The 115077-nt window shown below is 67.0% G+C and carries 98 protein-coding genes, 2 tRNA genes and 1 pseudogene (1 of these 101 only partly in view); 66 read left to right on the top strand and 35 right to left on the bottom strand.

What is annotated here, in order from left to right:
* The 6 genes from AC1DEL_RS23650 to AC1DEL_RS23625 form a co-directional block, all read left to right on the top strand.
* On the top strand, positions 1-1085 hold the 3' portion of the coding sequence (locus tag AC1DEL_RS23650) for an amidohydrolase family protein (RefSeq protein WP_092300684.1). Its footprint begins 190 nt before the window's first position; 1085 of the gene's 1275 nt are visible here — the last part of the coding sequence; the start codon falls outside the window, past its left edge; its stop codon occupies positions 1083-1085.
* 86 nt (positions 1086-1171) lie between these two features.
* Positions 1172-1258, top strand: a tRNA-Leu gene (locus AC1DEL_RS23645).
* A gap of 322 nt (positions 1259-1580) precedes the next feature.
* On the top strand, positions 1581-2363 hold the full coding sequence (locus tag AC1DEL_RS23640) for a hypothetical protein (protein ID WP_441645539.1): 783 nt from the start codon (positions 1581-1583) through the stop codon (positions 2361-2363).
* 67 nt (positions 2364-2430) lie between these two features.
* Positions 2431-2507: transfer RNA gene (locus AC1DEL_RS23635), tRNA-Arg, on the top strand.
* A 225-nt stretch (positions 2508-2732) separates the two neighbouring features.
* Positions 2733-3071: a hypothetical protein gene (locus AC1DEL_RS23630; RefSeq protein WP_477125899.1), complete on the top strand. Its 339-nt coding sequence runs from the start codon at positions 2733-2735 to the stop codon at positions 3069-3071.
* Between the two features lie 211 nt (positions 3072-3282).
* On the top strand, positions 3283-4698 hold the full coding sequence (locus tag AC1DEL_RS23625; RefSeq protein WP_092300675.1) for a DUF1254 domain-containing protein: 1416 nt from the start codon (positions 3283-3285) through the stop codon (positions 4696-4698).
* A gap of 25 nt (positions 4699-4723) precedes the next feature.
* Here the strand turns inward: AC1DEL_RS23625 and AC1DEL_RS23620 are convergent, their stop codons facing one another.
* On the bottom strand, positions 4724-6823 hold the full coding sequence (locus tag AC1DEL_RS23620; RefSeq protein WP_092300671.1) for a TonB-dependent receptor family protein: 2100 nt from the start codon (positions 6821-6823) through the stop codon (positions 4724-4726).
* Between the two features lie 146 nt (positions 6824-6969).
* The gene (locus AC1DEL_RS23615) at positions 6970-7281 is read right to left on the bottom strand and encodes an AsnC family transcriptional regulator (RefSeq protein WP_092300668.1); all 312 of its coding nucleotides are present in this window, start codon (positions 7279-7281) and stop codon (positions 6970-6972) included.
* Between the two features lie 160 nt (positions 7282-7441).
* Between AC1DEL_RS23615 and AC1DEL_RS23610 the strand changes: the two genes are divergently transcribed.
* Positions 7442-7912, top strand: coding sequence for an Lrp/AsnC family transcriptional regulator (locus AC1DEL_RS23610; RefSeq protein ID WP_092300665.1), 471 nt, complete (start codon positions 7442-7444; stop codon positions 7910-7912).
* 22 nt (positions 7913-7934) lie between these two features.
* Here the strand turns inward: AC1DEL_RS23610 and AC1DEL_RS23605 are convergent, their stop codons facing one another.
* Entirely contained in the window at positions 7935-8864 is a 930-nt protein-coding gene (locus AC1DEL_RS23605) for a DMT family transporter (RefSeq protein WP_092300662.1), read from the bottom strand.
* A gap of 136 nt (positions 8865-9000) precedes the next feature.
* On the opposite strand from AC1DEL_RS23605, the gene AC1DEL_RS23600 reads away from it, so the two are divergent.
* Positions 9001-9471, top strand: a complete 471-nt coding sequence (locus AC1DEL_RS23600; RefSeq protein ID WP_092300659.1) for an Lrp/AsnC family transcriptional regulator — start codon at positions 9001-9003, stop codon at positions 9469-9471.
* Positions 9472-9619: 148 nt separating this feature from the next.
* The gene (locus AC1DEL_RS23595; protein ID WP_477125900.1) at positions 9620-12571 is read left to right on the top strand and encodes an autotransporter family protein; all 2952 of its coding nucleotides are present in this window, start codon (positions 9620-9622) and stop codon (positions 12569-12571) included.
* Positions 12572-12605: 34 nt separating this feature from the next.
* Here the strand turns inward: AC1DEL_RS23595 and AC1DEL_RS23590 are convergent, their stop codons facing one another.
* Positions 12606-14207 carry a gamma-glutamyltransferase family protein gene (locus tag AC1DEL_RS23590; protein WP_477106036.1) on the bottom strand — a complete coding sequence of 534 codons (1602 nt, stop codon included), beginning with the start codon at positions 14205-14207 and terminating at the stop codon, positions 12606-12608.
* A gap of 2 nt (positions 14208-14209) precedes the next feature.
* A complete protein-coding gene (locus AC1DEL_RS23585) occupies positions 14210-15259 on the bottom strand; it encodes a Bug family tripartite tricarboxylate transporter substrate binding protein (protein WP_441592974.1) in 1050 nt (349 codons plus the stop codon).
* Positions 15260-15510: 251 nt separating this feature from the next.
* On the opposite strand from AC1DEL_RS23585, the gene AC1DEL_RS23580 reads away from it, so the two are divergent.
* Positions 15511-16476 (top strand): LysR family transcriptional regulator, encoded by a 966-nt coding sequence (locus AC1DEL_RS23580; RefSeq protein WP_454757786.1) that lies wholly within the window; start codon positions 15511-15513, stop codon positions 16474-16476.
* Here the strand turns inward: AC1DEL_RS23580 and AC1DEL_RS23575 are convergent, their stop codons facing one another.
* Positions 16477-17106: a uracil-DNA glycosylase family protein gene (locus tag AC1DEL_RS23575; RefSeq protein ID WP_477125963.1), complete on the bottom strand. Its 630-nt coding sequence runs from the start codon at positions 17104-17106 to the stop codon at positions 16477-16479.
* Between the two features lie 90 nt (positions 17107-17196).
* On the opposite strand from AC1DEL_RS23575, the gene msrA reads away from it, so the two are divergent.
* From msrA to AC1DEL_RS23520, 11 genes are all read left to right on the top strand, one after another.
* Positions 17197-17703, top strand: coding sequence for a peptide-methionine (S)-S-oxide reductase MsrA (msrA, locus tag AC1DEL_RS23570; RefSeq protein WP_092300641.1), 507 nt, complete (start codon positions 17197-17199; stop codon positions 17701-17703).
* Between the two features lie 64 nt (positions 17704-17767).
* Positions 17768-19168 carry an FAD-containing oxidoreductase gene (locus AC1DEL_RS23565; RefSeq protein ID WP_477125901.1) on the top strand — a complete coding sequence of 467 codons (1401 nt, stop codon included), beginning with the start codon at positions 17768-17770 and terminating at the stop codon, positions 19166-19168.
* 122 nt (positions 19169-19290) lie between these two features.
* Positions 19291-19614 (top strand): calcium-binding protein, encoded by a 324-nt coding sequence (locus AC1DEL_RS23560; RefSeq protein WP_477125902.1) that lies wholly within the window; start codon positions 19291-19293, stop codon positions 19612-19614.
* Between the two features lie 21 nt (positions 19615-19635).
* On the top strand, positions 19636-20400 hold the full coding sequence (locus AC1DEL_RS23555; protein ID WP_477125903.1) for a bestrophin-like domain: 765 nt from the start codon (positions 19636-19638) through the stop codon (positions 20398-20400).
* Between the two features lie 53 nt (positions 20401-20453).
* Positions 20454-22424 (top strand): alkyl/aryl-sulfatase, encoded by a 1971-nt coding sequence (locus AC1DEL_RS23550; protein ID WP_454757790.1) that lies wholly within the window; start codon positions 20454-20456, stop codon positions 22422-22424.
* Positions 22421-23011: a hypothetical protein gene (locus tag AC1DEL_RS23545; protein WP_092300626.1), complete on the top strand. Its 591-nt coding sequence runs from the start codon at positions 22421-22423 to the stop codon at positions 23009-23011. The genes AC1DEL_RS23550 and AC1DEL_RS23545 overlap by 4 nt, the downstream gene beginning before the upstream one ends.
* Positions 23012-23077: 66 nt before the next feature.
* A complete protein-coding gene (gene aspT / locus AC1DEL_RS23540) occupies positions 23078-24775 on the top strand; it encodes an aspartate-alanine antiporter (RefSeq protein WP_092300623.1) in 1698 nt (565 codons plus the stop codon).
* A gap of 223 nt (positions 24776-24998) precedes the next feature.
* Positions 24999-30881 (top strand): excinuclease ABC subunit UvrA, encoded by a 5883-nt coding sequence (uvrA, locus tag AC1DEL_RS23535; protein WP_477159192.1) that lies wholly within the window; start codon positions 24999-25001, stop codon positions 30879-30881.
* A gap of 126 nt (positions 30882-31007) precedes the next feature.
* Positions 31008-31460: a short-chain fatty acid transporter gene (locus tag AC1DEL_RS23530; RefSeq protein WP_255370974.1), complete on the top strand. Its 453-nt coding sequence runs from the start codon at positions 31008-31010 to the stop codon at positions 31458-31460.
* Positions 31461-31753: 293 nt separating this feature from the next.
* Positions 31754-33130 carry an MFS transporter gene (locus AC1DEL_RS23525; RefSeq protein ID WP_092300759.1) on the top strand — a complete coding sequence of 459 codons (1377 nt, stop codon included), beginning with the start codon at positions 31754-31756 and terminating at the stop codon, positions 33128-33130.
* A 162-nt stretch (positions 33131-33292) separates the two neighbouring features.
* Positions 33293-34135, top strand: coding sequence for a BON domain-containing protein (locus AC1DEL_RS23520; RefSeq protein ID WP_477106031.1), 843 nt, complete (start codon positions 33293-33295; stop codon positions 34133-34135).
* A gap of 110 nt (positions 34136-34245) precedes the next feature.
* On the opposite strand, the gene AC1DEL_RS23515 is transcribed toward AC1DEL_RS23520, so the two are convergent.
* Positions 34246-34551 carry a hypothetical protein gene (locus AC1DEL_RS23515; protein WP_477125905.1) on the bottom strand — a complete coding sequence of 102 codons (306 nt, stop codon included), beginning with the start codon at positions 34549-34551 and terminating at the stop codon, positions 34246-34248.
* 302 nt (positions 34552-34853) lie between these two features.
* Here AC1DEL_RS23515 and AC1DEL_RS23510 point away from each other — a divergent pair, with 302 nt between their 5' ends.
* Complete coding sequence (locus AC1DEL_RS23510; protein ID WP_477125906.1) at positions 34854-35396, top strand: malto-oligosyltrehalose synthase; 543 nt, start codon at positions 34854-34856, stop codon at positions 35394-35396.
* A gap of 12 nt (positions 35397-35408) precedes the next feature.
* Here AC1DEL_RS23510 and AC1DEL_RS23505 read toward each other — a convergent pair whose 3' ends face one another.
* Both AC1DEL_RS23505 and AC1DEL_RS23500 read right to left on the bottom strand, forming a co-directional pair.
* Positions 35409-35909, bottom strand: a complete 501-nt coding sequence (locus AC1DEL_RS23505) for a hypothetical protein (protein ID WP_092300604.1) — start codon at positions 35907-35909, stop codon at positions 35409-35411.
* Between the two features lie 196 nt (positions 35910-36105).
* Complete coding sequence (locus AC1DEL_RS23500; protein ID WP_441592989.1) at positions 36106-36465, bottom strand: hypothetical protein; 360 nt, start codon at positions 36463-36465, stop codon at positions 36106-36108.
* 323 nt (positions 36466-36788) lie between these two features.
* Between AC1DEL_RS23500 and AC1DEL_RS23495 the strand changes: the two genes are divergently transcribed.
* From AC1DEL_RS23495 to AC1DEL_RS23485, 3 genes are all read left to right on the top strand, one after another.
* Complete coding sequence (locus tag AC1DEL_RS23495) at positions 36789-38423, top strand: BON domain-containing protein (protein ID WP_477125907.1); 1635 nt, start codon at positions 36789-36791, stop codon at positions 38421-38423.
* A gap of 15 nt (positions 38424-38438) precedes the next feature.
* On the top strand, positions 38439-38732 hold the full coding sequence (locus tag AC1DEL_RS23490) for a BON domain-containing protein (protein ID WP_441592992.1): 294 nt from the start codon (positions 38439-38441) through the stop codon (positions 38730-38732).
* Positions 38733-38840: 108 nt separating this feature from the next.
* Positions 38841-39134 (top strand): hypothetical protein, encoded by a 294-nt coding sequence (locus AC1DEL_RS23485; RefSeq protein WP_441645372.1) that lies wholly within the window; start codon positions 38841-38843, stop codon positions 39132-39134.
* Positions 39135-39184: 50 nt separating this feature from the next.
* On the opposite strand, the gene AC1DEL_RS23480 is transcribed toward AC1DEL_RS23485, so the two are convergent.
* Positions 39185-39451: a DUF2188 domain-containing protein gene (locus tag AC1DEL_RS23480; RefSeq protein ID WP_441592994.1), complete on the bottom strand. Its 267-nt coding sequence runs from the start codon at positions 39449-39451 to the stop codon at positions 39185-39187.
* A gap of 310 nt (positions 39452-39761) precedes the next feature.
* Between AC1DEL_RS23480 and AC1DEL_RS23475 the strand changes: the two genes are divergently transcribed.
* Positions 39762-40832 (top strand): type IV toxin-antitoxin system AbiEi family antitoxin, encoded by a 1071-nt coding sequence (locus tag AC1DEL_RS23475; RefSeq protein ID WP_092300590.1) that lies wholly within the window; start codon positions 39762-39764, stop codon positions 40830-40832.
* Positions 40833-40885: 53 nt separating this feature from the next.
* Here the strand turns inward: AC1DEL_RS23475 and AC1DEL_RS23470 are convergent, their stop codons facing one another.
* Together AC1DEL_RS23470 and serA are read right to left on the bottom strand one after the other, a co-directional pair.
* Positions 40886-41875: a tripartite tricarboxylate transporter substrate binding protein gene (locus AC1DEL_RS23470; RefSeq protein WP_092300587.1), complete on the bottom strand. Its 990-nt coding sequence runs from the start codon at positions 41873-41875 to the stop codon at positions 40886-40888.
* Positions 41876-42091: 216 nt separating this feature from the next.
* Positions 42092-43294: a phosphoglycerate dehydrogenase gene (gene serA / locus AC1DEL_RS23465; RefSeq protein ID WP_092300584.1), complete on the bottom strand. Its 1203-nt coding sequence runs from the start codon at positions 43292-43294 to the stop codon at positions 42092-42094.
* Positions 43295-43570: 276 nt separating this feature from the next.
* On the opposite strand from serA, the gene AC1DEL_RS23460 reads away from it, so the two are divergent.
* From AC1DEL_RS23460 to AC1DEL_RS23445, 4 genes are all read left to right on the top strand, one after another.
* Positions 43571-44626, top strand: a complete 1056-nt coding sequence (locus tag AC1DEL_RS23460; protein WP_477125908.1) for an SMP-30/gluconolactonase/LRE family protein — start codon at positions 43571-43573, stop codon at positions 44624-44626.
* A 122-nt stretch (positions 44627-44748) separates the two neighbouring features.
* A complete protein-coding gene (locus AC1DEL_RS23455; protein ID WP_477125964.1) occupies positions 44749-45717 on the top strand; it encodes a SphA family protein in 969 nt (322 codons plus the stop codon).
* Positions 45718-45827: 110 nt separating this feature from the next.
* On the top strand, positions 45828-47501 hold the full coding sequence (locus AC1DEL_RS23450; RefSeq protein ID WP_477125909.1) for an S-layer protein: 1674 nt from the start codon (positions 45828-45830) through the stop codon (positions 47499-47501).
* 183 nt (positions 47502-47684) lie between these two features.
* A complete protein-coding gene (locus AC1DEL_RS23445) occupies positions 47685-49496 on the top strand; it encodes a tyrosine-type recombinase/integrase (RefSeq protein ID WP_477125910.1) in 1812 nt (603 codons plus the stop codon).
* Here the strand turns inward: AC1DEL_RS23445 and AC1DEL_RS23440 are convergent.
* Positions 49493-50362: a LysR family transcriptional regulator gene (locus AC1DEL_RS23440; protein ID WP_477125911.1), complete on the bottom strand. Its 870-nt coding sequence runs from the start codon at positions 50360-50362 to the stop codon at positions 49493-49495. The two genes, AC1DEL_RS23445 and AC1DEL_RS23440, sit on opposite strands and share 4 nt — an antisense overlap.
* Before the next feature lie 109 nt (positions 50363-50471).
* On the opposite strand from AC1DEL_RS23440, the gene argH reads away from it, so the two are divergent.
* Positions 50472-51989 carry an argininosuccinate lyase gene (gene argH / locus AC1DEL_RS23435; protein WP_477125912.1) on the top strand — a complete coding sequence of 506 codons (1518 nt, stop codon included), beginning with the start codon at positions 50472-50474 and terminating at the stop codon, positions 51987-51989.
* Between the two features lie 19 nt (positions 51990-52008).
* Here argH and AC1DEL_RS23430 read toward each other — a convergent pair whose 3' ends face one another.
* The 4 genes from AC1DEL_RS23430 to AC1DEL_RS23415 are packed head-to-tail and all read right to left on the bottom strand — an operon-like array spanning position 52009 to position 57144.
* Entirely contained in the window at positions 52009-52893 is an 885-nt protein-coding gene (locus AC1DEL_RS23430) for a patatin-like phospholipase family protein (protein ID WP_477125913.1), read from the bottom strand.
* Positions 52893-54098 (bottom strand): CaiB/BaiF CoA transferase family protein, encoded by a 1206-nt coding sequence (locus AC1DEL_RS23425; RefSeq protein ID WP_092300559.1) that lies wholly within the window; start codon positions 54096-54098, stop codon positions 52893-52895. Before AC1DEL_RS23425 ends, AC1DEL_RS23430 begins: the two co-directional genes overlap by 1 nt.
* Positions 54095-56086 carry an FAD-dependent oxidoreductase gene (locus AC1DEL_RS23420; protein ID WP_477125914.1) on the bottom strand — a complete coding sequence of 664 codons (1992 nt, stop codon included), beginning with the start codon at positions 56084-56086 and terminating at the stop codon, positions 54095-54097. The genes AC1DEL_RS23425 and AC1DEL_RS23420 overlap by 4 nt, the downstream gene beginning before the upstream one ends.
* 50 nt (positions 56087-56136) lie before the next feature.
* A complete protein-coding gene (locus AC1DEL_RS23415; RefSeq protein ID WP_477125915.1) occupies positions 56137-57144 on the bottom strand; it encodes a Bug family tripartite tricarboxylate transporter substrate binding protein in 1008 nt (335 codons plus the stop codon).
* Between the two features lie 133 nt (positions 57145-57277).
* Here AC1DEL_RS23415 and AC1DEL_RS23410 point away from each other — a divergent pair, with 133 nt between their 5' ends.
* Together AC1DEL_RS23410 and AC1DEL_RS23405 are read left to right on the top strand one after the other, a co-directional pair.
* A complete protein-coding gene (locus AC1DEL_RS23410; protein ID WP_092300551.1) occupies positions 57278-58120 on the top strand; it encodes an IclR family transcriptional regulator in 843 nt (280 codons plus the stop codon).
* A 28-nt stretch (positions 58121-58148) separates the two neighbouring features.
* Positions 58149-59123, top strand: coding sequence for a DUF3616 domain-containing protein (locus AC1DEL_RS23405; RefSeq protein ID WP_477113621.1), 975 nt, complete (start codon positions 58149-58151; stop codon positions 59121-59123).
* Between the two features lie 11 nt (positions 59124-59134).
* Here AC1DEL_RS23405 and AC1DEL_RS23400 read toward each other — a convergent pair whose 3' ends face one another.
* The 4 genes from AC1DEL_RS23400 to AC1DEL_RS23385 all read right to left on the bottom strand — a co-directional run bounded on the left by AC1DEL_RS23400 (position 59135) and on the right by AC1DEL_RS23385 (position 62006).
* Positions 59135-59854: an anti-sigma factor gene (locus AC1DEL_RS23400; RefSeq protein WP_092300545.1), complete on the bottom strand. Its 720-nt coding sequence runs from the start codon at positions 59852-59854 to the stop codon at positions 59135-59137.
* Positions 59851-60429: a sigma-70 family RNA polymerase sigma factor gene (locus tag AC1DEL_RS23395; RefSeq protein ID WP_255370972.1), complete on the bottom strand. Its 579-nt coding sequence runs from the start codon at positions 60427-60429 to the stop codon at positions 59851-59853. The genes AC1DEL_RS23400 and AC1DEL_RS23395 overlap by 4 nt, the downstream gene beginning before the upstream one ends.
* A gap of 129 nt (positions 60430-60558) precedes the next feature.
* The gene (locus AC1DEL_RS23390) at positions 60559-61116 is read right to left on the bottom strand and encodes a DUF3455 domain-containing protein (protein WP_477125916.1); all 558 of its coding nucleotides are present in this window, start codon (positions 61114-61116) and stop codon (positions 60559-60561) included.
* A gap of 98 nt (positions 61117-61214) precedes the next feature.
* Positions 61215-62006 carry an alpha/beta hydrolase gene (locus AC1DEL_RS23385; protein ID WP_477106025.1) on the bottom strand — a complete coding sequence of 264 codons (792 nt, stop codon included), beginning with the start codon at positions 62004-62006 and terminating at the stop codon, positions 61215-61217.
* Positions 62007-62267: 261 nt separating this feature from the next.
* Between AC1DEL_RS23385 and AC1DEL_RS23380 the strand changes: the two genes are divergently transcribed.
* The 10 genes from AC1DEL_RS23380 (at position 62268) to AC1DEL_RS23335 (ending at position 72557) form a co-directional block, all read left to right on the top strand.
* Positions 62268-63332: an ABC transporter substrate-binding protein gene (locus AC1DEL_RS23380; protein ID WP_441645364.1), complete on the top strand. Its 1065-nt coding sequence runs from the start codon at positions 62268-62270 to the stop codon at positions 63330-63332.
* Entirely contained in the window at positions 63329-64216 is an 888-nt protein-coding gene (locus AC1DEL_RS23375) for an ABC transporter ATP-binding protein (RefSeq protein WP_092300530.1), read from the top strand. Before AC1DEL_RS23380 ends, AC1DEL_RS23375 begins: the two co-directional genes overlap by 4 nt.
* Positions 64213-64986: an ABC transporter permease gene (locus AC1DEL_RS23370; protein WP_092300528.1), complete on the top strand. Its 774-nt coding sequence runs from the start codon at positions 64213-64215 to the stop codon at positions 64984-64986. Before AC1DEL_RS23375 ends, AC1DEL_RS23370 begins: the two co-directional genes overlap by 4 nt.
* Before the next feature lie 46 nt (positions 64987-65032).
* The gene (locus AC1DEL_RS23365; RefSeq protein WP_477159191.1) at positions 65033-65941 is read left to right on the top strand and encodes a type 2 periplasmic-binding domain-containing protein; all 909 of its coding nucleotides are present in this window, start codon (positions 65033-65035) and stop codon (positions 65939-65941) included.
* Between the two features lie 128 nt (positions 65942-66069).
* Positions 66070-67305: an SfnB family sulfur acquisition oxidoreductase gene (locus AC1DEL_RS23360; protein WP_477125918.1), complete on the top strand. Its 1236-nt coding sequence runs from the start codon at positions 66070-66072 to the stop codon at positions 67303-67305.
* A 1-nt stretch (position 67306) separates the two neighbouring features.
* Positions 67307-68566 carry an SfnB family sulfur acquisition oxidoreductase gene (locus tag AC1DEL_RS23355; RefSeq protein WP_092300520.1) on the top strand — a complete coding sequence of 420 codons (1260 nt, stop codon included), beginning with the start codon at positions 67307-67309 and terminating at the stop codon, positions 68564-68566.
* The gene (locus AC1DEL_RS23350; protein ID WP_477113619.1) at positions 68566-69921 is read left to right on the top strand and encodes an LLM class flavin-dependent oxidoreductase; all 1356 of its coding nucleotides are present in this window, start codon (positions 68566-68568) and stop codon (positions 69919-69921) included. The genes AC1DEL_RS23355 and AC1DEL_RS23350 overlap by 1 nt, the downstream gene beginning before the upstream one ends.
* Before the next feature lie 21 nt (positions 69922-69942).
* A complete protein-coding gene (locus AC1DEL_RS23345) occupies positions 69943-70764 on the top strand; it encodes a MetQ/NlpA family ABC transporter substrate-binding protein (protein WP_092300514.1) in 822 nt (273 codons plus the stop codon).
* Between the two features lie 16 nt (positions 70765-70780).
* Positions 70781-71923: a methionine ABC transporter ATP-binding protein gene (locus AC1DEL_RS23340; RefSeq protein WP_092300511.1), complete on the top strand. Its 1143-nt coding sequence runs from the start codon at positions 70781-70783 to the stop codon at positions 71921-71923.
* The gene (locus AC1DEL_RS23335) at positions 71904-72557 is read left to right on the top strand and encodes a methionine ABC transporter permease (protein ID WP_477110643.1); all 654 of its coding nucleotides are present in this window, start codon (positions 71904-71906) and stop codon (positions 72555-72557) included. The genes AC1DEL_RS23340 and AC1DEL_RS23335 overlap by 20 nt, the downstream gene beginning before the upstream one ends.
* A gap of 9 nt (positions 72558-72566) precedes the next feature.
* Here the strand turns inward: AC1DEL_RS23335 and AC1DEL_RS23330 are convergent, their stop codons facing one another.
* Both AC1DEL_RS23330 and AC1DEL_RS23325 read right to left on the bottom strand, forming a co-directional pair.
* The gene (locus tag AC1DEL_RS23330; RefSeq protein ID WP_441593028.1) at positions 72567-72965 is read right to left on the bottom strand and encodes a hypothetical protein; all 399 of its coding nucleotides are present in this window, start codon (positions 72963-72965) and stop codon (positions 72567-72569) included.
* Positions 72966-73023: 58 nt separating this feature from the next.
* A complete protein-coding gene (locus AC1DEL_RS23325) occupies positions 73024-74436 on the bottom strand; it encodes a PepSY-associated TM helix domain-containing protein (protein WP_477125919.1) in 1413 nt (470 codons plus the stop codon).
* Between the two features lie 209 nt (positions 74437-74645).
* Here AC1DEL_RS23325 and AC1DEL_RS23320 point away from each other — a divergent pair, with 209 nt between their 5' ends.
* The 4 genes from AC1DEL_RS23320 to AC1DEL_RS23305 all read left to right on the top strand — a co-directional run bounded on the left by AC1DEL_RS23320 (position 74646) and on the right by AC1DEL_RS23305 (position 81079).
* Positions 74646-75860, top strand: a complete 1215-nt coding sequence (locus AC1DEL_RS23320; protein ID WP_477125920.1) for a cation:proton antiporter — start codon at positions 74646-74648, stop codon at positions 75858-75860.
* 1 nt (position 75861) lies between these two features.
* Positions 75862-76773: a bestrophin family protein gene (locus AC1DEL_RS23315; protein ID WP_477125921.1), complete on the top strand. Its 912-nt coding sequence runs from the start codon at positions 75862-75864 to the stop codon at positions 76771-76773.
* Between the two features lie 258 nt (positions 76774-77031).
* Positions 77032-79188: a TonB-dependent receptor family protein gene (locus AC1DEL_RS23310; RefSeq protein ID WP_477125922.1), complete on the top strand. Its 2157-nt coding sequence runs from the start codon at positions 77032-77034 to the stop codon at positions 79186-79188.
* 157 nt (positions 79189-79345) lie between these two features.
* Positions 79346-81079, top strand: a complete 1734-nt coding sequence (locus AC1DEL_RS23305) for a SulP family inorganic anion transporter (protein WP_477125965.1) — start codon at positions 79346-79348, stop codon at positions 81077-81079.
* Positions 81080-81101: 22 nt separating this feature from the next.
* Here AC1DEL_RS23305 and AC1DEL_RS23300 read toward each other — a convergent pair whose 3' ends face one another.
* A complete protein-coding gene (locus AC1DEL_RS23300) occupies positions 81102-82574 on the bottom strand; it encodes an efflux transporter outer membrane subunit (RefSeq protein WP_477125923.1) in 1473 nt (490 codons plus the stop codon).
* A 118-nt stretch (positions 82575-82692) separates the two neighbouring features.
* Here AC1DEL_RS23300 and AC1DEL_RS23295 point away from each other — a divergent pair, with 118 nt between their 5' ends.
* The 6 genes from AC1DEL_RS23295 (at position 82693) to AC1DEL_RS23270 (ending at position 88977) form a co-directional block, all read left to right on the top strand.
* A complete protein-coding gene (locus tag AC1DEL_RS23295) occupies positions 82693-83181 on the top strand; it encodes a winged helix-turn-helix transcriptional regulator (protein ID WP_092300484.1) in 489 nt (162 codons plus the stop codon).
* 81 nt (positions 83182-83262) lie between these two features.
* Complete coding sequence (locus AC1DEL_RS23290; protein WP_092300481.1) at positions 83263-84369, top strand: HlyD family secretion protein; 1107 nt, start codon at positions 83263-83265, stop codon at positions 84367-84369.
* Entirely contained in the window at positions 84369-85973 is a 1605-nt protein-coding gene (locus AC1DEL_RS23285; protein WP_092300478.1) for a DHA2 family efflux MFS transporter permease subunit, read from the top strand. The genes AC1DEL_RS23290 and AC1DEL_RS23285 overlap by 1 nt, the downstream gene beginning before the upstream one ends.
* A 126-nt stretch (positions 85974-86099) precedes the next feature.
* Entirely contained in the window at positions 86100-87191 is a 1092-nt protein-coding gene (locus tag AC1DEL_RS23280; RefSeq protein WP_477113616.1) for a catalase family peroxidase, read from the top strand.
* Positions 87188-87730 carry a cytochrome b gene (locus AC1DEL_RS23275; RefSeq protein ID WP_477113615.1) on the top strand — a complete coding sequence of 181 codons (543 nt, stop codon included), beginning with the start codon at positions 87188-87190 and terminating at the stop codon, positions 87728-87730. The genes AC1DEL_RS23280 and AC1DEL_RS23275 overlap by 4 nt, the downstream gene beginning before the upstream one ends.
* A 74-nt stretch (positions 87731-87804) precedes the next feature.
* A complete protein-coding gene (locus AC1DEL_RS23270; protein WP_477125924.1) occupies positions 87805-88977 on the top strand; it encodes a chloride channel protein in 1173 nt (390 codons plus the stop codon).
* Between the two features lie 50 nt (positions 88978-89027).
* Here AC1DEL_RS23270 and AC1DEL_RS23265 read toward each other — a convergent pair whose 3' ends face one another.
* A complete protein-coding gene (locus tag AC1DEL_RS23265; RefSeq protein WP_092300469.1) occupies positions 89028-89501 on the bottom strand; it encodes a YaiI/YqxD family protein in 474 nt (157 codons plus the stop codon).
* 193 nt (positions 89502-89694) lie between these two features.
* Here AC1DEL_RS23265 and AC1DEL_RS23260 point away from each other — a divergent pair, with 193 nt between their 5' ends.
* Complete coding sequence (locus tag AC1DEL_RS23260) at positions 89695-89904, top strand: hypothetical protein (RefSeq protein ID WP_092300466.1); 210 nt, start codon at positions 89695-89697, stop codon at positions 89902-89904.
* Between the two features lie 24 nt (positions 89905-89928).
* Here AC1DEL_RS23260 and AC1DEL_RS23255 read toward each other — a convergent pair whose 3' ends face one another.
* Positions 89929-90900, bottom strand: a complete 972-nt coding sequence (locus AC1DEL_RS23255) for an SDR family NAD(P)-dependent oxidoreductase (protein WP_477125925.1) — start codon at positions 90898-90900, stop codon at positions 89929-89931.
* Between the two features lie 73 nt (positions 90901-90973).
* On the opposite strand from AC1DEL_RS23255, the gene AC1DEL_RS23250 reads away from it, so the two are divergent.
* From AC1DEL_RS23250 to phaZ, 7 genes are all read left to right on the top strand, one after another.
* A complete protein-coding gene (locus tag AC1DEL_RS23250) occupies positions 90974-91390 on the top strand; it encodes a MerR family transcriptional regulator (protein WP_477159190.1) in 417 nt (138 codons plus the stop codon).
* Complete coding sequence (locus AC1DEL_RS23245; protein ID WP_477125926.1) at positions 91387-92385, top strand: AraC family transcriptional regulator; 999 nt, start codon at positions 91387-91389, stop codon at positions 92383-92385. The genes AC1DEL_RS23250 and AC1DEL_RS23245 overlap by 4 nt, the downstream gene beginning before the upstream one ends.
* 267 nt (positions 92386-92652) lie before the next feature.
* Positions 92653-94446, top strand: coding sequence for an acyl-CoA dehydrogenase (locus AC1DEL_RS23240; protein WP_477125927.1), 1794 nt, complete (start codon positions 92653-92655; stop codon positions 94444-94446).
* A gap of 40 nt (positions 94447-94486) precedes the next feature.
* Positions 94487-94951, top strand: coding sequence for a MaoC family dehydratase (locus AC1DEL_RS23235; protein WP_441593052.1), 465 nt, complete (start codon positions 94487-94489; stop codon positions 94949-94951).
* Positions 94952-94962: 11 nt separating this feature from the next.
* On the top strand, positions 94963-96681 hold the full coding sequence (locus AC1DEL_RS23230) for an alpha/beta fold hydrolase (RefSeq protein ID WP_477125928.1): 1719 nt from the start codon (positions 94963-94965) through the stop codon (positions 96679-96681).
* 60 nt (positions 96682-96741) lie between these two features.
* A complete protein-coding gene (locus tag AC1DEL_RS23225; RefSeq protein WP_092300747.1) occupies positions 96742-97167 on the top strand; it encodes a hypothetical protein in 426 nt (141 codons plus the stop codon).
* A 70-nt stretch (positions 97168-97237) separates the two neighbouring features.
* Complete coding sequence (gene phaZ / locus AC1DEL_RS23220) at positions 97238-98080, top strand: poly(3-hydroxyalkanoate) depolymerase (protein WP_092300448.1); 843 nt, start codon at positions 97238-97240, stop codon at positions 98078-98080.
* Positions 98081-98131: 51 nt separating this feature from the next.
* Here phaZ and AC1DEL_RS23215 read toward each other — a convergent pair whose 3' ends face one another.
* Complete coding sequence (locus AC1DEL_RS23215; RefSeq protein WP_477110637.1) at positions 98132-99292, bottom strand: porin; 1161 nt, start codon at positions 99290-99292, stop codon at positions 98132-98134.
* An 84-nt stretch (positions 99293-99376) separates the two neighbouring features.
* The gene (locus AC1DEL_RS23210; protein WP_092300442.1) at positions 99377-100708 is read right to left on the bottom strand and encodes an MFS transporter; all 1332 of its coding nucleotides are present in this window, start codon (positions 100706-100708) and stop codon (positions 99377-99379) included.
* A 303-nt stretch (positions 100709-101011) separates the two neighbouring features.
* Here AC1DEL_RS23210 and AC1DEL_RS23205 point away from each other — a divergent pair, with 303 nt between their 5' ends.
* The 3 genes and pseudogenes from AC1DEL_RS23205 (at position 101012) to AC1DEL_RS23195 (ending at position 103273) form a co-directional block, all read left to right on the top strand.
* Positions 101012-101548: a GNAT family N-acetyltransferase gene (locus tag AC1DEL_RS23205; RefSeq protein ID WP_092300744.1), complete on the top strand. Its 537-nt coding sequence runs from the start codon at positions 101012-101014 to the stop codon at positions 101546-101548.
* Between the two features lie 186 nt (positions 101549-101734).
* Positions 101735-101899, top strand: a pseudogene (locus AC1DEL_RS23200) (helix-turn-helix domain-containing protein); the annotation flags it as partial.
* A 483-nt stretch (positions 101900-102382) separates the two neighbouring features.
* On the top strand, positions 102383-103273 hold the full coding sequence (locus AC1DEL_RS23195; protein WP_477125929.1) for a serine hydrolase domain-containing protein: 891 nt from the start codon (positions 102383-102385) through the stop codon (positions 103271-103273).
* Between the two features lie 76 nt (positions 103274-103349).
* Here the strand turns inward: AC1DEL_RS23195 and AC1DEL_RS23190 are convergent, their stop codons facing one another.
* The gene (locus AC1DEL_RS23190; protein WP_477105428.1) at positions 103350-104363 is read right to left on the bottom strand and encodes a tripartite tricarboxylate transporter substrate binding protein; all 1014 of its coding nucleotides are present in this window, start codon (positions 104361-104363) and stop codon (positions 103350-103352) included.
* A gap of 212 nt (positions 104364-104575) precedes the next feature.
* On the opposite strand from AC1DEL_RS23190, the gene AC1DEL_RS23185 reads away from it, so the two are divergent.
* The gene (locus AC1DEL_RS23185) at positions 104576-105217 is read left to right on the top strand and encodes a TetR/AcrR family transcriptional regulator (protein ID WP_441593089.1); all 642 of its coding nucleotides are present in this window, start codon (positions 104576-104578) and stop codon (positions 105215-105217) included.
* Positions 105218-105222: 5 nt separating this feature from the next.
* On the opposite strand, the gene AC1DEL_RS23180 is transcribed toward AC1DEL_RS23185, so the two are convergent.
* From AC1DEL_RS23180 to AC1DEL_RS23165, 4 genes are read right to left on the bottom strand one after another with little or no spacing between them, the layout of a single operon-like run.
* Positions 105223-106623 (bottom strand): TolC family protein, encoded by a 1401-nt coding sequence (locus AC1DEL_RS23180; RefSeq protein WP_477125930.1) that lies wholly within the window; start codon positions 106621-106623, stop codon positions 105223-105225.
* Positions 106610-109774: an efflux RND transporter permease subunit gene (locus AC1DEL_RS23175; RefSeq protein WP_477125931.1), complete on the bottom strand. Its 3165-nt coding sequence runs from the start codon at positions 109772-109774 to the stop codon at positions 106610-106612. Before AC1DEL_RS23175 ends, AC1DEL_RS23180 begins: the two co-directional genes overlap by 14 nt.
* Before the next feature lie 4 nt (positions 109775-109778).
* On the bottom strand, positions 109779-110999 hold the full coding sequence (locus tag AC1DEL_RS23170; protein WP_477125932.1) for an efflux RND transporter periplasmic adaptor subunit: 1221 nt from the start codon (positions 110997-110999) through the stop codon (positions 109779-109781).
* 4 nt (positions 111000-111003) lie between these two features.
* On the bottom strand, positions 111004-111810 hold the full coding sequence (locus tag AC1DEL_RS23165) for an alpha/beta hydrolase (protein WP_454757817.1): 807 nt from the start codon (positions 111808-111810) through the stop codon (positions 111004-111006).
* Between the two features lie 228 nt (positions 111811-112038).
* On the opposite strand from AC1DEL_RS23165, the gene AC1DEL_RS23160 reads away from it, so the two are divergent.
* Complete coding sequence (locus AC1DEL_RS23160) at positions 112039-113046, top strand: LysR family transcriptional regulator (RefSeq protein ID WP_092296823.1); 1008 nt, start codon at positions 112039-112041, stop codon at positions 113044-113046.
* Positions 113047-113059: 13 nt separating this feature from the next.
* On the opposite strand, the gene AC1DEL_RS23155 is transcribed toward AC1DEL_RS23160, so the two are convergent.
* Positions 113060-113626 (bottom strand): TetR family transcriptional regulator, encoded by a 567-nt coding sequence (locus tag AC1DEL_RS23155; protein WP_477125933.1) that lies wholly within the window; start codon positions 113624-113626, stop codon positions 113060-113062.
* Between the two features lie 104 nt (positions 113627-113730).
* Complete coding sequence (hmpA, locus tag AC1DEL_RS23150) at positions 113731-114942, bottom strand: NO-inducible flavohemoprotein (RefSeq protein ID WP_092296285.1); 1212 nt, start codon at positions 114940-114942, stop codon at positions 113731-113733.
* Positions 114943-115077: the final 135 nt, after the last annotated feature.

Here is a 115077-nt window from a genome sequence, read left to right as displayed (position 1 = left end):
TGTCCTATGGGCTGCCGCGCGTGAACCAGTCCGGCACGCTGCTCGAGGGCATCGCCCTGTGGGGCGAACTGAAGCCGCTGCTGACGCAGGAGGCCATCGTGGAGCGCGCGCTGGCCTATTGCGACTGGGCCGTGGCCAAGGGGCTGCTGGCCATCCGCTCGCACGTGGATGTCTGCGATCCGCGCCTGCTGGCCACCGAGGCGCTGCTGCACGTGCGCGAGCGCGTAAAGCCCTACCTCGACCTGCAACTGGTGGCCTTTCCGCAGGACGGCGTGCTGCGGGCGCCCGGCGCGCTGGACAACCTGCGCCGCGCGCTGGACATGGGCGTGGACGTGGTCGGCGGCATTCCGCACTTCGAGCGCACCATGGCGGACGGGGCGGCGTCCGTAAAGCTGCTGTGCGAGGAAGCCGCCGCGCGCGGCCTGCGCGTGGATATGCATTGCGACGAGAGCGACGACCCGATGTCGCGCCATATCGAGACGCTGGCCAGCGAGTCCGTGCGGCTTGGGCTGCAGGGGCGCGTCACGGGCTCGCACCTGACGTCGATGCATTCGATGGACAACTATTACGTGTCCAAGCTGCTGCCGCTGATGCGCGAGGCCGGCGTGGCGGCCATCGCCAATCCGCTGATCAACATCACGCTTCAGGGCCGGCACGACACCTACCCGAAGCGGCGCGGCATGACGCGCGTGCCGGAGCTGCTGGCGGCGGGGGTGCCGGTGGCCTTCGGGCACGACTGCGTGATGGATCCGTGGTACGGGCTCGGCACCGGAGACATGCTGGAGGTCGCCCACATGGGCCTGCACGTGGCCCAGATGACCGGGCAGGACGCCATGCGCGCCTGCTTTGCCGCCGTGACCGAGACGCCAGCCAAAATCCTCGGCCTGGACGGCTACGGCCTGGCCCCGGGCTGCCGGGCGGACCTGGTGCTGTTGCAGGCGCGCAATCCGGTGGAGGCCCTCCGCCTGCGCGCCACGCGGCTGGCCGTGCTGCGCGCCGGCAAGGTGGTGGCCCGTACCCCGGCCGCTACCGCCACGCTGACGCTGGACGGCCGGCCATCACAGGTGGACTTCCAGTTGCGCTAAGATTTTTTCGATAGCCTGTTGACAGAGGCTGACCATCGCAGCATAATCTCTTTCTTCGCATCGCCGCAGACATGCAGCGAGACGAAGCCCAGATGGCGGAATTGGTAGACGCACTAGGTTCAGGTCCTAGCGGTGGCAACACTGTGGAGGTTCGAGTCCTCTTCTGGGCACCAATATTTAAATGGCCCCGCGAAAGCGGGGCCATTTCTATTTGTACGGAAGAAAAGGCCCCTCGGGGCCTTTTTCGTTTTCGGCGCTTGTACGATCTCTGCGGGTTTTGGCTTGCGCGGCAGTTCACACAGGCATTCACCATCGCCGGATGTTTGACCTATGCTCAAGTCTGATCGGGCATGGTCAGAAACGCCCGGCAAGGTGGTTGCCATGAGAAAGCTGGCGTTGCGTGAGAGAGAGGAGCGGTCCGGGTGCCATCCCGGATGGAAACCTTGTGCCGCGACAGACTGGGCACATCATCCGTCGCTCCGATGGTGGTTGCTCATGGCGTTGATGGCCGGCGCAGTTGTGGTCCATGCGGAGGAGGCGGACAGTTGGAACGCGCCCGCCGCCGCGTCCGCCCCTGCGCCCGGGCCCACCGGCGAAGGCGCCGCGCCGCCCGAACTCGCCAGCGGGCATCCCAAGTCCCCCGCCCAGCCCGATGCCCTCGCGCCGCCACGCATGGTGGACGGCGATGACGGTCCGGGGCTGCCCCGTCCGCACTACGCTTCGCTGTCCGCGCAATCGCGGCCCGTCGACGACGCGCCGGGCCCCGGCGCCATCGATCGCCAGGTTGAGACCTATCGCGGCGCGCCCCGACCCGCCCGGTTGCACCTCGACGACGTGACCTCCGCCACCGGCTTTGTCGACAGCAGCGTGCGCAGCATGGCGTTGGCAATGAACACGCCACTGTCGCGCAACGCGGAAGGACTGACGCTGCAGTCGCGCGTGGAGATGGCCTATCGCCCCGGCATGTCGCCCGTCGGCAATAACTGGGACACCCCGCCCGGCGAGTCCAGCGCCACCGGCCTGGCCGTCCGCCTCTACGGCTCCCGCCCGACGCGCATCTCCGGCGTCTATCCCTATGTGGAAGCCGACTGGTGGCAGGACAACCGCGCCAAGACCATCAACATCAACGGCACCCGCATCGACACCGACCTGCTGCGCGGACTGCTGTCGTTCAACGTCGGCGCCCAGCGCAATTCCATCACCGGCCTGAAGGTCTGGATGAAGGGGCGCGCCGGTCGTAACCCAGGCGCAACGCTCGGCGCACGGTACCGCTGGTAACCATGCCGATTTTTTTCATCAAACGCTTGCACGAAAGGCGAATTGCGATACAATTGCGGCCTCGCGTGCGGCTGTAGCTCAGTTGGATAGAGTACTTGGCTACGAACCAAGGGGTCGTGGGTTCGAATCCTGCCAGCCGCGCCACTATTTGCAAGGAACACGGGATTGGCGTTTGCCAATCCCGTTTTTCTTTTGTCCTCGGACATCCTCCTGCAGGTCCTCCCGCTATTCGGCTTCCGCCTCGCGAAGCCACCATCCCCCATCCGTTCACACAATCCCGAAATCCTTCACTTCTCGCTGATCTGTCGCGTCGCTACACTGGCCGCTTAGGAAATTTCTCAGGCAGTCTCAGACATCAAGGAGAGAAGCATGAAGGCGCAGACGTGGGCATTCCCGATGGCGATGGCGATGGCGGCGGGGCTGCTGATGGGGCAGGTGGGGGTGGCGTGCGCCGAGGGCGGGACGATCCGGTTCGAGGGGGCCGTCACCGCGCCGACCTGCGACATCCAGCCGCAATCCGGGGAGCGGCCGACACTCCAGTCGCGCTGCCCGGTGCCGGGTGGTGCCGTCGTGCGGACCCTGGCGTTGCCGGCAGCCGGGGAGGGCGAGTCCGTGGGCCGTTATCACCTCAATGTCCGGCCGGCGGATGGCCCCGGCATCCCTGTCGGCACCCCCGCCGGCTATGTCGTGATCGCCACCTACCTGTAGCGCTGGGTTCCCGACCTGGCAGCCCTTGCCGGTATTCGCCCGAAGCGTGTTCGTTTCCCCCCTTAATTGGGTTGCCGGGACATTGACACGGGCGGATCGGCGGGCACATCATTCGTCCGGAAGAGATGCGCCTCCGGGGCGACAAGCGACGCTTTACCCGTCCGTTTGCCCGTCTATCCGGAAGGCCGCCAGTCCAAAGGGAAACGGGGTCATGAATCCTTCCATTCGCAATCTGGCCAGCGTGGTCGCGCTGGCCGTCCTGCTCACCGCATGTTCGTCCACCAACGAACGTGCGACCACCGCCACGGCCGTGGAGCAGCCGCCCTCCGATCAGGCCATGAAGGCCCTGTCCGCGGAGGTGTTCACGTACGGCTATCCACTCGTGCTGATGGACGTGACACGCGAGGTGATGACGGCCCGCACGCCGGCGAACACCTTCGTCCACAAGCGCAACTTCCCGGATGCCATGTTCACCGACGTGGTCAGCCCCAACGCCGATACGCTGTATTCGACGGCCTGGCTGGACCTGTCGAAGGAGCCCGTGATTCTGTCCGTGCCCGATACCGCGGGCCGCTACTACCTGATGCCGCTGATGGATGCGTGGACCAATGTCTTCGCGTCGCCGGGCAAGCGCACCTCGGGCACCAAGCGCGGCGCGTTCGCCATCGTCGGGCCGGACTGGCAGGGCACGCTGCCCAAGGGCGTGAAGGAGATTCGCTCGCCCACCGCCATGGTCTGGCTGATTGGCCGCACGCAGACCAACGGGAAGCAGGACTTCCCGAACGTGCACCGGCTCCAGGACCAGTATCGCCTGATTCCGCTTTCCGCCTGGCAGAAGGGCGCTCGCGTGGCGCCGCCGGCCGCGCCGCCGCGTGCCACGTTGATCGACACCCAGACGCCGCCCGTCGAGCAGGTAGCGGCCATGGACGCGCAGGCGTTCTTCACACGCATGGCCGACTTGCTGGAGGCCAACCCGCCGGCGCCCGAGGATGCGGCGATGGTCGGGAAAATGCGTCGGATGGGGATCGAGGCCGGCGAGCCGTTCAAGACCACCGTGCTGGAGCCGTCCACGGCGCGCGCCGTGCAGGAAGGCGCCACCGCGGCGCTGGCCGGGATTGCCGCCGAAGCGCGCAAGGGCGCGGCCGGCAGCACCGGCTGGCGCGTGACGCGTGACCTCGGCAGCTACGGCACCGACTACACCAAGCGCGCGGCCATCGCCATGGTGGGCCTGGGCGCGAACCTGCCCGAGGACGCGGTCTATCCCGCCACGCGCGCCGATGCCACGGGCCGGCCGTTCGATGGCGGCAGCCGCTACGTGCTGCATTTCGAGAAAGGGCAGTTGCCGCCGGTGAAGGCGTTCTGGTCGCTCACGCTCTATAACAACAAGCAGACGTTCGTGAACAACGCGATCCAGCGCTACGCGCTCGGCAGCCGCGACCGCCTGCGCTACAACCGCGACGGCTCGCTCGACATCTATATCCAGTACGAGCGCCCCGACGGCGCGCGCGCGACCAACTGGCTGCCGGCGCCGCCCGATGGCTTCAACCTCGTGCTGCGCGCCTACTGGCCGGACCAGGCCATGCTGGAAGGCAAGTGGGCGCCGCCGGCCGTGCAGCGCGTGAACTGACGCGCGAACCGGCGGCCCACCCCCATCAGAACTTGAACTTCACGCCCGCGTAGAACGCGCGCCCCACGCCCGGGTAGAACACCGCGGTGTTGGCGGTGCGTGCGTCGGCCACGGTGCCGAAGTCGCTGATATAGCGCTTGTCGGCCAGGTTGCGGGCATCGAGGAACAGCGTGACGCCGCGCTGGAATTCGTAGCTGGCCTGGATGCCGAACAGCACGTAGGCCGGCACCTTCATCGTGTTGGCGTAATCCACATAGGCGCCGGTCGGCACCCAGTCGATCGTTCCCGCCACCCGCAATCCCGCCACCTGGCTATACGCGAGCGTCGTGCGCAGCACGTGCTTCGGGATGCCGGCGATGCGGTTGTTGCCGTACACCGGGTCGTTGTCGAATCGGAAATCGCTGAAATTCCACAGTTGCGACACGGTGATCTTGTCGCCGGGGCCGGCCACGTTGCGCAGCACGTCGGCGCTGGCGCCCAGCTCCACGCCTTGCAGGATGGTGCGATTGGCGTTGAAGGTGGAAGCCGGTACATCGGGGCTGACCGTGTATTGCAGCAACTGGTCGCGCACGAGGGAGCGGTACACCGTCAGATCCCAGCCGAAGCGGTCCACCTGGCCGCGCGTGCCGGCCTCCAGCGTCCAGCCGCGCTGCGCGGCCAGCGGCACGAACTGGTTGGTCGCGCCGATGGTCTGGTTCAGATCGGAAAAATCCGGGACATCGGCGCTGCGCGTGATGTCGACGAAGGCCTGCACGTCCTTGCGCGGTTCCCAGAGCACGCCGAACTTCGGGTTCACCCCGCTGTAGGTGGCGCCGTCCGACTTGGCCGTGGGGCTGGCGGGCAGGCCGCCGTAGTCCTGGTACTCGCGCCGGTTGCGGTACGCCTTGGCGCCGGCCATCAGCGCCACGGTGGGCACCACGTAGAGCCGGTCTTCCAGATACGCCTCGTAGTTATACGCATCCTGCGCCGCGTTCAGCGTCTGCGCCCCCCGGCTGCCGTTCACGTTCACGTACTGGCGCGCATCGTTGTTGCCGCCGAAGAAGCGCGCGCCCGCGATCAGCTGGTTGCGCATGCCACCCAGCGTGAAATTGCCCGTGTAGCGCGGCGCAAAGCCGTAGGTCCAGTAATCCTGGTCGATGACCTGGAAGATCGGGTGGTACAGGCTCTTGTGGATGACCCAGGTGCTGAAGTCGAGCTGGCCGTTGTCGAGCTTCACGGTCGTCACGTTGGCCAGCCGCTCGGTGCGCGTGTTGCGGGCCTGGTCGCCCGCCAGCGCACTGGCCGAGGCCATGCGCGGGTTGTTCAGCGCGTCGTTCAGGCTCAGGGTGCCGGGCAGCAATTGATCGACGATGTACGCGCCGAAGTAGAAGCGCGTTTCCACGGACGGGCTGAAGCGGTAGCCGAGGTTGGCGTTGAGCTGCTCGTACTGGCCGCGCTCGTGGTTCCGGTAGCCCTCCGAATGGTTCACGGTCAGGTTGGCCAGGAAGTCCCACGCGCCGATCTGGCGCGACACCTGCCCGCTCGCGCGGATCGTGCCGAAGCTGCCGCCGTCCACGCGCGCCATGTTTGGCGCCTCGGCGTTCAGGGCGGTCGGCGTGGTGAAGTTGATCGCGCCGCCCAGCGTGGTGCTGCCGTAGGCGAGGCCGTTGCCGCCCTTGTAGATCTCCGCCGCTGACAGGCCGATCGGATCGATCTGGTAGAAGTCACCGCTGCCATCGGCGAAGTTGGTCGGCACGCCGTCCTGGAGGATGTCGATGCCGCGCGTGTGGAAGCCGCGCGCCACGCCCGAGCCGCGTATCGACAGCCGCAGTTCCTGGCCGTAGCGTTCCTGGACGTAGACGCCGGGTGCATCCTTGAGCACATCCCGCAGATCGCTGGCGTAGGTGTTGGTGTACGACGCCGCGTCGACAAACCCCACCGAGCCCGCCGATTCGAACAGCGACCGGCGCTGCTGGCTGATGCTGGGCGCGGTCAGCGATCCCGCCGCCGGGGCCGTCGCGGTGACGGTGGGCAGCACGTGTTCGGGTGCGGGGTCGGGCGCGCTGGCCGCCTGGCCCAGCGCAGCCGTGGACAAGGCGGCCACGGGCAAGACTGCCGCGCGGCGCCACGGATTGGCTCGATTCATGACTTCCTCTTGGAATTTTTCCCGAGAGGATACGGCCTGGCCTGCGCGCGCACCATGTGACACAAAGACACAGCTACGCGCGCATGAGGCCGGTTTTTCGACCGATTTCTAACCTAGTTCTGATTCATGCCGCCGCCTGACCCAGGTCAGGCGGGCAGCGCCACCGGCTCGGGCAGCGTGACGGACATCAGGCCGTCGAGCCCATCGACGTCATCGCCGAACTCGGCATCCACGATTCGCACATCGACGCCATGGCCGATGCGGCGCACGAACACGTGCAGCAGTTCCGGCACCGGCGCGCTGGCGGAGAACCGCACGCCCTGCGCAGCATTGGCGTCGAAGCGCAGCGCCTGCAGCGTCAGGCCCGTGCGGCGGGCATTGGCGAGCACCCATTCCAGGCTGCCGAAGACATCGGCGGGATCGAGTTCGAGGGCGAGGTCGAGGGTGGGAAGCGGCATGGCAGGCGGTCCGGATGTGATGCGAAAGGTGTCCGGTAAATTTACCAGCGCCGGCGGAAAATGAGCTTCTGATTTTTCTTCGATATGAGTACGGATGAAGAAGAAATCGCTGATTGGAATACAATCACAGGATAATTCTTCTTCTTGAAGCGAATCCGCCATGTCGAACCTTCCCAAGCTCGATGACATCGACCGCCGCATCCTGCGCGAACTGCGCCGCGACGGGCGCATCTCCAATGCGAAGCTGGCCGAGCTGGTTGGCCTGTCCGCCACGCCGTGCTGGAACCGGGTGCGGGCGCTGGAGGAAGCAGGGGTGATCGAGAGTTACGCGGCGCTGCTGAACCAGAAGGCGCTGGGCCTGCCGGACACGGTGCTAATCGAAGTCACGCTGGATCGCCACGACGACGACATGTTCCGCCGCTTTGGCGAGGCGCTGGCCGAACTGCCGGAAGTGCTCGAAGCCCATCTGCTGACGGGCGAGTACGACTATCTGATCAAGGTGGCCGTGGCCGGCACCGAGGGCTACGAGGAATTCCTGCGCCACAAGCTCTACAAGCTGCCCGGCCTGCGGCACAGCCACTCGACCTTCGTGCTGCGCACCCTGAAGCGCGAGCCCTCCGTCCAGCCCTAGTCGCTAGTCATTTTCCGAAAAATCAGCGCGGCGCAGCCAGCCTGCCCAGGCGGGGCGCCAGCGCGGTGGTAATGACGCCGAGGCCGATCAGCGCGAGGCCAATCGAAAGATCCGCGGAAATGCGCTCGTGCCAGGCCACCGCCGAGAGCAGCAGGCCGAGCAGCGGCACGCCGAGCATGGCGATGGAGGTGGCTGCCGGCGGCAGCGCCTGCGTGACATTGAGCACGACGATAAAGGTCAGCGCCGTGGCGAGCGGGCCGGTGTAAAGGATGATCGGCCAGATGTCCGCCATCGCGCCGAGATCTGGCGCGCCATCGCGGAACAGGGCCAGCAACAGCAGCGGCACCGTGGCCACCGCGCATTCCCACGGAATCATGTCCGCGCCGAGCCGCACCGCGCGGTGCGCGCGCAGATGGATGATGCTGACCGACCACGCGAGCGAGGCGCCGAGCAACATGGTCAGCCCCATCACGGTATGCAACTCCCAGTCGCCCAGCGCGGGCGCCACGATCACGGCGATGCCCGCGTAGCTGAACGCCGTGGCCAGCCATTGCAGCCGCGACGGCCGCTCGCCCAGCACCAGCGCGGACAGCGGAATCACCCAGATCGCCGTGGCGTAGGCCACCACCGAGGCCCGCCCCGGCGCCACGTACTGCAAGGCCCAGAGCGCCAGCGCCGTGAAGGCACCCATCTGCAACAACCCCACGCTGATCACCAGCGGCCATTCCTGGCGCGTGGGCAGGCGCAGCCGGCGCAGCGCGCCGAGCACCACCACGCTGATCAGCGCCGCCGAGCCGAAGCGCAGCGCCGCGAACCACAGCGGGCTGACGTGGGCCAGGCCGAGTTTCATCACGGGCCAGTTGCCGCCCCAGATGGCGACGGCCCCGATCAGGGGCAGGAATTTCTTGAGTCCGGCGGCCGGAGCGGCGCCGGCAGGAGCTTGGGCAGACATCGGGAAAGGTTTCCGGAACGGGTGCGGGGTGCTGAAAAGTCTACGTCTGGTTGCGCCGCAGCAATCACCGGATACAACTGCGCTGACTTCCGATTCCAGCATAGAATGCCGTTTTTGCACGAATAGGAAGCGCAACATGCTGGACATCGATCTCGACGCCACAGATATCCGGATCCTGAGCGAATTGCAGCGCGACGGCAGCCTCACCAATGTGGAGCTGGCCAGCCGCGTGAACCTGTCGCCGTCGCCCTGTCTGGCACGGGTGAAGCAACTGGAGAAATCGGGCGTGATCGCGCGCAAGGTCACGCTGCTGGACGCGCGCCGGCTCGGCCTCAAGGTGGTGGTGTTCATCTCGATCACGCTCGACAAGCAGCGCCGCGAGACATTGGACGAGTTCGAACGCCGCATCGCCGCGCTGCCACAGGTGATGGAGTGCTACCTGATGTCGGGCGATGCCGACTACCTGCTGCGGGTGGTGGTGGCCGACGTGGACTCGCTCGAGCGTCTGATCATCGATCAGATCACGCGCATCCCGGGCGTGGCCAGCATCCGCTCCAGCTTCGCGCTGAAGCAGGTGCTGTACAGCACGGCGCTGCCGCTGGGGTAGACATTGATGCGACTGGCATCCTGCTGCAATTTAAGGAAATGCCCATAGAAACAGGAAATGTGACTCGTGAGAATGCGCGGGCGCCCGGGAAGCCTCGCTCACAAGGCGGGGCGGACCGGCCCTTCCTACTTACTCTTCGAGTCCATTCATGCAGGTGCTACCTCCAGTGCAGGCCCGCCGACAGCGCAGGGCTGTCGGCACGCCGTTGTCCGTGATCGCCACGGCTTGTCTCGTTTTTTCCCATTCCTCAATCGCCCAGCAGGTCGTCGCCAACGGCGTTCAGGTTCAGGTCGATGATGGTCGCGCCATCGACACCGGCAGCACGGTCGGGCGGGCAGGCGCCGCGGTCCTGGCCTACGACGGCGGCATCGTCAACATCGTCGATACCAATGGCGCGGTCGCCATCGCCACGCATGGCGGCGGCGCCCATGGGCTGGTGGCGCATGGCGGCGGCGTCATCACCATGCGCGGCGGCGGCATCAGCGCCGAGCAAGGCATGGGCCTGTTTGCCTATGACGACGGCAGCCGCATCGACCTCCACAACGTACAGGTCTTCGCGGGCCAGACCTACGAAGGCGCGCGGGCCGACGACGGTGCGCGCATCGGCATCACGGGCGGCACCATCACGGCCGAAGCCGGCCATGGCGTGATGGCCTTCAGTGGCGGGGCCCGGATCGACGTGCGCGACACCACCATCAACACCAGCGGCGACCATATCAGCGCGGTGGAGGCCAACAGCGAGGCCACCGTCACCATCACGGGCGGCGTGATCAACACCAGCGGGCTGCGCGGCCACGGGCTGGAGGCGATTGGCCTGAGCCACGGCACCCTCGTCGAGGCCACCGGCACGCGCATCCGCACCACCGGCAAGGCGGCGCACGGCGCCCATGCGATGTCCGGCGCCATCAACGTGGCGCAGGCCGATATCGTCACCGGCGGGGAAGGTGCCGCCGGCGTCTGGGTGGAGGGCGTCAACGACCAGCACGACTACGTCAGCACGGCCAATATCCGGGGCGGCACCGTGCAGACGCAGGGTGCGCTCGCACACGGCCTGGGCGCGCTGTCGGGCGGCAAGCTTGAGGCCCGCGATCTGGCCGTGACGACCAAAGGGCAGCGCGCCGCAGGCGCCTTCGCCATGCACGGGGCGCAGGTGGCGCTCACCGGCGGCGCCGTGACCACCGAGGGCGCGGAAGCCTACGGCCTGTTGGCGATCGGCGAGAAACCGGGCACGACCCATCCCGCCACGCTGATCACGCACGATGTCGACATCGCCACGCACGGCGCTGACGCCCATGGCACGGTCCTGGGCGGCGCCGCCAACCTGCACCTGCATCACGGCTCGGTCACGACGCACGGCGCGGGCGCGGCGGCCCTGGTCGCCACGGCCTACGGGCAGGGCACGAGTTCAGCCCTCGTGTCCGACGCGCGGCTCGTGGCCCATCAGGGTGCGGGCATCCTTGTGGAGGGCACCACGCTGGACGCGACGCTGCGGCGCGCGACGGTATCCGGCGGCACGCACGTCATCGAACTGGTGAATGGCAACGCTGCCGCCCCGGCAACGCTGAACCTCGGCCTGGAATCGTCGACGCTGGACGGCGCGGCGCGCATCGAGGCCGGCAGCACCTTCAGCCTGTCTGTGGACCCGCTATCGACCTGGAACACCCAGGGCGATGCCGTGGTCGCCAGCCTCGCCAACAGCGGCATGGTCAACCTCGTCACCGGCACGGCCCCCGGCCACACGCTGACGGTGACGCGTGACTACACCGGCAACGGCGGTACCGTGCGGCTCGCCACGCAGATGGGCGGCGATGGATCGGCCACCGACAAGATCGTGCTCGACGGCGCGCGCGCCTCGGGCGATACCAGCCTGCTGATCCGCCATGCTGGCGGCGAAGGCGCGCAGACCGTGCAAGGCATCCGCCTCGTGGAGACGCGCAACGGCGGCGCCACGGACGCCAGGGCGTTCCGCCTGAACCCCGGCTCGGACGGCTACCGGCAAGGCGTGGGATCGATCGCCGCCGGCGCCTATGACTACCAACTGCTGCGGGGCGGCGAGGGTGGCACGGCCGAAGACTGGTATCTGGTGGCGCAGGTGCGGTCCGACGGGAAGCCTGACGACGTCGATCCGCTGCCGCCGCTGCGGCCGGAGGTCGGCGCCTATCTGAACAACAAGCTCGCCGCCAGCACCCTGCTGTTCCACACCCTGCGCGACCGGGAGGGCGAGCGCACCGCCGCCGGTACCGGCGACGCCAACCGCGCAGGCCGCCACGCCTGGCTGCGCACGGTCGGCGCCACGGCCAGCCGCGACAGCGCGCTGGGCCTGACCGGCAGCGACAACCGCTACCTCGTGCATGGCGGCAGCGATGTGCTCCGCTTGCCGGTGGACAAGGGCAGCATCCATGTGGGGGTGATGGGCGCGTACGGCGGCAGCCGCAACGTGTCGAACAACGGGCCGCTGGCCGCGCACGGCAAGGTCGATGGCGTTAGCGCGGGGGTCTACGGCACCTGGTACGGCAATCGCCACACGGAAACCGGCCCCTACGTGGATGCGTGGGTCATGTATGGCGCCTATGACAATGAGGTCAACGGCGCGGGCCTGCCCTCGGAGCGCTATCGCTCGTCGAACCTCGTCACCTCCATCGAAACTGGCCACGCCTTCCCGCTCCAACGCTCGGCGGACGTGCAGACGTATCTGGAGCCGCAACTGCAGATCCTCTACGCGAACTACTGGGCGGATCGCCATGTCGAGCAGGGCGGCACCGTGGTCAGCCAGCTCTCGGAGAGCAGCATCACCACGCGGCTGGGCCTGCGCCTGCATGGCGATGTCAGCCATCCCGAGACCGCCGGCAGCCCCATCGGCATGATGCGGATGAAACCGTTTGCCGAAATCAACTGGTGGCATGGCCCCGCCACGCAGACCGCGCAGTTCGACTCGCTCGTCGTCCGCGAGGACCTGCCTGCCAACCGTCTCGAAGCCCGGGTCGGCATGCAGGGCGATGTCACGCGGCGCCTGACCGTGTGGGGCAGCATCGGCGTCGAGGCCGGCGCGCAGGACTACACCGCCGGCAAGGCGCAACTGGGCATGCGCTACCGCTGGTAAGCCCCCGCTGAGGCGGGATGGCTGTCCGGCGGGGTCAGAACCCCACCGGATAGCCATCCTTGCGGGAATCCGATGCCGCCGCATAGCCGTGCGGCATTTTCATCGCCATCTGGGCCCCGCCGAAGTCGAGACTGTCGGCGGGCGCCTGCTCCACCTTGTGTCCCATGGCGCGCAGCCCCTCCACGGTGGCGGGCGGGCAATGGGCTTCCACGGCTACCCCCACGTTATCGTCCATCACGCGCCAGCGCGGCGCGTCGCTGGCGGCCTGCGGGTTCTGGCCGAAATCCGCCAGTCGGCTCGTCATCTGCACGTGGCCCTGCGCCTGCATCGACCCACCCATCACGCCGAACGACGCCAGCGGCGCACCGTCGCGCATCAGGAAGCCGGGAATGATGGTGTGGAACGGGCGCTTGCCCGGCGCCACCTGGTTCGGATGGCCGGCTTCCAGGCTGAAGCCCCAGCCCCGGTTATGCAGCGCGATGCCCGTGCCGGGCACCACCACGCCGGACCCGAAGCCTTTGAAGTTCGACTGGATGTACGACACCATCATCCCGTTGCGGTCGGCGGCGGTCAGGTAGACCGTGCCGCCCGTGTGCGGCTTGCCCGGGCCGGGATACGAGGCCTGGTCGGGGCGAATGGCGCGCGCGCGTTCGGCCAGATAGGCGGGATCGAGCAGCGCCTCGGGCGACACCGCGCCGGGCCGGCGCATGGCATCGATATCGCCCACATGGGCTTGCAGGTCGGCGAAGGCGAGCTTCATCGCCTCGATCTGCAGGTGCATGGTGCGGGCGCTATCGAGCCCGGACTCGGCAATATCCCAATGCTCGAGCATGCCCAGCGCCATCAGCGCGCCAATGCCCTGGCCGTTCGGGCCGATTTCATAGAGTTCCAGGTCGCGGTAGGCCATGCGGATCGGCTCGACCCAGTCCGCACGGTGGGCGGCGAGGTCGGCTTCGTCGATGCGGCCCCCGGTGGCGCGGGCGTGATCGGCAATCTTGCGCGCCAGTTCGCCGTGATAGAAGTCCTCCCCGCCGGAGCGGGCGATGCGCGTCAGCGTCTCCGCCTGCCCCGGGCAGATAAAGCGCTCGCCGGGCAGCGGCGCCCGGCCACGCGGGGCGAACGACTCGGCAAAGCCGGGCTCGTTGCGCAGCACCGGCACCTGCGCCTGCCACTGGCGATGGACCGTATGCGAGACCACGTAGCCATTGGTGGCGTACTCGATGGCCGGTTCGAAGAGGTCCTCGAACGGCAGCGAGCCGAAGCGTTCCCACGTGGTGCGCCAGCCCGAGACCGCGCCGGGCACCGTCACGCTGTCCCAGCCGGTGAAGGGCATGCTGCTGTGGCGCGCGAACGATTCTGGCGTCCAGGCGCGCGGCGCGCGGCCGGAGGCGTTGAGGCCGTGCAGCGTCTCGCCGTCCCAGATCAGCGCGAAGGCGTCGCCGCCGATGCCGTTCATGCACGGTTCCACCACGGTCAGGGCGATGGCGGTGGCCAGCGCGGCATCCACGGCATTGCCGCCCCGCGCGAGCATGCGCATCCCGGCGGCGGCGGCCAACGGTTGCGACGTGGCGATCACATTGTCGGCAAGCACCGGCAAGCGGCGCGCCGTGTACGGAAAATCCCAGAAAGCCGTCATATTCAGTCCACCTTGACCTTCGCGGCCTGCGCCACCTTGGCCCAGTCGCGCATTTCCTCGTTGATCATGCGGCCGAACTTGTCCGGCGCCGAATAGACGATCTGCACGCCCTGGGCATCCATCGTGTCGACCAGATCCGGCTGGGCCAGCACGGCCTTGGTGGCGGCGGCCAGTTTCTCGATCACGGCCGGCGGGGTGCCCTTGGGCGCCACCAGGCCGAACAGGTTGTTGGCGCGGAAGTCCTGGATGCCGGCTTCGCCCATAGTCTGCACCTCGGGCAGGGACTTCACGCGCTGGTCGGAGGCCACCGCCAGCAGGCGCAGCTTGCCCGCCTTCACGTGCGGCAGGGCCGAGGGAATGCTGTCGAACATCATCGCCGAGCGGCCCGCCATCAGGTCCGGCAGCGCGAACGAACTGCCCTTATACGGCACGTGCATCACGTCCACCCCCGTGCGCAGCCGGAACAGCTCCGACTCCAGGTGCGACAGCGTGCCCGACCCCTGCGAGGCAAAGTTGTACTGCCCCGGCGACGCCTTCAGGTATTTCACCAGTTCCGGCACGGTCTTCACGGGCAGCGTGGACGGCACCACGAGGATGTGCGGCACATTGCCGATGCCGGCGATCGGCACGAAATCCTTGGCGAGGTTGGCCGGCTGGTTGCTGTAGGTGACGGCGGCGATGGCGGCATTGCTGACGGCGGCCATGTAGAGCGTGTAGCCGTCCGGCGCGGCCTTGGCGGCGTAGCCCATGCCCAGCGCGCCCCCGGCGCCCGGGCGGTTTTCCACCACCACCGGCTGCTTGAGCACCTGCGAGAGCCGCGTGCCCACGGCGCGGGCCAGCACGTCGGTGGCGCCGGCGGGCGGGAACGACAGCACGAGCTGGATCGGACGATCCGGATACTCGGCGGGTGCGGCGAATGCGGCCGGTGCGGCCAGGGCGCCCGAGAGGCCGGCGGCGGCCACGAGCAGCGGCAGGGCGCGGTTCAGGATGGTGCGCGCATGCGCCGGCGCGGTGCAGGCGGGCAAGGGAGACGGGAACGACGACTTCAACATGATGGGAGAGACTCCGAGGGCGATGGGTTGCGGAACATCTGACGCACCGGCCGCTGTCTCGCGGGCTCTGTCGCGCCTGTCATGCCAGGGGCCGCGCGCCTTGGGGCGGCCTGCTGTTGGGAGTGGGATCGATTCTAGGCACGGTCCGTGCATCATGGGATGCAAATTGGCCATGGACCTATGCGAAACCGGAATAGGGCCTGCGCATCCGGGCGCCGCAGGCATCCGTGGCCCGGTCATGGGGTCGCATCATGCAGTTGAAATGGATCGAAGACCTGCTCGTGCTGGAACGCACGCGCAGTTTCTCGCGTGCCGCCGAGTTGCGGCACATCACGCAGTCGGCGCTGTCGCGCCGCATCCGCTCGCTGGAGGACTGGGTCGGCGCCGAACTGGTGGACCGCAACACCTACCCGCTGGCGCTGACACGGGCCGGCGCGGCTTTCTGCGAGACGGCCGGGCAGGCGGCGGACCTGCTGCTGGACGCCCGCGCCGCCTTGCGGCGCGAGGCGTCGCTGCCTGGCAATGCCATCGACATCGCCGCCGGGCACACGCTCTCGCTGGCCTTCCTGCCGGCCTGGCTCAAGCGCTGCCAGCAACGCTTCGGCGACTTCCACGCGCGTGTGGTGGCGGCCAATGTGCTGGACGCCGTGGTGGCGCTGTCCGAAGGCCACTGCGACCTGATGCTCGGCTACAACCACCCGCGCGTGCCGGTCTCGCTCGATGCGGACCGTTTCCTGAGCCTGACCGTGGGCGCCGACACGCTGCTGCCGGTCTCGGCCCCCCGGCCCGATGGCCGCCCGCGCTTCGCCGTGCCCGCTGCCGCCCAGGGCGGCGCGCCGCCCATCCCCTTCCTGGCCTACACCCCCAACACCACGCTCGGGCGCGTGCTCGATACCGTCCTGGAGACGCACAACGCGCACCGGGGGCTGGTGCGCTGCTACGAGGCCGACATGGCCATGCTGCTGCTGAAGATGGCGACCGAGGGCCACGGGCTGGCGTGGCTGCCGTTGAGCACCGCCGCCGAGGCGCTGGCCGACGGCACGCTGGTGCATGCCGGCGATGCGTCCTGGTACGCGGAACTCGAGATCGTCGCGTTTCGGCCCGTAATCAGCAGCAATCCCACGCTGCTGGAGTTCTGGCGGATGCTGGAGACGCCCGGGTCGGCCACGCCCCGGTTGGTGTCGTCGCGACCGGCGGTGCTGGCTTCCGCCGCGTAGTTATCCAGCGAGTTGCTCCCGCACGGCGGCTTGCAGCGCGGGCAGCAGCTCGGCTTCGAACCACGGATGGTGGCGCATCCATCCCACCACCCGCCAGGACGGATGCGGCAGCGGGAACACATGCGGCCCGGCTGCGCGGAAGTTGCGCACGGCGTCCGTCATCGATCCGCCGGCACCCTTCGGCAGATAGCGCGCCTGGGCGTAGCTGCCGACCAGCAGCGTCAGGCGGTCCGGCGGCAGGTGTTCCAGGATGGCCTCGTGCCAGAGCGGCGCGCATTCGCGGCGCGGCGGCAGGTCGCCGCTGGGCCCCTTGCCCGGATAACAGAACCCCATCGGCATCAGGGCCACGCGGCTGGCGTCGTAGAACACCTCGGGGCTGAGGCCGGTCCAGTGGCGCAGGCGGTCGCCGCTGGGGTCGTCGAATGGCACGCCGCTGGCGTGCACGCGCGAGCCCGGCGCCTGGCCGATGATCAGGATGCGTGACGTGGCGCTGAACTGCACCACGGGGCGCGGCCCGGCGGCGAGGTCGGCCGCGCAGCGCGTGCAGGCGGCGATCTCGTGGCGTAGGCGCTGCACGGCATCGGGGGCGAAACCGGGGGAAAGACCCGGCGAGTAAGGTGGGGACGGCATAGCCATTCTGCGAAATTCCTGAGGCATGCGTATATTACTGGTCGATGCGCCGGCGCTCTCGCCGGCCGCCCGAATGAAAGGATCAGACGTATGACGACGCAAACCGAAACCGCCATCCTCGCCGGCGGCTGCTTCTGGGGCATGCAGGACCTGCTGCGCCGCTATCCGGGCGTGCTCTCCACGCGCGTGGGCTACTCTGGCGGCGATGTGCCGAACGCGACCTATCGCAACCACGGCACCCACGCGGAAGCCATCGAGATCGTGTTCGATCCGAAGCAGATCAGCTTTCGCCAAATCCTCGAATTCTTCTTCCAGATCCACGATCCGACCACCAAGAACCGGCAAGGCAACGATGTCGGCACCAGCTACCGCTCCGCCATCTTCTATATGGATGACGAGCAGAAACAGGTGGCCGAGGACACCGTGGCCGACGTGGACGCCTCCGGGCTGTGGCCGGGCAAGGCGGTCACCGAGATTTCCCAGGCCGGCCCGTTCTGGGAGGCGGAACCCGAGCACCAGGACTACCTGGAGCGGCTGCCGAATGGCTATACCTGCCACTTCGTGCGCCCGAACTGGAAGCTGCCGGCGCGCGTGTAATGCGTGTAGCGCCCCAGTTTTAAGTTCGGCGACCATGCGGCCGGCGGGCCGATGAGGAGGCTGTATGTCGGATTCCCCTGAAATCTTCGACGCCATCATCATCGGCACTGGCCAGGCGGGCCCGTCGCTGGCGGGCCGGCTGACGCAGGCGGGCATGACCGTGGCGATCATCGAGCGCCATCAGGTCGGCGGCACCTGCGTCAACGTGGGCTGCACGCCGACCAAGGCACTCGTCGCCAACGCCTATGCGGCCCATCTGACGGCGCGCGCTGCCGACTACGGCGTGATGCTGCCGGGGCCGGCCCGCATCGACATGGCCCGGGTCAGCGCCCGCGTGGCGGAGATCAGCGGCAAGTCCCGCACGGGGCTGGAAGGCTGGCTCGGGGGCATGCAAGGCTGCACGCTGATCCGTGGCCACGCCCGGCTGGAGAGCCCCCGCACCGTGCGCGTGGGCGACCGCCTGCTGCGCGCGAACAAGATCTTTCTCAATGTGGGCGGCCGTGCGCTGGCGCCCAAGGAAATCGGCGGGCTGACCGAGGTTCCCTATCTGACGAATACGAACATGGTGGCGATGACCGAGGTGCCCGGGCACCTGATCGTCATCGGCGGCAGCTATGTGGGACTGGAGTTCGCGCAGGTATTCCGCCGTCTCGGCGCGCAGGTCACGGTGGTGGAGCGCGGCCAGCACCTGATTGCGCGGGAAGATCCGGACGTCTCGCTGCAGGTGCGGGAGATCCTGGAAGCGGAAGGCATCCGCATCCGCTGCGGCGCGGAGTGCATCCAGCTTCACCCGCATGCCGAAGGTGCGGCGGTGGGCGTGAGTGGGCCGGGCTGCCCGGAAGGCGCGGAAGAGATCGCCGGCACCCATGTGCTGCTGGCCGTGGGCCGGCGGCCGAACACCGACGACCTGGGCCTCGACAAGGCCGGCGTGGCCACCGATGCGCGCGGCTATATCGATGTCGACAACCAGCTCCGCACCAGCGTGGACGGCATCTGGGCACTGGGCGATTGCAACGGGCGCGGCGCCTTCACCCACACCGCCTACAACGATTTCGAAGTGGTGGCGGCCAATCTGCTCGATGGGGCCCAGCGCTCCGTGGGTGACCGGATTCCGGTCTACGCGCTGTTCACCGATCCGCCGCTCGGCCGCGTGGGCATGACCGAAGCCCAGGCGCGGCAGGCCGGCCACCGGGTGCGCATCGGCATGCGGCCCATGACGCGCGTGGCGCGGGCCGTGGAGAAGGGCGAGGCGCAGGGCTCGATGCGGGTGGTGGTGGATGCCGATACCGACCAGATTCTCGGCGCCGCCATCCTCGGCCCGGGCGGCGACGAGGCGGTCCATATGGTGCTGGCCGCGATGGCCGGTGGCATGACCGCCACGCAGATGACCCAGACCATGGCCATCCATCCGACCGTATCGGAGTTGATTCCGACAATCTTTGGGGAGTTGTCGAAGCCCCGCTGACTCCCGACTATTTTCATATCTGACGCAAAAAGTCTAACTACGAGACCGCAATTCGCTGCGATAGAGTCACACAGGCTGTGGCGCCCCAAGCGCTGAATACAAAACACACCTGGGAGACAACCATGACTTCGAAACTCGTAGCTGCCGCGTGCCTTGCGGTGATTGCCGCCTTCATGTCCACGGCCGCCAGTGCGCAGCAGCAAAAACCGGCCAACGCGCAGGAGGCCAAGGCCGCCTTCGCCGAGAAATTCAAGGCCGCCGATACCAACCAGGACGGCAAGTTGAGCCGCGAAGAGGCCGAGGCCGGCATGCCGGAAGTCTTCAAGAATTACGACAAGATCGACACCAAGAAGACCAATGGCATCACGCAGAAGCAGATCGGGGCCTACTTCGCGGCGCGCGCCAAGCAGCAGAAAGCCGCGCGGGATCCGGGCAGCCTGAACTGACGGCTTCCGGGCCATCGTCCCATGACCTACCTCACCAGGCATCCGGCCATCCTCTTCCTGGCCATGATCGTGCTCATGGCGCTGGCGGCGGGGATCGGATTCCTGGTGCTGCGCCGCATCAGGCCGATGGCGGACGACAGCCGTGACGACTTCAATATCGTGCAGGGCGCCACGCTCACGCTGCTCGCCCTGCTGATCGGGTTCACGCTCTCCATGGCGGTCGGCCGCTATGACCAGCGCAAGAACCTGGAGGAAGAAGAGGCCAACGCGATCGGTACCGAATTCCTGCGGGCCGAGCTGGTGGAGGGGCCGGAGACCGCGCAGATCAGGGCATTGCTGGTTCGCTACCTGGACCAGCGCATCCTCTACTACCGCACGCGCGAACCCGACGCCCTGCAGAAAATCGAGCATGCCACGGCACAAATCGGCGACGACCTGTGGAAGGTGGTGCGCGGCGTGGCGCGCGACAAGCCCACCCCGATCACGTCGCTGGTGGTGTCGGGCATGAACGACGTCCTCAATTCCCAGGGCTATACAGAGGCCGCGTGGCTGAACCGGATCCCGGTGTCGGCCTGGTGCCTGATGATCGTGATTGCGTTCTTTAGCAGCCTGATGCAGGGCTATGGCGCGCGCACCAAGAGCGCCAAGGCCGCCCTGTTGCTGGTGCTGCCGATGACGATATCGCTGTCACTGGCGCTGATCGCGGACATCGACAGCCCGCGCGGCGGTTTGATTCGTGTCCCACCCCAGAACTTGCACAACCTGGAGACCGCGCTGAAGCGCTAGGGTCTATCGGTTGCCGTTGTTTGATTGGTTTGTCCTAACCGGGAGTGCCAGCCATGAAATTCGCCCCTCTCCTCATCGCCGCGACGACATTGGCGTGGACATCATCGGGGTGGGCCCAGGCCCAGCCCATTGGCGGCAAGCCCGCGACGGCAGCGACCAAGGCAGCGAACGCGGCCGTGCTGAACGAACTCCCTTTCAACGACAAGGCCGACTTCGAGGATGCCCAGCGCGGTCTGGTGGCCAAGCCCGACACGCTGACCATCCGCAATGCCAAGGGCGACGTCGTCTGGGACCTGGAAGCCTACAAGCAATACATCGGGCTCGACAAGGCCGCGCCGGACACCGTCAATCCGAGCCTGTGGCGCAACGCCCAGTTGGGCATGCAGAACGGACTGTTCAAGGTGTCGGACCGGATTTACCAGGTGCGTGGCTTCGACCTGTCGAACATCACCTTCGTGCAGGGTGACACGGGATGGATCGTGCTGGACCCGCTGATCTCGGCCGAGACGGCCAAGGCGGCGCTGGAATTCGTCACGAAAACCCTCGGGCAGAAGCCGGTGGTGGCCGTGGTGTACAGCCACTCGCACGTGGATCACTACGGCGGCGTGCGCGGCGTCGTGAACGAAGCCGATGTCCGGTCCGGGAAGGTCAAGATCTTCGCGCCGGAAGGCTTCACGGAGCATGCGGTCAGCGAGAACGTCATCGCCGGCAATGCGATGGGGCGCCGCGCCGTCTATATGTATGGGGCGCTGCTGCCCCGCAACGCGCGCGGTGGCGTGAACGGCGGGCTGGGGCAGACCGTGTCGACCGGCGACGCCGGGCTGATCGTCCCCACGGACATCATCAGCAAGACCGGCACCGAGATCACCGTGGATGGCGTGAAGATGGTGTTCCAGATGACGCCAGGCACCGAGGCGCCGTCCGAGATGAACACGTTCTTCCCCCAGTTCCGGGGCATGTGGATGGCCGAGAACACGACCAACACCATGCACAACATCCTGACGCTGCGTGGCGCCCAGGTGCGTGACGCGCTGAAGTGGTCGAGCTACCTGAACGAGACCATCGACACCTACGGCAAGGATGTCGATTTCAAGTTCCAGGCCCATCACTGGCCGATGTGGGGCAACGCCAAGATCATCGACTACTGGAAGAAGCAGCGCGACCTGTACAAGTACACGCATGACCAGTCGGTCAACCTGATGAACAACGGCTACACCGGGGAAGAGATCTCGGAGATGATCAAGCTGCCGCCGGAACTCGACAAATTCTGGCCGAACCGGGGCTATTACGGCACGCTGCGCCACAACTCCCGGGCGGTCTACCAGCGCTACATGGGCTGGTACGACGGCAATCCGTCCGACCTCAACAACCTGCCGCCGGAAATGGCCGCCAAGAAATATGTGGAGTACATGGGCGGCGAAGCGGCGGTGCTCAAGCGCGCCAGGGCGGATTTCAGCAAGGGCGACTATCGCTGGACGGCCGAAGTCCTCAAGCATGTGGTATTCGCCAACCCCAACGGCAAGGCGGGCAAGGACCTGCTGGCCGATTCCCTCGAGCAGCTGGGATACCAGGCGGAGAGCGGCCCATGGCGCTCGGTCTACCTGATGGGCGCCTATGAACTGCGCAATGGCGTGCCCAAGGCCGGCGGGACGACGACCGCGAGCCCGGACACCATCAAGGCGATGCCGCCGGAGATGCTGTTCGACTATCTGGCGGTTCGCTTGAACGGGCCGAAGGCCGCTGGCAAGAAGATCGGGCTGAACCTCGACTTTACCGACCTGAAGAAGCAGTACGGGCTGGCGGTCGAGAACGCGGTGCTGAACTATGGCAAGCCGCTGGCGCAGCCCGACGCAAAGATCACGCTCTCGAAAGCGACGCTTGACGCCATCCAGCTCAAGGAGACCACGATCGAGAACGCCATCGCCAAGGGCGATATGAAGGTGGAGGGCCGCCGCGAGGCACTGAGCGAGTTCCTCGCCCTGCTCGACACCTTCCCGTTCTGGTTCAACATCGTGACGCCATGAAGACGACGACCGCGGTGTTGATGGCCACGCTGGTAGCGTGGCTTGGGGCCCTCCCGACGACGGTGGCGGCGTGCGGCTCCGACTTCGTGCTGGGAGATGAAGTCGGCGCCGCGCATCCGGCCTCCATTGGCGTGGCCTTCGCGCTTCACGATGCCATTGGCGCGGGCAGGTTGCCTGCTGCCGAAAGCAATACCGGCGCGCAGGCGCGAGAACGTGCGGACGATGCGGCACATAGGCTGGAGCAGCGGCTCGCATCGGCCGGGCCGAAGCTGCCGCCGATGGCGCTGCTGCAGGTGGAGTCGCGGCTCTGGACGCGATATGGTGCGGCGAGCCGCCGGCACGCCGCCCCCGATGCGCATCACGACGCGGGCCCGGCCGATGGCGACGTGGTCGTGGTGACCGGGGAACCCGTGCTGCGCGCCTTGCTGGACGGCCGCATCGGCTGGGCGCAGGCTGTGGATGCCGGACTGGTCGTAGTCGTGGGCGAGCCCGCCGCCCAAACCCGCGTGGCGACGGTGCTGGCGGCGCGATTTGCCATGGCGGGTGGATCTTCGCTGGCGAGCCATGTAGCGAGCAGCCGGCGCTAGTCCGCCCCCCGAAGCACAATCGTCGCACGGCGAGCATTGCAATCGCCGGCCGCTGGAGAGGTCACCATGCAATGTTCGGTCGGAATCTTCAACGACGTGCCGATGGCGGTCCTGTTCGTGACCGTCGGCCTCGGCTATGCGGTAGGCAAGCTCAAGATCGGGCCGATCGGGCTCGGCGGGGTGTGCGGCACGCTGATCGTGGCGCTGTTGATCGGGCAGACCGGCTGCCAGCTCCACGGGGAGCTGAAGGAGGTGGCCTTCGCGCTGTTCATCTTCGCGATGGGCTATTCCGGCGGCCCGCAGTTCTTCGCCAACCTGAACCGCTCCAGCCTGCGGTTCATGGTGCTGCCCCTGATCGAGGCGATTGCCGTCATCTCCATCGTACTCACCGCCACGCGGATGATGGGCCTGGACCCCGGCACGGCGGCGGGGCTGGCGGCTGGCGCTGCCACCGAATCGGCTGTGGTCGGCACGGCGGCCGAAGCGCTCAAGCACCTTGGCCTGGGCGCGGCGGAAACCACGCGGATGGAATCGAACATCGCCACCGCGTACACGCTGACCTATCTGGTCGGCCTCGTCAGCATTGTCTTCTTCACCAGTCAGGTCGCGCCGATGCTGTTGCGGCTCAACCTGAAGACGGCGTCCCGCGAGCTCGCCACCCGGCTGGAGGCCGCCTCGGATGACGACGTGGCCACGCAACCGGCGCTCCCGCGTCTGGTAGGCCGCGCCTATCGCGCCGAAGGGGCCGCCGGGCTGACCGTCGGCCAGCTTGAACGCCAGATTGGCGGGCGCACCCTCGTCGCGGGCCTGTTTCGCGGCAATGAGGCCGTCACGGCGGATCCCGACCAGAAGATCGAGGCGGGCGACATCGTCGCCCTGATCGGTGTGCGCGAGCGGCTGGTCAATGCGGGCGAACGGGTCGGCGTGGAGGTGTTGCCGCCGGCGGCCCACCACGATGTGCTCCAGCTCGACGAACGCCAGGTGATCGTCAACAAGCCCGGTCTGAACGGCCGCACGCTGGGCGATCTCGCCCGGGCGGCCACGCAGCGGCATATCCGCTTCGTCTGGGTGCAGCAGATCATGCGCTCCGGCATGAGCCTGCCGATTACGCCGGCGACGCAGTTGCTGCACGGCGACCGCCTGACGCTGGTCGGCACCGACCCGGCGCTGAGCGCGGCCGCGCAGGAGCTGGGCACGGCCGTGCGCCACGTGGACACCACCGATCTCGTCTTCCTCTGCGTGGGGATCCTGCTGGGTCTGCTGGTGGGCATGCTGTCCGTGACCGTGTACGGGATTCCGATCTCGCTCGGCAGCGGCGGCGGGGCGCTGCTGAGCGGGCTGGTGTTCGGCTGGATCAACTTCAAGCGGCCCGGGCTGGGGGACATGCCGCCGGCTGGCGTCCAGTTGCTGAAGGACCTCGGCTTGGCGATATTTGTCGCCAGCGTGGGATTGTCGGCGGGGCCGGATGCCATCACGCTGGTGCGCGAGCATGGCGCGATGCTGCCGCTGGTCGGCCTCGCCGTGTCGCTCGTGCCGGCTTGCCTGTCGCTATGGATCGGCCACGTGTTCCTGAAGATCGAGGGCCCGTTGCTGATTGGCGCCATCGCCGGGCAGCACGTGAGCACGCCGGCGATCAGCGCCATCCTGGCCGCCAGCCAGAGTTCGGTGCCGCTGCTCGGCTATACGGTGACCTATGCCATCGCCAATGTGATGCTTCCCGTACTCGGGCCGATCATCGTGGCGCTGGCCTACCGGCTGGGGTAACCGCCGCCCTCCCAGATTTTCTCTCTCCCTCCGCTGCGCACTCTGCCGCAGCAAGCCGCGCTCCACATACTGTACGTTTGTACAGTATAGTAGCGCCACACCAGACCCCGCCGGGGCCTGCGAAGCCATCGTAATTCGCCAAGCCGATCGGAGTACGATGGTGGGCTCCGGCGGTGCGTCCGCCCCCTGCATTGCGCTTAACCCATTGATTTGCGAGGCAAAATTGTCCGACCATGGCCTGATCCGCATCCGCGGCGCCCGTCAGCACAATCTCAAGAATATCGACCTTGACCTGCACACGGGCCAGATGACCGTGGTAACGGGCCCCTCGGGCTCGGGCAAGTCCAGCCTGGTCTTCGATACGCTCTACGCGGAAGGCCAGCGCCGCTACGTGGAGACCTTCAGCGCCTACGCGCGCCAGTTCCTGGACCGCATGGACCGTCCGCAGGTGGACAAGGTGGACGGCGTGCCGCCGGCCATCGCCATCGACCAGACCAACCCGGTGCGCAGCTCCCGGTCCACCGTCGGCACGATGACCGAGCTGAACGACCACCTGAAGCTGCTCTACGCGCGCGCGGCCGAACTATTCGACCGCCAGACGGCGCTGCCGGTGCGTCATGACTCCCCCGAGACCATCTACGCCGAACTGGCCGCCCGCACCGCGCCCGGCCAGCCCTTTGCCGACGCCCGGCTGGTGGTGACCTTCCCCGTGGAACTGCCGGCCTCGGCCACCGAGGAAGAAGTGGCGCAATGGCTGTCCGTCAGCGGCTACACGCGCGTGCACGGCCAGCGCGTGGTCGAGTCCGCCACCGGCAGCCGCAAGGTGCTGGACGTGGTGGCAGACCGCTTCCGCATCGCCAATGTGGACAAGGCCCGCGCCGTGGAGGCCATCGAAGCCTCCCTCAAGCGCGGCGGCGGTCGCGTGAGCGTGCAGGTGGTGACCGACGCCGGCGACGGCCCGGTCTGGCGCTTCTCCACCGGCCTGCACAGCCCGGAAAGCGATATCCGCTACGCGGACCCGCAGCCGGCGCTGTTCTCGTTCAATTCCGCCTATGGCGCCTGCGAGACCTGCCGGGGCTTCGGCCGGGTCATCGGCGTGGACCTGGGCCTGGTGATTCCCGACAGCCGCAAATCGCTGCGCGACGGGGCGATCAAGCCGATGCAGACGCCGGCCTGGAAGGAATGCCAGGACGACCTGATGCGCTACGCCGCCCGCGCCGGCATTCCGCGCGACCTGCCGTGGAACCAGCTCAGCGAGGCCGAGCAGCACTGGGTCATCCACGGCTCGCCGGACTGGAACGGCCAGTGGAACAAGCAGTGGTACGGCGTGATGCGGTTCTTCAGCTACCTGGAATCGAAGGCCTACAAGATGCACATCCGCGTGCTCTTGTCGAAGTACCGCAGCTACACGCCCTGCGAAACCTGCGGCGGCGCGCGCCTCAAGACCGAATCGCTGCTCTGGCGCCTGGGCGACAAGGCCAATGCAGACGCCGTGCTCCAGCCGGATCACCGCTTCCTGCCGCGCGGCGTGGACTGGGATCGCACCCAGCTGGAGGCGCTGCCGGGCCTGACCGTGCACGACCTGATGCTGATGCCGATTGCCCGCATCCGCCGCTTCTTCGACGATCTGACGCTGCCGAGCGCCTTGCTCGACGACGCCCTCAAGCTGCTGCTGGCCGAGGTGCGCACGCGCCTGAAATACCTGTGCGACGTGGGCCTGGGCTACCTGACACTGGACCGCCAGAGCCGCACGCTGTCTGGCGGGGAGGTCCAGCGGATCAACCTGACCACGGCGCTGGGCACCTCGCTGGTCAACACGCTGTTCGTGCTCGATGAGCCGAGCATCGGCCTGCATCCGCGCGACCTGAACCGGATCGTCGAGGCGATGCATCGGCTGCGCGACGCCGGCAACACGTTGGTGGTGGTGGAGCACGACCCCTCGGTCATGCTGGCCGCCGACCGGCTGATCGACATGGGCCCCGGCCCTGGCGAGCGCGGCGGTGACATCGTCTTCGACGGCACCCCGGCGGCCATCCGCCATGAACGTACGCTGACCGGCGATTACCTCGGCGGGCGGCGCCTTGTGACGGATGCGTCGCACTGGCAGGCGCGCAAGGTCGATGCGGACACGCCGCGCCTCCGGCTGGAAGGCGCCACCGAGCACAACCTGCGCGATGTCAGCGTCGAGATTCCGCTGAACCGGCTGGTCTGCGTGACTGGCGTGTCCGGCTCGGGCAAGTCCACGCTGCTGCAGGACGTGCTGTACCCGGCCATGGCGCGCCATTTCGGCAAGGCCACCGAGTCCCCCGGCGCGTTCCGCGACCTGATCGGCGCCGAGCAGGTGGATGACGTGGTCTTCGTGGACCAGTCACCCATCGGCAAGACCGCGCGCTCCAACCCGGCCAGCTACGTGGGCGCGTTCGACGAGATCCGCAAGCTGTTCGCCCGCGCGCCGCTGGCGCTCCAGCGCGGCTACACGGCCGGCACGTTCAGCTTCAATTCGGGCGACGGGCGCTGCCCGACCTGCGGCGGCTCGGGCTTCGAGCACGTGGAGATGCAGTTCCTGAGCGACGTTTACCTGCGCTGCCCCGATTGCGACGGCACGCGCTATCGCGCCGAGGTGCTAGAGGTGAAGATCGCCCGCGCGGTGCGCGGCCAGCCGTCGCGCCAGCTGAGCGTGGCCGATGTGCTGGAGCTGACCGTCAGCGAGGCCACGGCGCTGTTCGCCGACGATGCCGCCGTCCTGCGCGTGTTGGCGCCGATTGCCGACGTCGGCCTGGAATACGTGAAGCTGGGCCAGCCCGTGCCGACGCTGTCCGGCGGGGAGGCCCAGCGCCTCAAGCTGGCCGGCTTCCTGGCCGAGACCGCGCAGACCCAGCCGGTGAAGAACCGCAAGGCGGTGATCCTGCCCCGGCGGCTGTTCATGTTCGACGAACCCACCACCGGCCTGCATTTCGACGACATCGCCAAGCTGATGCGCGCGTTCGGCAAGCTGCTGGACGGCGGCCATTCGCTGATCGTGATCGAACACAACCTGGACGTGATTCGCGCGGCGGACTGGCTGATCGACCTGGGCCCGGAAGGCGGCGACGCCGGCGGCGAGGTGCTGTGCGTGGGCACGCCCGAGGACGTCAAGGGCTGCGAACACTCGCATACCGGCCATGCGCTGATCCAGTATGACCAGGCCATGGGCGAGGCCGGCACGCTGGCCGCCGAGCGCGCCGAGATGGCCGGGCACGGCCTGCCGCTGCAAGCCGCGCTGCAGGCCAAGCGCGCGCGCCGGGCCATCGAGGGCGAGGGAGTGGTGCGCATCGTCAACGCGCACGAGCACAACCTGAAATCGCTGAATGTCGATATCCCGCACGGGAAGTTCAACGTGATTACGGGCGTCTCGGGCTCGGGCAAATCCACGCTGGCCTTCGACATCCTGTTCCACGAGGGCCAGCGCCGCTATCTGGAATCGCTGAATGCCTATGCGCGTTCGATCGTGCAGCCGGCCGGGCGGCCGGAGGTGGACGCGGTGTATGGCATTCCGCCGACCGTGGCCATCGAGCAGCGGCTGTCGCGCGGTGGCCGCAAGAGCACGGTGGCGACGACCTCCGAGGTCTGGCACTTCCTGCGCCTGCTGTACGTGAAGCTGGGCATCCAGCACTGCGTGCATGACGGCGCGCCGGTGACGTCGCAGAGCGCGGCGTCCATTGTGGCGCAACTGCTGCGCGACCATCGCGGCCAGCATGTGGGCCTGCTGGCGCCGCTGGTGGTGAACCGCAAGGGCGTCTATACGGATCTGGCCAAGTGGGCCAAGGCGCGCGGCAACACCCACCTGCGCGTGGACGGCGAATTCCTGCCGGTGGACCCGTGGCCGCGCCTGGACCGCTTCCGCGAGCACACCATCGAACTGCCGGTGGGTGACATCGTGATTTCGGCGGATAACGAGGCGGCGCTGCGCGCGCTGCTGGACCAGACGCTGGAGGTGGGCAAGGGCGTGATGCACCTGCTGGCGCCGCTGGATGGGCTGCACGACGCCATCCATGATGGCAACGGCACCCGCCACGTCGGCGAAACCAAGGTGTTTTCGACGAAGCGCGCCTGTCCGGTCTGTGGCACGAGCTACCCGGAACTCGATCCGCGCATGTTCTCGTACAACAGCAAGCATGGCTGGTGCACCACCTGCGTGGGCACGGGGCTGGCGCTGACCCGCGAGCAGCGCGCGGCATACGACGACACGGTGCTTGGCGCCGACGACAACCGCGGGCGCGAGYAAAGCCTGCCGTCCGAGGAGCAGGAGCCGGAAGGCGTGGGCGATACGCCTTGCGCCGATTGCAGCGGCACGCGCCTGAACCCGGTGGCGCGCGCGGTGACCTTCGAGGCCAGCGCGATTACCGATGTCGCCCAATGGACCGTGTCCGATACGCGGCGCTGGGTGGACGGCCTGCGGCTCAAGGGCCGCGATGCCGAGATCGCGCGCGACGTGGTGTCGGAAATCGCCAGCCGGCTGCAGTTCCTGGAGGAAGTGGGGCTCGGCTACCTGAGCCTGGACCGGGCCGCGCCGAGCCTCTCGGGCGGCGAGGCGCAGCGCATCCGCCTGGCGGCACAGCTCGGCAGCAACCTGCAGGGCGTGTGCTACGTGCTGGACGAGCCGACCATCGGCCTGCATCCGCGCGACAACCAGATCCTGCTGGACGCCCTGCGCAAGCTTGGCGACAAGGGCAACACGCTGGTGGTGGTGGAGCATGACGAGGACACCATCCGCCGTGCCGACCACATCATCGATATTGGCCCCGGCGCCGGCAAGCGCGGCGGGCATCTCGTGGCGCAGGGCGGGGTGGCGGCGCTGGCCGCCGCACCGGACTCCACCACGGGCCAGTTCCTGGCGCGGCCGATCATCCATCCGCTTCAGCCGCGCCGCGCGGTGCGGCCGGCGCGCGCGGGCCGGGAAGCCGAGCCGGCGCAATGGCTGACCGTGGAGGGTGCGCATCTACATAACCTGCGCCATGTCACGGCGCGGATTCCGCTGGCGCGTCTGGTGGCGATTACCGGCGTGTCCGGCTCGGGCAAGTCCACGCTCGCGCGGGACGTGCTGATGACCAACCTGCTGGACGCCGTGGGGCGCTCGGTAATGTCGTCGCCGGCCACGCGCCGGGCCCGGGCTGCCGCCGAGAAGGCCGGCAAGCCTACGGCCACGCGCGCGCTGAATGTGGCGCATGCCTGGCATGGCTGCACGTCGATCAGCGGTTGGGAGTCCATCGATCGCGTGCTGGAGGTCGACCAGACCCCCATCGGCAAGACGCCGCGCTCGTGCCCGGCCACCTATATCGGTGTCTGGGACGCGATCCGGAAGATGTTTGCGGAGACGCTGGAGGCCAAGGCGCGCGGCTACAGCGCCTCGCGCTTCTCGTTCAATACCGGCGACGGGCGCTGCCCGGCCTGCGAGGGCCAGGGCGTGCGCACCATCGGCATGAGCTTCCTGCCCGATGTGAAGGTGCTGTGCGACGTCTGCCATGGCCAGCGCTTCAACCCGGAGACGCTGGCGGTGACCTGGCGCGGCAAGAACATCGGCGATGTACTGACCATGGAGATCGACGAGGCGGTGGAGTTCTTCGGCGCCATCACGCAGATCGCCCATCCGCTGCAACTGATGAAGGATGTCGGCCTCGGCTACCTGACGCTGGGGCAGCCATCGCCCACGCTGTCTGGCGGGGAGGCGCAGCGGATCAAGCTGGTGACGGAGCTGTCGAAGGTGCGTGACGACATCACGCGCCGGGGCCAGAAGGCGCCGCACACGCTGTATGTGCTCGATGAACCGACCGTGGGCCTGCATATGGCCGATGTGGCGCGGCTGATTCGCGTGCTGCACCGGCTGACCGATGGCGGGCACAGCGTGGTGGTGATCGAGCATGACCTCGACGTGATTGCCGAAGCGGACTGGATCATCGATCTCGGCCCGGAGGGTGGGGCGGCCGGCGGCACCATCGTCGGCGCGGCGGACCCGGAGACGCTGTCGCGAAACGCGGCGAGCCATACCGGCGCGGCGCTGGTGCCGGTGCTGGCGCGCGAACCCCACGAAGGCGCCGAGCAGGAAAAGCGGGGGATCGCAGTGGAATGAGGGTGGAATAAGCGTGAATGTGATGAAAAAGACCTGATCCAGGTTGCTCCCACTGCATTCCTGGCATAGAGTCGTTCCGATATCCCCGTCATCCGACGGTCCGTAGCCGATACCGGAACCGACCCGATGCCCCGTTTTTCATCACGCTTTCTTTCTCGTTTCTCTGATGTGCCGTTGGCCAGCCTCGGGCTGGCCACAGTCGCCTTGCTGGCGGCGTGCACCACGCCGCCCCCGGCCCCGCCGCAGCGCATGCCTGCGTCACCCTCCACCACGATTACACCGGCGCCGGGCGTCACCTATGGCGGCTCCGGTGGCCTGAGCCGTTCGCAGATGGAAGCCGCCGGCAACGCCTGCGAAAAGGCCGTCACCAACGCGGTCAAGCAGCGCTATCCGCAGCCCGGCAGTGTGATGATGATGCCGGACCGTGAACGAATCTATCAGCAGACCAGCACGCAAACCGGCGTCAACGGCGAGGGCACCTTCGAGCCCGATGCCTCGGACTCGGCCATGGCCTTCCGCTACACCTGCCTGTTCAACACGCGCACCAGCCGCGTGGACGACGTGCAGATGCGGTACTGAATCGTTGACTTATCCAGCATTTCGCTGATATCGCGCTGCTAACGGTGGGAAACCTCTTCCCATCGGCCGCGATCTCCCGGCAACTTCCCTCTGATCTATTAAGCGGACGCTGAAGCGGCTTCAGCAGGCCCGCGCGTTTTCCCGTATTGTCTCGATCTGGCGACATGGACGGCCCCCCGTCCGGCGCCTTCGCCCCGATCGCCCCTACTGGTAATCCGACCGTGCAGACCCCCGCCAGCCAGCCGTCCTCCGCGCCGCCCAGCCCGGCCACGCAGCCCCCGCTCGACAACGCCATGACGCCCCGCGAGAAGCGCGGCATGGCGGCGATCATGATCGCGGTGGCGCTGGCCACGCTCGACACGGCCATCGCCAATACCGCGCTGCCGGCCATCGCGGCGGACCTGCGTAGCACCCCGCAGGCCTCGGTCTGGATCATCAACGCCTACCAACTGGCGATGGTGGCCACGCTGCTGCCGTTCGCCGCGCTGAGCGGCATCGTCGGTCACCGGCGCATGTATCTGAGCGGGGTGATCGTCTTCGTCATCTCGTCGGTGATCTGCGCCATGGCGTGGTCGCTGCCGTCGCTGGCTGCCGCGCGGGCGCTGCAGGGCATCGGCGCCGCCGCCATCATGAGCGTGAACACGGCACTGATTTCCGCGATTTTTCCGATGCACCGGCTTGGGCGCGGGCTGGGGCTGAACGCGTTGATCGTCGGGGTGTCTTTCGCGGTCGGGCCGACCGTGGCGTCCGTCATCCTCTCCTTCGGCACCTGGCCGTGGCTGTTCGCCGTGAACCTGCCGATCGGGCTGCTGGCGCTGTCCATCGGCTGGCGCTCGCTGCCGGAGAGCAAGCGCAGCACGCATGGCTTCGACCCCGTGGCGGCCATCCTCAACGTCATTACCTTCGCGGCGCTGATCTTCGCGCTCGGCGAGGGCGTGCAGCGCGAGCCGGTGGAATACGTGGTGGCAGCCGCCGTGGTGTTCCTCATCGCCTTCGTGCTGCTGCTGCGCCGCGAACGCGGTCATCCGGCCCCGATGCTGCCGGTGGACCTGTTCCGTCGGCCGATGTTCGCGCTGTCCACGCTGACCGCCGTCTGCTCGTTCGCCGCGCAGGGGCTGGCCTTCGTGTCGCTGCCGTTCTATTTCGAGCATGTGCTGGGGCGCAATCCGGTGGAAACCGGCTTCCTCCTGACGCCGTGGTCCGCCGTGGTCGCGCTGATGGCGCCGCTGGCGGGGCGCCTGTCTGACCGCTATCCGCCCGGCCTGCTCGGCGGGGTGGGGCTGGCCGTCATGGCGGTCGGCATGGCGTCGCTGGCGATGATGCCGGCGGATGCCAGCGCGCTGAACATCGGCATCCGCATGGCGATCTGCGGGGCTGGCTTCGGTTTCTTCCAGTCGCCCAACCTCAAGGCACTGATGGGCAGCGCGCCGCGCGAGCGCTCGGGCGGTGCCAGCGGGGTGATTGCCACGGCGCGCCTGATCGGTCAGGCCACGGGCGCTGCGCTGGTGGCGCTGTCGTTCAGCATTGCCGGCGAGCATGGGCCGACCCTGGCGCTGTCGCTCGGCGCCGGTTTTGCCGGGCTGGCGGCCATCGCCAGCGGCCTGCGGCTGGTGACGCCGCAAAGTGCGGACAGCGCGGACAGCGCCGCGATGCGGGCCGCCGGCAAATAATCAGGAAATAAGCGGCGCCGCTTTGTGCGCGCACAGCTTGTAGAAACTGCATGCCGTAGGTGGATGATTCGCCACACCGGGCGCCTGCCGCGCTCGGTATGAAACTTGCCGCTTCTTCCGTATCGGGGCCGCGTCTCGCGCCCCAGCCCATGGAGGAACGCAATGAAGCGATCAGACGACTATGGCCGACGCCGGTGGCCGGACCAGCGTTACGGCGGCTCGGAGCAAGGCTACGGTCACGTACCGGGCGATGATCGGAACTGGCGGGAACGCGACCTGTCGGGCGGCCGGTACGGCAACACGCGCGACCGCAATCCCTATGACGCCAGCGACAACGGCTGGAACGCGCCCGACGACAATGTGCGCGACGATGGCGCCTGGCGGCGCGGCCGTACGGCATGGGGCACGGAATCGGGCCGGCAGGGCAACCAGGCACGTGGCGGCCCGGTCTACTATCCAGCCCGCTCCACCTACGACGAGAACCGCGACGAGAGCACGCCGCACAACCGCGGCTACGTGACCGCCTACAGCAGCGGCTATGAGGATGGCTATCAGGCCGCCTCGCGCTCGCCCGGCACCACGCCCGCCCGGCGCGCCGACCCCAATCCCCCTTACGAGCCCTACCAGCCCCAGCCCCAGCCCCAGCCCCAGCGCGGCTACGAGGCCGAGGCCGGCCGCAACTACCGCCAGCGCTCACGCGGTGACCAGTCGTTCGGGCAGGAGCGGTCGCCCTATGGCTATTCGCGCCGGGTGGGACCGAAGAACTACACCCGTACCGACGAGCGCATCCGTGAGGAACTGTGCGAGCGGCTGGCCCATCAGTCGGGCCTCGACGTGAGCGAGGTGGACGTCACGGTCATGGGCAGCATCGTCACCCTGACCGGCTCGGTGGACAATCGGCGCATCAAGTACGAGGTGGAAGACATTGCCGATGACACCTTCGGCGTGACGGATGTGATCAACAAGCTCCACATCCGCCCGTATGGCGTGCTGGCCTCGGAATAATCGAACTAGTGTCGAACTAGTGTCGAACTAGTCCGATTTGCCCCCCTCGCGAAAGACAATGCCCCGGTTCGCCGGGGCATTTTTCATGGGATGGCCCGGAGACGGGCACCCTAGAGATCGCTGCCGTTCGGCGGATTTTCCATGCGCTTGTCGGTCTGGTCGGCCCGGTCGACCGGGGTGTCGGACGGCAGGGACTCGGCGGCGCGCTGCACTTCGTCGGAGATCTCGTCCTCGGGGTTGTCTTCCTCGGCCACGTGGAGGTCGCGCTCGGCCTGGCCCAGCTCCCGTTCCAGGTCGCTGGCATCGGTGTCCAGGTTGGGATCGAGCGTGCTGGGGATGCTCTCGGGGTCGCTGGCGCCGGTCTGGTCCCCTTGTCGGGAGGGCGTGTCATGCGGATGGCGGGACGTCTTGCTCATGATGGGGCTCCTGATGATCGATTCATGGTCGGTTCACATGTCCTTCGACAAGAAGGGCGGCAAGTTGCATGCCAGTCGGCACATGCCGCTCGGCGGGGCGGCCGGCATGCGCAACGGCTGGGGCGATGGTTTAGGGTTTTCACCAAGACCCGCCGCCGCCTATAGTTCGAGGCAGGGGACCGCGACACACATTCGCCACGCAGACCGCCCGCCAGAGGCTGGAATGCCAATTGCTGAGGGATGGTGGGCTGCGTGACCTACGCGGTGCAGGGCACCGCCAGGCGTCAGCCAGGGAGATCACGATGAACTTGTCCGGCATCCTGGTGACGATGAGCCTGGCCTCGTCGGTAGCCGTCTCCTCCACGCCCGTGGAAAAACAACTGCTCTCCATCAGTCCACGCGACTTCGCCCACCAGTTCAACGCCGTGGCGACGGGCGCCGGGTCTCGCCTCGCGCTGCCCGATTTCCGCGCCAAACCCGGCTGGCATCGCGCCAAGACCAGCGAGGGCATTTCCGTGCTCGTGCGCGCGGCCCACACCGGGTACGCCATCGACGAGGTGGTGGTGGTCTGCCGCGCCGTGGAACAGTGCCTGATGACGATCTGCACGGCCGCGCTTGCCATCGACGCCACCGTGGACCCGGCGCTGCTCCAGCGCTTCATTGCCGCGCGCATCGCCGCGCAGTTGGGCGAGGTGGCCCTGGTCATGTCGGGTCTGGTGTACCTGGTGGTGTCGCCCAAGGACGACGACTATGTGGCGCTGGTGATCCGGCCGTACCAGCCGCAGCAGGAACTGACCGCGCCGCGCCAGGCGGGGCTGCTGCGCGCCGGCTATCCGCAAGGTTAGGGCGCTGCCCTCCTAGTGCAGCGGCGGACTCATCCGCCGCGACGTCATGCCTGCGGCCCGCGCGGGAGAGAACTCGGCTACGCGATGCTCGAGCAGCCGCTGCAATTCCGTGGCGCCCCGGTAGTAATGGGCGAGCAGCAACCGCAGGTCCGGATCGTCGATCGGCTCGCGCAGCAGTGCGCCATAGGCGCTGGCCGCGCGGCCGGCCTGTTGTGCCGCGTGGCGCAGCAGCAGCAACTCGCCGGCGTCCGGCGAGGGCGTGCCGGGGCTGCCCGGCGTATCGCGCCGCGGTGGGGGCACGGCAGAGCCGTGCGATGTACCGTGTCCGTCGCCCAGACTGGCGCCGGCCCGGACGGCCAGTTCGGCTGCCGCACAGCGCTGCATGTTCGCCCGATGCGCCAGCACGGCGCGCATCTGCGGGTCAGACGCCGCAGCGGCCACGGCGGACAACGACTCTGCGCACGACTGGGCATGGCGGCTCAGTCGGGCGAGTGTAGTAGTCAATGCATCCATCTACGTCTCCGTCATGTCCTTGCAGTTGTCTTGTCATGTCTCACTGTAGGAGACGGTAGCCGTTCCGGGACCAAAGCCCTATCCATATCGCCCTAAAATTTCGTGCAGATCTGAGTTGAATGCACGCAAAACGCCGCCCGCCTGCAAACGCAGGGGGCGGCGCGGGTGATGACCGGTCGGCGGGCTTGGCGCGAACTTAGCGCTTGGTGCCCGGCGCCGGGTCCGGCGAGTCACCCTTCGGGCCGGACGGTGCGTCGGCGGTCGGCACCGCGGGGGCGCCTTGCTCGCGCGGCTTCTTCGAACGTGCCGTGGAGTCCTTCTTGGTGGTCGAGCTGTCCTTGTGCATGGTCGAGCCGCTGCTCATCGTGCCGCTGCTGCCGGGTTGGGTGGCAGAAGGCAAGGTGCCGCGCTGCGTGCTGGGGCCTTCAGGGGCCGGCGGCGCGCTCGGGTTCGGCACGTTCGGCGAGACGGGGGCCTGGCCGCCCCCCTGGGCCATGGCAGGCATCGCGATCAGCGCGCTGAGGGCGAGGGCGGTTGCGGTAAGCGTGCGTTTCATGTCGGTTTCTCCAAGATTGTGTCCTCACGGTAGTTCCACGATATTCGGGACGGCCGTCTGCCACTTGGGGGCGATGCCTGAAACGCATGTAGGACATCGACTACTTTGCCGCCGGTGCTGGGTTTTGCACGTTTTATATCGGCATGTAAAAGGGGCAAGGTCGGAGATGGGTACGAGGACGTCCGGCGTGCGCCGTGGGGCGCACCGGCCGTGCTGTGGCGCGCGGTATGGAATTTGCGTCCCGGTTGAGAAGCACGAGAGAAGCACGGCGGCGTGGCGTGGCAAGAGAGGGCGCCGCGATCGACGATCAACCGGAGATCCACATGAACCAGGGCAACTACAGGGGTGGCGGGTCCGACGACCGCACCTCAAGCGGCTACGGCAGTGACCGCGACGACGATCGCAACACCGACGACCAACGTGGCAGCACCCAGCGCGCCGGTTGGCAGAATCAGGGCGGCAGCCACTGGCAGCGCCAGCAACAGGCCGACAGCGGCAACTGGCTGTCCCATCAGCAGCAAGGGAATCAGCAACAAGGCGGCGGCTCCGATTGGCAAGGACGCCCCAGCCAGCAGCAGGGCGGCGGCAGCGACTGGCAGGGCAGCGGCCAACAGGGCGGCAACCAGCAGGGCCGCAACCAGAGCACCTCGCAGGAATCCTCCGTGCGGACGGGAAGCGGCTACGGCGGCTATCAGGGTCAATCGGAGCGCTACGGCAGCGAGCAGAACGAGCGTAGCCGGGGCGAACGCGAACGCTATGGCGAGGACCCCTCGTCGCTGTACGGCCAGCGCAGCGGCTACGGCGGCGATCCGCGCCGCATGGAAGCGCACCGCTACGGCGGCAACCGCGCCGGCGAGGGCTGGAACCCCGGCGCCGCGCGGGATCAGGGCGGCCCCGCCGGCTATGGCGAAGGCCGCTACGGCGAGTATGGCGAAGGCCAGCAGCGCGGATCTGGATCGCGCGAGCGCTTTGTCGGCTCGGGCGAGCGTGAGCGCTGGGGCGACTGGCATCAGGAAGGCCGTGCCGGCCGTGGCAGCGAATGGTCGAGCCAGCAAGGCAGCCAGGGTGACGAATGGGGCCAGGGCCGCAGCCAGGGCGGCGCGCGCGGCGGCTGGGAAAGCCAGCAGCGGAGCCGCAGCATGCAGCAGCAGAACCCGCGCATGCAGGAGCGCAATCGCCCGATGAGCGGTCAGTGGCCCGACGCGTCACGCAGCGGCGGCGCGCCGTGGGATGAGCCGGGGCATTCGCCGGATATGCGGACCCACTATCCCGGCGCCTATGGCGTGTCCGACTACGAGCCATCCGCCGGGCAGCAGGGCACCCGTAACTGGGGCGGCCAGTCCGCCGGATCACGCGGCTATGGCGGCGCCAGCCGCTCGGCCGGGTTCGACCGGGCCGGCTACGACCGCGACGACCGGGCCTACGAGCAGTTCACAGGTGCCAACGAGCGTAGCTCGCTCAATCGCGGCTATGGCGGCGCGGGCGGCTCGGCGGCGGCGCGTGCCCAGCGCGTGGCGCCCAAGGGCTACCAGCGGTCGGATGAACGTATCCGCGAAGACCTCTGCGAACGCCTGACCCACAGCGGCCGCCTCAACGTCCGCGACGTGGAGGTGACGGTATCTGGCGGCGTGATCACGCTGAGCGGCTCGGTGATGGACCGGCAGCAGAAGTACCGCATCGAGGATATTGCCGACGATGTGTTCGGCGTGAAGGACGTGCAGAACCAGTTGCGGGTGCAGCGCGAAGCGGGAGGCCAATCGGGCAGTCAATCGGGCATGCAATCGGGCAGCCGTCTCGGCGGTTTGAGTAGCTCGGGCAGCTCGGGCAGTGCGAGCACCACCCCCGGTTCCTCGTCCAGCGGCTACACCAGCGCACTGGAGGCCGGCCGGACCGGCAAGGCGCCCACGGGCACAGATCCGCAGTCCGGTTCGACCCCACCCGGCAAATCGTCCACCTGATGGAAGGGAGCCACCATGAGTGAACTGAACCCGGCGCCCGGCGCGGGTGCCGACCGCAGCCAGCGCGCCACGCGCGTGCGCTCCGATGCGTCGCTACATGACCTGCTATGCGAGCGCCTCTGGCGCAGCGGGATCGATGTGAGCGAGGTGTCGGTGACCGTGCAAGAAGGCGCGGTGACGCTGGAAGGCGCCATCGGCACCCGGGCTGACCGGGCGCGCGTCGAGGACGCCATCGACCGGATTCCCGGCGTGCGCGCCGTGGAGAACCGCGTCCGCGTGGCGCCTGACCGGTCTTCGGCAGGCCGCTAGCGGAAAGCGCGGAAAGACTGAACGCGGAACCTTAACGCGGAACGAATCAAGCCGGACGTTGCAACGCAGGACGACCATCCGTATCACAGCAAGAAGAAGGAGACGCCCATGCCATTCGCCTATGCAGGAACGCGCCGCCGGCGCAACCGCGATCGTCGTCGCAACCATGACGCGATTGGCGCCGATGCCGGCCAGCGTGGCGAGAACCCGCAGGCGCCGCAATCCAGCCCGCAATCCAGCCCGCAGTCCAACGCCGAGCCCTCGGGCCCGCAGTCCAACCCGCAGGCGGAGCGGGGCAAGCCGGACGAGCGGGGCAACGCGCCACCCGGCGTGGGGGAGCAGGACCTCCACGACCCCGGCAGCCGCGACCCCGATGCGCCGCCCGTGGACAACCGCTCCTGACATGAAAAACGCCCCCGAGGGGGCGTTGCCACAGGACGGGGGGATGGGCGTCAGGCCGCAGCCATGCGCGCAATCCCGCAATCCATCTGGAACGTGGAGGGGCTGGATGTTTCGGCCTCTTCCGTTTCTTCTACGTCGTCTGCTGCCTCCGCCTGCTCGTCCTCCACGCGCAGCGAGACTTTGAGGCGCTCCGCTGCCGCACGGCCCACCCGGATGGCTTCGTCCCGGGTCTTGTGACGGCTGATGGCGCGCGGCACGCCGTCCGCCCGCAGATCCCAAAAGCCGTCGTTCAGCACGATGTGAAAATTCTTCGGCATGGTGAATGTGCTCCTGGTCGCTTCCCGATTATTGAGAGGTCCGTCTCCACGCGGACTGCCAATATTCTCGGATGGCGACCCCGGCATGCTGCATCGGCGTTTGTCTGACAGGGCTGTCGGTGGCCGCCGCTTGGCGCGTGACGCGGGCGGATCTCGTCGCGGCGGGAGCGCCCGCGCCCCCCGCCATGTTCATGTTTCGCCGCCTGTTCAATCGGGCTGAACAGCGCGAAAAGTTGAACAGCGGCGTCCTTTGGTCCATGATCGGGGTTACTTTTCCCGATTCCCGTTCGGCGACCCGGAGGACGCAGCCATGGACCAGAAGGCGGGCGATATCGACTGGGTGGAGGCCGCGCTGGTGGCCCTGCACCGCACTACGGGCATGCAGGCCCGCATCCGCCATGGCCGGCGCGACCCAGGCGGCGAGGCGCCGGTGGCCGCCATTTCCCTGCGGCGCGGCGACGCCGCCCATCGCTACGCGGTGGAGTGCCGGCGCTCGGTGCGCACGGTCGCGGACCTCTCCGTGGTGCGCGCCCAGTTGCAGGAGCGCGCGCCGGGCCTGCTCGTCACCACCTACCTGACCCCGGCGCTGGCCGGGCAGTGCCGCGAGATGGGGCTCCAGTTCCTCGACACGGCCGGCAATACCTTCCTCGATGCCCCGGAATTGTTCGTCTTCGTCATTGGCCAGACCCCGCCGGACAGCGTGGTGCGGCCCGCCGTGCGCATCAGCGGCAACCCGAGTTCCCAGCGGATGGTCTTCGCGCTGCTGTGCCAGCCGGAACTGCTCCAGGCCACGTACCGGGAAATCGCCCGAGTCAGCGGCATTGCGCTGGGCTCGGTGGGGGCGGTGTTCAACGGGCTGTCCGCGCGCGGCTGGCTGCTGGAGACGCGCGAGGACGAGGGGCGGCGCCTGACCGCGCCGGACCGGCTGCTCGATGAATGGGTGGCCAACTATCCGACCATCCTGCGCCACCGGCTACAGCCGCGCCGCTTCAGTGCGCCGGCGGCGGACTGGTGGCAGGCGGTCAACGCAACGGAGCTGGGCGGCTACTGGAGTGGCGAGGTCGCGGCGGCGGCGATGGTCGGCGGGATTCGTCCGGCCAGCCAGACGCTCTATATCGCCCCCGCGCGGATGGCGGGCGCGCTCCAGATGCTGACCCAGAAACACCGGCTGCAGCCGGACCCGGACGGCACGGTGGAGGTGCTCGAAGCGTTCTGGGACCCATCGGTAGAGGGGCTGGAGTCCCCGCCGCCGGGCCGGCCGGACCTGGCGCCGCCCGTCCTCGTTTATGCCGACCTGATGGCCACGCTCGATGCGGACCACCTCGCGGAGGCCACGCAGTTGCGCAAGGCGCGCATCAAGGACGTGCTGGACCGGTTCTAGGCCACCGGCCAGCCGTCGCCTGATCTCGTTCAAATTTCGTCTGCTCGGCTCCCTTACTGGTTCTTCATCGCCGCAGCCAGCCGCGCGATGATCTCCCCCTCGCTCTTGAATGCCTTCTGCGCATAGGCCGAATACTGCTCGGGGCCCATGTAGTTGGTGATCATGCCGTACTGGCGCGTCACGTTCAGGAACTTGGGGTCCTTGAGCGCGTTGCGGAACGCTTCGTCAAGCCGCTTGACCACCGCGGGCTTCATGCCGGCCGGCCCGATCACGCCGAACGGCGAGTTCGACCAGACCGGATAGCCGATTTCCTTGAGCGTGGGGGCGTCCGGGAAGTCCGCCGCGCGCTTCTCCGACAGCGTGGCCAGCACCCGCATCTGGCCGCTCTGCACATAGGGCAGCAGGGTGTTGGACAGCACAGCCACGTCCGACGAGCCGCTCAGCAGGGCGGTGATGGCCTCGGCGTCGCCCTTATAAGGCACGTGGGTCCAGTTCGACTGGGTGACGCGCGCCAGTTCCGAAATCGTCAGATGCTGGCTGCCATAGATGCCGGTGGTGCCGTAGCTGATGCCGCGCTTGTCGGCCTTGGCCTCGGCAATCAGCTCCTGCATGGTCTGCCATTTGGCGTCCTTCTTCACCGCCACCGCGAAGTTGTAGTCCGCGATCATCGACACGTAGGTCAGGTCCTTGAGCGGGTCGTAGCGCATCTTCTGCACGTGCGGCAGGCGGAAGATCACCACCGGCGCCATGCTGAGCGTGTAGCCGTCCGGCTCGGTGGTCACCATCTGCGTGGCGCCCAGCGTGCCGCTGACGCCCGGCTTGTTCTCCACCACGATGGTCTGGCCCAACTCGCGCCCGGCCGCATCGGCCAGCGCGCGGGCCACCTGGTCGGTCACGCCGCCGGCGCCGTAGGGCACGATCAGGCGGATCGGGCGGGTGGGGAATTCATCGGCGGCCTGCGCGACGCCCGGCAGGATGCCGGCGCCCGTGGCGGCCACGGCGGCGCCGGCCATGGCGAAGCGGACAAAGGTACGACGTTGCATGTTGTCTCCTTGGGTTCGTCACGCCGGATCGTGGTTGTCCGGCTGGCAATACATCTGCCGCAGTATGACCGGGAGACAGGGCGCGCGGGGCGCCTGGTAGAAGGTGCGAGCCCGCTATCCGTCGATTTCATCGACGTCATGCGCCGGCTGCATTGGCGCCTCCGGGTAAGTCCGGAGGCGCCGGGGGAGCGTTGGAGGAAGCGCGCCCGACGAATGTCAGGCGGCGATCACGCGGGTGCGGATGAAGGCATCGTCACGCATCAGCGCCTCGGCCCAGCCGGCCGGCGGCACCAGGCTGATGTCGGTGATGGCGTAGCCGATATCCCCGGCAGTTTGCAGCTGCTGCGCCACGATATTGGCGCCGATCTCGGCCAGCGCCTGGTTGAAGTGCGACAGCGTGCCTGGCCGGTTGTAGTGGATGTTCAGGATGCGCGCCGGGGCCTCGAGCGGGTTCGGCTGGATCTCCGGCAGGTTCACCGCGCCGATGGTCGCGCCGGTCTCCAGGAAGTTGGCGAGCTTGGTCGCTACTTCCACGCCGATGTTCTCCTGGGCTTCCTCGGTGCTGCCGCCCACGTGCGGGGTCAGGATGACATTGGGCTTGCCCTGCAGCGGCGTGACGAACGGATCGGTGTTGCTGCGCGGCTCCTCCGGGAACACGTCGATGGCGGCGCCGGCCAGGTGGCCGTCGTCCAGATGCTGGGCGAGGGCCGGAATATCCACCACCGTGCCGCGCGAGGCGTTGAGCAGGATGGCGCCGCGCTTCATGGACGAAAGCGCCCGCGCGTTGAGCAGGCCGCGCGTCTGGGGCGTGGCGGGCACATGCAGCGTCACCACATCGGCCTGCGCCAGCGCGTCTTCCAGCGTGTGGGCGGGCATGGCCGAGCCGAGCGAGAGGCGCGGGCGGATGTCGTAGAACACCACGCGCATGCCCATGGCTTCAGCCAGGATGCCGACCTGCGCGCCGATATTGCCGTAGCCGATCACGGCCATGGTCTTGCCGCGAATCTCGAACGAGCCCTTGGCGGATTTCTGCCACTCGCCCAGATGGGCCGCGCGGCTTTTCTCGGGGATGCGGCGCATCAGCATGATCGCCTGGCCGATGACCAGTTCGGCCACCGAGCGCGTATTGGAGAACGGGGCGTTGAACACCGGAATGCCGGCGTGGGCCGCCGCGCCGAGGTCGACCTGCGAGGTGCCGATGCAGAAGCAGCCCACCGTCAGCAGCTTGCCGGGCTGGGCGAACGTTTCCGCCGTGAGCGTGGTGGCGGAGCGGATGCCAAGCAGTTCGTGCCCCTGCACCGCCTGCTGGAGGGGCTCGCCGGCGAGGGCCTTGCCCTGCGTGGCGACGTCGATCTGATGGCGCCCCAGCATTTGCTGGGCGCTGGCGTGGATATTTTCGAGGAGGATGGCGGTGGCCATGAGGGTCTGCCGAGGGTCAGGAGGTTGGAGATGCTGTGGGCGCGCGGCCATGAGGAACTGAGGGCCTGGCGCGCCGATGCGCTCACCTTATCACTGTCCCTTACCCGTGCTCATGAAGTGGGCATCGCGGGCCACTTGCGGCGCCTCATTGGGTAGATGTCTTTGTCATCGTACAACTAGGGTAATTTCGGTCAACATCCCCTATTCGAATGCTTGCAGCGCCGCTTTTGTTCTCATATGATGTCTGATAACTATAACGAGGACGGAGACAGCACGATGCAAGACACCCCATTCGACGCACGCAGGCGGACCCTGCTGAAAGCCGGCGGCGCGGCTGCTGCGGCTGCGGCCAGCGGCGGGGCACTTGCCCAGGCTTTCGAATTCAAGCCGAGCCAGCGCTATCCCGACGCGGCCGTGGAAATCCTCGACCCCAGCTTTGCCAAATACCGCCTGTTCAGTTCCACCGTGGAGCAGCTCGCCACGGGCTTCCGCTGGGTGGAAGGGCCGGTCTGGTTCGGCGACGGCCGCTACCTGCTGTTCTCGGACATCCCCAACAACCGCATCATTCGCTACGACGAAGCCGCCAACCAGTGGAGCGTCTTCCGCCAGCCGGCCAACTTCAGCAACGGCCACTGCCGCGACAAGCAGGGCCGGCTGATCAGTTGCGAACACCTGACGCGCCGCGTCACCCGCACCGAGTACGACGGCTCCATCACGGTGCTGGCGGACCGCTACCAGGGCAAGCGCTTCAACTCGCCCAACGACATCGTCTGCAAGTCCGACGGCTCGCTGTGGTTCTCCGATCCGCCGTTCGGCATCGGCGGCGAGTGGGAGGGAGACAAGGCCACGCCAGAACTGCCGCACGCGGTCTATCGGATTGATCCGAAAGACAACGCGGTCACGCAGGTCATTGCCGATCTGAACGGCCCGAACGGCCTGTGCTTCTCGCCGGACGAGAAGAAGCTCTACGTGATCGAGGCGCGCGCGCAGCCGCACCGCGTGGTCTGGGCCTATGACGTGGCGGCGGACGGCGGTCTGTCGAACAAGACCAAGCTGATCGACGCCAACGGCCCCGGCGCGCTGGACGGCATGAAGTGCGACGTGGATGGCAACATCTGGGCCGGCTGGGGCAGTAGCGGGGCGCCCGGCGCGGACCCGGCCAAGCTGGACGGCGTGCGCGTGTTCAATCCGCAGGGCAAGGCCATCGGCCATATCCACCTGCCGGAACGCTGTCCGAACCTCTGCTTTGGTGGCCCCAAGCGCAACCGTCTCTATATGGCGTCCAGCCACTCGCTGTACGCGCTGTACGTGGAGACGCGCGGCGCGGTCTGATTCTCGATATTCATCGAAAATCGCTGAAAAGTTTCATCTCGCCGACGAGAAAACTGAATTCCATTCCGTATGGATTCTGTCAGCATGCCTGCATGCTGGCAGATACGGGATGGGGGCAATCGATGATGGGGAAGTCGGTTCTTCTTTATGGTGCGGCGGCGTGTTGCGCGGGCCTGGTCCCGCTGGCCGCGCAGGCCACGGAGGGGGCGCTGGGTCGCCCGGTGTCCGGCACCAGCGTGCAGGCCAATGCAGGCGTGGTACCGCCCGAGCCGGTCTGGGTGGTCAACTTCGGCGAGATCTACCTCGACGGCTCCGTGGGCAATGACCGGCAGGTGCCCATCGGCGGGCGAACCACGCTCGGCGTGGAAGCCAAGATCGCCTTCACGCTGGCCACCGCCATGAAGGTCTGGGATACCGGCCCCGGCGCATGGAACTTCGCCTCCAGCTTCACGTTGCCCTATGTCTGGACCACCGTGCACGCCACGGCCGGCGCCAGCGGCGCGCTGGGCAACTTCTCGACCGGCACGTCGGACCGGGCTTCGAACTTGTTCGATATCTACTTCGCCCCGATCATCGCCGGCTATCACTTCTCCAAGACCAGCCACATGGCGTTGAGCTTCAACGTCTGGGCGCCGACCGGCCAGTACAACAAGGACGCGCTGGCCAACCCGAGCCTGAACAACTGGACCTTCATCCCCCAGGTGGCCTTCACCCACCTGATGCCGCAGTACGGGCTGGAGTTCAATGCCGTGGGCGCGTTCCAGTTCTACACGCGCAACACGGCCACGGACTACCAGAACGCGCCACTGTTCACGCTGGACGTGATGGGCGTGAAGCGCTTCGGCCCGTGGGGCGTGGGGCTGGTCATGGGCACGGTGCAGCAGCTCGGCGGCGATAGCGGCCCCACGGCAGACCTGCTGCACGGCTTCCACGGCCACGACTTCGCCATGGGGCCGATCGTCTCCTACGACACCAAGCTTGGCGGCAAGCATCCGCTCTCGTTCGGGCTGCGCTGGGTGCCGACGGTGAGCAGCAAGAACCGGCTCGACAGCACCTCCACCTTCATGGCGACTGTCACATTGGTGCTGTAGCAGCATTCCACCTCAAGCAACGATTCACTGACAATACGCACGACTATCACTTTCCTGTCACGAATCGCCGGCACCATCGGCGCTCAAACTAGAAATCAGGGAAGTCTGAAATGCGTTATACCCACTCCGCGATCGGGATCGCGGCAGCTGTGCTTGTCTCCGCCTTGTTCTACGGCTGCAACAGCAGCGACGATGCCCCGGCATCGAACCCGGCCACGCCTTCCGGCCCGTCCACCCCGGCTACCCCCAACGATCCCAGCGCGCCGGACAACCCCAAGCCCGCCGAAGTGACCGGCAAATGGACCACCGGCGACCTGCACGTCCACACCGTGGAATCGGACGACGCCCAGAGCCTGCTCGCCAACGTGCTGGACGAGGCGCTGGTCAAGAACAACCTCGACTGGACCGCCATTTCGAACCACCTGCGCCCGTCCACGCGCGACCAGAACGGCACCAACGTCGTCGGCGGCCCGCTGCCGTTCTCACGGGCCATGGCCGAGTACGAGATGCCGGCCGTGCGCCAGATGCAGGTCAATGGCTCGTACGTCAACAAACTGATCTTCTCGGCCTTCGAATGGGACATGCCCACCCATGACCACATGAACGTGGGCATTTTCGGCGGCGCCCCGCTGGGCACGGCCACCAAGGCGGCCAACGAGTTCGAATACTTCTTCACGAACCGCCCCGACACCCAGTTCGATCCGGTGGACGTGGCCAACTGGAACGCCAAGGGCCCGCGCGCCTTTACCACCCACGCGGACGCCGTGAAGGCCGTGGCCTGGCTGCGCGACAACTATCCCGACACCAGCTACGCGCTGATCAACCACCCCTCGCGCAACACGGGCAAGTACACCGCCGCCGACTACCGCGAATTCAACGACACCGCCCCGAACATCGCCTTCGGCGTGGAGGGCATGGTCGGCAACCAGATGGAGCCAGACCGCGGCGGCTATACCACCGCCTACGTGAACGCCAACCTGAAGAACCGCGTCTACGGTGGCGTGGACTACGTGGTGGCGCAGGTCGGCGGCATCTGGGATGCGCTGCTCGGTGACGGCCGGCGCTTCTGGAACGTGGCCGATTCCGACCACCACTTCAAGACCATCGGCACGAACAGCAGCGGCTACTTCCCGGGCGAGTACGCCAAGACCTATGTCTGGATCGAAAACCAGTACACGGGCATCAAGGGCGTGCTGGAGGGCGTGCGCTCGGGCCGCATGTTCTCGGTGTTTGGCGACCTGATCAACGCGCTCGACTTCAACGTGGCCGGCGCCGCCGGCAAGGGCGAGATGGGCGGCGAGCTGAAGGCCAAGGCCGGCGAGACCGTGACGGTCACCATCCGCTTCAAGAGCCCGGACCGCAACCACTTCGAGTACCCGATCAACAGCGGCATCAACGTGAACGTGCGGCCCACGGTGGACCACATCGACCTGATCGCCGGGGATGTGACGCCGCGCGCCGCGGCCGGCACGGCGGGCTACAGCAAGGAAACCAACGACTCGACCAAGGTGATCGCCACCTTCACGTCGGCCGACTGGAAGCTGGATTCGGACGGGTACTACGCCGTGACCTACACCTATACGGCGACGAAGAACCAGTACTTCCGCCTGCGTGGCACCAACCTCGGCATGAACGTGGCGGGTGAGACCCAGGACGGCAATCCGCTCCCGGACGCCAAGACCACGGTCACCGAGGACGCCGCGCGCTTCAACGCCATCAACGCCCGCAACTACAACGACCTCTGGTTCTACTCGAACCCGGTCTTCGTGACCGTGGGTTCGTGACCGTGGGTTCGTGATGGTAGGTAGCTGAGTTTGTGGCGTTAAACGACGGGTCGAGATAATGCTAATTATCAAGGCACCTTCGTTTGTGTAAGAGGTGGTTTTCCCCTCTCCCGGAAGCGGGAGGGGGGAGAAAAACAAACAGCGGTATCATCGCGCCCTTCGCCTTGATGTCCGCATTGCACCTTGTCTGACCCTGAACGTACTGCCGTCCGTCGCCGGCAGCGCCCGCCGGTTGCTCCGGAGCGGCTGCTTGGCCCGCATCACTTCGCTTTCTATCGCGGTTATCTCGAAGGCATCGACCTCGCCCGGCTGGCTGACCGCTATCTGGAGACGGGGCTGGACCTGCGCGTCGCCCGGACCATCATCGGCTGGATCGAGTCCGAATTGGCGCGCGGCGTCAAACGGCTGGAAACCCGCGAAGACGGCCAGCCGACCATCTCCGAGCGCGCCTGGCTGGCGCTGTTCCGCACGCCGGCCGACGAGAGCGCCACCGCGCGCCAGAACCGTCGCCGCAAGCTGTTGCGCGTGCTCGACGCGCTCAAGCCCCAACTGGTTTCCCGCCCCACGCGCGATGACGCCGTAACTGGCTGGTTCGCGCCGGCCATCGCCCAGCGGCTGGTCGAGGCGGGCTGGGCCACGCTCGGCGCGCTGCAAGCCGTGATCGGCCATGAGGGGCCGCGCTGGCACCGCCATGCGCGGCGCATCGGCGACCATACCGCCCGGCGCATCGAGGCCTGGCTGGCCGATCAGGCCGACGATATCGGCGCGATTCCCGCCGCCGCACTGGTACCCCGCCGCACCGCCACGGCGGCCGAATTGGCGAGCCTGCGCGCGCCGTCAGCGGCGGTGGCGCCGCTCGAATCGCTGCTGCTGCCGCCCGCGCTGGACGGCCGGCAGGGCCATAACCGCACGCCGCATGGCGTCGATTCCCGCATTTCCGCCCAGAACGACCTGATGGCCATCCACGCCTGGCTGGGCGTGCATCCGCCCGTGGGCGGCCACACCTGGCGCGCCTATCGCACGCAGGCCGAGCGCTTCCTGCTCTGGGCCGTGTTCGCGCGCGGCAAGGCCTTGTCCGATCTGACCGTCGAGGATTGCAGCGCCTACCTGATCTTCCTGGCCGATCCGCAGCCGGCGGCCCAGTGGGTCGGCCCGCGCGGCACGCCGCGCTATCGCCACGACTGGCGGCCGTTCGAGGGGCCGCTGTCGGCGGGCAGCGTGCGGCAGGCGTTCACCATCGTCAAATCGCTGTGCGCGTGGCTCGTCAACGCGCAGTACCTGCGCTACAACCCGTTCGAGCTGCTGCCCAAGCCCAAGGCGGCGGGGCAGGGCCGCATCAAGGTGGCGCGCAGCTTTACCGACGCCCAGTGGCAGTTCCTGCGCAAGTTCACGGCCGCGCTGCCGGGCGATGACCCGCGCACGGCGCGGCTCCAGTTCATGCTGCGCTTTGTCTACGCCACCGGCTTGCGGATTTCCGAGCAGGCGCAGGTGACCGTGGGCGACCTCGCCCAGCAGGATCTGGCTGCCGACCAGCGCGGCGTGTGGACGCTCTCGTTCGTCGGCAAGGGCACGCGCGCCCGTGAGGTGCATGTGCCGGGCCCGGTGATCGAGGCGCTGCGGGACTATCTGGAAGCGCGCGGACTGGGGCGCGAGCTGGAGCGGCTGCACCCGTCCACGCCGCTGATTGGCCGGGTGAAGGACGATGGCGCCGTGGGCCGGCTGTCCGTGGCGCAGCTCGATGCCATCTGGAAGGGCTTCTTCGCGCAGGCGGCGCAGGCCATGGCCGCCGATGACCCGGCCGGCGCGGCGCGGCTCGGGCAGGCCAGCGCGCACTGGCTGCGCCACACCTTCGGCTCGCACGCGATTGCGCGCGGGGTGGCGCTGGATGTGGTGCAGCACCAGTTGGGCCATGCCTCGCTGGCGACGACGTCGATCTACGTCCACGCCGAGGACGCCCGCCGCGCGCGCGAACTCGATCAGGCGGGCATGTACTAGTCGGCTGCGGGCAGGCAGTCCAGGAACGCCTGCGCCAGCGCCGGCACCGGGCGCTGCTGGTTGTGCAGGACATAGCTTTCGAACGGGATGGCCGGCTCGAAGCGAATGGCGCGCACCCCCGGCAGCTTCAGGCTGCGCACCACTACCGGGTTCACCACGCTGACGCCGAGGCCCATCTCCACCATCGTGCAGATGGTGGCCGCGTAGGGCGTTTCCAGCGTCAGCACGCGCCGGTCCGGCACAAAGGCGGCATCGACGATGGCGCGCGTACCATCGCCATGGGTGAGGGAGATGAAGCGCTCGCCGCCGAGGTCCGCCGCGTGGACCACCCGCTTGCGCGCCAGGCGGTGGTCGGCGGGCACGATGCACACCCCGGGCTCGTCGCGTAGCAGCGCGCTGTTGATGCCCGCCGTCTCCACCACGTAGGACACCAGCCCGAAGTCGCAGAACTGGTTCGCCGTCCATTTGGCGACGGTCGGCGAGTCACTGGTATGCACGGCGATGGGCACGTCCGGGTGCTGCTCCCGGAACCGGGCGATGGCCTGCGGCATCACGCTCATGGCGATCGACGGCACGGTGCCGATGCGTAGCGTGCCGACGCCCCCCTCCCGGATCGACCGCGCCGAGGCGCGCAGGCTGTCGAGCCCGAGGAAGGAACGCTCCACGTCCCGGAACAGGGCTTCGGCCTCCACGGTCGGCGTCAGCCGGCCGGCAATCCTCGCAAATAGCTTGAATCCCGTCTCCCGCTCCAGTTGCGAGATCACGCGGCTGATGTTCGGCTGCGAGGTGTGCAGCTGGGTGGCGGCGGTCGTCATCGAGCCGGTCACCATCACGGCCCGGAAGGCTTCGATCTGTTTGAAATTCATACGGGCGATGGTATATCAAATCCGTATGTGCAGGCCGAAACAACTGATTTGACGATATGACCGTCGGATTTCCATACTTGGCTCCAACGTACCGGAGAACAACACACGTATGGAATCGAAAGTCAGCCGCCGCCTGACCCAGGCCACCGCCCCCGAGGTCTGCGAACACATCTACCTGCCGCGCCTGGCGCGCGAATTCGGCAGTGGATTCCCGTATTTGAGCGATATCAACCAGGCGCACCTGCTGATGCTGCACGGCGCCGGGCTGGTGCCGGCCGAGGTGGCCGCGCAACTGGCGCAGGCGCTGGTGCGCATCGAGGCGGAGGGCCCGGACGCCGTGCCGCTGGACCCGGCCCGCGAGGACGCCTATTTCAACTACGAGGCCCGGCTGATGGCACTGGCCGGCGCCGACGTGGGCGGCCGCCTGCACGTGGCGCGCAGCCGCAACGACATCCTGGCCACTCACGACCGCCTGCGCGCCCGTGACGCCGCGCTGGCCATCCTCGACGAACTGCTGGCCACCCGCACGGTGCTGCTGGACAAGGCTGCCGAGCATGCCGGCACGGTCATGCCCGGCTACACCCACCTGCAATCGGCCCAGCCGATCACCTACGGCTATTACCTGGCCGGCGTGGCCGAGTCGCTGGGGCGGGACATCGCCCGGCTCCGGCAGGCGCTGGCCCGGCTCGATGCCTGCCCGCTCGGCGCCGGTGCGCTGGCCGGCACGGCGTTCCCGATCGACCGCACGGCCACGGCGCGCTGGCTCGGATTCTCCGGCCCCACCACCAATTCGCTGGATGGCGTGGCCTCGCGCGACGTTGCGTGGGAAATCCTCGCCGCCATCACCATCGGCACGGTCACCTGGGGCCGCGTGGCGCAGGATCTTTATGTCTGGGCGACGCCGGAATTCGGGCTGATCGACTTCCCGGACAGCGTGGCCGGCACGTCGAGCATCATGCCGCAGAAGAAAAACCCGGTCGTGCTCGAGTACCTGAAGGGGAAGGGCGGTCACATGATCGGTCTGCTCACGGCCTCGCTGGCGGCGCTGAAGGGCAGCCATTTCACGCATAGCGGCGACGGCAACCGCGAAAGCATGCGCGGCTTCTGGGAGGCGGCGGACGAGTGCAAGCGCTGCGTGGCCCTGCTGCGGCTGGTGCTGACCCACGCCACGCCACAGGCCGGTCACATGCTGGCGCGCGCCCGCCGGGACTTTTCGATGGCCACCGATCTGGCCGACACGCTGGTGCGCAGCGCCGGCATGTCGTTCCGCGAGGCCCACCACGTGGTGGGCGCGGTGGTGCGCGATGCGCTGGACCGCCATCTGCCCGCCAATGAGATCGATTCGGCGATGGTCGATGCGGCGGCGCTGCGCCACACGGGCCGCGCCGTGCACCTGTCGCCCGAGGCCGTGGCGCGCAGCCTCGACCCCGAATGCGGCGTGGCCGCCCGCACCGCTGCCGGCGGGCCATCGCCCGTGCTGGTGCAGGCGCAGGTTCTGGCCCAACAGGCCGACCTGATCGCCGCGCGAGGTGATGTGGACGCCATGCGCGAGCGGGAGTTGACGGATCGCGCCGCGCTGAAACGGGCCATCGCCGAACTTGCGAGCACGGGGGCGTCGATCGATTGACGCGCTCCGGGTGGCGGCTTCAAGCCGCGATCGCCGCCCCCCACCAGTCCCGGATCGCATAGGCGAGGGTGTCGCCCTGGTGGAGCCCGGCGGCGGCGCTGGCTGGGCGGCGGGCGGGGTCGAGAACGTTCGGGCCCATCGCTTCCAGCGCGGCCGGGCTGGGCGCCACCACATGCACCGCGCAGCCCGCCGCCTGCAGCGCCGCCACTTCGGCGCCCAGGTGGCCGCTGACCGGGTTGCCTTCGGCATAGCCGAACGGCGACAGGACCAGCACCCGCTCCGCGTCGATGGCCACCTCGGCGTTGGTCATCGACGCAATCCCCCCATCTATATAGAAGGCGTCGCCGATCTGCACCGGCGGCCAGACGCCCGGCACGGCGCAACTGGCGGACACGGCCTCTACCAGCGGCACGCCGCTGGCCGCATCGAACACCCGGCGCGCGCCGGTGGCGGCATCCACGGCCGCCATGCGCAGCGGATGCCCGGGCCAGTCGGCCTGGGGCAGCCGCGCGGCGATGATGGCGCGGCGCGCGGCCGGGGCGGGGGTCTCGCTGCGGCGGGCGAAGTCGCCGATGCGCTGGCGCGCCGCCGTCAGGTCGCCCTCGACCTTGGCCACCAGCTTGCGGTTCTGCGCGTCGGCTTCGGCCTGCGAGTAGGGACGGAACTGCTCGGGGGAATCGGCGGGCGGATGCCGTTGGGCGTGCAGCAGCGCCTCGATGTGCAGGCCGCACGCCAGCTGGGCGCCGACCACCGAGCCAGCCGACGTGCCGACGAACAGCCCGGCGCGATGCACGGCCACGCCGGCCCCCGCCAGCCCGGCCAGCACGCCGACTTCCCACGCGATGCCCGCTACGCCGCCGCCGCCGAACACGGCAGCCGTGCGGAATCGATGCTGGCCGGCCATCAGATGATGCCCTCCAGCGCCAGTTGCCGTTGCGCGTCGTCGTCGATGCCGAGCAGCTCGCCGTAGATCTCGGCGTTGTGCTGGCCCAGTGCTGGCGCCGGCTCGATCGGTTTGGCCGGCACGCCCGAGAACTTCGGGAACACGCCCGCCATCTTCACCGGGCCGATCTTCGGGTGCTCCACCGTGGCGATGCTCTCCCGCGCCGCGTAGTGCGGGTCCTGCATGATGTCCTCGATGGTGTAGATGAAGGAGTAGGCCAGCCGCGCGGCGTCCAGCTTGCGGCACAGCGCGTCCTCCGGCTCCGCGGCGATCCAGTCCGCGACCAGCCGGTTCAGCTCGTCCACATGCTCCCAGCGCTGGCTGTGCGAGGCGTAGCGCGGGTCTTCGGCCAGATCCGGGCGGCCCATGGCCACGCAGAGGCGCTGGAAGCCGGCGTCCGCCGAGCAGGTGAAGATCAGGTAGCGCCCGTCGCGCGTGCGGAAGTGCTCGCCCGGCGCGGCGGCGAAATGCTTGTTGCCGCGCCGCTCGCGCACCACGCCCAGCCGGTCGTACTCGGGCACCAGCACCTCGGTGAATCGGATGATGGACTCGTACATCGACAGGTCGATTTCCTGCCCCTCGCCGCCGTGCACGTCACGGTGGTAAAGCGCCATCATTAGCGCGAAGGCACCGAGGATGGCGGTCTGGTAGTCGGCGGTGGAGGTGCCGCTGCGCACCGGCGGGCGGTCCGGGTAGCCGGTGATGCCCATCAGGCCGCCGAAGGCCAGCCCGATGCGGTCATAGCCGGCGCGCTCCCGGTACGGGCCGGTCTGCCCGAAGCCGGACACGCGCAGCATGATCAGGCCCGGGTTGTGCTGGCGCAGCGTCTCGAAGCCGCAGTTCCATTTCTCGAGCGTGCCGGGGCGGAAGTTTTCCACCACGGCGTCCACCTCGCGCACCAGGCGGTACAGCAGCGCCTGCCCCGCCGGCTCGCGCAGGTTCAGCGTGATCGACTTCTTGTTGCGCGCCTCCACCTGCCAGTACAGGCATTCGTCGTCCACAAAGGGGCCGAGGTCGCGCACGGTGTCGCCGCGCTCGGGCACCTCCACCTTGATGACTTCGGCGCCAAAGTCGCCGAACAGCGTGCAGGCCACCGGCCCCGCGACCATCGTGCCGAGGTCGAGGATGCGCAGGCCGCTCAGCATGTGCGGGCCGGGCGTTTTCATGACCGGTCCTCCAGCGTGGCGGGTTCTGCGTCGGCAGCGGGCGACTCGGCCGCCTCGGCCGGCGCAGTCTTCAGCCGGTAGTCAGAGAAATCGGCCTTGCGCGTCATGTGCCAGTAGTCGTCGTTGCGGAACGGCGTGGTGGCCACCACGCGGCCCTGCGCGTTGCGATACCAGTTGCTCATGCCCTTGTGGGTCCAGATCATGGCGTTATGGGCGGCCTGCACGCGCTGGTTGAAGGCGTCGTGGCGGTCGCGCCGGATCTCGATCTCGAAGCGCCCCGCGCTGTGCGCCATGGCCTGCCGCACGATGTTGAGGATGTAGCTGACCTGCGTCTCCAGCAGCGAGACCACGCTGCCGCCGTGGCCGAGCGCCGTGTTCGGCCCGGCCAGCATGAAGAAGTTGGGGAAGTCCGGCACGGCCACGCCAAGGTAGGCTTCGGCGCCGTGGCGGTCCCACGCCTCGCGCACGGAGCGCCCGCCCCGGCCGAATAGCTGGAACGAGGCCAGCATGTTGATGGCGTCGAAGCCGGTGGCAACGATCAGCACATCGGCCTCATGCCGCTCGCCCTTGTCCGTGACCACCGCGTTGCCTTCCACCCGGGCGATGCCGCCCGTGACCAGCGAGACGTGCGGGCGGGCCATCGTGCGATACCAGCCGTTGTCCATCAGCATGCGCTTGCCGAACGGGGGGTACTCGGGCAGTACGTCCGGCAGCAAGTCCTGGCGCTCGCCCAGCTCGGCCTTGATGTAGTCCGTGAAGTAGGCGCGATGCCGGTCGTTGGTCTGGTTGATGGCGCGCTCCGGGTGCGGCCATGCCGGGTCGATCTGGAGCGAGCCGTGGATGCGGTCGTTGAAGATGTAGGCCAGCCGCTGGCGATACCACTCCTGATAGAACGGCACCTCGCGCAGCAGGAAGCGCGCGGACTCCGGCACCGGCTTCTGGAACTTCTCGAAGGGGGCGGCCCACTGGCGCGAGCGCTGGAACACGGTCAGCGCGGCCACGTGGTCGGCAATGGCCGGCACCACCTGCATCGCGCTGGCGCCATTGCCGATCACGGCCACGCGCTTGCCGGTCACGTCCAGGCCCTCGGGCCAGCGGGCAGTGTGGAAGCAGGGACCGTCGAACTGGTCGAGCCCTTCGATATCGGGCATCTTCGGCACATTGAGCAGCCCCACGGCGCTGATGACCATGTCGGCGTGCAGTGTTTGGGCCTGGCCTTCGGCGTCGAGCGTGTGGACGGTCCAGCGCAGCGAGGACTCATCGTAGTGGGCCGATTGCACCGTGGTGCGCAGCCGGATATGACGGCGCACGCCGAAGCGGTCCGCCACGTCCTCGAAGTATTGCTGGATCTCGCCGCGCAGCGCGAAGTAGCGCGACCAGTCGCCCTTGGCGAACGAGTACGAGTAGATATGGTTCGGCGTATCCACGCCGGCGCCCGGGTAGCGGTTCTCGTACCACGTGCCGCCCACCTCGTCGTTCTTCTCGATCAGCACGAAGGGGATGCCGGCACCCTGCAGGCGGATGGCGGCGCACAGCCCCGCCACGCCGGCCCCGATCACGATCACGCGGAAGCCTTCGGGCACGTCGATACGGCCGCGCTGGTCAATGCGCATGTCCGCGTCCAGCCCCAGCCAGGCGGCGATCATCGGCCCGTAGGAGGCCGGGATGTCCTCGCCCACGCTCAGCCGCATCATGGCGACCAGCGTGTCCGGGTCTGGCGCGGGCAGCGCGGGGGCCACGCCGGACTTCCACGCCAGGATGGCGTCGCGGGCGGCGGCCAGCACTTCCGCGCGGACCTCATCGGGTAGCCCACCGGGATCGTTGTCTTCCAGGCCGCGGATGCGCGAGCACTGGTAGCGCGGATCTAGCCAGCGGCGGTCCCCGGTCAGGTGCAGCAGCACCATCAGCAGGGTGGGGTAGTTGGCGCCTTGCAGGGCGTGGTCGAGCGTGGCCTGCCATTTGGCGGCGGCCTGGATGTCGGTCGTCATGGGGCGAGGGAGTCGGATGGATGGGGAGTTACTGGGCGCTTACTGGCCGCTTACTGGGCAGTCAGGCCGGCGGACTTCACGACGGCGCCCCACTTGGCGTACTCGGCGCGGATGTCCCGGGCGAACGCCTGCGGCGTGTCCGTGTTGGGCTCGAAGCCGAGCGTCAGCAGCTTGTCGCGCACCTCGGGCTTGGCCATGATCGTGCGCAGGTGGCCGTTCAGGCGGGTGACGATGGCCCCGGGGGTGTCCTTCGGCGCCACAAGGCCCAGCCAGCCCACCGCCTGGTAGCCGGCCACGCCAGCTTCGGCGACCGTCGGCACGTCCGGCAGGATGGCGGAGCGCTTGTTATCCAGCACGGCCAGCGCGCGCAGCTTGCCGGCCTTGATATTGGCCTGCTGGGCGCCGATGGTGTCCACCATCACCGGCACGCGGCCCGCCATGACGTCGATGGACGCCTGGCCGCCGCCGGGATAGGACACCGAGCCCATGCGCAGATCGGCCTTGGCGGCGAACAGCCGCATCGCCAGCTCGAACGCCTGGGCGCCGGAGGCGAACATCATCGGGTCCGGCTGCGCGCGGGCGGTCTGGATCAGCGACGGCACGCTGTTGAACGGCGCGGACGGCGCGCCCACCATCACCATCGGCGCCGTGGCGATCATGCTGACCGGCTCGAACGCGGTCAGCGGGTCATACGGCGTGGCCTTGACCAGATGCGGCCCGATCACCATGGTGCCGCTGACCGCCACGCCCAGCGTGTAGCCGTCCGGCGCGCTCTTGGCGACGGTGCCCATGCCGAGCATGCCGCCCACGCCCGGGCGGTTTTCCACCACCACCGGCTGGCCGATCATCGCGCCCAGCTCGTTGGCGATGATTCGCCCCACCGTGTCGGACGCGCCGCCGGCGGTATAGCCCACCACCAGTCGCACCGGCCGGGTCGGCCAGGTGTCGGCACGAGCGGGCGCGGGTAGCTGCAGCGAGGCGGCCAGCCCAAGCAGGATGGCCAGTCGCGGCAAGGAAAGCACGCGGGGGATCGCACTGGCGAGGCGGCGGAACGTCATGGGTTGTCTCCGGGTGTGTGCACGTGTTCGTGCTTGGTATGGTTGCATTTCATCCCGGACGTGTTCAGTATTCAAACGGAATCTTTACCAATATTCACTATGTGAACATCTCGACCGGGGAGAGGCCGAAAACATGACAAAAGCAGAGACAGAAGCAGAGACGGAAGCCGGCGAGGACACCGGCAGCGCTCCCAAGGGTGCACAGACCGTCACACGGGCGATGGTGCTGCTCAAGCTGATTGCGGCCCATCACCCGACCGGCGTGGCGCTGGGCGTGCTGGCGCAGGCGGCCGGGCTGGACCGCGCCACCGCCTACCGGCTGGCGACGAGTCTGGTCGAATCCGGCATGGTCGAGCGCGAACAACGGCTGTACCGGCTCGGGCTGGACGCCATGCAGCTCGGGCTGGCGGCGATGAAAGGCGCGCCGATCCTGGACCGCTGCCGCCCGGTGATGCAGCGGCTGGCGCGGCGCACCGAGGACACGGTTTTCCTCGTGGTGCGCAATGGCGACTACGGCCACTGCCTCCATTGCGAGGAGGGCGCGTTTCCGGTCAAGGCGCTGGTGCTGCAGGTGGGCGGCATGCGCGTGCTCGGCATCGGCTCGGCGGGCGTGACGCTGCTGTCGATGCTCGACGATGGCGAGATTGCCGCGCTCTACGCGCGCCATACGTCCGAATTCACGCCGCACGGGCTGTCGCTGGCCAAGCTGCGCACGCTGGTGACGCGCGCGCGCTCGGCCGGGCTGGCCAAGACGGACAGCCTCGTCAACGAGGGCGTGAGCGGCGTCGGCATGCGCTTCGAAATCACGCCGGGCAACTTCGCGGCGGTGAGCGTGGCCGCCATCCGCAGCCGCATGCAGGAGTCCCGCAAGCAGTGGATTGCCGACCTGATCGCCGAAGAACTGCGCTCGGCGGGCTTCCGGTGCGCGTATGCTGGGACCGGGCTGGATGGCGCCCCGGGTGCCGATCTGGCGTAGCACCTTCGACCCCAACGGAGAACGGACGATGCGAATCCCCCTGCGTGGCATGGCCTGTCTGGCGATATGTCTGATGCTTGGCGCAGGCCCGGCTGGGGCGACTGGGCCGGCGGATGGCGTGGAGACCTACACCGGACTCTGCGACGCCTCGGCCGGCTTCGCCCTCGGCCCCGACCACTTCGTCGTGGTGGGCGACGAGCACAACGTGCTGACGGTGTACCAGGCCGGTCAGCCGCGCGCGGTCAAGACCTTCACGCTTGGCGGCTTCCTCGGCACCGATGACGATGGCGAGTCGGACCTCGAAGGAGCCGCCGTTGTCGGCCAGCGCGCCTACGTCATCTCGTCGCACGGCCGCAATGCCAAGGGCAAGGAGCAGGGGCGCCGGCACCGGTTCTTCGCGGTGGAACTCGATCCGGGCCGGCTGTCGCTGAAGCCGGTGGGCCGGCCCTACAAGGATCTGCTGAAAGATCTCGTGGCGTCTCCGGCGCTGGCCTCGCTGCCGCTCAAGACGGCCGCCGAACGGGCACCGGAAAGCCCGGGCGGGCTCAATATCGAAGGACTCGCGGCAGCGGATGGCGGCTTGCTGATCGGCTTCCGCAATCCGCTGGTCGATGGCAAGGCCATCCTCGTGCCGCTGGAGAACCCTGATGGGCTCATCGACGGCAAGCCGGCGAAGTTTGGCAGCCCGCTACTGCTCGATCTGGGCGGACGGGGCATCCGCAGCATCGAGCGCGTGGGGCAGGGGTATGTGATCGCCGCAGGGCCGGTGGCTGACCATGGCACCTTCGCCCTATATAAATGGTCCGGCGCCGCCAATGACCGGCCCGAGGCGTTCGGACAGGCCGCCATCGCCACGCTGAAGCCGGAAGCCATCTTCACGATGCCGGGCACGCAGCGCCTGCGCATTCTCAGCGACGACGGCGGTGTGCTGCGCGATGGCGTGGCATGCAAGCGCCTGCCGGCGGCCCGGCAGGGGTTCCGCAGCGTGACGGTGGCGCCGTAAGCCGGGGCGGGTTAACGCACCAGCACCGCGCGGCCGATATAGAGCACCGGGCCGGTCGGGCGGCCGATGGGCGATCCGGCGGCGGGCTCGAGCGTGATCTCGAACAACTGGTTGTCCTGGAGGGCCGGCAGGCGGTCCAGCGCGACATCGAGCGACTGGTCAGCCTGTACCAGACCCAGCGAGACCGGCCCGCTCCAGTCGTCGGCCTTGGTCCAGAATTGCAGCGCGCGATTGGTCGGCGCGGCCTGCGCGCCGAGCGGAATCAGCTTCAGCCGGCGCGGGCTGGACGCCTGGATCAGCCAGCCCGGCGTCTTGTCCTGCGGCGCGGCCAGCACCACCACATAGCGCGGCGGCGCGGGCGGCGCGAACGCGCGCAGGCCCAGCATGGCGGCCAGCAGCAGCGAGCAGGCCGTCGCCCCGAAGGCAATACCGCGCCAGAGCGCCAGCGAATGCCACCATCCGGGCGTGCCGGTGGCAGGCGTGGCTGGCTTGGGGCGCTGTTCGGCATGGCCGATGCTGCGCGCGATGCCCGCCCAGACGCGGGGCGCGGGCGTGACGGGCTCGGCCAGCGCCGACAGCGGATGGAGGCGCGCTTCCCAGTCATCGACACGGTCTTGCAGGCCGGGCTCCTGCGGCAGGCGCCGCGCCACGTCCTCGCGCTGGGCGGCGGAGAGCGTGCCCAGCACGTAGCCGGCGGCGAGGTCGTCCAACGCATCCCAGTCGTCGCTCATTGCATGCACTCCTTCAACGCCTGCAGGCCACGCCGCACCCAGGCTTTCACGCTGCCCAGCGGCGCGTTGAGTCGCGTGGCGATCTCGCTGTGCGAGCAGCCATCGACATAGGCATACAGGATGCTGTCGCGCTTGGGCGGGTCCAGTTGTTCGAGGCAGATGGCCAGCCGGCCGAGCATCACGCGGGTCTCGCCGGCCGGGGCCGTGCCCGCCACGGCGGCCAGTGCCGCCTCGTCCTCGATGGCCTGCGCCATGTCCTCGTCGGGCAGCACCAGCCGTAAGCGGTCGCGCACGAGGTTGAGCGCCTGATGCCGGACCAGGCTGAACAGCCAGCCGCGCGCCGCGCCGCGTGCGGGGTCGAACGTATGCGCATGGCTCCAGACCTTGACGAAGGCGTCATGCAGCACGTCTTCCGCCAGGGCCCGGTCCCGCACGATACGGACCGCCACGCCCAGCAGGTACGGGGCTGCGTGCTCGTAGAGACGGCGCAATGCCGTCACGTCCCGCGCGGCGCAACCGGCGAGCGCGGATTCGTAGTCGAAATGGTCGTTGACGGAGGGCAGGGCGGCGGTCAAGAGCGGGCTCTCTGGTGGCTGCAGGGCTGCAAGGGGGCGGCGGGCTGGGGGCGCCCGAGCGCACATCTTACGCCCGACAGTCGGCAGCGGCCCGCTGGGCTTTCCCTAATGCCGAGCGCGCCAGCCCGCTCAGGCCGCCGCTTTCCAGAACAGGTAGTCCGCCTGGTAGCGCACCATCTGCGCCGCGCCACGATTGGCCGCACTGCAGGCCGCCGCAGGCGCCACGCCGCCACGGGTGGCCACGCGCTGGATAAAGGTGACGCCGCTCATCATGCCGCTGCCGGTCGCTGGATTCGCCTTCACGAGCTGGTGCGGGATGTTGCCATCGCCGGCCGGCGACACCGCGACCTGGGTGGCGGTGACCTTCGAGCCGTCCATGGCTTCCCATGTGGCCGGCGGTCCGTAGTACTTGCCGACCGCCTTGCCGCTGCGGTCGTTCAGTGTGGCGGTGGGGCCGACGAAGGCCCATTCGAACTGGTCGGCGGCGTTGGCCTTGGGTCGGCACTCGTAGCGCAGTTCGCCCACGCCGACCGTCTGCATGGCGAGCTTGTGGCCGTCGGGTACCTTGATGGCGTCGGCGACAGGCGTGGGCGTGGGCGCAGACATCGAACCGGACTGGTGCATGCCGCCGCAGGCGGTCAGGGCGAGGCAGGCCGAGACCGGAACGAGAAGGGAGATGCGGATCATGGTGGGGCTCCTTGGTGTGTCGTGGATCGGTGCGAACCCGGAGGCCGCACAGACGCTACACACCAGCGGAGCGATTGGATGCAGTCAGGCGGAAGTATTTATCCGGCCGACTTGCCTGCGGCGGCCTGGAGGATCAGGTTGGCCACCTCCTGCGGGCGGGACAGCAGCGAGACGTGGCTCGCCGGAATCTCCACGGTCTGCGCGCCCATGCGCTTGGCCATGAAGCGTTCGAGGTCCGGGTTGATCGTGCGGTCCTGGGTCGACACCGCGTACCACGTCGGCTTGTCGCGCCAGGCCGCCACGGTGGTCTTCGCCATGGTGATGGCCTTGCCCATCGGCTGCTGGACGGCGTAGTAGCCACGCGCCTGCGTTTCCGGCAGATCCCCGGCGAAGTCGTGCAGGAATGCCTGTTCGGAAAGCCGGCCGTATCCATCCGCACCCCATTGCAATCCGCCCGAGGCCGGCGCGGCGGGGAACGTCTTTGTCAGCGCGGGGTAGTCCTCGCCGGCGTCCGGCGCGCGGGCGGCGATATAGACCAGCCCGGCCACTTTCGAGTCATCGCCGGCCTGGCTGATGACCATGCCGCCGTAGGAGTGCGCCACGAGCAGCGTGGGGCCGTCCTGGACCGCCAGGGCGCGCTTGACCGCATCGACGTCCGCGTCCAGCGATGTCGTCGGGTTCTGCACCGAAGTGACGTGGTAGCCCTTCGCCTGCAACAGCGGAATGACCTTCTCCCAGCTCGATCCATCGGCATACAGGCCGTGCACCAGCACGATGTTCTTGACGGGGACGGTGTTCGCTGGCGACGGGGTCTGCGCCATGGCGCCGGAGGCGAGGGTGAGGGCGGCGAGCGCGGCCAGGGTGGCCGGGAGGGTGCGGTGGAGTTTCATGGTCGGTCCTTTCGATCAGGTAGAGGGATGAATTGCAGCGTCATGGGCTGTCTGCAGTCAGACGAACCGCCCGCGCCGGCTATTCCGTCTCCGGTGACTTCCTGCCCGCAGCCCCGTGGGATCGTGCAAACATCGTGCGAAATCCGCCGGCGACCCGCCGCGCCCGGGCAATATCGATAGTTGAAAGACTTCGTTGTGCGCGCCGCGCCCCTTTCCGATACTGAATGCCGCTCCGCATTCCAATCTGAACAGGGACTTCCGATGCCGTCGCACTCCGTGGCCAACACCCGCCGTACCGCGCTCAAACAACTCGTATCCCTCGCCGTTGCCGGCGGCGCAGGCTCGCTGCTGGCCGCGTGCTCTCGTGGCGACGAGACCGCCACGCCGAAAGCGGCGGCCGGTGCGCCGGCGGTGGTCGGCAAGGTTGGCGACAAGGTGCGCTTCCGTTACCCGGACAACCCGACCTTCGATCTGGTCTACCTGGCCGACCAGCTCGGTTATTTCGAAGGCACGAACACGCGGCCCGAGTACATCGGCAAGGTGGCGGCGCCCCAGATCATCCCGCTGGTGGGCACGGGCGAGATCGATTTCGGCTCACGCATGGTGCCGCTGGTGATCTCGGCGGTGGCCAGCGGCTCCGACATCAAGGTAGTGGCGGCCGGCAACAAGACGCTGCAGGACGCGCCGCACATGAAGTACTTCGTGCGCAAGGCGTCCGGCATCCGCGCCCCGAAAGACCTCGAAGGCAAGACCGTCGGCATCAACAGCTTCGGCGCGTGCGCGGAGTTCGTCACCAAGACGTACCTGCGCGAGAAGGGCGTGGACGTCAACAAGATCAACTTCGTCGTGATTCCGGACGATCAGGCCGAGCAGACGCTGGTCACCGGCAACACCGACCTGGCGATCATCCACGCACCGTTCTCGGGCCGCGCCGACCACGCCGACAAGCTGGTGCGGCTGTGGAGCGACTTCGACCTCGACGCCGGGCTGGGCGGCATGCAGCCCTACAGCGCGCACGGCAAGTTCATTCGCGAGCATCCGGAATCCGTGCGCGACGTCGTGACCGCGCTCGCCAAGGCGGCCAACTGGGTCAACGCGAACCCGGAGGACGCGCGCAAGCTGGTGTCCAAGCGCATCAACCTGCAGCTCGACTACGTGGACCGCTACGCCTACGTCGATAACCTCGTCGTCACCGAGCCGCCGATCCAGTATTACATCGACGTCCTCGAAACCGAGGGCAAGCTCCCCAAGGGCAAAGTCGCCGCGCGCGATCTCTACACGAACGAGTTCAATCCGTACGCCACGCAGGGACCGGCGAAGGCATGAGCACGACCGACTCCCACAAGATCACCGCGCGCGGCGTGCGCATGGACTATGCCGTGCGCAACGAGGCGGGGCGCCCGGAGAACGTGGCCGTGCTGCGCGACTTCGACCTTGATATCCGCGACGGCGAACTGCTGTCGATCCTGGGGCCGTCCGGCTGCGGCAAGTCGACCTTCCTGAGCATCCTCGCTGGCCTGACTGACCGCACCGGTGGCAACATCGCCATCGACGGCAAGCCGCTGCAGGGCATCAACCCGGCGCAGGGCGTGGTGTTCCAGGGCTACGCCTTGTTCCCGTGGCGTACCGTGCTCGAGAACATCGAGGTCGGGCTCGAGATTCGCGGCGTGCCGCGTGCGGAGCGGCGGCGCATTGCGGGGGAGTACCTCGAGCTGGTAGGGCTGACCGGCTTCGGCCCGCGCTTTCCGCATGAAATCTCGGGCGGCATGAAGCAGCGCGTGGCGATTGCGCGCGCGCTGGCCTACAAGCCCGAAGTGCTGCTGATGGACGAACCATTCGCCGCGCTGGACGCACAGACGCGCGAGATCCTGCAAGGCGAACTGCTGCGGATCTGGGAGCAGACGCGCAAGACCATCGTGTTCATCACCCACAGTATCGACGAGGCGATCTTCCTGTCGGACCGCATCGCCATCATGACGCGGCGCCCGGGTACGGTGAAGGCGATTCTCGACGTGCCGCTGCCGCGCCCACGCGCGCCCGAGGTGCGAAATTCGGAAGCGTTCGTGCGACTGCGCCAGCAGGCGTGGGACGTGCTCAAGGACGAAGTGCAGTTCGCGAACCCGGCCGCCGTGCCGCGCCCGCTCGGCGCCACGGCCAATCCCGGCGAGCGTGCGGCCGCCGAACCCGTGCTGGCGAGGGCCGCATCATGAGCGGCAAGGCTACCGACCGCGCGCTCGGCGTGCTGGGCATCATCGGTTTCCTGCTGCTGTGGGAGCTGGTGCCACGGCTGGGCATCGTCAGCGCCGCTTACCTGAGTCCGCCATCGCAGATCCTGGGCGCCATCTGGCAGCTGATCGGCAGCGGTGCGCTGTGGAAGCACCTGCTCGCCAGCCTCCAGCGCTCGCTGTGGGGCCTGGCCGCCGCCATCGGGCTCGGCGTGACGCTGGGCCTGCTGATGGGCTGGTTCAGCCGCTTCGAGGCGATCGTCGATCCGATTCTGCAACTGTTCCGGCAGACCTCGGCCTTCGCGCTGTTCCCGGTGTTCATCCTGTTCCTTGGTATCGGCGAGACCTCCAAGGTGGCGATCATCTTCTGGGCGTCGTTCTGGCCGGTGCTGCTGAGCACGATTGGCGGCGTCAAGCAGGTGGACCGGCTGTTGATCGACTCGGCCCGCTCGATGGGCGCGTCGCGGCTGTTCGTGTTCCGCAAGGTCGTGCTGCCGGCGGCGTCGCCGTCGATCTTCACGGGCGTGCGGCTGGCGGGCACGTATTGCATCACCGCGCTGGTGGCGGCGGAGATGATCGGCGCGCATTCCGGGCTCGGCTTCATGACGCTCAACGCGCAGGAGGTCTTCCAGATTCCGACCATGTACGCGGGCATCCTGCTGCTGGCGGTGCTGGGGCTGGTGCTCAACTATGGGCTGGCACGGGTGGAGCGCCGCATGACGCGCTGGCGCAAGGGGCTCACGCTCAATGGCTGAGATCGCGTCCGAATGCGGGTGCGCGCCGGCGGCCAAAGCGCCGCGTTTGATCCCCGGCGCGTGGCATGCCATCGCGCTGGCGGTGGCGGCCGGCCTGCTCGGCCTGGCTGCCGCGCCACGCTGGCTAGAACAGTCGCCGCATCTTGTCGAACGATTGCCGGTTGCCTTGCAGGCGGGGGCGCGGTACCTGGAGCGGGAGCCCGACTGGACGACGCTGCCGCGCGGCCCGTTGCTCGAAGCCGTGCGGGCGCGTGGCGAGCTGGTGGTGGGCGTGCGGCAGTACGCCCGTCCCGCGCCGCCTAGCCGGCCGACGCCGCCTGAACCCGATGCGTTCGATGTCTCGCTCGCGCGCTATCTTGCTGAACGATTGCAGGTGYGTCTGCGGGTAGTCGGCCTGCCTGCCGATGCGCGCGGCGTGAGCGTGCCCGGTGTCGATCTTGTGGTGGCCGGCGCCATCGATAGCGGTCCGTATGCCGTGCCGACCGCCTACACCGGCGGCGCCGGCGCGCTCGTCACGCTGCGCGGCAGCGACTATCGTGCGCCGAGTGATCTCGCCGGGCGCGCGGTCTGTGTCGCACAGGGTAGCCCTTATGCGCATCCCGTCACGGAGACGCTGGGCGCGCAGGTACGTTCCTATTCTTCGTCGATCCGCGCCGTGGCCGCGTTTATGGCCGGCGAATGCCAGGCGCTGGCGGAAGACGCCCCTGTGGTGGCGCGGCTGATGGGATTGCCCGAGTGGCGCTTCTATCGGCGGCTCGACGCGGGCCTGCTTCCCGACAACGCCAGCCCGCAGATCGTGATCCGGCAGGACGACTCCCGCTCCGCCGCGTGGCTCGATCGCGCCGTGCGGCATTGGAAGATCGGCGGGGCGCTCGCCACTGCCCGTACGCAGCGCGCCGGCGATATTGCCTACGAAGCCAGCCAGCTTGGCGACGGCCTCGTCTGCCATTCCTGACGCCAGCCGATGTCTGCCTGCGGCTATCGATATGCGGGCCGCAGCGCCTAAGCATCCTCGAAAAAATTCGTCGTGACGTGTAGGGGGGCCATGCTCCAATGGCCGCTTGTTCCCCCACTCGCTGCACCATGACCAACCTCTCGGAATTGCACGTCCTACAGCGCTCCGGTGCGCCTGTGGGGCGCATTGCGGACGACGCCGAAGCCATCGCCGTGGCGCATGCCCTGGCGGCCGATTTTGCCGAAGGCGCCGCGCGACGCGACCGCGAGCGCATCCTGCCCTGGGACGAACTGAACCGCTGGTCCGGCAGCGGGCTTGGGGCGATCACGATTCCGCGCGCGTTCGGCGGTGCCGGCGTGTCGTACGCCACGCTCGCAGAGGTCTTTGCGATCCTCAGCGCCGCCGATGGCTCGCTGGGTCAGATCCCGCAGAATCACTTCGGCCTGCTCGGCGTGCTGCGCGAGATCGGCACGCCGGCGCAGAAGCAGCGCTACTACGCCGAGGTGCTCGCCGGGCAGCGGCTTGGCAATGCAGGGCCGGAGCGCCGCTCCGCCACGAGCCAGACCGTCCTGCAAACCGGCACGCGGCTGCGCCGCACAGAACAGGGCTTGCGGCTGACTGGCCAGCGCTTCTATTCGACCGGCGCGCTGTTCGCGCATCGGGTGCCCGTACGCGCGCTGGACGACGAAGGCCGCGCCGTGCAGGCATGGGTGCCGCGCGATGCGGCGGGCCTGACCGTGAACGACGACTGGTCGTCGTTCGGCCAGCGCACCACCGCCAGCGGCACGGTGCTCTTCGACAACGTGGCCGTCTCAGAGGAAGACGTGTTGCCGGTCTGGCAGCTTGCGGAGCGCCCCGGGATCTACGGGCCGACTTCGCAGCTGATCCAGGCCGCCATCGACCTGGGTATCGCACAGGCTGCCTTTGACGATGCCATCGCCTTCGTGCGCGCCTACGCGCGGCCGTGGATCGACGCCAAAGTGGAGCACGCCACCGACGATCCCTATCTGATCGGCGATGTCGGCCGGCTTGCCGTGGATCTCCACGCCGCGCGCGAAGTGCTGGGCGAGGCTGGGCGCGCGCTCGATGCCATCGCCGCAGGCCCGGTGACGGATGCGCTGAGCGCGGAGGCGTCGGTGGCCGTGGCGGAAGCCAAGGTGCTGACCACCGAGATCGCGCTCGCGGCCAGCGAGAAGCTGTTCGAGCTGGCGGGCTCCTCCGCCACGCGCGCCAAGCACAACCTCGACCGCCACTGGCGCAACGCGCGCACCCATACGCTGCACGATCCGGTGCGCTGGAAGCTCCACCTGATCGGCAACTATCACCTCAACGGCGTTCAGCCGGCACGGCACTCCTGGAATTGATATGACCTTGCTGTTTACGCCTCCACCTGCTGCCGATCATCGGGACAGCCGTCCCGCACCGGCCGCGCCGCCGCCGCGCGCCCATCGCATTGCCGATGACGCCGAAGCCATCGCCGCCGCGCAACTGCTGGCGGAACGCTTTGCCCCCGACGCCGCGCTGCGTGACCGCGAGCGCCGGCTGCCGTGGGAAGAACTCGACGCGCTGAGCGCCAGCGGCCTGCTGGGCATCACTGTGCCGCGCGAGCACGGCGGCGCCGGCGTGTCCAACGGCACGCTGGCCGAAGTGATCGCAACGCTCGCTGCTGCCGATGGCTCGCTGGGCCAGATCCCGCAGAACCACTACTACGCGCTCGAAGTGCTGCGCGTGGGCGGCACGGCGGCGCAGCGAGCGGCGTTCTACGCCCGGGCGCTGGCCGGTGAGCGCTTCGGCAATGCGCTGGCCGAGATCGGTCACAAGGACTTCAAGCGCCGCACGCGGCTGGTGCCGGATGGCGACGGCTTCCGGCTGATCGGCAACAAGTTCTATTGCACGGGTGCGATCTTCGCGCACCAGATTCCCACGCTGGCCGTGGCGCAGGAGGATGGGCGCGAGGTCACTTACATCGCTATCGTGCCGCGCGATGCAGCCGGCATCACCATCGTCGACGACTGGGATGGCTTTGGCCAGCGCGTCACGGGTAGCGGATCGGTGACCTTCGACAACGTGCGCGTCGAGGCGGACTGGGTGCTGCCGTTCCAGGCGTCGTTCGAGACGCCGACCACCATCGGTCCCGTGGCGCAGCTGATGCATGCGGCCATTGACCTTGGCATTGGGCACGGCGCGTTCGCCGCCACGTTGCCGTTCATCCGCGATCATGCGCGGCCCTGGGTGGATGCGAAGGTCGCACATGCCAGCGAAGATCCGCTGACGATCCATCAGGTCGGTGACGTCAAGGTCAGGCTCCGCGCCGCCGAGGCGCTGGTGCGGCGGGCCGGGCGCATCGTCGATGCGGCGCAGCGCAGCCCCGACGCCCAGACCGTAGCGGCGGCATCCATCGCCGTGGCGGAAGCGCGCGCGGCCACAACCACCGCCTCGCTGCTGGCCGGCACCCGGCTGTTCGAACTGGGCGGCACGGCATCGACGCTCGACGGGCAAGGGCTAGACCGCTTCTGGCGCAACGCGCGCACCCATACCCTCCACGATCCGGTGCGATGGAAGTATCACGCCATCGGCAACTACTACCTCAACGACCGCCTGCCGACGCGGCACGGAGCCCTCTGATGGCGCGCAAGCAGATCCTGCTCAACGCGTTCAACATGAACTGCGTCGGGCACATCAATCACGGCCTGTGGACCCACCCGCGCGACCGCTCCACGGAATACAACACGCTCGAATACTGGGTGGAGCAGGCGCGCACGCTGGAGCGCGGGTTGTTCGATGGGCTGTTTATCGCCGATATCGTCGGTGTCTACGACCTCTATCGCGGCAATGTCGATGTCACGCTGCGTGAGTCGATCCAGCTGCCGGTCAACGATCCGCTGCTGCTGGTACCGGCCATGGCCGCCGCCACGCGCCACCTCGGCTTCGGCGTAACCGTCAACCTGACCTACGACGCACCGTACCTGCTGGCGCGGCGCTTCTCCACGCTCGATCACCTGACGCGCGGCCGGGTTGGGTGGAACATCGTCACCGGCTATCTGGACAGCGCGGCGCGCGCCATGGGCCTCGACGGGCAGTTCCCGCATGACGAGCGCTACGACCGCGCCGACGAGTATCTGGAGGTGCTCTACAAGCTCTGGGAGGGCAGCTGGGAGGAGGGCGCCGTGCTGCGCGACAAGGCCACGCGCACATTCGCCGATCCGGCCCGGGTGCACAAGGTGGTCCATCACGGCCGCTACTACGACGTGGAGGGCTACCACCTGGCGGAACCCTCCGCGCAGCGCACCCCGGTGCTATTCCAGGCCGGCAGTTCGGGGCGCGGGCAGCAGTTCGCGGCGCGCCATGCGGAATGCGTGTTTATCTCGCCGCCGAGCAAGGAGGCGGCACGCAAGACCGTCAGCGCACTGCGCGAGCAGTTGGTGGCGGCGGGCCGGCGCCCGGATGACGTCAAGGTCTTTGCCGGCGCTGCCGTGGTCACGGGCCGCACCGAAGCGGAGGCGCGCGCGCTCCACGCCGAGTACCGCGACTACGCGAGCCGCGAAGCCGGGCTTGCGCATTTCGCCGCCAGCACGGGCGTGGACTTCGCGCGCTATGGCCTCGATGAGCCGGTGGACTATGGCGGCGGCAACGCCATCGAGTCCGCGCAGCGCACCGCCGCCCAGCATGGCTGGACGCGCCGCAAGCTGCTGGATCTGTTCGAGCTGGGCGGACGCTATCCCGCCATCGTTGGCGACCCCGCACAGGTGGCCGACGAACTCGAGTCCTGGATCGACGAGACCGGCATCGACGGCTTCAACCTGAGCCGCACCGTGGTGCCGGAGAGCTACACGCACTTCGTCGACCTGATCGTTCCCGAGCTACAGAACCGGGGCCGCTACAAGACGGCCTATGCCGAGGGGTCGCTGCGCCACAAGCTGTTCGGCGACGGCGACCGCCTGCCAGATCGCCACGCGGCCGCGCAGTTCCGCCGCCTTTGATTCTTCATCCTGCCCATCACCATGCTGAAATCCTCACTGCTGCTTCCCCTGTTTGCTTCGCTGGCGATCGTCGCTTCCGCCTCTTCAGCCGCGCACGCCGCGCCGCTCACCATTGGCGTCACGCCGGGCTCGCTGGCCGACTCGGTCGAGGTGGCCGCCACCGAGGCCCGCAAGCAGGGCCTCGATGTCAAGGTGATCGAGTTCACCGACTGGACCACGCCGAACGTGGCGCTGGCTGCCGGGGACCTCGACATCAACTACTTCCAGCATCAGGCGTTTCTGGACAACGCCGTGAAGGAGCGCGGCTACAAGTTCCGCAGCGTGGCGCTTGGGGTGCTGCCCAACATCGGCCTGTATTCCACCCACATCAAGCGCTTCGGCGACCTCAAGGACGGCGCGCGCGTGGGCGTGGCGAACGATCCGGTGAATCAGGGGCGCGGCCTGCTGCTGTTGCAGAAGGCGGGGCTGATCAAGCTGCGCGATGGCGTGGGCGCGAAGGGCAGCGTCAACGACATCGTGGACAACCCCAAGAAGCTCAAGTTCGTGGAAGTGGAGGGGCCGCAGCTCGTGCGCGCGCTCGATGACGTGGACCTCGCGCAGGGCTACCCGGCGCACTTCGTCAACGCCGGCAAGCCGCAGGTGGCGGGCTCCGGACTGCTCTACTCGGGCATCGACGACACCTACTTCGCCATCCGCTTCGTGACGCGGGAGAACAATGCCAGCGATGCCCGCGTGGCGCGCTTCGTGAAGATCTACCAGGAGTCGCCGGCGGTGCGCAAGCAGCTCAGCACCTCGTTCGCGAACAACGACAAGCTCTACAGCCTGCCCTGGCTGAAGCCCTGACTGGAGACTCGTGCAGATGGCCGCCACCTTTCCGTTGTTCCGCAGGGGACTTCTCCAGACTGCTTCGCGTAGCGCGCCGCCGGTGGCACGCGCGGAAGGCACAACCGCGCCCAATGCGGGTTCGATCCGATTCGAGGGCGTGGGCAAGACTTATCACGCGGCGAGCGGGCCGGTGGAGGCGCTGCGCGAGATTGACCTTGAGATTCCCGCTGGCGGCATCTTCGGGATCATCGGTCGCAGCGGCGCGGGGAAGTCGAGCCTGCTGCGCACCATCAACGGGCTGGAGACGCCGAGCGCAGGCCGGGTCACCGTGGGCGGCGTGGACGTGGCGACGCTGGGGACGGGCGAACTGGTGACGTTGCGCCGGCGGATCGGCATGATCTTCCAGCACTTCAACCTGCTGTCCGCCAAGACCGTGGCCGAAAACGTGGCGCTGCCGCTCAAGGTGGCCGGCGTGCCCCGGGCGGAGATCGCGGAGCGCGTGGCGTCGCTGCTGGCGCTGGTCGGCCTCGACGGCAAGGCGGATGCGTACCCCGGCCGGCTGTCGGGCGGACAGAAGCAGCGTGTGGGCATTGCGCGCGCGCTGGTTCATCGGCCCGACATCCTGCTTTGCGACGAGGCCACCTCCGCGCTGGACCCGGAGACCACGCAGTCAATCCTGGCCCTGCTGCGCGACATCAACGCGCGGCTTGGCATCACCATCGTGCTGATTACCCACGAAATGCGCGTGATTCGGGCGATCTGCGACAGCGTGCTGGTGCTGGAACGCGGGGCCATCGCCGAGACCGGGCCGGTGTGGCAGGTCTTCGGGAATCCGCAGCACGATGCCACGCGGGCGCTGCTGGCGCCGCTGGCCACGCGCGTGCCCGAGGACATCGCGCAGCGCCTGCATGCGCAGCCGGAGGGCGCGGGGGACTGGCATCGAGTGGTCGAACTGCGCTATGCCGGCGGCGAGGTGCCGGATCTGTCGCGCGTGGCCGCCGCGTTCGGCGCCGGCGTGCGGCTGCTGCATGGCAGTCTCGACCGGATTCAGGGGCACACGCAAGGCGCGCTGCTGCTCTCCATCCCCGCCCACGCCGCGCTGGAGGCTGCGGTGGCGTCGGCCGGGGCTATCGCCCATCACGTCACCACGCTAGGTTATGTCTCCGATACTCATTGACCGCCTCTGGGCCGCTTTCCTCGATACGCTGACGATGGTCGGCGCCTCCGCGCTGATCGCCGCGCTGGCCGGGCTGCCGCTCGCCGTGCTGCTGGTGGTGACTGCGCCGGGCGGCATGCGGCCCGCGCCGCGCTTCCATCGGCTGGCTGGCACCCTGGTCAACGGCTTCCGCGCTACGCCATTCATCGTGTTGCTGGTGGCGTTGCTGCCGTTCACGCGGCTGGTGGTAGGGGTGACGATTGGCGTCTGGGCGGCCGTGGTGCCGCTCGCGATCAGCGCCACGCCGTTCTTCGCGCGGATTGCCGAGGTGAGCCTGCGCGAAGTGGACCATGGCTTGATCGAGGCGGCCCAGGCGATGGGATGCCAGCGCCGCCACATCGTCTGGCATGTGCTGCTGCCGGAGGCGTTGCCGGGCATCGTCGGCGGGTTCACGATCACCGTGGTCTCGCTGATCGGGGCGTCCGCGATTGCCGGCGCGGTCGGTGCGGGCGGGCTGGGCGACCTGGCGATCCGCTACGGCTACCAGCGCTTCGATACGGTGGTGATGGTCGTGGTGATTGTGGTGCTGATTGCGCTGGTCACCGGCGTACAGGCGGCCGGCGACCAGTGGGTCAGGCGCTTGCGCGCGCGCTGATCGGGCGATTCAACCCAGGCGGGCATCGACCAGCACGCGGCCCGTGAGCCGGCGGATGCGTGGATCGACAAAGTAGCCGCCACCTTCCACATAGCGCAGGAACGCGCGGTCGCAGACCGTGCAGGCCCAGACATCGCAGCGGTTGGCCGGGTAGTACAGCGGCGCCACCGGGGCCTCGGGCGACCAGAAGCCGACGCTGTCGGGGTCGTACTCCTGGAACGTCGCTTCCTCATAGGCGCTGGCAACCAGCGTGCCGATCTTCTTCAGTTGTGCGTCGGGAAACGAAATTGGCAGGCTGGCCCAGCCGCGTAGCGCGTCGGCGGCGCAGGTGCAGTCGGTGGTGACGTGGTCGGTGCGCTGCGCCAGTTGCTGCAAGGCGTCGAAATCAAGGTAAGGAAAGTCTTCCACGGTGGAGGCAAGGCTGGGGAGTGGGGCGATCTTACCCCCAATTCCCCGGCAAGGCGTGTCACACCGTCGGCGCAGTCCGCACACCGCCCGCCCCAGCGATGCGGCGGTCGAGCAGCCAGACCGCGAGCAGCGTGACGCCCATCATCGGGAACACGGCGCCGAGCAGGCCCAGCCCGATGGCCCAGGCGCGCATCGGCGGCAATGCGGCGGGATGGCTCGGCGCCCCGAGCTTGCGCGCCGGCTTGCGCTGGATCCACATCACCAGACCCGTGATGGCCATCGCCATCAGGCCCAACGAAATCGCCGCGCAGATAAGCTGGTTGGCCAGCCCGAAGTAGCGGCCCATATGCAGGGAGGTGCCGTACGAGATGGCCTGCGCCACGGGCCCGTAGTCGGCGAAGCGGAGATCCTTGACGACTCGCCCGTTGGCGGGATCGATATGGAGCGTGCGCTCGCCGCTCGGATCGGCAGGGAAGCAGGACGCGGTATAGACGCCGCCGGGCGCCTTCGGGAAGACCACCTGGCAGCCGGTGGTGATGCCTTGGGCGGCCACCACGGCCACGACCTGATCCAGCGTCAGCGGCGCGGTCTGCGCCGGGGCCACGCTGGGCACGGTGGTCAGGCCGACGGCCCACGGCATGTCCGCCAGCGGCAGCGATTCCATCGTGTGGTGATGCTTGGCGTGATCGGCGCCGGTGGCCGGTGGCGCGGCATGCGCGTGCATGTCGCCCTGACCATCGGCCGGACGGCCGAGATTCGCGGCCGTGGCGAGCGCCTTGAACTGCTTGCCCCACGAACCCGTCCACGGCAAACCGGACAGGATGAACGCCAAGGCGCCCACGGCCAGCCATGCGCCGAGCACGAGATGGATTTCCTTCCATCCGCCGCGCGATCCCGTGGCGGGGCCGGGCACAAAGGCGCGCGCGCCGCGCTGGCGCAGGCGCGGCCACCACATCGCCAGGCCCGTGGCGATCATCACCAGCACCCAGCATGCCGCCAGTTCCATCAGCAACTCGCCCGGCTTGCCGACGAGCAGGGCGCGGTGGATCATGCGCACCTGCTTCATGAAGCGGTCTTCCACGCTCAGGCTGCCGAGGTAGGTGCCGGTGTAGGGGTTCAGGAAGACGCTGTCGCTGCCGCCCGCAGGCAGGCGGAAGACGAATTCGGCGCTCGCCCGGGGATCGGTATTGAGCGTGTAGGTGGTGACTGTCGCCCCGGTGGGCGCGGCCTCCCGTGCGCGGTCCAGCAGGCGCTGGGCAGATAGCCGCTCGCCGGACGGCTCGACCTTCAGCAACTGCGGGTAGAGCAGGGGCTCGATCTGCGGCTGGAAGCAGTAGAGCGTGCCGGTCACGGCCAGCACGATCAGGAACGGCATCACGAACAGGCCGGCGTAGAAATGCCAGCGCCAGAGCATGCGGTACGAGGCGTCCGCGCTGGCGAGGGCGGCGGGCCGGGGAGCGATTTGGGGCATGAGGCGTGCGAAAAGAACGTGCGCCAAGGATACCGTCCGGGTGGCGTTTGCGGCTGCGACCTAATGCCGCTGGCGCGTGTGATCGATGGTGCCCCCAATGCCTGGGACCGCTTCGCGATTGCCTTCCGCAAGGCGCCGGCCTGAGCGACGGGCGCGTGATGCGGGCGAGGTATCATCGCCGCTGCATCGCGCCAACCATCGCTCAGACCATGAATCCCACCTCGATTTTCTTCGCCCAGGCCTGTCTGGTCGTCGGCACACCGCTGCTGCTGTGGCGCGGCTTGCGCATGGGTGGCATCGTGCCGCTCGTGGTCATGCAGATCGTGGGCGGCATTCTGCTGGGGCCGTCGCTGCTCGGGGCCTTCTGGCCGGATAGCTGGCAGGCGCTGTTCGGCGCCACCCGGCTGACCGCGCTGACCGGCCTGCAATGGCTGGCCGTGGTGCTGTTCGCCTTCCTGTCCGGCCTGCACATTGGCGGGGGCGAGGCGCGCGGCCTGCGGAAGATCGCCATTAGCGCCGCGCTGGGCTGCGTGCTGGTGCCGTTCGTGCTGGGCGTGGGCACCGGGCTGGGGCTCGGCCACTTCCGGCCCGGGCTGCTGGGCGAGGCCGCCACGCCGTGGCAATTCGCGATTGCCGTGGGGGTGTCGATGGCCGTGACCGCGCTGCCGGTGCTCGGCGCCATCCTGCGGGAAATGGGCCTGAGCGATTCCACTGCCGGCCGGCTTGCGGTGGCCTGCGCGGCGGTCAGCGATGCCGCTATCTGGATCGTGCTCTCGTGCATCCTCGCCAGCACCGGGCAGGCGGCCCACGCGCCGCTGCGGCTCGTGCTGACGGGGGCTGCCTACGTCGCCGCCATGTTCCTGATCGTTCGGCCGTTGCTGGCGGCAGCCCTGCCGCGCCTGCGCGGGACGGACGCCCGGCTGGCTGCGGTGGTGGTGCTGATCTTCGGCTCGGCCTGCGCATCGGAGTTGATCGGCCTGCACTACATCCTGGGCGGATTCCTGGCCGGCGTGGTGCTGCCGCGGGGCGCGGCGGCCGATATCGGCCGGCAACTGGAGCCGACCACGGTGGTGGTGCTGATGCCGTTCTTCTTCCTGATGACCGGCCTGCGCACCGACCTGACGACGGCCGGCGGCGACGCCCTCGTGGTGTTTGCCGTGGCCACCGTCGTGGCCGTGGTGGGCAAGATGGCGGGTACGGCGCTGCCGGCGCGGATGGCCGGCCTGGGGCGGCGCGATGCCTGGACGCTGGGCGCGTTGGCCCAGACCAAGGGGCTGATGGAGGTGGTGGTGCTGGCCATCCTGCTCGAGAACCGCCTGATCAGCGCGGCGGCGTTCTCGGGGCTGCTGCTGATGGCCCTCGCCACGACCGTCGTCGCCAAGCCGCTGGCACTGGCGGCGCTGCGGCTGCGCGAGGCCCCCTGACATGATTACCCGCCCGCCGCTGCACTGGTTCCGGATGCTGTTTGTCCTGCGGGGCTCGGTGCTGCCCAAGATCGCCCCGCAGCTCGTCACCATCACGCTGTTTGCCGCGCTGATCACCACCTTCCACGGCCGGATTGGCGACTGGAAGGTGTCGCTGAACTTCGTGCCGTTCTCGCTGATCGGCCTGACGCTGGCCATCTTCCTCGGTTTTCGCAACAGCACCAGCTACGCGCGCTTCTGGGAAGGGCGCACGCTCTGGGGCAGCGTGCTCAATGAAGCGCGCTCGCTGACGCGGCAGGCGCTGACGCTCGGGGCCGACCCGCGCGACGCGCGCCAGCTGGTCTATCGGCTCTGCGCGTTCGTGCACGCGCTGCGCCATCAGTTGCGCGGCAGCGAGGCCTGGCCCGATGTGGCGCCGTTCCTCGACGAGGCGGATGCGGCCCGCCTCAAGGCCGCGAAGTTCAGACCCGCCATCGTGCTGCTGATGGCGGGTGAATGGGTGGGGGAGCGACTCCGTGCCGGCCAACTGGCGCCGCCGCTGGCCCAGTCGATGGAAATGTCGCTGAATCAGCTCAGCACGGCGCTGGGCGGCTGCGAGCGGCTGGCCGGCACGCCGATCCCGTTCACCTACTCCGTCATCATCCATCGGTGCATCTACCTGTACTGCATGCTGCTGCCGTTCGGCCTGCTGGATTCGATCGGACTGATGACGCCGGTGATCGTCAGCTTTATCGCCTACACCTTCTTCGCGCTGGAGGCGCTCAGCGCCGAGATCGAGGAGCCGTTCGGCGAGGAACCCAATGATTTGGCGCTGACCGCCATGTCCTACTTGATCGAATCGACGGTGCTGGAGATGATCGGCGAGGCTCCGAAAAGTGCCGCGCCGGCGCAGCAGAATTTCATCCAGACCTGAGATCGGGCTCGCACCACAAACATTCAAAACAATGCGACCCCAAGGTACATGTTCGACACATTTGGTCCGCTAAGAGGGCTACTACTTCACTTGTTCGGTCAACGCGTCACACACGCAGTCGTTCGTCGTACGGCGGCAACACTTTGCCTGGGAAGGCCCCGCATTCCGCAGTGGATGTAGACGGAGGGCTCGAATCGATAACCGTTATCATTTACATTCATGGGCTTTCGTAAGGTTGTTGTTACAAGGATGAAAGCCATGAAGTCGAGCCGTTGCGGCAAGCTGCCTGCCGCTCCCCAGATCGCGCTGTGCGCCACGGCGCTTGCGGTGTCCGTCCTGTGTCTGACGCCGCACGCGGCTTCCGCACAGCAAGCGGAGAGCCAGACCGGGCAAACCGGACAAAGCGGGCAAGCGGGGCAGGGCGGCAACGACGAGCGGATGCTGGAGACGGTCCAGGTCAGCGGCAACTGGCTCGGCACCGGGCTGCAGAACAGCGTGAAGACCTTCCCGGGCGCCCGTACCGTGGTCGACGAGAAGCAGATCGAGCAGAGCGGCGCGTCCAGCATCGGCGATGTCATGCGTCGCATCCCCGGTGTGCAATCGACCGATAACTCGGGCACCGCCGGCAGCGCGATTTCGCTCAATATTGGTGTGCGCGGCCTGACCGGCCGGTACTCCCCGCGTTCCACCGTGCTGCTCGACGGCATTCCGATGGCGGTGGCGCCCTATGGGCAACCGCAGCTGTCCTTCGCGCCGGTGAGCCTTGGCAATATCGAAACCATCGACGTGGTGCGCAGCGGCGGCGCGGTGCGCTACGGCCCGCAGAACGTGGGCGGCATTATCAACTTCACGACCAAGCCGATTCCCACCGGGCCGGGCATCAGCGGCGACGCGTCGATCCGCCAGAACATCTTTACCGAGGGTGGTGGCAGCAACACCCAGTACGACGCCTTCGTGGGCACCACACTCGAGAGCGGCCTGGGCCTGGCCTTCCTGTACTCGGGCATGACTGGCCGCGAATGGCGCAAGGGCAGCGACGACAACGTCAACGACGTGGCGCTGAAGTTCGCCTACGACATCACGCCGTCGCAGCAGGTCTACGGCAAGTTCTCGTACTACGACGTGCGCTCGCGCACGCCGGGCGGCCTGTCGGTGGCGCAATACAACGCCGACCCGTTCCAGAACACCCGGCCGAACGACTACTGGAGCGGCAACCGCACCGGCTTCGACCTGGGCTACGTGAACACGATCTCCGCCGACCAGGAATTCGAGATCCGCACGTTCTTCAACGACAGCTATCGCCAGAGCACGCTGCAGCAGAGCGCCACCCAGATTGCGCACCAGCCGCGCAACTACACCACCTTCGGGATCGAGCCGCGCTACACGCAGCGCGTGTCCCTGGGGCCGACCCAGCATGACATCACCGTGGGCTACCGGTATATCCGCGAGCGTGGCGACGACAACGCGTACAACCAGAGCCTGGTGACGGGCGTCTCGGGCCCCACCACGTCGTTCGACAACGCCACCGATGCTCATGCCGTCTACATCGACGACCGCATCGCCTACGGCAACTGGCGCTTCGTACCCGGCGTGCGCTTCGAGCACATCGATACCAACCGCCAGCAGCGCGGCACCAACACGCAGTTCGAGAGCATCAACAACAAGGCGCTGCCGTCGGTGAACGTCTCGTACCTGGTGAACAATGCGTGGACCGTGTTCGCGGACTACAGCACATCGTTCGGCCCGGTGCAGAACATCCAGCTCAACTCCCAGACGCCTTCCAATCCGCTGCAGCCGGAAGTGGCCCGCACCTTCGAGTTGGGCACGCGCTGGACCGACAGCCGCATCCGTGCCGAGCTGACCGTGTTCAAGATCAAGTTCGACAACCAGATCCAGCAGGTGCCTGGGCTGTTCCCGGCCACGTTCCAGAACATCGGCGCTACCGACCATGATGGCGTGGAATCCGCGATCGACTACACCTTCGACCGCGCCAGCCTGCTCGGCGGCCTGAACCTGTACGCCAACTACACCTACACGCGCGCGATCCAGAAGTCCGGCACCACGGCCGGCCTGGACGTGCCGTTCTACTCGCGCAATACCGACACCATCGGTGCGCGCTACGACTGGCGTAGCTGGACGTTCAACATCTCCACCACGCACCAGAGCTCGCAGTATGCGGATCTGGCCAATACCGTGGCCGAGTCGCCTGATGGCAGCGTGGGCCGTATTCCGGGCTTCCGCACCTGGAATCTCCAGGCGATGTTCAAGGTGCCGCAGATGAAGCGCACCGACATCACCATCGGCCTGAACAACCTGTTCGACAAGCGCTACTACACGCGTACCACGGACAGCAATGCTGGCCGTCTGGTGGGTGCACCGCGCATGGTCTATATCCAGGCACGCGCCGGGTTCTGACCGGCCAGCGGGATGGGGCGACCGGGGAGGCTTCCCGGCCCCCCATCCCGGCGGGCACGCCGCGCGGTGGGCATGGGCCTAGGACCTATTTCCCTTTGCGGACTTCCGGCCTATGCTGAAGCATCGCGCCGCATGCGGCGTGCCTGCCCACCCCTCCATGGTCAACGCATCTGCCTCGCGTGACGCCCCTTCCTCTCCATGGCGGCGCTGGTTGCCCGGACTGGCAACCCTCGCGGCCTATCAGCCTGCGTGGCTTCCCCGCGATCTAGCTGCCGGACTCGTCCTGACCACGATGCTGGTGCCGGTGGGCATCGCCTATGCCGAGGCATCGGGCGTGCCCGGCGTCTATGGCCTGTACGCGACGATCGTCCCCTTGCTGGCCTACGCGCTGTTCGGCCCGAGCCGAATTCTGGTGCTGGGGCCGGATTCCGCGCTGGCGGCGCCGATTCTGGCCGTCGTCATTACCGCTTCCGCCGGCGATCCGGCGCGCGCCATCGCCACAGCCAGCCTGATGGCCATCGTTTCCGGCCTGTTTTGCATCGTGCTGGGGCTGCTGCGCCTTGGGTTCATCACCGAGCTGCTGTCGAAGCCGATCCGCTACGGCTATATGAATGGCATTGCGCTGACCGTGCTGGTCAGCCAACTGCCGAAACTGTTCGCCATCCAGATCGAGGATGCCGGGCCGTTGCGCGAGTTGTGGGAGCTGGGCCGGGCGATTGCCGATGGCCAGACCAACGGCTACAGCTTCGCGGTGGGGGCGGCCAGCCTGGTCGTGATCCTGCTGCTCAAGCGCTTCGAGCGGGTTCCCGGCATCCTGATCGCCGTGATCCTGGCCACGCTGGCGGTCGCCTTGTTCCATCTGGATAGCCGCGGCGTGAAGATCCTCGGCGAAATTCCGCAGGGCCTGCCGGCGTTTGCGGTGCCGTGGCTCAGCGAGGCGGATCTGGTCAAGATCGTGCTCGGCGGCTGCGCCGTGGCGCTGATCGCGTTTGCCGATACCAGCGTGCTGTCGCGCACCTTCGCGGCGCGCGCGCATATGCGCGTGGACCCGAATCAGGAGATGGTGGCGCTCGGCGCCGCTAATCTGGCGGCGGGCTTTTTCCAGGGCTTTCCGATCAGCAGCAGCGCGTCACGCACCCCGGTGGCGGAGGCGGCCGGCGCACGCACGCAGTTGACCGGCGTGGTCGGCGCCATCGCCGTGGCGGCGCTGCTGATGTTCGCGCCCAACCTGCTGCGCTACCTGCCCACCAGCGCGCTGGCCGCCGTGGTCATCGCCGCAGCGATCGGGCTGTTCGAGTTCAAGGACCTGCAGCGCATCTTTCGCATCCAGCAATGGGAGTTCTGGCTGTCGATGCTGTGCTTCGCCGGCGTGGCTGTGTTCGGCGCGATTCCCGGCATCTGCCTCGCCGTGGTGGTGGCGGTGATCGAGTTCCTGTGGGACGGCTGGCGGCCGCACTTCGCGGTGCTGGGCCGGGTGCCCGGGCTGCGCGGCTATCACGACATGAAGCGCTACCCCGAGGCGGCGCGCATCGACGGGCTGGTGCTGTTTCGCTGGGACGCGCCGCTGTTCTTCGCCAATGCCGAGCAATTCCAGCAACGGCTCACCGAGGCGGTGGCGGACTCGCCCACCCCGGTGCGCCGCGTGGTGGTGGCCGCCGAGCCGGTCACCAGTGTCGACGTCACCTCGGCGGACATGCTGCGCGAACTGAGCCACGCCCTGAGCGCGGACGGCATCGCGCTGCATTTCGCCGAGATGAAGGACCCGGTCCGCGACAAGCTCAGGCGCTTCGAACTGACCGAGGTCTTCAGCAATGATCGCTTTCATCCCACCGTGGGCAGCGCAGTGGATGACTATCTGAATTTGCCGGCAGACCCCGCGCGCCCGGGCTGACGCGGCTAGCGTGGCCGCGCTTTCACTCCGTCCACCCGCCGCCCAGCGCGCGGAACGTCGCCACGGCTGCGCGGGCGTTGTCGGCGCGCACGCTGGCCTGCTGGTCACGCGCCGCCAATAGCAGGCGGTCTTCTTCGAGGACTTCGAACAGGCTGACCGCGCCGCCCTTGTAGGCCTCCTCGGCGGCGCCGCGCGAGCGGGCGTGGGCCGCCACTTCCACGGCCAGTTCCCGGCTTTGTACCTCCAGCTGGGTCAGCGCGATGATCGCGTTCTCCACGTCCTCGGTGGCGCGCAGCATGGACTTGCGATAGTTGGCCAGCGCCTCGGCATTGGCGCCCTTGGCCTGCGCCACCTCGGCATCCACCCGGCCGAAATCGAACAGTCTCCAGCGCAGCCCGGCGATAGCGGCGGGCTGGAATGCCGACGCGGTGAACAGCTTGCTGGCGGTCAGGCTCTCGAAACCGAGCAGGGCCGATATCGACACCTTTGGGTAGTACTCCGCCGTGGCAACGCCGATCTGGGCGTTCGATGCCGCCAAACGGCGTTCGGCCGCGATCACGTCCGGCCGGCGTTGCAGCAGGTTGGCCGGCCCTTGCGCCACGGAGATCTGCGGTACGGTCATACGCTCGGTGGGCGTCGTCAGTTCGGCGCTGTAGGTGCCCGGCTGCGCGCCCATCAACACGTCGAGGCGGTTGAGTTGGGTCTCCAGTTCGATCTGCAACGGCGGGAGCGTGACGCGCGTCTGCGCGAGCTGCGCTTCCGCCTGGGCCCGTTCGCGCTCGGCGCCGATGCCATCGGCCAGTCGCAGTTGCACCAGCTCCAGCAGCCTGGCATTGGTGCGCACCTGTTCCTGTGCAATGGCAATGCGTTGCTGCGCGCCGCGCACGCGGAAGTAGGCATCGGCGGCTTCCGCCACCACCAGCACGCGCACGCCCAGATGCTCGGCTTCGGCGGCCTGGGCTTCCGCGCTGGCCGCCTCGGCGCCCCGGCGCAGGCCACCGGCCACATCGATCTCCCAGCTTGCCCCCACGCCCGTGCTGTACAGCGTCTGGTTGCGGTCATAGCCCGGCAGGTTTCTGCCCAGCCCGCCTTGCGGCCCTTCCAGAGACTGGCGCTGCTTGCCGACGCTGGCGGAGAACGACCCCTGCGGCAGCAATTCGGCACCGGCCCGGCGCGCGGCGGCGCGGGCCTGATCCACGCGGGCGATGGCCGCCGCCAGATCCAGGTTCTGCTCCAGCGCGCGCTGGATGACCCGCGTCAGCGCGGGATCGTCGAAGCCCAGCCACCAGCTATCCAGTGACGGTGCGGGCTGGGTGGCTTCGCGGGCAGCCAGGGCCGCGGCATGCGGGTAGGCCGCCGGCATATTCGCCTCGGGCGCATGGTAGTCCGGGCCGGCTGCGCAGGCGGCGAGGGTGGCGGCGACGCCGGCGGCGATCAAGGTAGAGAGAAGGCGCGGGAGACCGGCGCGGGTGGGGCGGGGCGAATGAAGCGGCATTGCGGACACCTTTCGACAGCAACTAGGGAGAATTGCATCAACTAACTTGCATGATGATAGTGACTAGTCTAGACTAACTTTCAAATTGATAGCAACGTGTATTTCAAGGAGTCCGGAGATGCAGAAAAAGCCACTTGGCGAGACGCCGTGCCCCATCGCCCGCACGGTTGCCCGGGTCGCTGACAGCTGGAGCGTGCTGATCCTGCGCGAGGCGTTCTACGGCATCACCCGCTTCGATGCGTTCCAGCAGAACCTGGACATCGCCCCGAACATGCTGACCCGCCGCCTGAACTCGCTGGTGGAGGAGGGCATGCTGGAGCGCCGCCAATACTGCGAGCGCCCGCCGCGCTTCGAATACATCCTGACGGACCGCGGCCGTGACTTCCGCCAGGTGCTGCTGGCGATGCTCGCCTGGGGTAACAGGCATCTCGCGCCCGAAGGCGAAAGCGTGCAACTGGTGGACCGTCAGACCGGCGAGCGCGTCGAGCCGGTGCTGGTGGATGCCGCCAGCGGACGTCCCATCGTCGGGCACGATTTCCACGTCGTGCCCGGCCCCGCCGCCACCGAGCGCCTGCGCCAGCGGCTGGAGCGCTCGGCCGAGGCCTGAGTCGATCCCCTGAATCCATCCCCTTTTATCAACACCGCTGCGCAGGCAGCGGGCAATCCCCGCATGCAGAGAGGAAGTGCCATGAGCAGCGATGCGCTGACTGAACGGGTCGGAGCCGACTCCATTCCCGCGACGAAATCCAAGGTCAGCGCCAAGCGGCTGCTGGCGACTGGCCTGTTGGTAGCGGCCGGGCTGGCCGGGGTGGGCTACGGCTACCACTGGTGGACATCCGCCCGGTTCGTGGAAAGCACCGACGATGCCTACGTCGGCGGCGATGTCACAGTGATTGGCGCCAAGGTGGGCGGCTATATCGCGGAAGTGGCGGTGACCGACAACCAGTCCGTCCGCGCCGGTGACCTGCTGGTGCGGATTGACGACCGCGACTATCGCGCCGCGCTGGCCAAGGCCGAGGGCGCCGTGGCGGCCCAGCAGGCACTGCTGGCCAACCTCGATGCGACGGCGCGCCTGCAGGAGGCGGTGATCGGGCAGGCCAAGGCTGGCATTGCGTCGACCAACGCCGACACCGTGCGCGCCCGCGACGACCAGGCCCGCTACGCGAGCCTGGTGGCCAAGGCGGCGGTCTCGATCCAAAGCTCCCAAAAGGCGGATTCGGACTACAAGCAGGCGCAGGCCAATGGCGAGCGCGCGCGTGCGTCGCTGCTCGCCGCGCAGCGCCAACTGGATGTGATCGGCACGCAGAAGCAGCAGGCGCAGGCCGCGCTGGCGCAGGCGATTGCCGAGCGGGACATCGCCAAACTGAACCTGAGCTATACGGAACTGCGCGCGCCGGTGGATGGCACCGTGGGCAACCGGCGCGCCCGCGTGGGCGCTTTTGCCGGCGCCGGCAGCCAGTTGCTGGCCATCGTGCCGGCGGGCGGGCTGTGGGTCGACGCCAATTTCAAGGAAGGGCAGCTGGCGCATATGCGCCCCGGCATGCCGGTGGAGATCGAGGCCGACGTGGTGCCCGGCCGCGTCTTCCATGGCCACGTGGTAAGCCTGGCGCCCGCCACCGGCGCGCAGTTCAGCGTATTGCCGCCGGAGAACGCCACCGGCAACTTCACCAAGATCGTCCAGCGCGTGCCCGTGCGGGTGCAACTGGATGAGCAGGATGCCCGGCTTGGCGTGCTGCGCCCGGGCCTCTCGGTCATCGCGCAGGTCAATACGCTGCCGCCGAAGCAGGTGCAGTGATGACGGCCGCCAGCCTGACCAGCCCGCCGCGCGCCGTGGCGGAGACGCCTCCGGGCGAGATGTCCACCGCCGCCAAGGTGTTTGCCTTCGGCACGATGTGCGTAGGCATGTTCATCGCCTTGCTGGACATCCAGATCGTCTCCGCGTCGCTGCGCGATATCGGCGGCGCGCTCTCCGCCGGGACCGACGAGACCGTCTGGGTGCAAACCAGCTACCTGATCGCCGAGATCATCGTCATTCCGCTGTCGGGCTGGCTCTCGCGCGTGATGTCGACGCGCTGGCTGTTCGCCGCCTCCGCAGCCGGCTTCACCGTGACCAGCCTGCTGTGCGGCATGGCGTGGGACATCCAGAGCATGATCGCGTTCCGCGCGCTGCAGGGCTTCCTGGGCGGCTCGATGATCCCGATGGTGTTCACCACGGCCTTCGCGTTTTTCAGCGGGCCGCAGCGCGTGATCGCCGCCGCCACGGTCGGCGCGCTGGCCTCGCTGGCGCCGACGTTGGGACCGACGGTTGGCGGCTGGATCACCGATCATTTCTCCTGGCACTGGCTGTTCTTCATCAACCTGGTGCCGGGCATCTTCGTCACCGTTGCGGTGCCGCTGCTGGTCAAGGTCGACCGGCCCAACTGGTCGCTGGTGCGCGGGGCGGACTACCTCGGCATGGGGCTGATGGCGTTGTTCCTGGGTTGCCTCGAATACACGCTGGAAGAAGGGCCGCGCTGGGATTGGTTCGGCGATGACGTGATCCTGGCCACGGCCTGGATCTCCGGTCTGGCGGGCGTGGCCTTCATCTGGCGCTCGCTGACCTATGCGAATCCGGTGGTGGACCTGCGCGCGCTCAAGGAGCGCAACTTCGCACTCGGCTGCTTCTTCTCCTTCGTCACAGGCATTGGCATCTTCGCCACCATCTACCTGACGCCGCTGTTCCTGGGGCGCGTGCGCGGCTTCAGCGCGCTCGATATCGGACTGGCGGTGTTCTCCACGGGCGTGTTCCAGATGGCGTCGATCCCGCTCTATGCCTTCCTGGCGAACCGGGTGGACCTGCGCTGGCTGATGATGTTCGGGCTGGCGATGTTCGGCATCTCGATGTGGTACTTCGCGCCCATCACGCACGACTGGGGATCGGCAGAGCTGCTGCTGCCGCAGGCGCTGCGTGGCATGGCGCAGCAGTTTGCGGTGGCGCCGACGGTCACGCTGACGCTCGGCAGCCTGCCGCCGGAACGACTCAAGCTGGCGTCGGGGCTATTCAACCTGATGCGAAACCTCGGCGGCGCCATCGGCATTGCGGCGTGCGCCACGGTGCTCAACGATCGCGGAAACATGCACTTCCTGCGCGAGGCGGAGCATCTGAACATCCGCAATGAGGCGATGGGCAACCTGCTGCAGAGCGTTGCCGAGCGGTTCATGGCAGCCGGCCACGACGCCCTCGATGCGCAGACGGCAGCACTGCGGCAACTATGGGGGCTGGCCTGGCGCGAGGCCCAGACGCAGACCTTTGGCGACATCTACCTGATGATTCTGGTGTGCTTCGCCATTGCCACGGCCATGGTGCCGCTGATGCGCAAGGTGGCCGCCCCCAAGGCGCCGTCGGCGGATGCGCATTAAGAGGCGCCTGCCCGCGCATCAGTGTGCAGATCGGACAATAGGTTGCCCGCGCCAAACGGGCACCACTGGCGTATCGACAAGTATTGGTCTTCACTGCCCTAGGGGCCGGTACAACGAGGACCGAATATGGACGAAGACTCCAGCAAGCTTGGCGCCGCCGCCGTGGCAATCCGGCTGGGCACCATCGGCGCAGTCATCCTCTGCATTGCAGGCGGTTTCGCCTATGCCGGCGGATGGCTGACGCCCGGGAGATTGACCCAGGGCAAGGTGATTGACGGCTTCGAGGCCGTCAACGGCAGGCACATCGGCTTCCGGCGCAACCACGCCAAGGGGCTGTGCGCAACCGGATGGTTCGACAGCACGGGCGCGGGCACGGCGTTCAGCAAGGCCGATGTGCTGGCGCCGGGGCGCGTGCCCGTGACCGGGCGCTTCGCCTTTGCGGGGGGCATGCCTTTCATCCCGGATGCGCCGACCCTGGTGCGCAGCCTCGCCCTGCAGTTCAACCCCCGGGGCGGAGAGGAATGGCGAACCGCGATGATCGACATTCCGGTCTTTCCGTTCGCCAACGTGCAGGCGTTCTACGATCAGATGATCGCTTCGGTTCCCGATCAGCGGACCGGCAAGCCAGACCCCGAGAAGATGAAGGCGTTCGCCGCGACGCATCCAGAGTTCGGGTCAGCCATCGCCATCGTGAGCAAGCGTGCGGTGTCTTCTGGCTTTGCAAACGACACCTACAACGGACTCGACACCTTCCTGTTCGTCAACAAGGCAGGCGTCGCCATACCGGTGCGGTGGTCCGCCGTTCCTGTGCGAGCGTTCGCGCCGGCCGGTCCCCCATCGCACAACGATCCCAACTACCTCTTCGATGGCCTGATTGCCGATGCCGCCCAACAGCCATTGCAGTGGAAGATGGTGGTCACCATTGGCCACCCCACCGATCCGGTCAGTCCCAACGTTCCGTGGCCCGACGACCGAACGCGCGTGGAGGTGGGCACCGTGACGCTCGACCACCTGACGGCGGAAGAGCGCGGCACCTGCACTGACATCAATTTCGATCCGACCGTGCTGCCCGCCGGCATGCGCACGTCGGCGGATGCAATCCCGAGCGCCCGCTCGGCTGCGTACGCGAAATCGTTCACGCTGCGGCAACGCGAGCGCGCCGCCAAGCCACCCAGTGCCGTCACCGAAGCCGAAGTCCAGGCAGGAGGTCGATCATGAAATCCAGTGTCCGTGGTTTCTCGCTGCCTTCCCGCATCCTGCACTGGGCGATGGCGGTGCTCATCCTTGCGATGCTGTTCATCGGGATTGGCATGGTGGCGACGGTGTCGTCGCGGTATCTGGCGCTGTTGTCGCTGCACAAGGCGATTGGCATCGGCATCCTGTTGCTGGCGCTGATTCGTGTCTGCAACCGGCTGTTGAGCCGGCCGCCGGTATTGCCGCAGTCGATGCCCCGGCTGCAACGCGTGGCGGCCAAGACATCGCATGTGGTGCTGTACGGCTTGATGCTCGCCATGCCCTTGATCGGATGGGGCATGCTCTCGGCGGGCGGCTATCCGGTGGTGCTGGCCGGCGCGGTGCAACTGCCGCCCATCTTGCCGCACAGCGCTCATCTCTATGCGTTCTTGCGGGAGACACACACTGTAGGCGCGTTCTTGCTGCTCGCCGTCCTCTTGCTTCACATCGCGGCCGCGCTGTACCACGGCATGATCCGGCGTGACGGCGTGCTGGCATCGATGACGACAGGCACCGCACGGTAGTGCGCGACACCGCCGCGATAGGGCGCCTGCTCCTCGCTGGCACGCTCACGGCAGTGGGTGCAGGCCTGGGCGGGATGGCACTGGCGTTGCTACTCCATGCGATCCAGCATCTGGCCTATCACTACAGCCTTTCTCACGTGGTGAGTAGCGAAAGCTTCCTGGCCGGCGTGGAGAGCGCCACGCCGCTCCGGAGGCTGGCGGTGGCGATGGGCGCGGGCGTTGTGGCGGGCGTCGGCTGGTTCGCCCTCTATCGCTATGGACGCCCGCTGGTCAGCATCAAACGTGCTGTCGACGAAGGCGCCCCCATGCCGCCCGGGTCGACCATTGCCCACGCGCTGCTTCAGATCGTCACCGTTGCCATGGGTTCTCCGCTGGGCCGCGAAGTGGCGCCGCGCGAGATCGGCGCACTGATTGCCTCGCGCCTCGCTGCGGTCTTCGCGCTACCGGCGGAACAACGGACCTGGATCGTGGCCGCCGGCGCAGGAGCCGGGCTGGCTGCGGTCTACGGCGTGCCGCTGGCCGGCGCGGTCTTCACCCTCGAAGTCCTGCTCGGCACGTTTAACCCGAGCGCGGCGGCCTTGGCGCTGTTTATGTCCGCGCTGGCGGCGCTCATCGCGTCCCTCGGGCTCGGTTCGGGCGTGCAATACGCTGTTCCTACGCTATCGCTCAACCATTGGCTCACGGTGTGGGCGCTCCTGTTCGGGCCGATCTTCGGTGTCGCCGGCTTTGCATTCAGGCGGGCGACTGCCACTGCCCGCGCCCACGCGCCGCGCGGCGTCTGGCTGCCCGTGCTCTGCATGCTGAGCTTTACGGCGCTGGGGCTCCTGAGCATGCGTTTTCCGGAATTGCTGGGCAACGGCAAGGGCCCGGCGCAGCTCGGATTCCAGGGCGAGATGGCGCTGGGCATGGCCTGCACGCTGCTCGCACTCAAGGTGATCGTCATCTGCGCATCGTTGCGCGCGGGGGCCATCGGCGGCCTGTTGACGCCCGGGCTTGCGTGCGGAGCGCTGCTTGCGATTGCGTGCAGCGCGCTGTGGAATGCCGCCTTGCCCGGCGTTTCGGCAAGCGCCTGCGCGATTGTCGGCGGGGCGGCATTCCTCGCTACGTCGATGCGCATGCCCCTGACGGCCATCGTTCTGGTGGCGGAGTTCACCGGTTTGCCCCAAGCGCTGGTGCCGGCGGTCCTGCTCGCGGTGGCGGGATCGGTCGGCGCGGCGCGGCTCTGCGCGCGGCTGCCCGCGCCATAGTTGGGCGCGACGGTAACGTCGGGAAGCCAGTAACAGGAGAGGTGGCTCGCCTAAGGGTTCCGGGCGCCCCCGCCCGATGGCACCTGGCGTGCCAGGAATCGATCGAGCTGGCCAGCGAACGCCTTGCTGTCCTGTGCCGAGTACGGTGCCGGCCCGCCGGTATCGATGCCTGAGGCGCGGAGCTGATCCATCACATCGCGCATTGTCAGTCGCTCCTGGATATTCTCGCGACTGAACCAGCTGCCCCGAGGGTCGAGCACGTGAGCGCCCTTGTCCAAAGCCGCGGCGGCCAGAGGGATATCCGCCGTAATCACGAGGTCACCGCTGCAGGCCAGTTCAACGATACGGTTGTCGGCGGCATCGAACCCCGCCGGCACCTGGATCGTCTTGATAAAACGGGACGGCGGCGTGCGCATGTACTGGTTTGCCACCAGCGTGACGCACACTTCGACACGCTGCGCGGCTCGATACAGCATTTCCTTGACGACAACCGGGCAGGCGTCTGCGTCAACCAGTACTTGCATTGGGGGTTCCAATTAGGGGGTGGGAGCGGGCATGGTACCGCCTGCGGGGGCCGTCCGCGTGCGCAAGCGCAAAATTGTGCATGCATCGTTAACGGGTGGCCCTTGAGTAGGCAAGGCCTGAGCCCCATAATGCCAGCGCCTTACCTGTAGGGCGCTGGCGGAGCAGCCCGGCGCTCGCAACCGGAACCTAACCATGATCGACTACATAGCGAACCTGATCCGCTCCTACGGCCTCACCATCGTCAAGGTGCTGGTTGTCCTGATTTGCGGCGGCTGGCTGATGGGCGCACTCCGCGCCGAGGCGGGCGGCGCGCTATCGAACGCAATCATCGTCGCAATGGTGATTGTCGTGGCTTGGATCGTCCGCCTGGACGTGAAGGCCGCTGCTGCCAAACGGCGTTAATCGGACCTGCCACCGTAGCAAGCTTTACCCGATTCGTTCGCCCACCAGTTCTTCGCTTTTAGCCCAGAGCGCCTTGGCTGTTTGCGGATTGAAGGCATGGGGGCTGGCGCCGTCCACGAAACTGCCGTCCGAGGAAGGCTCGACGACATGGCAATTCTCGCAATAACGTCCCCCGACGTCTTCTGCCGATGCGACGACGCCAGCCCAGACCGAAGTCGCCGCTCCCTGAGGAATGCTCTTCCAGCGGATGGTCGCCTTACCTTCGGCCGCCAGCTGGGCGTTCAGCGCCTCAATTCGTTCTTGGATCATGACCGGATCTACGTAACGCCCCAGCTCTGTCTGGATGGTGCCGGGGTGGACCGCCGTCGCGCGCACGCCGCGCGCCTTGTTGCGTCGATCGAATTCGACGGCGAACAGGACGTTGGCGGTCTTGGACTGCGAATAGGCTAGTCCTTCGGAATAGGGCTTGTGTTCAAAGTTCGGATCCTCCAGATCGACGTCTGCGACCCGATGCGACGAGGACGCGAGCATGACCAGTCGCGCGCCAGCCGGCATGAGCGTTGCGATCCGGTTGACCAATACGAAATGGCCAAGGTGGTTCGTGCCGAACTGCATCTCGAAGCCGTCTACGGTGCGTCCAAACGGCGTTGCCATCACTCCCGCATTGGCAATGACCAGATCGAAAGGTCTTCCTGCTGCAAGGAGCGTATCGGCGCAGCGCCGGACGCTCGAAAGGGAAGCCAGGTCCATCTCCACGATTTCGAATTGCCCATTGCCGCCGCTGGCCGCCGCGCGAACGTCGGTAGTCGCCGCCTCGGCCTTCCTCAGATCTCGTGCCGCACCCACCACTTCAGCGCCGTGCGCCACGAGGGATCGCGCAGTCTCGACGCCCAGCCCAGCGGAGACACCCGTGACCAGCACCCGTTTCCCCTTGAGGTCGATCCCGGCCAGCACATCGTTTGCTGTCGATTTCCAACCAAGCGAGCCGTTTGACATATGTTTTTCCACAGGTCGTTGAAGATGCGTACACTCTAAGTGTGTACTGCACTACATAGTCAATAGACCGATCATGATGATTTCGGAGTTTTCCCACATCACGGGACTGTCGCGGGAGACGGTGCGCTTCTACRTACGGCTCGGGCTTTTCCGGCCGACAACAAGCGGCAAGGGAGGGCGACGTCCCTATCAGCTTTTCACCGACGAGGATCGCCGGGCCGCCGAGGTGGTCCGGGTGGGGCAGTCCCTCGGCCTATCGCTCAAGGAAATCGCCGCCCTGGATACCGAGCGCCGAGAAACCGGCTTCTCTCCGGATCGCAGGACCGAAATCCTGAAGGGACAACTTGCCGGACTCGAAGCGAAGGCGGCGGAACTGGACTCGATGATCCGCTTCGTACGCGCGAAGATCGATTGGGTGGTGGCAGGCGGGCGGGGCTCCCACCCCGACCTGGGATCCTGCGGATGTGACACTGCCGGCTCCCTCACTTGACAGGCCTGTCCGCTACCGTCCCGATATCCGTCGTCAACGGCTTCCTGTCGGGCGCGGATCCGGCTGTTATCGCGCGGCTTGCCGACCGCTCGGGTATTGCGCATGAACTGCTGCAACAACCCGCCGCGCGGGTCACCCAGGAACAGTTCGCCACGCTCTATCGGCTGCTGGCGATGGAGCTTGACGATGAAATGCCTGGCATCTTCAGCCGTCCGCTGCGTAATGGCGTGCTGAAGTTCCTGGGTCTCAGCCTGCTCGACGCGCCAAGGCTGGAGGTTGCCCTGCATCGTTTTGGCCAGTTCTTCCACCTGATCCTTGATGAATTCCGTCTGACGTTACGGCGTGAGGGTGGGGAGGGGCATGTCGAATTGGTGGCGAACCCGGATGGCCCGGGCGTGAGCGTGCTGGGCTGCGAACTGATGCTGAAGCTGGTGCATGGGATGGCCTCGTGGCTCATCCGCCATAGAATCGTGCTCAATGGTGCCGAGTTCGCCTTTCCGCACCCGCCGCAGAGCAGCGATCATCTCTATCTGTTTCCAGGCCCGGTCCGCTTTGACTGCGCGCGCACGCAGATCAGGTTCGATGCGGCCTACCTTGACTTGCCGGTCAGGCAACGCAAGCCGGACCTCGAAACATTTCTTGCACGCGCGCCTGAAGACTGGATATTCGTCGCCTTCGCCGAGCAGTTGACCTGCCACCGCGTGCGCCAGCACCTTGCCGAATGCCTGCCTGCGTCGCCGACCATCGATGCGGTCGCCCAGGCACTCCACCACTCCGTGCGCACCTTGTGCCGGCGTCTGTCGGCCGAAGGCACGACGTTCCAGGCCATCAAGGACGAGGTGCGGCGCGATCTTGCCATCCAGCGCCTGACGCGCTCCGAAGATCCCATTGCCGCGATTGCCTACGACGTAGGCTTCGACAATCCCACCGCCTTCCATCGGGCGTTCCGGCACTGGACGGGCAGCACCCCCAACGCCTACCGTCGCCCGCTCTGATCCTTCGATCGGCGTCGGCTGGCGTCGATCGGTGCGGACTGTCAATCCTGGCCGTCGACTAACAAATCCTGCCACTTCAGGCGACGCTCACGCCGTCTGCCGGGTGCGTGCGCGGCTTCGAGGCTGAAAGCGGCACGATTTGTCAGCGAATGGGCCAGTTCGGGTAATCGGCTTTGCGCTGCCGGACATTACGATGACTCCGTCAATGTCGCAGCGCAGCAGGCCACCGAGCCGCGGGCGCTGCATCTCAAGATAAAGAGGCACGAGATGAGCTATACCGCACCCACCAAGGACATGCTGTTTGTTATCCGGGATCTGGCCGGACTGACAAAGATTGCCACGCTTCCCGGTTTCGAGGACGCCACCCCGGAGACGGTCGAGGCGGTTCTCGATGAGGCCGCGAAATTCCACGGCGAGGTCCTGGCGCCGCTGAACGTGGCAGGGGACAGGGCCCCGAGCAGTTGGCACGACGGCGAAGTGCGGACCACGGCCGGCTTCAAGGAGGCGTTTCGCCAGTTCGGCGAAGGCGGCTGGCAAGGTGTGGTCCATCCGACCGAATTCGGCGGACAGGGATTGCCCAAGCTGGTCGCCACGCCATGCATCGAGATGATGAACGCGGCAAACATGTCCTTCGCGCTGTGTCCGCTGCTGACCGACGGCGCCATCGAGGCACTGCTCACGGCGGGCTCCGACGAACTGCAGCAGCGCTACCTGCCGCGCCTGATCGCAGGCGAATGGACCGGGACGATGAACCTCACCGAGCCGCAGGCCGGCTCCGACCTCGCGCTGGTGCGCTCGCGTGCCGTGCGTCAGGCGGACGGCGCCTACAAGGTATCGGGCACCAAGATCTTCATCACGTACGGCGAGCACGACATGGCCGAGAACATCGTGCATCTGGTGCTGGCACGCACGCCGGACGCACCCGAAGGCGTGAAGGGCATCTCGCTGTTCCTGGTGCCGAAGTTCCTCGTCAACGATGACGGCTCGCTGGGGGCGCGCAACGATGTCCAGTGCGTGTCGATCGAGCACAAGCTCGGCATCAAGGCCAGCCCGACCGCCGTGCTTCAGTTCGGCGATCACGGCGGCGCCACCGGCTACCTGATCGGGGAAGAGAACCGCGGCCTGGAATACATGTTCGTCATGATGAATTCGGCGCGCTTTGGCGTGGGCGTGCAGGGCATCGCGATTTCGGATCGCGCATACCAGCAGGCCGTCGCCTACGCGAAGGATCGCGTGCAGAGCCGCCCGGTGGACGGCACGGCAAAGGAACCCGTCCCGATCATCCGGCACCCCGACGTTCGCCGCATGCTGACCGAAATGCGGGCGCTGACCGAAGGCGCACGGGCGCTCGCGCTGGTGGCGGCCGGCTACTCGGACATCGCGCACGCCGCTGCCGATCCCGAGACGCGCGCGCAACATGCCGCGGTCTACGAATACCTCGTGCCCGTCATCAAGGGATGGAGCACGGAGATGTCGCTGGAGGTCACCAGCCTCGGCGTGCAGGTGCACGGCGGCATGGGCTTTATCGAGGAAACGGGTGCGGCGCAACACTACCGCGATGCGCGCATCCTGCCGATCTATGAAGGCACCACCGCCATCCAGGCCAACGATCTGATTGGCCGCAAGACCGTGCGCGACGGCGGCGCCACCGCACGGGCCATCCTCGCGCAGATCGACGACACGCTTGTCGCGCTCGCGGAACGTGGCGCCAATGCGGCATGCAGCGCAATGTACAAGCGTCTGAGCGCGGCGCACACCGCACTGGCGAACGTCATCGAGTTCGTCGTCGCGAAAACGCGTACCGATGCCAACGCCGTGTTCGGTGCCAGCGTGGCCTACCTGAAGCTGGCTGGCATTGTGCTGACCGGATGGCAAATGGCGCGGGCACTCATCGTTGCCATCGAGAAGCATCACGAGGACGAGGCCTTCTACGGCGCCAAGATCGCCACCGCGGCGTTCTTTGCCAACCATATCCTGGTGCGCGCGCCGGCCATGGAAGCGGCGATCACCAGTGTCGCCGGCACGGACGGATTCCTTGCCTTGAACGACGCGCAGTTCTGACGCAGTCAGACCAGACCCAGACACATTGAAGGACAGCAGCATGAAAATCGACGGTTACAGCATGGCGACGCTTGGCGCGTTCGTCGGCCAGGAGTTGGGCATATCGGAATGGGTCGAGATCGATCAGGCGCGCATCGATGCATTTGCAGACTGCACGGACGACCACCAGTGGATCCACGTGGACGTGGACCGGGCGGGTCGCGAAAGCCCGTTTGGCGGCACCGTCGCGCACGGTTTCCTCACGCTTTCCCTGCTGGGCGGCCAGCTGACCCGCATGGGCATCGTCCCGGTCGATGCGAAAGCGGCCGTGAACTGCGGGCTGGAGAAAACGCGCTTCCTGACGCCGGTGAGGGCCGGCGCCCGGGTGCGCAATCGTGTGAAGCTGCTCGCGGCAGAGGACAAAGGCGAAGGCCGCATCATGCTGAGGACGGAGAACACCATGGAGATCGAGGGCCAGACCCGGCCGGCTCTGGTCGCCGAGTCGCTGGCATTGCTGGTGGCCTGAGGAGAGAAACCATGGAAATGACGAAGCAACGTACAGGCAAGGCCGGCAAGCCAACCAAGGCCAATCGGCCGGTCTTGCCCGACAGCGGTGGCGCCATCGCCGCCGTCCCCAATCCCTTTGTGGGCCTGCGCCCGGAGGATCTGGCTTCCACCGCCCACCAGATCGGCACGCAATGCGTTCAGGAGCCCGCGCTGCTGCTGGAACAGCAGACGCAACTGGCGCATGACCTGCTGCGCGTGCTCGCCGGCACGGCCAGTGCCCCGCCAGCCCGCGACCGTCGCTTTGCGGACAGGGAGTGGCATGACAACCCGCTGTTCCGCATGCCGCTGCAGGGCTACCTTGCGTGGCGGGATGCCGCGGCCGGCTTTGTCAGCCGCTCTGTCATGGATGCACGCAGCAAGGAGCGCGCGCAGTTCTTCACATCACTCGTTTTCGATGCGCTGGCGCCGACCAATATGCTGTTGGGCAACCCGGCGGCGCTCCGGGAGACTTTCGAATCGGGCGGTCTCAGCCTGCTCTCCGGGATGACCAACCTGCTGACCGATGCCCTGACCAATCAGGGCATGCCTTCCCAGGTCGACAAGGGCGCGTTTCGTGTTGGCAAGGATCTGGCCAAGACACCGGGAACGGTGGTTTTCCGCAATGACATACTCGAACTGATCCAGTACACGCCCGTCACGGCCAAAGTCCACGCTCGCCCGCAGCTTATCGTGCCGCCCCAGGTCAACAAGTTCTATGTGTTCGACCTCGCTTCGGGCAAGAGCATCGTCGAGTACCTGGTGGGGCAGGAATTCCAGGTGTTCATGGTGAGCTGGCGCAATCCGACTGCCGCGCAGCGCGAGTGGAATCTCGACACCTACGTGGCGGCGCTGATCGAAGCGATCCATGCCATCCGCGATATCACCGACAGTGATGATGTGAACCTGCATGGCGCCTGCGCCGGCGCGATGACAATGGCGGCGCTGATGGGCTATTGCGCAAGCCGTGGCGAGAAACTGGTACATGCCGCCACGCTGATGGTGTCCGTCTTCGGCCTGGACGAGCAGTCTCAGCTAGGCCTGTTCGCCACGCCGGAGGCCGTTACCACCGCGCGGCAAAGCAGCCAGGCGAGGGGTGTGCTCGACGGCGAGGAACTGGGCCGGGTATTCGCATGGATGCGGCCCAATGATCTGGTGTGGAACTACTGGGTCAACAACTACCTGCTTGGCAAGGCGCCGCCGGCGTTTGATGTCCTGTACTGGAATAACGACACGACGCGGCTGCCCGCAGGATTCCATTGCCAGTTGCTCGACATCCTCTCGGACAACCTGCTTGCCACCCCGGGCGCGCTGACGGTGCTGGGCGAGCCCATCGATCTGTCGAAGGTCGCCTGCGACAAGTTCGTGTTGGCCGGCGTCACCGACCATATCACCCCGTGGCAGGGCGTGTACCGCTCCGCACGTGCCTTTGGCGGACAGACCGAATTCGTCCTGAGCTCCAGCGGCCACATTCAAAGCCTGATCAACCCGCCCGGCAACGCGAAGGCGAAGTTCTTCTTGAACGGCGACGATACGTCCGACCCGCAAGCCTGGCTGGACGGCGCCGAGGCCACGTCCGATTCGTGGTGGAACCACTGGAGCCAGTGGCTGAAGCAGCGGTCCGGCCCGAAGCGCAACGCACCCTTGGCGCCTGGCAACGCACGCCACGCACCGTGCGGCGAAGCCCCCGGACGCTACGTGATCGAAGCCTGACGCCCGGCCATGTCGCAGTGTTCCCAGTTTTTCAACGCAACCTGAATGGAGACCATGAAGATGGAATCGACCAACACCGCGGGCGCGTTCGCCCCGCACAAGAAGCTGTTTGACTTCGTCAAACACAACCGCCTTGACCCGGTGGCGATCCTGGAGTCCCGTCGCAAGGACATCGAGGCGCTGGCCGGCGTCAATCTCGCGCTGCTGAGCGGCCTGCAATCGCTGGTCCGTCTGCAGGCCGAGTACCTGAGTGGCACCGCAGCCGATCTGCAGTCGCTCGGCACGCCGAAGCAGGGCGATGACGCCAAGGCTTCGGCTGTGCGCGTGACCGACCTGCTGCCGCTCAGCCTGAACAAGGCCGTGACCGGTCTGCGCGGCCTGACCGACACCGTGTACAAGACGCAAGCCGACAGCTTTGCCGTGGTCGGCAAGCGTTTCGCGGAGAACGTGGAAGAAGTGAAGAGCATCCTGCGCCCCAAGCCGTAACCCCCGCGGCACGGCCTCCCCGGGCCGTGCCGTCCCGCCCGCTTCAGGGCAATGCATCCAGGACGACTTGATGACAATAAACGGTGCCAGCGTTGAATCTGGCCACAAGATGGCAATCCGGACCGTAGACCTGGATGGACAGGTGCTGCGGGTCGGCATCCGGCCCGGCAACGATGCGGGGCCGCCGCTCCTCATGTTCAACGGTATCGGCGCCAATCTCGAACTCGTCGAACCGTTCGTCGATGCGCTCGAGGGTGTCGAAGTGATCATCTTCGATGTCCCCGGCGCTGGCGGTTCTCCCGCGCCGCTGCTTCCCTATCGTCTGTCCAACCTGTGCGTGCTTGCGGACAAACTGCTTGGTCATCTCGGCTATGAAGGGCAGGTCGACGTGCTCGGCGTTTCCTGGGGCGGGGCGCTCGCGCAGGAGTTCGCGCATCTCTACCCGATGCGCTGCCGGCGCCTTGTGCTGGCGGCAACGTCGCCCGGCGTGATCATGGTGCCGGGTAGCGTGTCGGTCCTCTCGAAGATGATCGGCGCGCGCCGCTATAACGACCCGGACTACCTGCGGCGCGTGGGCGCCGATATCTATGGCGGTGCCTTCCGCGACGATCCCGGATTGCTGGAAGCGCACGGCCGGCATATGCATCCGCCGCGCGGCCGCGGCTATGTGTACCAGTTGCTGGCGGCATGGGGCTGGAGCAGCCTGTTGTGGCTCGGCGCTCTGGGCCAGCCCACGCTGGTCATGCACGGCTCCGACGATCCCATCGTGCCCCTGGTCAATGCCAGGATCCTCGCTTCGCGCATTCGACATGCAGCGCTCCACATCTTCGACGATGGACACCTCTTTCTCCTGACTCGCGTCAGCGAAGCAGCGACGGTGGTGCTGCGTTTCCTGCGTCAGCCTCAGGCCTGACGCAGTGGCCCCCCGGAATCCGGGAGGCCACCTTTGTCAGATTCGCTTTAGTCAGAATTTGTGACGCAGGCCTACGGCTGCACCGATCATCGTGCTCTGCCCGTTGCCAAGGGCATAGCTGTTGCCCAGCGACAGGCTGTTGGCGTAGACGGTTGCCAGCGATTCGAGCATCAGGCCGGCGTTCCTGGCGAACGCCGTGGTCACATAGACATCGGTACGCTTCGAGAACGCGTAGTTCGCGACGAAGGCGATCTGCCATGGGTTGGCCACTTGCGTGTTGCCGTACAGACTCTTCACGTTGTCGTAGTTGTATTCGAGCGTGAGGCCCACGGCAGGGGAGACCTGGTAGATCGCACCGATCCAGTAGAAATCGTCACGCTGAAACATAACGTCCGCCGCATTCGTGTTTCGACCCCAGCGATAACCGCCCATGATCCTGGCCGGGCCGTAGGCGTAGCTGGCGCCGACCACGGCCTTCCTGACGGTGCCACTGCTCGTATCGATGGTCGGATTCCACTGGTCGTAGCCGATGGTGAGGCCAATCGGACCCGCTTCATACGCCACGGCAGCCCCGTAGGCGGAGTCGCGCCGAAACTGGCCAGGCACCTCGCCATTGCCACCAATCGGCGTTGCGATGCCGACCGTCGCGGGCAGGGCCACCCCGACGCCAAAGGACCAGTGTGCAATTGCCTTCACCGGGCCAAACTGGCCGCTGTACTTGATGGTGTTGTCTTCGCGGAAATTCGGGCCCGATTGCAGGATGATGGGCTCGTACTGCGTGGCATAGGCGGTCGGCGAGTAATTCGCGAGCATCTCGAACATCGAGGTGTACTGGCGGCCAAAACTTACCTGGCCATAAGAACTCTGCAGGCCCACCAACGCCTGGCGGCCGAACAGCCGGCCACTTTGCTGCGAGGTGCCGGTCTCCAGATTGAAGCCGCTTTCCAGGACAAAGATGGATTTCAAGCCACTACCGAGGTCTTCAACACCACGCAGGCCCCAACGCGACCCGGCCAGTCCGCCCGAGGTCATACGGGCGACGTCATGGGATGGCCCGCGATTGAACTGATTGAACGCCGTAGGTACAACGCCCAGGTGATTGACATACTCGACGTTCACATCCGCCACACCGTAGAGCGTGACGCTAGACTGCGCAAATGCCGCCCCAGAACACAGGGGCAGCGATGCGATGGCGATGTTCTTCAGTTTCACCCCGGTCTCCTCCCATCGTCTTGCATGGAGATGCGACGTCGGACCCTCCCATGGCACTCATCATAGGAGAGTTGGGGAGGGCGGTCAGGTCTGTGCCTGCGAGGCGCGCTCGGTCTCGATGCGACGCAGGTCGGCGGCGTAGTACTTGCGCCCGATCGCGAAACACAATGTGGCGCACAGGCCGGCCAGCGGAATGATCTGCAGGGCGCCAAGCAAACCGATTCTGTCGGCGAGCAGTCCCGTCACAAAGGGACCGGGCGCCAGGCCCAGCAGGTTGTTGGCGAGCGTGAGCGTGGCGAAGGCCGTCGCGTGAATGCTGGGATGCGTGAGGTTGGCCACCACGGCGCTCGCCGGTCCGGCCGTACCGCCGACCAGTAGCATGCCGGCAAAGATCAGGACCATTTGCGTCGTGCCCGCCGGCGTGTGGAAGGCCGCCACGAGCAGCACGCAGCTGGTGGTGCTGTAGGCAATGGCCATCAGCCACTTGCGGGTCGGGGCATTGCGGGCGGCCCAGTCGGTCAGCGCACCGCAGGCAATCATGCCTGCGCCGGCCGCCAGCACGAAGCCTGCGGCTGTCAGGCCTGCACGGTCCGTCGCCATGCCGTAGTAGCGTGACAGGTAGCTCGGCATCCACGCAAGCAGGGCGCCCGTGACCAGCAACTGCATGGCGCTGCCGACATAGGTACAAAGAATCGAAGGGGCCGAGAACAGGGCGGATACCAGGGGCCGCAAAGCCAGGCGTTTGGGTGCTCCCGCGTCGCCCTTGTCCTCGCCAATCCGCGCGCGCTGCGCCTTCAGGCGCGGTTCCGTCACCACGAAGCGAAACACGGCTACGAGTATCAGGCCGAAGATGGCCATCGCGGCGAACGCCCAGCGCCACCCGAGATGAGCGGCGAGGGTGCCGCCCAGGGCCATTCCCAGGACCGATCCGAACGGGCCGCCGGCAATGAACGCGGCGCTCAGGCTGGAGCGCAAGCGGCGGGGAAATACCGACAGCACCATGGCAATGCCCACGCTGCCATAGGCGGCTTCGCCGACGCCCACGCACAGTCGGGCGATGAACATTTCGCCGAAGTTCGTCGCCACGGCACAGCCGAGCGTAGCGAGGCTCCACAAGCCGGCCATCAGCATGAGGCTCTTGACCCGGCCCCAGCGGTCCGCGAGGACAGACAGTGGCAATGTCAGGATCCCCACCATCAGCGCAACAATGCCGCCGAGCGCGCCGAGTTCCGTATCGGTCAGCGCCCATTCCTGCTTCAGTAGCGGAAATACGGCATTGAGCACCTGGCGCGACATGTAGTCTGACAGCAGCAGACCAAAGCCCAGCGCGAACACTACCCACGAGTAGTAGTGGAGTCCGACTGGCCTGACTGGATCTGCTGCCATGGTCGGAAATGTGGAACGTTGTTCGAGCATGAATACCTCAGAAGGATCACTTTGACGACTCCCGGCCACTTGAGCCGAGGCGCTGACGCGTCCTTCCATGGCGCTTGCCAACGTCCGGTCGCAACGGAAACAAGTATCTAGAATCAGTTGCGTACGGTTTGACCGTTCGGGACATGCATTTTGCTTTTCGGGATAGTCCGGGAAAACCTGAGGGCCCGGATGCCGTGTCCGGTGGTCCGACGCCGACTTCGGCGAACTGCACCGGGTCAGCTAGTATGAAATGCGACGAGGCGAATGCATCGAACTCGTCTTTTCCCTAACGACACGGTTGCCATGCAAGACAAGCCTGACACAACAACATTCGTGCCGTTCAGCGTGTTGCTGCGCGATGGACGGGAGGTGCTGGTTCGGGAGATTGCCGAAGACGACAGGGCTGGCCTGCTGGCGGCGTTCGACAGACTTTCCGCCGACGCGCGTTACACGAGATTCATGGCCGCCATGCAACAGCTACCCGAAGCCATGCTCGAGCACGCAACGCATCCGTCGCCGGAGTGCGAGCTTGCCCTGGTGGCAGTAGCCACCAAAGGCAAGGGCCCGTCTATTGTGGGGGGCGTGCGCTATGCCGCGGCGCCCGGCAACGATACCTGCGAGTTTGCGGTCACGATCGTCGATGACTGGCATGGGCTTGGCCTTGCCAGCCGACTGCTGAGCACGCTAATCGACACCGCTCGCCGCCGCGGTTACCGATCCATGGAAGGCTATGTCCTGTCATCGAACACCGCGATGCGGCGATTGGCTCACCGCTTAGGATTTGCCGACGTACCGTGTCCCGACGACACGACGCTGCGCGTGGTGACCCTTGCGCTGTAAGAGAGTGTTGATCGGGATGGTTGGAGGCAACGGAGTACGAATTGTATTTAACATAAGATAGATTATGCATCTGAACGATGTAGCGGCTACATGCTAATGTCGGACTGCAGCTAGATAGAAATGTCGCCCCCTTAGCCAAGGCTGGCATTCTGGCGGTTTCCCGTCTGCGCAAGACCGGAGGCCGCCATGCCGATGCCCGAGTCCATCACGATGACGATGCGCGAACTCGACCGATTCAAGGTGATTCAGGCCGTGGTCGAACAAGGCCTGCCGATATGGCGCGCGGCCGAGAAGCTTGGCCTGTCGCGGCGACAGATCGAACGGCTGGCGCTCCGATATCGCGAGGACGGGCCCTGTGGGTTGGGTTCTCGCAAGCGTGGACGCAGCAGCAGTCGTCAGCTTCCTCCTGGTCTGGAATCCCGCGTGCGCGGCCTGATCCGCGACAGCTACGCGGACTTCGGGCCGACTTTGGCGGCCGAGAAGCTACGCGAGCGCAACGGCACCCGAATTGGCGACGCAGACGGTCCGTCGGATCATGATCGACGCCGATTAGGCGCAGTCTATTCCCTCGCCGACATCCCCCTCGCCCACGCCCGACTCGAAAGTTCCGGCAACGGCCTACAGGGAAAAATCGCGATAGCGGTCGGACCGTTGGCGCAGCTCGACATGGAGAGGGCTCTCTGCGAATAGAACTCTGCCATTCGTCTCCATCACCTCTATTCCTTCGTCAAGGTCGTAGTTTGAGCAGTCATTGCGGACGGCGCTACCGGTTGATGGTGTATCTTGCCTGCTCCACGCTTTACCACCATCCAGCCACTACCGCTTGAGTGCTCAATGCTGATCTCCGTCATCTCCAACGGCCAATCACCAAGACCTCCCGGGCAATTTGAACCCGCCGTACCATGGTGGAGTTTTACTAAGACAGTATTGGCCGCGACAGCTCTGACACTGGTGCGAGACAGACTGCTCGACCTGGATACTTCACTTCCTGAAAGCGCATTCACCTTGCGCCAACTCCTGCGGCACGAGGCTGGACTCGCAGACTATGGCGAGCTTCCCGAGTACCACGCTGCCATTGCAAACCATGAAGCGGCATGGTCGCCAGACGAGATGATGCGCCGTCTCGATGGTCGCCGGCTTCGATACACCCCCGGAGCTGCCTGGCGCTACTCGAATGTTGGCTACATGCTCGTAGCAAGGCTTATCGAACGTGCGACAGACCAGCCGCTTGAAGAAGCCGTCAGGCGGCAGGTGTTGGTGCCTCTCGATATTTCGGCGGCTCGTTTCGCAACGGAGCGCACAGATATACACCGGGATTACCTCGACAGTTCGTTGAACTACGATCCGGCCTGGGTCTATCACGGATTGCTGATCGGCCCCGTTTCGCAGGCTGCTCTTCTTCTGGATCGTCTGCTCGCCGGAGAGCTTCTTCCCGCCAACTTGCTTCAGGATATGCAGTCGACACGGGCACTGGGTGGCCCGATCGCCGGGCGTCCCTGGATTTCGCCAGGATACGCTCTGGGTCTTATGCGAGGCGCTATCGGAGGCGGCTTGATCGTGGCTGGACATACCGGATGTGGGCCCGGAAGTGTCGTGGCGGTCTATCGTGGCGCCGTTGGTGAAGCCACGGCGTGCTGCGCAGTTTTCTCGCCGGGTGCAAATGAGGGGGACATCGAGGCGCACGTTGTCCAGCAGATACATGAGGCGCTGGAGAAAACGCGCTGAGGGCATTCTCCGGTCATGCCTGGCGTCTAGTGGATATCAGTCTCTGCCCATCCTGGATGCCCGCTTTGGGTTGGAACTACTGGGGCGTCAGCTTGATCGAGGCGGCCATCTTCCTAAGCCTCTCGGTCTCGTCGACGTAGAACTTCGCGGACGCCGCAAGGGTCTGTGGCTTCATCGGCTGCACGCCGGAGAGCTCAAGCGCCTTGATCAGTTCGGGCGATCGCAGCGCTTGCTGCGAGGCGTCCGTCAATACGCGGGCACGCTCCGCTGGGACACCGGCCTTGCTCATGACGCCCAGCCAGATCGAATACACGAACTCGGACTTGCGCGCGACGCTGGTTTCGGAGATGGCAGGCACGTCGGGCAGAGTTCGCATGCGCTGCGTGTCCAGCACCGCCACCGCCTTGATCTTGTGCGTTTCCAGCAACTGCGTGGAGGCACCGAGGTTTGGCAGAATCGTCATGTCAATCTGGCGACCGGTCAGGTCTGCCAGCATTGGCGTGGCGCCCTTGTACGGCACCTGCAGCATCTTGGCGCCGGTCAGCTGAGCCATGTATTCGGCGACGATGTGGTACATGGTCCCGTAGCCCGGATTGCCGAAGGTCAGGCTATTGCTACCTGCCGACTTGCCGGCCGCGATGATCTGTTCCAGCGACTTGTACGGCAGGTCGCTGCGCGTCATCACGACGAGTGGGTGGTTCGAGACCGGCGCCAGCAGAGTTAGTTCCTCTGACTTGTACTTGGCGCTGGCAAGCGCCAGCGGCGTCAGGATGGCCTCGTTGGGCGAGCCCATGATGAGCGTGTAGCCGTCTGCCGGACGGCTCAGCAGCCGCTGCACTGCCAGCGCGCCGCCGGCGCCGGGCAGATTCTCGATGATCACGGGCTGGCCGAGCGCCTTGGCCATTGCCGGCTGCATGGCCCGCGCCAGCACATCGGCGGGCCCTCCCGGAGGAAATGCGACCAGCATCGATATTGGCTTGGTGGGAAACGCGTCGGCAGCGGATGCCGGTGCGCCGGTCAGCGTCATCCCCAGGATGACGGCACTAAGCGCCATCCAGCGGTTGGCGGGGGGGTGTCCTCGGTCTTGCATCTCGTCCTCCACTTTATTAGACCTTCTCGCATCGATACGAGAACCGGTTGTGAGGGGATTGTTGGCCGGAAATTTTGTTCGAGATACAGCAATCCTTACACAAGATCGTTGCTCTGTGGGCAACGCAGAGCGGGAAGGACATGAAGGCGCGATCGGCCAGCAGTCGCCGCTTGAGACCGTGAGAGGCCGTTCAGTGTGTGGCGATATCGGCTATGCTCCGCAGCATCCGCCTTCATCCAGTCGTTCCTCCCATGGGCCATTCGCAAGCCTCCAGGCAAGCCACTCACGCACGCATTGTCACCATTGCGGCGCAGCGTTTCCGCGTGCACGGACTTCGCGGCATCGGCGTAGCGGACATCATGCAGGAAGCCGGGCTGACGGTGGGCGGCTTCTACAAGCACTTTCCCACACGTGAGGCGCTGGTCTGCGAGGCGATGGCCGAGGCGTTCCTCGATACCGACCAGTGGAGCCTGCGCCTGCGTGCAAATCTTCGGCGATCGTTGCGGGAATACCTTGGGGAATCGCATCGGGACCGGCGCGAAAACAGCTGCGGCATTGCGGCCTTCCTGAACGACACGGGTGTCAGCGGTGTGGAATCGCGTGCGTTGTATACGAATCGGCTGCGGCGGTTGGTGGAACTGATTGCGTCGCTGCTGCCGGAGGACGGAGCCAACAGGCAGGCCAAGGCGATGCTGGTGTATAGCGCGTGCGTAGGGGCGCTGACACTGTCACGCGCGGTGTCCGATGCAAAGTTATCGAGGGAATTGCTGAATGCCGTGGCGGATCAGCTGATGGCGGTGATTGAAATGCCCGACCGCTCCCCTGCTCCTCTCCCTGAGGGAGAGGAGCGCTAAGCTACCTACTGCACTTCCCAGCCACCTCCAGCCGCCGCAAAGATCCGCACCAGTGCCTTGCGCAAGTTCGCATCCGAGGCCGCCTGGCGTGACTCCGCCTCTAGCTGATCCCGTTCCGCTACCAGTACATCGAGCAGTCCCACATACCCATATCGATATTGCAGGCGCGCCAGTTCTGCCGCCTTGCGGTTCTGCGCCACCCCTGCCGTCAACGATGCATTCTTGACGTTCTCGTTCAGATACCCGGACAGCGCGTTCTCCATGTCCTCCAGCGCATCGAGCACAGTCTGCTGATAGCCGAGATAGGCCTGCGTCTGCCGTGCATCGGCCGCGTTGATCTGCGAGCGGATGCGACCGAAGTTCAGCACCGGCTGGATCAGCCCGGCGCCAATCCCCCACGGTGTTGATGAGAACGGCGATGCGCTCTGCGCCCCGAAGAAGGCCGTCAGCGAGATGTTGGGAAACAGTTCCGCCACCGCTGCCTTGCGCGCCGAGATGCTCGCTGCGAACTGGCGCTCCGCCACACGCACGTCGGGCCGCGTGGCCAGCACCGTTGCCGGGGCCGAGACAACGATGCCTGGATCGAGCGGTTGCCAGGCCGGCTCTCCGGCAAGCATCGCCGACAACGAGCCCGGCGTGCGGCCCAGCAGGCTCGACAACCTGTTCATCGCGCCGTCGTATCCGGTACGCAGCGTAGGCAGCAGCGACTCCGTTGCGGATACCTGTGCGGCGGCACGTTGTACGTCGAAGTTGCTCGCCAGCGCGCCCTGCTTCTGCGCCTCGATCAACTGCAGTGTGCGGCGCTGGCTGTCCAGGTTGCGTTCCGTGATGCCAATCTGCTGCGCGAAGTTGCGCAGTTCGAAATAGCTGCGTGCCACCTCGGCCAGCAGCGCCACGCGCACCGCCTGCTGGCTCGCTTCAGCGGACTGCAGCACCGCAGCCGCCTGTGCCGTGCGTGCCTGGTTGCGGCCAAACAGGTCCACCTCCCACGCGGCCGAGATCGCCACTTGATTGATCGTCACGGCCTGGTCATTGGTCACGAACCCGCGGTTGCCGCGCTCGGAGCTGGCCATCGCATTGACCTGCGGCGCCAGCGCCGATTGCGCCAACAGGCGGCCCGCGCGGGCCTCCGCCACCCTGGCTTTGGCAATCGCCAGTGCCTTGTTGCTGGCCAATGCCTCGCTCACCAGGGTATCGAGTGTCGGGTCGCGGAAGCGCGACCACCACGTCTGGTCTACGCCGGCACCGGCGTCGGCCACCAGATAGGCGTTTGCCGCCCCATTTCCGTCCTCCAGCTTCGTCCACTGCGGCGCAGGATCGATGCCCGACGACTGCGGCCCCACGGGTGCCGTGCAGGCCGCCAGCGCCGCAGCCGCCAGCGCCGTCATCAGCTTAAGCTTCAACATGGTGATGCACCTTTTCGGTCTTGGTGATGCGCTTCTCCAATGCGCGCGCCATCACATAGAAAATCGGGGTCAGGAACAGGCCGAAGAACGTTACGCCGATCATGCCGAAGAACACCGCCACCCCCATGGCATGGCGCATCTCGGCACCGGCACCGTGCGACAGCACCAGCGGCAGCACGCCTGCGATAAACGCGATGGATGTCATCAGGATAGGCCGCAGCCGCAGGTGAGCCGCCTCCACCGCCGCCGCAAACGTGGACTTTCCCTCGATCTCCAACTCGCGCGCGAACTCGCCGATCAGGATGGCGTTCTTGCACGCCAGCCCTATCAGTACGAAGAAGCCGATCTGCGTGAACAGGTTGTTGTCGCCCTTGGTCAGCCACACGCCCATGATGGCCGAGAACAGGCACATGGGCACGATCATGATGATGGCCAGCGGCAGGAACACGCTTTCGTACTGCGCGGTCAGCACCAGGAACACCAGCAAGATGCAGATCGGGAACACGATCAGCGCCGTGTTGCCGGCCAGGATCTGCTGGTAGGCCAGCTCGGTCCATTCGAACGTCATCTCGCCGGTCAGCGTGTCGTCCAGGATCTTGGTGATCGCGGCTTGTGCCTGCCCCGTGGAGTAACCGGGCGCCGGGCCGCCGTTGATATCGGCCGAGCGATAGCCGTTGTAGCGTGCGGCGCTCTCCGGCCCGCTGGTGTCGCTCAGCGTAACCACCGCGCCCAGCGGCACCATCTTGCCCTCGCCATTGCGCACCTTCAGTCGAAGAATGTCATCACGCGACGAGCGGAAGTCCGCATCGCCCTGTGCAATCACCTGATACGTGCGGCCGAACTTGTTGAAGTCGTTCACGTACAGCGAGCCCAGGTAGATCTGCATGGTCTTGAAGATGTCATCCACGTCGATGCCCAGTTGCGACGCCTTGGTGCGATCCACATCGGCAAATAGCTGCGGCGTGGTGACGTTGTACGTGGAGTACACCCCGGCCAGCTCGGGCGCCTTGCGCGCTTTCTCCAGCACCGTGTTGACGGTCTTGCTCAGCGCCAGGTAACCCACATCGCCCCGATCCTCGATCTGCAGCTTGAAGCCGCCCGTATTGCCCAGCCCTTGCACGGGCGGCGGCGGAAACACAGCGATGAACGCATCCTTGATGGCGCTGTACTTCTGCTGCAGCGCGCCGGTCAGGGCCGGACCGGACGAGCCGATCTCGCGCATCTCCTCGAACGTCTTCTCGCCGAAGAACACGGTTGCCGACGAAGAACTGTTGATGAAGCCATTCAGCGACAGCCCCGGGAACTGCACCGCATTGCGGAAGCCCGGCTCCTTGGCGGCGATGTCGGTCATTTGCCGCACAACCGATTCGGTTCGCTCCAGCGTGGCACCATTCGGCAGCTGGATCAGGTTGACCAGATATCCCTTGTCCTGGATCGGCACGAAGCCCGACGGCACCTTGCTGAAGCCCAGCACCGTGGCCCCCAGCAGCACGAGGTAGATGGCGATCGAACCGCGCTTGCGATGCAGCGCGCGCGTCACGCCCCCGCTGTACGCCTCGGAACTGCGGTGGAAGAATCGGTTGAATCTGGTGAAGAAGCCACCAAGCAGCCGGTCCATGAAGCGCGTCAGCCGGTCCTTGGGCGCATCGTGCCCGCGCAGCAGCAGCGCCGCCAGTGCCGGCGACAGTGTCAGGGAGTTGAAGGCCGAGATCACCGTGGAGAACGCAATGGTCAGCGCAAACTGGCGATAGAACTGCCCGGTCAGGCCGCTGATGAAGGCAATCGGCACGAACACGGCGCACAGCACCAGGGCGATGGCGATAATCGGACCAGTCACCTCCTTCATGGCCTTGATGGTCGCATCGCGTGGCGAGAGCCCGGTGGCGATATTGCGCTCCACGTTCTCCACCACCACGATGGCATCGTCGACCACGATGCCGATGGCGAGCACCAGCCCGAACAGCGACAGCGCGTTGATTGAGAACCCGAACGCATGCATCGCTGCAAAGGTGCCCACCACGGACACGGGCACCGCCAGCAGCGGGATGATCGCTGCACGCCAGGTCTGCAGGAACAGGATGACCACAAGTACCACCAGCACGATGGCTTCGATCAGCGTATGCGTGACGGCGGTGATCGAGTCGCGCACGAAGGTCGTGGGGTCATAGGCGATGCGGTACTCGAGCCCCTTGGGAAACCGCTTGCTCAGTTCCTCCATCCGTGCCCGCACATTGTTCGATATCTCGATGGCGTTAGCGCCCGGCGACTGGAAGATCACCAGTGCCAGCGCCTGCTTGTTGTCCAGCAGTGCGCGCAGCGCGTAGTCGCTGGCGCCAATCTCGATGCGCGCCACATCCTTGAGGTAGGTAACCACCCCGCCGTCGCGCTTGACAATGATGTTCTCGAACTGGTCGACATCGGACAAACGCCCCTGCACGTTAACCGGCAACTGGATCTCGACGTTGTTCGCGTATGGCGCGGCACCAATCACCCCTGCCGCCACCTGGATATTCTGCTTGCGGATGGCGGCCACCACCTCGTCGGGATTCATGTTGCGCTCGGCCACTTTTTGCGGGTTGAGCCAGATGCGCATGGCGTAATTGCCCGAGCCGAACATGTTGATCTGGCCGATGCCGCTGATCTTGGCCAGTTCGTCCTTCACGTTGAGCCGTGCGTAGTTGCGCAGGTACAGCATGTCGTACTGGTCATTGGGCGAGACCAGGTGCACCACCATGGTCAGGTCGGGCGAACTCTTGACGGTGCTGACGCCAAGCTGGCGCGTCACGTCCGGCAGGCGCGGCAGTGCCTCATTGACGCGGTTTTGCACCAGTTGCGTGGCGAGGTCGGGATCGGTGCCGAGCTTGAACGTCACGGTGAGCGTCATCTGGCCATCGCTGGCGGCCTGCGACGACATGTAGAGCATGTTCTCCACGCCGTTGATCTGCTCCTCGAGCGGCGTGGCGACGGTTTCGGCAATCACCTTCGGATTGGCGCCCGGAAACTGCGCGCGCACCACCACCGACGGCGGTACCACTTCCGGATACTCGGAGATCGGCAGCTTGGGGATGGCGATCAGCCCAGCCAGGAAGATGATGATGGAAATGACCGCCGCGAAGTTGGGCCGATCGACGAAGAATTTCGAGAGATTCATGCTGTCACTCCGCCAAGGGCGGCGTGCCCCGCGCCGGGCCCGCCGATGCCGTCTTCACCGCCTCGGGAGCGGCCTCCCTCGGGGCGACCACGACATCGGGGCGGACGAACTGCAAGCCCTTGGTCACCACGCGGTCGCCCGCGTTGAGCCCGCTCAGCACGATATGCCGGCCATCGACGCCCGCGCCGAGCGTCACTTCGCGATAGACGATCTTGTTCTCCGGCCCCACTACGAAGACGAACTTCTTGCTCTGGTCGGACCCCACCGCCACGTCCGGCACCAGTAGCGCACGGGTGTCTCCGCTACCGGCCAGGCTGATGGAGACGAACATGCCGGGCACTAATGCGCCGTCCTTGTTGGCAAAGCGCGCTCGCGCGCGGATGGTGCCGGTGTTCACATCGATGCTGTTATCGAACGTGTAGATCTTTCCCTGATAGACGTGTTCGGCATCGCCCTGGAGCCGCATGTCCACAGGGATCTGCTGTTCCTTGATTTGCGTGTCCGCGTGATTGCGGATGGAGCGGACATAGCTCTGCTCGTCCACCTCGAAGTCCGCATAGATCCCATCGTTGGACACGATACGCGTGAGCACCGGCGCGTTGGGGCCCGGTTGCACGAGGTTCCCCACCGTCAATTCGGCACGACTGATACGGCCCGCGATGGGTGCCTTGACGTAGGCATAGTCGAGATTGACGCTGGCCTGCCGCAACGCGGCATTGGCGGCCAGCACCGCCGCCTGCGCCATGCGGTACTCGTTGCCGCGCTGGTCGTGCACGCTCTTGGGAATCGCCTCGGCGGCGATCAGGCCCTTGGCGCGGTCGTACTCGGTGGTGGCAAACTCCGCCCGCGCACGCGCCGAGGCGAGGTCGGCACTCGCGCGCGCCACGGCGGCTTCGTACGGCCGCGGATCGATCACGAACATGACCTCGCCGGCGCGTACGGACTGACCGTCGCGGACCTTCACTTCCACGATGCGCCCGCTCACCTCGGGCCGCACGAGCGCCTCGTCCACCGCCTTGAGTCGCCCGGAGAAGCTGGTCCAGACGCGCACGTCCTCCGGCTGCAGCGACTTCACGGTCACCTCCGTGGGCGCAGCGGCGGCCGGCGGTGCGGCGGCGCTTGTTTCGGTCAGCGCCACACTGGCTGCCAACCCGGCTGCCACCATGACGGCACCGACGCCCGCCAGCACCGGTGGACGGCGGAAAATGGATCTACGTTGTTCCATGACTTCACTCCTGCGAAGCGTGTCTTTGTGGATGGGATGTTCGTTGCGCGCGGCGCGGGCCGGCTTCGGCAGCGTGGAGACGGCGAGCGAAGAACGCTGCCACGTCGGCCAGCGCGCCGGCATGGGTCACGATCGACTGGTGTGACGCCTCGGCGTAGCGGGTGGTCTCGGTCGGCACGCCCGCCGCAATCAGTTCGCTGGCGTAGGTCTCGCCTTCGATGTGGCAGAGGTCGCGCGCGGCGCTCACGATCAGCGTGGGCGGCAACCGTTGCAGGCGGCGCGACTCCAGCGGCGCCACGTAGGGGTGCAAGTGCTGGAGGACGTCAGGCAAGTAGGCGCGATAGGCCATGGCGCAGTCGCTCGCCGAGAGATCGGCCCCAACCAGCCTCCCGCCATCGGCCAGCCGGGTCATGCTGGGGTCGAGTAGCGGGGCAATCAGCGCTTGCGCGAGCAGCGTCAGGTCCTTGCGGTCACGCGCCATGGCCGCGATGCCAGCCGCGAGGTTGCCGCCGGCATCGTGACCTGCGATACCCATGCGGCGCGCGTCACCGCCGTAGGTGCCCGCATTGGCCAAGGCCCAAAGCCCTGCCAGATACCCGTCCTCAAGCGGTACAGGAAACGGAAACCGGGGCGACAGCGAATAGCCCACCGCAATCACCACGGCTGGGGTGGCGGCGGCAATGGCCCGCGCTGCCGCGTCGGCGCACGCCACACTGCCCTGCACGAAACCGCCGCCGTGCAGGTAGAGCACCACGGGAGGCCGGACGTCCAGTCCGACCGGCACGTAGATGCGCAAGGGAATCGGCTGCACGTGACCCGCAATCCGCACGCTTTCCACGCGGGTCGTTACAGGAGGGGATTGGCCATTCGGGACCATGAGGGGCTGCCTGGAATTGCAAATGCTGCGATGCACGAAGTCTGGTACATTGCGAACTTCTGGTAAACGTTCATAATCCAGAACACAATTTGGCGTGACCGAACAATCCGGCCCGTAACGCACCAGGCGTTCCGGTCCGGCGCACCAATGAAGGGCAAGACGATGGATAAGGTCCAGGCAATGGAAGTCTTCACGCGCGTGGTGGAGATGAACAGCTTCTCGCGTGCGGCGGAGGCGCTGGGGTTGTCGCGCACGTCGGCCACCACGATCATCCAGGGACTGGAAGCGCACTTGCGCGTGCGGCTCATCAACCGCACCACGCGGCAGCTCAGGCTGACGCCCGAGGGCGCCGACTATTACGAGCGCTGCATGCGCATCCTCGCGGAGATTGCCGAGACCGAGGTGGCCATGACGCGCTCTGGTCAGGGGCCGATGGGCAGGCTGCGCGTGGAGATGCCGGCGGCCATCGGCCGCGCCATCGTCGTGCCGCGGCTGCATACGTTCCACGCGCGTTTTCCCGACATCGAACTGGTGGTGGGCTATGGCGACAAGCTCGTGGACCTGATCCAGGACGGCGTGGATTGCGCGATCCGCGTCGGACCGCTACAGGACTCGAGCCTGGTAGCGCGCGGCCTGGGCGACATGCACCTGGCCACCGTGGCCAGCCCGGCTTATATCGCCCGCCATGGCATCCCGCGTACGCTGGCCGACCTGGCGCACCACACCGCCATCCATTACTTCTCCAACCGCACCGGGCGCACGCTGGACATGAACTTCATCGTGGACGGCAATCCGGTGGAGGTGGCGATGCGCGGCCGCGTCAGCTTCAATGACGCCGATGCCTACGTGGCGTATGGCCTGAGCGGCGCCGGCATGCTGCAGGCGCCCCGCTTCATGGTGAAGGAGCACCTGCGCAGTGGCGCGCTGGTGGAGCTATTGCCGCAATGGCGGCCACGGCCGATTCCGATTGCGGCGATCTATCCGCAGAACCGGCATCTCGCGCCAAAGGTGCGGGTGTTCGTCGACTGGGTGGCGCAGATGTTTGAATGCTGCCCGCTGCTGGCGGCGGATGAAGGCAAGTGTCCCGATGCGATGCCGCTGGCAGGCGCATCCGCTCGCGTGCCGGCCGCGGCCCCCGCGATAGCACACGAGCACGAAGCCGTGCTGTAGGGCGCCAGCGTCCCTAGCGCAGCGGCGTGGCGAGTTGGACCAGACCGTCCGCCACGTTGTCGAGGAGGTCTTGCGAGTACGCGGGATCGCTGACGGCACGGGACAACCCCATCGCACCGACGAAGGCGGAGAGTTGAAGCAGCGCCATCGCCCGTGAATCGGCGTGCGCTTCCGCCTTGTTGAGTCCTTCCAGGAAGTCCAGCACGCGGTTCACCTCGAGCGTATAGGCATCGCGTGTGGTCGGGTCTGCGTGCGCAATGTCGTGCACCAGCGCCACCAAGGGGCAGCCAACACCGGGGGCGTCCCGGTGCGCGGCATTGAGGTAATTGCGCACCGCACTGGGCGCATCAGGCGATCCTGCAGCCCACTCATCGAGACTGCGCGCGGCGATATGGACGACTTCGGCCAGCATTGACTCGCGCGACGAGAAATGCCGGTAGAACGCCCCCGGCGTAATACCTGCCTCGCGGGTGATCTCAGCCAGCCCGATCCCTGAAAAACCATGCTCGCGGAAGCGCTGTGCGGCGACGGCAAGTATGCGTTGACGCGTAGAGGCCTTCGTCTCCTTCGAGTGTCCCATGTTGCATGCAGTGATTCAGCGGTTGGCAATATGGCACGCATTGTCGCGCGTAAGTCTCAAGTCAGCAATCATGACGAGATCCACTGCTCGCTGGCCTTCTTGGGTTATTCGGCGAACAGGTCGGGGCCGAAAACCTCGTAATGAATATGCGACTCACGAATGCCCAATCCCTTCAGCGCGTCATGCTGGAGCCGCATGAATGGAATCGGGCCACAAATGTAGTAATCGGCATCGGTCAGCAATATCGAATCCTTGATCGCCGCCACGTCGATTAGCCCGGCAAAATCGTAGTCGTGATTGGCGATATCCTCCGGCAGTGGCGCATCGTAGAACACGATCAAATCGAAATTTGGAAATGTCCGAGCCGTCTCGCGCAGCCGGTCGCGCATGGCGTGAACGCTCCCATTACGGGCACCATGCACGAAAACTACATGCCGCTGCGGGTCCTGGATCGCCTGCGTCAGCATGCTGACCATCGGCGTCAGCCCTACGCCGCCGCTAATCAGCACGATGGGCGTGCGCGCATTGACGTCGATATGGAAACTGCCATAAGGCGCTGCCAACCTGACTTCATCGCCGACATTCACGTGGTCATGCAGCAGGTTCGATACATAGCCCGCAGGCTGCGGCCCGCCCCCTTCACGCTTGACCGAGATCCGGTAGCTGCGGCCATTCGGCATATCGGACAGGCTGTACTGACGAATCTGCTGCATACCCAGTGCAGGCACGTTGATGGCAACGCTGGTGTACTGGCCGGGCTCAAAGTTGACCACCGGCCCGCCATCGACGGGTTCCAGAACGAATGAGGTGATAACGCTGCTTTCCGCGTCCTTTGACCGCACGACAAAATGCCGCCAGCCCGTCCAGCCCCCGTCCTGTGCCCCCGACCGCTCATACAGATCGCTTTCCATCCCCATCAGCACATCGGCAAGATTCCCATACGCCTGCGCCCATGCCGAGATAATGTCGTCCGTCGCTGCACTGCCCAAGACTTCCTTGATCGCCGCAAGCAGATGCTCCCCGACGATAGGATATTGCTCGGGACGAACACCCAGACTCGCATGCTTGTTCGCAATATTGGTTAATACCGCCATCAGACTGCTCGGATCCTCGATATTTTCCGCATAGGCATAAACCGCCCGCGCCAACGCCTGCTGCTGCTGCCCCCGCTCCTGGTGAGCCATGTTGAAGATGTTCTTCAACTCAGGATGGGCCTGGAACATGCGCGTGTAAAAGCACTTGATAATGTCGTAGCCGTGCTCAGCCAGGACGGGAGCGGTGGCCTTGACGATGTCTTTGGTTTTTTGGGTGAGCATGGGGGATCTCCTTGGGGGCAGGTCAAGCGGCTTAGGCGCTTGAACAGCATAGGAGACGTGAGGCGGAGCGGTGAGGCGAGGCTTATGCCATCGCCGCTGGTCGAGTCGTCCGTCGGCCGGTTGCGGTCCTGCTGG

The sequence above is a fragment of the Cupriavidus sp. 10L43_2 genome, from assembly GCF_056395265.1.
Note: the sequence above shows the minus strand (reverse complement) of the source record. Positions and strands in the feature narration are given on the sequence as shown.

Coding starts and splice junctions, on each gene's coding strand:
- AC1DEL_RS23640 (WP_441645539.1), top strand. CDS start 1,581: ATGGCGTTGATGGCCGGCGCAGTTGTGGTCCATGCGGAGGAGGCGGAC.
- AC1DEL_RS23630 (WP_477125899.1), top strand. CDS start 2,733: ATGAAGGCGCAGACGTGGGCATTCCCGATGGCGATGGCGATGGCGGCG.
- AC1DEL_RS23625 (WP_092300675.1), top strand. CDS start 3,283: ATGAATCCTTCCATTCGCAATCTGGCCAGCGTGGTCGCGCTGGCCGTC.
- AC1DEL_RS23620 (WP_092300671.1), bottom strand. CDS start 6,823: ATGAATCGAGCCAATCCGTGGCGCCGCGCGGCAGTCTTGCCCGTGGCC.
- AC1DEL_RS23615 (WP_092300668.1), bottom strand. CDS start 7,281: ATGCCGCTTCCCACCCTCGACCTCGCCCTCGAACTCGATCCCGCCGAT.
- AC1DEL_RS23610 (WP_092300665.1), top strand. CDS start 7,442: ATGTCGAACCTTCCCAAGCTCGATGACATCGACCGCCGCATCCTGCGC.
- AC1DEL_RS23605 (WP_092300662.1), bottom strand. CDS start 8,864: ATGTCTGCCCAAGCTCCTGCCGGCGCCGCTCCGGCCGCCGGACTCAAG.
- AC1DEL_RS23600 (WP_092300659.1), top strand. CDS start 9,001: ATGCTGGACATCGATCTCGACGCCACAGATATCCGGATCCTGAGCGAA.
- AC1DEL_RS23595 (WP_477125900.1), top strand. CDS start 9,620: ATGCAGGTGCTACCTCCAGTGCAGGCCCGCCGACAGCGCAGGGCTGTC.
- AC1DEL_RS23590 (WP_477106036.1), bottom strand. CDS start 14,207: ATGACGGCTTTCTGGGATTTTCCGTACACGGCGCGCCGCTTGCCGGTG.
- AC1DEL_RS23585 (WP_441592974.1), bottom strand. CDS start 15,259: ATGTTGAAGTCGTCGTTCCCGTCTCCCTTGCCCGCCTGCACCGCGCCG.
- AC1DEL_RS23580 (WP_454757786.1), top strand. CDS start 15,511: ATGCAGTTGAAATGGATCGAAGACCTGCTCGTGCTGGAACGCACGCGC.
- AC1DEL_RS23575 (WP_477125963.1), bottom strand. CDS start 17,106: ATGCCGTCCCCACCTTACTCGCCGGGTCTTTCCCCCGGTTTCGCCCCC.
- msrA (WP_092300641.1), top strand. CDS start 17,197: ATGACGACGCAAACCGAAACCGCCATCCTCGCCGGCGGCTGCTTCTGG.
- AC1DEL_RS23565 (WP_477125901.1), top strand. CDS start 17,768: ATGTCGGATTCCCCTGAAATCTTCGACGCCATCATCATCGGCACTGGC.
- AC1DEL_RS23560 (WP_477125902.1), top strand. CDS start 19,291: ATGACTTCGAAACTCGTAGCTGCCGCGTGCCTTGCGGTGATTGCCGCC.
- AC1DEL_RS23555 (WP_477125903.1), top strand. CDS start 19,636: ATGACCTACCTCACCAGGCATCCGGCCATCCTCTTCCTGGCCATGATC.
- AC1DEL_RS23550 (WP_454757790.1), top strand. CDS start 20,454: ATGAAATTCGCCCCTCTCCTCATCGCCGCGACGACATTGGCGTGGACA.
- AC1DEL_RS23545 (WP_092300626.1), top strand. CDS start 22,421: ATGAAGACGACGACCGCGGTGTTGATGGCCACGCTGGTAGCGTGGCTT.
- aspT (WP_092300623.1), top strand. CDS start 23,078: ATGCAATGTTCGGTCGGAATCTTCAACGACGTGCCGATGGCGGTCCTG.
- AC1DEL_RS23530 (WP_255370974.1), top strand. CDS start 31,008: ATGCCCCGTTTTTCATCACGCTTTCTTTCTCGTTTCTCTGATGTGCCG.
- AC1DEL_RS23525 (WP_092300759.1), top strand. CDS start 31,754: ATGACGCCCCGCGAGAAGCGCGGCATGGCGGCGATCATGATCGCGGTG.
- AC1DEL_RS23520 (WP_477106031.1), top strand. CDS start 33,293: ATGAAGCGATCAGACGACTATGGCCGACGCCGGTGGCCGGACCAGCGT.
- AC1DEL_RS23515 (WP_477125905.1), bottom strand. CDS start 34,551: ATGAGCAAGACGTCCCGCCATCCGCATGACACGCCCTCCCGACAAGGG.
- AC1DEL_RS23510 (WP_477125906.1), top strand. CDS start 34,854: ATGAACTTGTCCGGCATCCTGGTGACGATGAGCCTGGCCTCGTCGGTA.
- AC1DEL_RS23505 (WP_092300604.1), bottom strand. CDS start 35,909: ATGGATGCATTGACTACTACACTCGCCCGACTGAGCCGCCATGCCCAG.
- AC1DEL_RS23500 (WP_441592989.1), bottom strand. CDS start 36,465: ATGAAACGCACGCTTACCGCAACCGCCCTCGCCCTCAGCGCGCTGATC.
- AC1DEL_RS23495 (WP_477125907.1), top strand. CDS start 36,789: ATGAACCAGGGCAACTACAGGGGTGGCGGGTCCGACGACCGCACCTCA.
- AC1DEL_RS23490 (WP_441592992.1), top strand. CDS start 38,439: ATGAGTGAACTGAACCCGGCGCCCGGCGCGGGTGCCGACCGCAGCCAG.
- AC1DEL_RS23485 (WP_441645372.1), top strand. CDS start 38,841: ATGCCATTCGCCTATGCAGGAACGCGCCGCCGGCGCAACCGCGATCGT.
- AC1DEL_RS23480 (WP_441592994.1), bottom strand. CDS start 39,451: ATGCCGAAGAATTTTCACATCGTGCTGAACGACGGCTTTTGGGATCTG.
- AC1DEL_RS23475 (WP_092300590.1), top strand. CDS start 39,762: ATGGACCAGAAGGCGGGCGATATCGACTGGGTGGAGGCCGCGCTGGTG.
- AC1DEL_RS23470 (WP_092300587.1), bottom strand. CDS start 41,875: ATGCAACGTCGTACCTTTGTCCGCTTCGCCATGGCCGGCGCCGCCGTG.
- serA (WP_092300584.1), bottom strand. CDS start 43,294: ATGGCCACCGCCATCCTCCTCGAAAATATCCACGCCAGCGCCCAGCAA.
- AC1DEL_RS23460 (WP_477125908.1), top strand. CDS start 43,571: ATGCAAGACACCCCATTCGACGCACGCAGGCGGACCCTGCTGAAAGCC.
- AC1DEL_RS23455 (WP_477125964.1), top strand. CDS start 44,749: ATGATGGGGAAGTCGGTTCTTCTTTATGGTGCGGCGGCGTGTTGCGCG.
- AC1DEL_RS23450 (WP_477125909.1), top strand. CDS start 45,828: ATGCGTTATACCCACTCCGCGATCGGGATCGCGGCAGCTGTGCTTGTC.
- AC1DEL_RS23440 (WP_477125911.1), bottom strand. CDS start 50,362: ATGAATTTCAAACAGATCGAAGCCTTCCGGGCCGTGATGGTGACCGGC.
- argH (WP_477125912.1), top strand. CDS start 50,472: ATGGAATCGAAAGTCAGCCGCCGCCTGACCCAGGCCACCGCCCCCGAG.
- AC1DEL_RS23430 (WP_477125913.1), bottom strand. CDS start 52,893: ATGGCCGGCCAGCATCGATTCCGCACGGCTGCCGTGTTCGGCGGCGGC.
- AC1DEL_RS23425 (WP_092300559.1), bottom strand. CDS start 54,098: ATGAAAACGCCCGGCCCGCACATGCTGAGCGGCCTGCGCATCCTCGAC.
- AC1DEL_RS23420 (WP_477125914.1), bottom strand. CDS start 56,086: ATGACGACCGACATCCAGGCCGCCGCCAAATGGCAGGCCACGCTCGAC.
- AC1DEL_RS23415 (WP_477125915.1), bottom strand. CDS start 57,144: ATGACGTTCCGCCGCCTCGCCAGTGCGATCCCCCGCGTGCTTTCCTTG.
- AC1DEL_RS23410 (WP_092300551.1), top strand. CDS start 57,278: ATGACAAAAGCAGAGACAGAAGCAGAGACGGAAGCCGGCGAGGACACC.
- AC1DEL_RS23405 (WP_477113621.1), top strand. CDS start 58,149: ATGCGAATCCCCCTGCGTGGCATGGCCTGTCTGGCGATATGTCTGATG.
- AC1DEL_RS23400 (WP_092300545.1), bottom strand. CDS start 59,854: ATGAGCGACGACTGGGATGCGTTGGACGACCTCGCCGCCGGCTACGTG.
- AC1DEL_RS23390 (WP_477125916.1), bottom strand. CDS start 61,116: ATGATCCGCATCTCCCTTCTCGTTCCGGTCTCGGCCTGCCTCGCCCTG.
- AC1DEL_RS23385 (WP_477106025.1), bottom strand. CDS start 62,006: ATGAAACTCCACCGCACCCTCCCGGCCACCCTGGCCGCGCTCGCCGCC.
- AC1DEL_RS23380 (WP_441645364.1), top strand. CDS start 62,268: ATGCCGTCGCACTCCGTGGCCAACACCCGCCGTACCGCGCTCAAACAA.
- AC1DEL_RS23375 (WP_092300530.1), top strand. CDS start 63,329: ATGAGCACGACCGACTCCCACAAGATCACCGCGCGCGGCGTGCGCATG.
- AC1DEL_RS23370 (WP_092300528.1), top strand. CDS start 64,213: ATGAGCGGCAAGGCTACCGACCGCGCGCTCGGCGTGCTGGGCATCATC.
- AC1DEL_RS23360 (WP_477125918.1), top strand. CDS start 66,070: ATGACCAACCTCTCGGAATTGCACGTCCTACAGCGCTCCGGTGCGCCT.
- AC1DEL_RS23355 (WP_092300520.1), top strand. CDS start 67,307: ATGACCTTGCTGTTTACGCCTCCACCTGCTGCCGATCATCGGGACAGC.
- AC1DEL_RS23350 (WP_477113619.1), top strand. CDS start 68,566: ATGGCGCGCAAGCAGATCCTGCTCAACGCGTTCAACATGAACTGCGTC.
- AC1DEL_RS23345 (WP_092300514.1), top strand. CDS start 69,943: ATGCTGAAATCCTCACTGCTGCTTCCCCTGTTTGCTTCGCTGGCGATC.
- AC1DEL_RS23340 (WP_092300511.1), top strand. CDS start 70,781: ATGGCCGCCACCTTTCCGTTGTTCCGCAGGGGACTTCTCCAGACTGCT.
- AC1DEL_RS23335 (WP_477110643.1), top strand. CDS start 71,904: ATGTCTCCGATACTCATTGACCGCCTCTGGGCCGCTTTCCTCGATACG.
- AC1DEL_RS23325 (WP_477125919.1), bottom strand. CDS start 74,436: ATGCCCCAAATCGCTCCCCGGCCCGCCGCCCTCGCCAGCGCGGACGCC.
- AC1DEL_RS23320 (WP_477125920.1), top strand. CDS start 74,646: ATGAATCCCACCTCGATTTTCTTCGCCCAGGCCTGTCTGGTCGTCGGC.
- AC1DEL_RS23315 (WP_477125921.1), top strand. CDS start 75,862: ATGATTACCCGCCCGCCGCTGCACTGGTTCCGGATGCTGTTTGTCCTG.
- AC1DEL_RS23310 (WP_477125922.1), top strand. CDS start 77,032: ATGAAGTCGAGCCGTTGCGGCAAGCTGCCTGCCGCTCCCCAGATCGCG.
- AC1DEL_RS23305 (WP_477125965.1), top strand. CDS start 79,346: ATGGTCAACGCATCTGCCTCGCGTGACGCCCCTTCCTCTCCATGGCGG.
- AC1DEL_RS23300 (WP_477125923.1), bottom strand. CDS start 82,574: ATGCCGCTTCATTCGCCCCGCCCCACCCGCGCCGGTCTCCCGCGCCTT.
- AC1DEL_RS23295 (WP_092300484.1), top strand. CDS start 82,693: ATGCAGAAAAAGCCACTTGGCGAGACGCCGTGCCCCATCGCCCGCACG.
- AC1DEL_RS23290 (WP_092300481.1), top strand. CDS start 83,263: ATGAGCAGCGATGCGCTGACTGAACGGGTCGGAGCCGACTCCATTCCC.
- AC1DEL_RS23285 (WP_092300478.1), top strand. CDS start 84,369: ATGACGGCCGCCAGCCTGACCAGCCCGCCGCGCGCCGTGGCGGAGACG.
- AC1DEL_RS23280 (WP_477113616.1), top strand. CDS start 86,100: ATGGACGAAGACTCCAGCAAGCTTGGCGCCGCCGCCGTGGCAATCCGG.
- AC1DEL_RS23275 (WP_477113615.1), top strand. CDS start 87,188: ATGAAATCCAGTGTCCGTGGTTTCTCGCTGCCTTCCCGCATCCTGCAC.
- AC1DEL_RS23270 (WP_477125924.1), top strand. CDS start 87,805: ATGGCACTGGCGTTGCTACTCCATGCGATCCAGCATCTGGCCTATCAC.
- AC1DEL_RS23265 (WP_092300469.1), bottom strand. CDS start 89,501: ATGCAAGTACTGGTTGACGCAGACGCCTGCCCGGTTGTCGTCAAGGAA.
- AC1DEL_RS23260 (WP_092300466.1), top strand. CDS start 89,695: ATGATCGACTACATAGCGAACCTGATCCGCTCCTACGGCCTCACCATC.
- AC1DEL_RS23255 (WP_477125925.1), bottom strand. CDS start 90,900: ATGTCAAACGGCTCGCTTGGTTGGAAATCGACAGCAAACGATGTGCTG.
- AC1DEL_RS23240 (WP_477125927.1), top strand. CDS start 92,653: ATGAGCTATACCGCACCCACCAAGGACATGCTGTTTGTTATCCGGGAT.
- AC1DEL_RS23235 (WP_441593052.1), top strand. CDS start 94,487: ATGAAAATCGACGGTTACAGCATGGCGACGCTTGGCGCGTTCGTCGGC.
- AC1DEL_RS23230 (WP_477125928.1), top strand. CDS start 94,963: ATGGAAATGACGAAGCAACGTACAGGCAAGGCCGGCAAGCCAACCAAG.
- AC1DEL_RS23225 (WP_092300747.1), top strand. CDS start 96,742: ATGGAATCGACCAACACCGCGGGCGCGTTCGCCCCGCACAAGAAGCTG.
- phaZ (WP_092300448.1), top strand. CDS start 97,238: ATGACAATAAACGGTGCCAGCGTTGAATCTGGCCACAAGATGGCAATC.
- AC1DEL_RS23210 (WP_092300442.1), bottom strand. CDS start 100,708: ATGCTCGAACAACGTTCCACATTTCCGACCATGGCAGCAGATCCAGTC.
- AC1DEL_RS23205 (WP_092300744.1), top strand. CDS start 101,012: ATGCAAGACAAGCCTGACACAACAACATTCGTGCCGTTCAGCGTGTTG.
- AC1DEL_RS23195 (WP_477125929.1), top strand. CDS start 102,383: ATGCTGATCTCCGTCATCTCCAACGGCCAATCACCAAGACCTCCCGGG.
- AC1DEL_RS23190 (WP_477105428.1), bottom strand. CDS start 104,363: ATGCAAGACCGAGGACACCCCCCCGCCAACCGCTGGATGGCGCTTAGT.
- AC1DEL_RS23185 (WP_441593089.1), top strand. CDS start 104,576: ATGCTCCGCAGCATCCGCCTTCATCCAGTCGTTCCTCCCATGGGCCAT.
- AC1DEL_RS23180 (WP_477125930.1), bottom strand. CDS start 106,623: ATGTTGAAGCTTAAGCTGATGACGGCGCTGGCGGCTGCGGCGCTGGCG.
- AC1DEL_RS23175 (WP_477125931.1), bottom strand. CDS start 109,774: ATGAATCTCTCGAAATTCTTCGTCGATCGGCCCAACTTCGCGGCGGTC.
- AC1DEL_RS23170 (WP_477125932.1), bottom strand. CDS start 110,999: ATGGAACAACGTAGATCCATTTTCCGCCGTCCACCGGTGCTGGCGGGC.
- AC1DEL_RS23160 (WP_092296823.1), top strand. CDS start 112,039: ATGGATAAGGTCCAGGCAATGGAAGTCTTCACGCGCGTGGTGGAGATG.
- AC1DEL_RS23155 (WP_477125933.1), bottom strand. CDS start 113,626: ATGGGACACTCGAAGGAGACGAAGGCCTCTACGCGTCAACGCATACTT.
- hmpA (WP_092296285.1), bottom strand. CDS start 114,942: ATGCTCACCCAAAAAACCAAAGACATCGTCAAGGCCACCGCTCCCGTC.